A 95,020-nucleotide genomic window follows, 5' to 3' on the forward strand; every position below is an offset into this window, starting at 1 on the left:
CGGCTGGAAATCGACGCTGCGATGGCCTATGTCAACCGACTAGGTCTGGCCGGCGGCGCGCGGGCGACGGCGCTGGACTTCGGCTGCGGCGCAGGTCGGCTGACGTTGGCGCTGGCGGAGCACTTCGAGCAGGTTGTCGGGGTGGACATCTCTCGGAGCATGCTCAGCGAGGCCGCTCGGCACGCGGGCCATGGTCGATGCACGTATGTTCACAACCAGCGTCCTAACCTGCGCTGTTTTGACGATGACTCTTTCGATCTCGTCTATACGAGCCTGGTGCTGCAACACTTGTCGCGTAACCTGGCACTCGCTTATATCAGCGAGTTTCTCCGTGTCGTGCGGCCCGATGGTCTTGTGATGCTCTCTGTTCCCATCGCGCCGCGCCCAACAGCCAAAGCGGCCGTCTTTGTCCTAGCACCGTTTCGATGGATCAGATGGATTCAGCAACGAGTCCTGCATTACCCTGCACCGATGCGGATAAGCTCAATCTCTCGCCGCTCTATTGAGGCTCTCGTCGATGCGCAAGGATTCCGTGTCCTGGCGACAGCCAAGACCATCGACCGATCTCGCGACTGGCGCGTGGCTCAGTTTGTCATCTCCGCCGCTAAGGCGAGATCTGAATCTGCAAGGTTCGCCGACGCGGCCGCCCTCGCCAGCCCACACGCCCTGACGACGTCGTGACCTCGACCCGGTCACGGCGGCGCACGATGGTCGAGTCGATTGCTATCGTCGCGGCCTCTCCCGGCTGGAGGAAGAAGGGGAATCCGTGCCTGCCGTGAACGTCGATATATATCGGAATGTCGCAATCATCCTCGTGCGCGTGCTCTGAGCGATATACCCAGCAGCTGCGAGAGGACGCTGGTGAGGGTGCTTCCTGAAACCGTGCAGATCACCTACTAGGCAGATGCAGCTGCCGGGGCCTGCCTCACCGTCGTGATGTGCGGCGAGTGCACCCCTGCGATTTCGTACAGGTCTTCCTCCAGCACCCGCGCCTTCCAGTACTCACAATCCGTAACCGCCACCGGATCCCCGACCGCCCCAGCTCCGCGAGATACCCAGCCCCCGCCCATCCATAGCCCCACCCCCACTCCACCCCACCGGCAACCCCAACCCCCTTCAACACCGACCTCCGCGAAACCCACGCATCACCCACCCGCCCCACGCGCCTCGCCGACCAGCCGAGTAGAGGGAGCGCTGCGGCGACACGACAAAGGCGCCCGCTGGATCAGCGGGCGCCTTTGTCTTAATACCTTTGCGGAGCCTCCTGTCGGAATCGAACCGACGACCTACGCATTACGAGCCCGCCGTTTAGTCACTACGAGGCTTCTACCTGCAACGATCCCACATGTTGCACCCCTCATTGCACAGCTGACTAGGAGTTTCGCGCGTTCCTCATTCCAGAATCCATTCCACAGTCCACAGGGTGCAAGGCGCGGTCGCGCCATCAAGTTCGCTGGTGTGATTGGTCAACGCCTTGGATGAGGCTGTGCCAGGTCCACGGACGAGAAGGCTGGCCGTCGGGTTCACGTCCATAGGGTTCGAATTGGTCGGGACGTAGTCCGGCGTTCTCGGCTCGCCTATTGAGCTGCGTAACCGCCTGTACATCGCCGGCCTCCTCCAACGCCTCCAGGAGACGATAAACCCCGCCCGGCTTGCCTAGGTCGGCATGAGCGGCAGGCTTGCGTGCCAGCAGTATTGCGACGGCTTGCGCATCCCCGCCCGCCCGTAGGCCTCGTAATAACTCGGCCACTGCTGCCGAGTTAGTGAGGTCGGTGTGGGTGGCAGCGCGCTCGGCGAAGGTCACGGCGGCCCGCACATCTCCAGCTGTCCGCATAGCCTTTAGAAGGCGAGCTACTGCGGTCGGGTCGGCAAGGTCTGCGTCGGCGGCAGCACGCTCGATCAGCGTCGCGGCAGCCCGCTTGATCTCGGCTGTCCACAACACCTGCACTAAGTAGGCCACTTCACTTGAGTTAGTGAGGTTGGTGTGGGCGGCAGCACGTTCTCCCAGTCTCACGGCGGCTTGGTCATCTCCAGCCCTTCGCAATGCTTCTAGGAGCCAGGCCACAGAGCTTGGGGTAGTGATGTCGACCTGATTGGCCGGACTGCGTGCCAGCAACGTTGTGACCGCCTCTTCTTCCCCGGCATCTTGCAGTTCCCGCAGCAGTGAGCCCACTGCAAATGGGTCGGTTAGGTCGACCTGGGTAGCCGAGCGGCGTGCTAGCAGCGTCGCGAGAACGTGATCGACTCCGGTCTTTCGTAACGCCGGCAGCAGGTAGGTCACTGCTCGCGGGTTGGTGAGGTCAGCGTCTGCTGCAGCGCGCTGAGCCAGCACCGCGGCCGCTCTGCCATCCCCGGCAGCGTTCAGTTCGCGTAGCAGGAGGCCTACTGCTCCCGGGTCGGTCAGGTCGACATGGGAAACTGAAACACGGGCTAACAGTGTCCCAACAGCCTGCATTTCTCCGACATTCCGCAATATCTCCAGCCAGCTGGCCAATGTGTGCAGGTCAGTGACTTCGACCTCGGCGGCGGCGCGCTCGGCGAGATTCGTGGCGGCTTGCTTTTCCCCAGCCGCTTGCAATGCCCCTAGAAGCCAGGAAAAGCCTGAGATGGTGATGACCACGTGATTGGCCGGATTGCGTGCCAGCAACGTCGTGACCGCCTGTTCGTCCCCGGCATCTTGCAGTTCCCGCAGTAAGGAGCCCACTGCAAATGGGTCAGTGAGGTCGGCGTGGACGGAGATACGCTCGGCTAGCTTCGCGGCTGCATGCGTATCTCCAGCCTCCCGGAGGACCCTAAGAAGTCGCGTCGCGGCTTCCGGGTTGGTGGGGTTAACGTGATTGGCCGGGTCGCGTGCCAGTAGAGATGTAACCGCATGCTCAAGTCCGGCCCTACGCAACTCCTGCAGCAGCCAGCTCACCTCGTCCGGGATGATCAGCTCGGCGTGGGCGATCGTGTAATCAACCGCAGCGCACTCGGGGTCGAGGGTGGGGCCGAGTGCGATCAAGGCGGTTGCGGGGTGGCCGGCGGTGACGGCCTTGTGCCACAGACGTACCGCGATGGTCCGCAAGCCGCGTGACCAAGCCTGCCATGCAAGTCCGTCCTGATCGCTGCGATCCGTGGTGTGTTCGATCAGGGCTTGCCACAGGGGTGCGGTGCCAAGAGATTCGACGCGCTGGCGACGTGTGTGCTGTTCGAGGTAATCAGCAGGCTTGTAGCGGGCCGGATCGCCACTGCGAGGGTAGACCGCAGTTATAGCAGTTAGCGAGTGGTGAATGTCGGTACGCGTACCGTTATCGCGCTTGCCGATTGTTAGAGCTCGTAGATCGCGTTCCGCCCAGTCATGGTCGGGCGAGCGGTGGTGCGCCGGCAGGTCGCCGTCGGCGGCCTCGGCGAGCAGTGCGGCAGGCAACGGGCCGCGATGGCCAAGGCGGCGGGCGTCTAACGCTGCGGTAATCAGCGCATGCTCGCGGGCAGTGAATAGTGGGCCGGGGCCGGCCAAGTAGGCGGCGAATAGCTCCGGGCCGCCGGACAGGTGCTGAACCACCCGCCCATCACCGGCCCCGGCGACCGACGCCTGCCAAAGGCGGACATCGCTAGCAGCGGCGGCCAGGCTCCGCCAGGCCTCCAGGTCACGGCCGTCCAGGCCTGTGGGCACGTTTAGACGCACCGCATAGGCCGGATGGTTCAGCAGCGCCCTGGACTGGGCGTGAGGGTCACCGGGCAATGCAGCAGTCAGCTCGTACCAATACGGGTCGGTCCACAAGGTGCCCACCACGGCGATTCCAGTGCTGCCGTGCAATATGGCATGTAGTTGGCCCGCCGCATTCTCCCCGTCGGTTCCGTAGAGGAAGCGCTGAGCCTCGTTCAGCCAAAGCACGCATCCCGACCGCACTCGGCCGCCCTTTATGAAGGTGAGCAGGTCTCCGGCATCGGTGGGATGCAGCAGCGGTGCGTTCGGCGCCACCTCTAGCAGCGCCTCGTAGAGGGCGCGGGTCTTGCCCGTTGAGGACTCGCCGGTCAAGATCACCAGCCGTGACGGGCCGCCAGCGAATGTGCCGGACAGAATCTTGCGCAGCTCAAAGTCGTGCCCGCGTGGCAGATAGGCGGTCAACGGCGGGTCTGGTTCCGCTGTGCAGCTGTTCTTGTCAAAGACAGACTTGGCTGCGGCGTGTACCTCCAGATTGGCTGGCCCGAGGGTGGTGACAGTGTCTACCGGCGGGTCTCTGTCGCCCTGTGTCGCCAGCAGCAGACGTTTTACGGTGGTGTAAGTGCGGTGCTCGTAGGAGGTGGGGCGGGCGATGGTGCGGTGATCCCCGGGCAGTGCTGCTGCCTCGGGGAACACCGTCTGCGCCGAGGCCCGAGTGACCACCCCATCCTGTTCCCCGGCGTACACCGAGAACGGAATCCGGCAGGACCGCTCCGTCGGCTCGGCGGGGGCATTAACCACGTCTCGCAGCACTGTCCGTAGGGTGTCGGCTACTAACTCGTCGAAGGGGCGCAGCTCCTTTTCCTGCGGGTTGCGTCGTACCAACAGCCCTCGCGTGGTTAGTAGCAGTTGGGAGCCGGCGTTGGGGGTGGCCAGCAGCACCACCCGCTGGATCCTCTTCAGCTCCCGACCCCGGCCCTCGGACAGCATCCGAACAAGGCACCGTTGGATGACCAAACCGCCCTGACTGTGTCCCACCAGCACCAGCGAGTCAAACCCCGCAGCCTCGGTAACCAGATACTCCTTCAGACTGTCAGCTGCTGTCGTGATCGACGGGAGCACCCGCAAGGGCCGCCACCACGGCCGCCATACGCCGGTGGCATAACCGAATCGTGGTCGCGGCTCGGCCGCTGCCCCGGCGAGGTGCTCATCGGTGGCCATCAGCCCTGCGAACGCGTCCCACATCGCTGGAGAGGATTTAACCCCATGCACGAACACCACACCAAGCACCCGCGTCGCGCCTCCGGAGAACCTGCCGCCAGGACCAGACCTGACGTCGAGCGAATCAGACTACCGAATTGCCACTGCCGGTAAGCGACGAACATTCCATGGATCGCCGATTGGAGCACTGGGCGGCGCTGCCCGGGCCAGTACTGGGCGCCGCCCAGGGCCGCGAAAGGCTCTCCGTGTCTCCGCAGTATCCGCAGAAATGATTTCTGCGGATACTGCGGAGACACGGAGAGGTCAGGTGCCGATGCTGGGATGGGTCTCGTAGGCCGGAGCGGGAGGTCGTCCACGTCCGGCGGTTGGCGGGTCGGGCAGGCGTCGGATGTAGCCGTGGCGTTCCAGGACGGTCAGCGCGGCGTCCATGTCGCCGATCCTTGGGAAGCGTTGGCGGTAGGCGGCGGTGAAGGCCTCGCGGGCGGTGAAGCGGACCGGCTGCACGCGGTGGATCCAACCCAGGACGGCGCGGGCACGGACGATGGTTTCGTCGGTGCTCATGGCGTCGAAGGCGGCCAGGGCGTGCAGGGCGTAGTAGTCGATGATGCGGATGGCATTCGCGGCGGTGGTACCGCTGATCGGCTTGTCGTAGCCGTCACATAGATGCTCGGCCAGGTGCAGTAGGCCGGCGATGCGCATGGCGGCGCCGACTGCCTTTCCGGCCCAGTCGCGGATTCCGGCGAGGTCGCCTTCGTCCGCCATGCGCTTCTCGTACCGGGCCGAGGCGTCGCGGCGGTGCGCGCTGGCCTCAGGCGACAGGGTCAGCTCGGCCTCGCCGTCCCGCTCGGCCATGGACAGGGCCAGGGCGTGCAGCTGCGTGGCGTAGGCGGCGTGCGTGGCAGGCTCGGCGGGGTCCGGTTCGGTGTTGCGGTTGCCGACGTTGACGGTCGGCAGTGCATACAGGAATCGGCCGAGCAGGCCTCGTCCGGCGGCGCCGGGGATCTCGGCGAGATCGCGCAGTACGGAAGGCTGCGTGCAGATGCCGAGGGTGAGAGCGGGCCGGTCGATGGTTTCCGAGGGCCGGCCGCGCCGGTCCACCCGGAGTATGTCTCCAGCGTGGCCCTTGAGGAACACGTTCATGGACGGGGTGCCGGAGTAGCGGCCAGCCATGATGGCGAAGATTTCGCTCTCGGCGCTGAGGATGGCCAGGCGTCCGCCCTGGTCGGCGAGCATGGAGGCGGCGGCTTCGGGGGTGATGTCGTCGGCGACTAGGCGTGGCAGGGTCGGGACGGTCGCGGCCTCCAGCTCGGCGGCGGCCTCCTGTGCCTCGATCTCGGCGATCGTCCGGTCGGCGAGGCTGGCTTTCGCCGCTGCGGTGGCTGCGCGTGCGGCGCGTTCCTCGGCGATCTGCCGGGTGGTGACGGCCTGGACGATCTGCGGGCGTGCGGTGTCCTGAAGCACCTTCTCGGCGGCGAGCAGCGGCGTGATCATGGTACTGAACACCGGGGACTTGCGGGTACCCGGCGGCAAGGCGGTGACTAGGAACAGGTTCACCGGTTCGGACCACATACCAGGGCGGACAATGACGCGAGCTTTGCCAGCGCATGCGGTGGCCAGCGTGGCGAGCGCAACCGAGGCGGCCAGGTCCATCGGGGTCTGCGTCTCGTCGGCCACAGCGGCGACTTTCTCCGCAACCCACTTCGGCAGGGCGTCGCCGGGGAACTCCGGCAGATCGGCTACGGCTTTGCCGAGCGGGGCCGGGTCGGTCCAGCCCTTGGACTCGACCTCTAGTAGCGAGTTGTACTCGGCGCGCACGCGGGCCCGTAGCGGTGCGTCCAGTTCCTCGGAGCGGCCGATCTGGGCGAGTCGGGTGGCTTGTATGTAGCGGTTTGAAGTGGCCCGGGTCTGGCGGCTAGAAGTGGCCCGGCCTCTTGGCCATCCCAGATGCTGGGTTTCGATCTGATTGGCCCGGGCTGGGTCGGTAGAGCAGCGATCAGACCTGAGCTGACCTGGTTGTATGCCCGTGAGGTGAGGTGGGCCAGTTCAGGCCGCCTCCAGACAAAACGCGCACAGGCGCAACTGGCCCAGGGCCACTTCAAACCGCCACACCCGGGCCACTTCAAACCGCTACGGACACACCGCAGGCGCCGACGAACAGCGGACCTTCATCGACGAGGAGTTCGAGTTCCTCGACTGGCTGCACGGCCGCGAAAGCTGACCCCTGAAAACGAGGCCCGGACCTGACGCGGTCCGGGCCTTCGTTCGTGTCAGGAAGAGTGCCACCCACGAGTCCGCGGCATCCATTGCGGCAATCAGTGCGATCCGCTTGCCTTGAACGCCGCCTCGGACTCGGCTTGAGCGCACTTCGCGCAGGCCTGAATCGATGCTGCCGGTATGGGGTCGGGGAGCCTGCGCATTGAACGCATCGGCTTGCCGCACCAGGTGCTTGCCGCGTTCCATCCGCAGGAGTGCCGCACGTAGTCGCCGGTGACAAGTTGCTCGTACCCGATGCCCCCTGCATTGTCTTCCGTCATGGTGACCACCTCCCCCTAAATCCTTGCCGGAAGGTGGCAACAGCGCCCGCCGTGCCGCCATTCGGTCGACCCCAGCCGCGTCCGTCTTAGGCCGGTTCTGACTCCGCATAAGGACAGTTGTGCGGATGATGTGATCATGGGCTGAGCAACGCCATTCACCGTGGACTCCCGGCCGCGGGGCGGTCGCGGAACCTATGGGTTGGAACTGTCCCGTCCTGGTGAAGTTGCAGGTCTTCAGTTTTTACGAGCAGCGCTCCCAGGTGATGATGTAGATGAGCTTGACGTTCTCCCGCCAAACGGCGAACCCCTTCCGGGGCGGGGGCAGGTCTCGGCAGCTGACTTGGCAACGCGTCTTCCGATCGCTTCAACGACCAGCCCGGCTATGGCCGCAGCAACAACAACCTTGATCACTCGAAGACGGATACCGGCCTTTGGAGCTGGGGAAGGGTCGAGCGTTCCCGAAGGTTCGACGGGTGGGCCATCATCCACCGCCCTCTGGTACTCCTCGTCCATAATTTGCACGAGTTCTCGCAGCTTCCCCCGTTGCTCAAAGAACATCCAGAACCCACGAGCCCGCTCCCACCAGTCCCTGCCAGGCCGGCCCTCAAAGAGCTCGATGGCTGCAACGTGCGCCCTGCGGGGGTCAATTTCCCCCAACTGGTAGGAGGTCCTCCAGTAGTTCCACACCATGTTGATGTAGTGGTATTGCCGACGGGCGTCGAAGTCGTCGGGGTACACCCTGGTCATGTTGCCCCAAACATCCATGTAGAGCGGGTCATCCATCGCCATTCGCATGATCTCGCGGTGCCTCGCCCGGTCGTGTTGAAGCCGGTCAGTGCGGGATCGGCGGGCTTGAATAACGAGGGAGTAGGCAACGCCTACCAATGACAGCATCGCCAGCCAGGAGCCAACGGCCTGATAGGTGGAGCCGATGTTGCTCAGACGCGCCCAGTCAAGGCTTCCAAAATCCTCGAACGCGCGCAGCGCAAGCGGCGACAGGAGGACGAGCAGCACCCCGATCAGGACGGCGAGAGCGACCAAACAAAGTCGAAGCGTTTGACGGAGGACATCTCGCCGCTTGAGCCGCTTGAGGTCAGTCAGTGACGGATGGTAACGACGGTCTCCGATTTCCATGCTCGCGATCAAGCCCCCTTATAGAACCCGAACGCAGCCTGTAGCCCGGCAGGGTTCACTGCGCTGCGGCGCCTACTCGCCGATATGCCCCACTTGGCATCAGATACTCAGGGATCTGACTTGATAGCTGGACTGGGCACATTCCGGGCGTAGCAATCCAGCTGCGGACGGAGCGCAACGCAACGACATCTGCCGCACCCATCAGAGGTAGCTAAGAAGCTCAACAGGAAGCCTGTGTCAGCGCATCGACAACAGGTGGAGCAACCGCATAGGAGCGGCCACCTTCAGCGAGACACACGGACAGATCTTGGTCGAGCAACCACATTCGGCGGGACGGATCACCGTGCGGCGTCCCGCTGATGTTGCCCATCGCAGGTCACAGCTATGGCCGCCGACCAACTTCGATGGGATAAAACAGGAACGATGCGATGCCCACAATGGCCCGAACGCGCTAACACATGAACCCGCTAACATCGCGGGCAGCGGCACCTAGATCTCGAGCAGCAGGACGTCGTACACCGGCGCCCCGTCCCACGGGATCGTCGAGGTGACCCGCCGATACCCCCACAAGGCATAGGCCGCCTGCGCTGCGGTCGCGTCCGGGCGGCAGTTCAACACCACCCGTTCTTCGCCTCGTCCTTCAAGCAGCTTCCGGTGCAGCCCGGTTGCGATCCCGCGACGCTGCCAGTCCGGATGCACCGCCATCTCGAACAGGCCGAACGTGCGCGCGCCGTCCTCCCGGAACGTATCGGCGTCGACCGGTTCGAGGACGCTTTTCCACCACCCGGTGGTGGGGGACAGCGTGTAGCCGAACGCCACCCCCACCACCTCGTCGCCGACGTGCGCGGTCGCCAGCGCGAACCCCGGTTGCCGCGTCTGCTTCTCGAACCGGGCCAGCGCCGGCGAGTCCGCGCTGCGAGCCTCGTTGTACGGCGACTGAGCGAACGCCGCCGCGACGATCGGCGCTACCTCATCCAGCAGCAGCAGCGCCGCCTCACCGCGAGTCAGGGCGTACTCCACCGTCACGAGGCCTCCAACGCCGTATCGATCCGTTCCACGCACGCCCGCGCCGCCTCGGTGTCGACCTTCACCAGGCCTAACCGAACCTCCCGCAGCCGCGCGATCATCCTCGCCGACCCGGTGCCGTCGATCCAGTCGGCAACGATCCCCGCCTCGTGGCAGGCATGCTCAACCTCACCGGCCGCCAGAAGCGCCGCCGCGAGCTTCAACCGGTACGCCGCAGCGTTGCGGGCGTATGCGTCCCCCAGTCCCCGCACCGTGGCCTGTAGGTAGGGCACGGCGGCGGCGGGACGTCCGGCGTCGAGGTAGAACGCCGCGGTGGCCTGGTCCATCTCGGCCGGCCCGAAGAACCGGGCGAACCGCGGCGGCGTGTCGGATCCGGCACGCTCCAGATGACCGGCCGCGGCGACCAAGGCGCGGCGAGCGTCGGCAAGGTCCCCCGCCGCCCCGGCCGCCCCGGCAATCCGGACGGCAAGCATCGCCTGCAGTGTGGGAGCGGCGCTGCGGCCGGCGGCGGCCAACGCGCCCTCGGCGGCAGCGCGTGCCTCCCACACCCGATCTTGATCAGTCGTGATCAGAGTCAGATTCGCCAGTGCGCCGGCTTCGGTGTCGCGGTCGCCGAGCAGACGGGCGGCGGCAAGCGCCTCGAGGCTGTGACGGCGGGCCGCGTCCAGGTCGCCCCGGTCCCGGTTCAGCCATGCCCGGTGGCTGTGCACCGCGGCGCTGAGCAGCTGTAGCCGGTGCCCGATCATCGGCAGATAGGACCCGTGGCGCAGCAGTGAGGTGGTGCGGTCCAGGAGCGCGGCGGCGAGTTGGTCGGCTTCGGCAGCGCCGCGGGAGTGGTCAACGACGAACACCTGATCTGCGTCCTGCTGCAATTGCCGGACGTGTCCGGCGTCGACCCGGTGCGCGTCCTCGGCGCCGACCAATCCGGCGGCACCGGCGGCTACAGCGGCGGTGTCGGCGAGGAACGTGCGCCGGTCAACACCCGTTTCGGAGGGCACACGCCGGGTGGTGCGCCGATGCACCGGTACGGGAAACCCGAGGTCTTCCAGCGGGATACCCATCAGGGTCTCGATGACCCGCTGTGCTGCTGGAGCGGGGCACGGTGGCGTATCGCTTTCCCACCGGGCGATCGTGCGTTCGGTGACCGTGCCGCCGATCCCGAGCAGCCGCGCGGTGTCGGCGTAGGCGGCGACAAGCTGGGCCTGTGTGAAGCCGGCGTTCAGCCGTGCCTGCCGGAATGTCAGGCTGCTGCGCTCCATGAAGCCCAAGGTAGCCGCGTCCGGTGGCCAGTGTCTGGCCAGATGTCAGGTTCGATGTCGGGTCGAGGTACCTGATGCAGGACCGCCTCCACCGATTTCCTGTCTAGAGGAAGCGTGGTCCATACCAACGGAGGAACAGCGATGAGCATGCCGGATGCGGACTCGGCCCCGCAGCAGAGCGCGGTGATGCCGCGCCGTCTGTTGGCGCGTGACGCTCAGGGGCGCGTTGGCGAGGTGATGCCGTCGGCGATCCCGGAGCACCTGCGCGGCCCGTATGCGAGTCGGCGCGTCCACCTGCGGCCCGAGGGCGGTGGCAGGGAGTGGTCAGTGCCTGCCAGTGAGGTCGAGTACCTGGAGCGTGAATCGTGAGCGGCGACGGCGCCCCCGCCTATTGGGTGCGGCAACGCGCCGGCGACACCGACACGGTGCGCCTGTCCGCCGCCGAGGCTGCGATGGTCGCGCAGCGGCCGGGCGCGGTCGGGGACTACCTCAGCCCGGCCGGCCTGGTCTGGCGGGAACGCAACGCAGACGTGCGCGGCGGCTGGGACCACTTCACGATCACACCGGTGTGGGAGTCGCTGCAGTGAACCGCCACGTGAAGGGCCCGTAACCATGCCTGAATGCCCGTTTTGCCTTATCGCCGCTGGCGGCGCCCCCGCACGGATCATCCGCGAGTGGGAGGACGCCGTCGCGTTCCGACCTCGCAGCGGTGGTGTCAACGCTGGCCACGTTCTGGTCATCCCTCGGCGGCATGTCGCCGACGCCGCCGAGGATCCGGACATCACCGGCATGGCTGCGGCCCACGCTGCCGCACTTGCCGCCGAGCTCGGCGACTTCAACCTGATCAGCAACCGCGGCTCGGCCGCCACGTAAACCGTGCCGCACCTGCACTGGCATATCGTGCCGCGTGCCGCTGGTGACGGGCTTCTACTGCCATGGACGCCGCAGCAAACGGCACCGGCCGTCACGGTGGTGATGGCGCGCGAGCCTCTGCCTGGTCCTGGTGTCTCGGTGTTCCTGGCCGACCCCACGCCCGCCGTCGGCGGCCCGGCATCCTGGCGCTCGGCCGCGGTCGAGCTGCTGGCCGCGCGATGGACCGGGCCCGGAACCTTGACGGTATTGTCGCCGGAGTCCCGCGGTGGCGTGCGTGCCGAACGCTATGACGACCAGGTTGCGTGGGAGACCGCGGCCAGAGCGCGCGCCAGCGCGATTCTGTTCTAGATTCCCCGCGACGTCACGCAGATGCCGGGGTTCACTACCAACGTCGAGTTCGGGCTTGATGTCGCCGAGGGCCGTGTTGTGCTCGGCTGCCCGCCGGATTGTCCGAATCCCGAACGGAACCGCTACCTGATCTTCCAGCCCGGCGGTACGGCGCACCGGTGTGCGACACCCTCGCCGACACGGTCACGGCCGCCCTGACAATTGCTACAGCCACAGCACAGCCCGGGAAGCTGGGCGTCGGTCCCTAGCGTGGCCGAGGCAAGAGCTGGCGTAAGACGAAAGGGGTGTCCAATTGGACACCCCCTTTTCTGCCGTAGGTGGCCAGGAACACCACGCACGTCAGGTTTAGCTCGACCCTGTAGTCAACAGCGGAAACGATGTGGAGCCGTCAATCAGGGCCGGGCACGTCTAGGGCGAGCCTCAGATACCTTCCTGCGGCGTCACGTATTCGTCGAGGGGGCGTGCGCGCGGAACCTCGAAGTGGGTCGGGCGCCACGCGAACCGGTATGGATGCTCCCAGCCAGCGGGCAGTTCGGGAGTCAGATTCCCCTTGATCACAGCCGCGTTCCACAAGCTGTAGTAGCGTTTCTGGACTATCCCGACCATGTTCAAGGCGCCATCTAGGTCAGCCCATGACAGCGTGATCGGCTTGGGCGGGAACTCGCGATGCCCAACGATCTTGTTCATGTACCTACGGGCCGCTTCGGCAGCACCCTTGAGTCGTTCAATGTCCGCATCGATCTTTGTCACGTCCAACTCGCCCGAGGTTGTTGAGGTAGCAAACTGATCGAACTTCCTCTTGTTGACGGCCTTGAACTCGTTTGCGATCTCGGGGTTGGCATCGACGTTGGCCTCGAAGCGAGCACGGTCCATCATGCTGGGAAACTTGGTCAACTCCTGAAGGCAGTTCAGAAGACTCGATGTGGTCGTGCCCGGATCGCACTCACGACGGATTCCGGTTACCTGCGTGGTGACGTAGAGCCTGATATGCCAGTTTCGAACGATGGTGTTCAACTCGATCTCGGCCGCGGTCTCATCCCACATCCGGGTGAGGGCGACCCAGACGTGACGGTTGTGGAACAGGTCGCGGATGTCTCGTTCTGCCTGGGCGAAGCGCTCGGTCCAGCGCTGCCACCGTTCGTCAAGGTTCATGGCCGGATGCTAATCCGATGTGGCTGACCAAAACCGCTAACGGCAACAACTAAGTGTCGCCACTACGGCCCAACCCCGTTCATCAGGTTGCTCGTCCGCCGATCGGTTGCCCCGATGTAGCCATGCACGACCGGCGGCCTTTCGGCGCACCGCCCATGCTGGGCGATGACCGACGCCGGCACTCCGGCCTGTACGCCGACGTCTGGCGGTGTCAACCGCACAGCCTAGGCCGAATGGTTCTGCCGCGATCGGGCTGATCGGATGTTATGTATGACTAACTTCGATCTTTCGGTGGACGTCTTTCGTCAGTACGCCGCCGGCGTGGTTGCGGAAACCGACTCCGTTCGAGCGCTAACCCTTGTCCAGAAGATCTACCAGGAAGGGAAGTTCGCGCAGGGGAAGGGCGACGCAGCAGCGCTGCAATTGCTAACGGATCAACTCGAACGGTGCAGGCGTGAACACAAGGCGTCAGGAGATTGATGTTGAAAGGTTAATGCCGATGGCGTCCAGGTCTCAGCCTGCGAGTTTCGACGCCAAGGTGTGAATCGGGGAGGCCTCCAGCCGCTCGCCAGCCTCGGGCGACTGAGGTTCCGCATAGCCGGTAAACGGGCTGTAGTAGCGGATCTCTACACCGAGGATCACGGATGGTGGGCGCTGCCGGTAGAGAGCGAAGTGGTGATCGTTGCCGTGTCCCTCAAGGGCGTTGCACGAGCGGCATAGCAACCCTCGGATGAGCCCCGTGGCGTGATCGTGGTCTCGGACCTCAGCGCCATTGGGATGTCCGCAAGCCGCACAACGGTGGTCATGCCAACGGACCAGGGCGTCCCATGTGGCGTCATCGTCCGAGTAGAGCGCAACGGCCCTGGCGCCGATGTCACCGAATTTTGCGGCAGCAGACGCCATCGCGGCACGGGCATCTCCCAAGGAATCTTCAGGCACCGGCCACGCCCAACAGGCAGGCTCGCGAGGCGTTGCCCGGCGATCGTCCATGACGCGCTGATGCCGTGCGCGCGCGGCGGTCAAGTCGGCACGCTCGGCGGCAGTGAGGTGGATGATGCAGGACATCGGATCAGGCAAGGTCAGGCATATGCGGTCATAATCGTCGTGCCACGGAAACACCTGCCTGCGGCATGGCCGGCCGCTTTTGCACGGGCGGGAGCAGGTTGCGACGCCGCTCACAGTCCGACTCCGTTCATCGGGTTCGACGTCCACTTGTCGACGGACCTGATGTAGCCGAGGACGACCGGTGATTTCTCAGCCCACCGGCCGTGCTGCGCGATGGCCGAGACGGGATTGCCGGCCTTGTAGGACGCGGTCGCGCCTCCCGCACGAAGGCTGTGCGCCGTGTACTTCTCCGCGTTCGGGACTTTCGCCCGCAACGCCGCAGTGCGCACGGCACGGTTGATTCCGTCAGTACTGATCGACTCGCCGATGCGCCCGTGGCGGTCGACCCCGCGCAGCAGCCGGCCCCCGGTGATGCCGTTCTCTGCGAGCAGAGCTCGCCAGGCGGCGAGGATCCGCACCGGGTCGGTGTCGGCGTGCTGCCCGCGTGGGATCGCGACTTCCTCACCCACAGCATCCTGGTCAGTCTTCGACATGCGGATCGTCACCAGCAAACCGTCGGCGGTCTCGGCGACGTCGTCCAGGTTGAGCGCCGCGAGTTCCGAGCGGCGACCCATCAATGCGAAGCCCAGCACCAGCAGCAGCCGGTCCCGAAGCCCAGCGGCCGCGTCCGGGTTGGAGGCCTCGACCATGGGGCGTAGCGCATCCAGCACCATCGGTGGTGCTTTTCGGGTCCGCTTGCCGGTCTGGGCGCGTTCACGACGGTAGGACCGCAGCACCAGGCGGGCCGCGGTGGTGACGGGTTGGTGCTCATACCCGGCGAGCCGGTGCGCGGTGCGGATCGCGGCGATGTGCTGTTCGACGGTCGCCGGTGCCCGGCCGGCGTCGCACAGGACGGTGACGTACTCGGCGACGGTTTCGGCGGTGCACGGCAGCGGGCTGCGGCCGGTGCTCGAACACCAAGCGGTGAACGCGGTGAGGTTCCGATCGTAGGCGCGCCGGGTGTTGTCGCTCATGCCGTCGGAGATGCGCTGTCGGGTGCGTTCGGAGACGGCCCGTTCGGGGTTCGGCGTAGGTTCGAAGGCTGCGACGCTCATGCCACAATCCTATAGTTCTGACTCGCGATAAGGTCCCTTAGCAAGAGTCAGAATGGTGCCCTAGGGGACCGGGAAGCGCCGTAAGGGATGCGCCCGACCAGCATCCGCAACTGCCGACTCGGCGAGCCGGAACTGCTCGTCGTCCGACAGCCGAAGCGCGCCGGTGAGCCCCTCAACGACCGCGACTGACGGACACCGCTGCCCCGACTCCAACCGCAACAGGTACGAGTGCGACAGTCCGGCCCGCCGCGCTGCTTCCCTCACCCCGAGTCCCACCCTGACGCGCGCCATCTTCAACATCGGCCCCAGCTCCGGCGGCGGTAGTCGCCGCACATGCTCGGTCATGTCGACGCCTCCGTCGCCATCGTCAAGAACGCTGCGAGCACGTCTACCGATTGGTCTGAGTAGTCCGGCGGCGTGCCTTGTCCGTCGGGTGAGTCGCGTCGATCGAGATCTTCCAGCCGTTCGTCCGAGCATGAACAGCCGTCCCTGTGCGCCAACAGGCAACGTCCGGTGAAGCCGCTGCCGTCCGACGGCTCCACCTTTGCCTCGGCAGGCGTCGATGCGACCGCGCCGCACAAGTCACACGTGCCGTACACAGTGGCGACGAGGCTGTCCCAACATGCCAAGCGCAGTTCATCGCTGCTGTAGGACGGGCACGCTCGCATCACCGCGAAGTGCCTGTTGACGTTGTCCCGCCACCCGTAGGCGACCATCCACGGCGCGCCGGGAACATCCTCGATGACGACGCCCCGGTATCTGATCGGCCCTGTCACATCGCCACCCTCAGGCCACCGGACGGCAGGATCCGTGTTGCAACTGAACGACCGATCTTCTGAACGAGCATGTCCATGTCGCGGTCGCTCATGATGTGCGCGCCGTCGAAGTTGTTGGTGACGTTCACGATCGTGCTTGAGCCGCTGTTGACGCCAAATCCGACGGCAGGGATCGCGGGCACCACTGGTGCCGCCGAGGATTGCACAGTGGCAGTCAGCCCCTCCAACTTCGCCTTCACGGCAGGGATCTGCTGATCGAGGCCCGCGATGAAGCCCTGAATGACCAGGCGTCCGTTGCCGGTGAGCAGCACAGCGTCCTTGGCCGGCGGCCCCTTCCAGTCGGTCAACTTGTTGACGAGGCTGCCGAGTTTGTCCTTTACGCTGCTGAACATCGAGCCGATGCCGTCGATGAAGCCCTCGATCAGCTGAACGCCCGCATTCCACAAGGTTTTTCCGAGATCGCCAAGGGCAGAAACGACCTTGCCCGGGAGGTCCTTGAACCACTGGAGGACTTTGGCGCCTTCGTTGGTGACGGACGTGAGGACGCCGTTGATCCAGCCGTTGAAGTCGGTGCCCAGGTGGCCAAAGTATCCAAAGATCGCCGAGGTGACGCGACCGGGGAGCCCGATGAACCACTTCACTGCGTCGCCGATTCCGCGCCCCACAGCGGCTGAGGCATCGGAGAGCCAGTGCGCGAAGCTCCCCGGAAGGGAGCCGAACCAGCTAAGGATCCCCTCGACGTCGTGCACGCCGTCCGAGAACCACTGCTTGATGTCGCCCCAGTACTTCTGGATCAACGCGAAAGCCAGGCCAAGAGGCCCGGTCAAGATCTCCAGGATCAGCTGCCAGTGATTGCGGACCCAATCGACAGTCTCAACGACCGCACCCTTGACCCAGTCCCACACCGCCTTCACGACGTCGCGGAACGCCTGAAAGTGCGTATAGGCGTAGATCACACCGGCAGCAAGCGCCGCAATCGCTGCCACCACCAGCATCACCGGGCCGGCCGTCATCGCCGCGTTGAACAGCCACTGTGCAGCTGTCCACATTCGCGTCGCTACCGTAACCGCAGTCTGAGCCCCCCGAAGGACAAGGTACTTAGCGGCGGTGCCCATAGCCGACAGGCCGGCTCGGATCCATGACGTACTCGAGGCGTCCGCGGCGACAGTCGCCTCTTCGGTCGCCGCCGTTGTTGCAGCCTCGGATGCGGCCAGGCCGTCCATGCTCGCCGCCGTAGTGTCGGCGGCGGCCGCGCTGGTGGCCGCCGACCCGGTAAACAAGTCCAGCACCTTGCCGATGCCCTTGAACACCGAAGCAACCGCGTCGGCCGCCTTCTTCGCAGCCCCGAACGCCTTGGCCACCAGGTTGACTGCGCCGACGAAGATGCCGAAGGCCGCGACACCCTCCATGATCTGGGCGCTGAGCTTCTTGTGCGCCTCGATCCAGTCGACGATCGGTTGGATCACTCGCATGATCTCTTTCACGAGCGATGTCACCGTCGGCAGCAGCGCCGTACCGATGGAGATACCCGCGGCCTCAACGGTCTGCTTGGCCTCGGCCAACTTCTGGTTGAGGTTCTTCTGGATCGTGCCCCAGCCTTCGACGTCGGAGCCGGCGCCCTTGGCCGCTTCCCCGACCTTCGCCACGTTGCCGGCGAACGTCTTGCCGTGGTCTGCGCCGAGCATCAACGCCACGTTCAACCCGGTTGTGCCGCCGAGCATCTTCGACAGCGCCTGGGACGCAGACTGCTGCGCCGAAGTGCCATGCATGAGCTGCTCGTTGAACGCGTGGGTCTGATCAGCCACACCGGCGAACTGCTTCATCAAGTTCGCCGACACCGGATCCAGGTTCTGCAGGTCGGCTTTCCACTGCTTGGCGGTGACCGAACCGTCGAGGTACGACTTCGCCAGCGACGCCAGGTTCTTCGGCATCGACTGGATCATCGTGTTGGCGTTCTGGGCAGCCGACGCCGACTCCTGGAACGTCTTCACGACCTGCGACCCGGACTTGAAATTCTTCGCGATCGCGCCGTTCACCAGGTCCAAGGCCCCAGTCAGGCCTTGGCTGGGGTCGGCGAGTGCTTTGCGCACGGTGTTGACGTTTAGCCCGAGTTGCTGCATCTCCTTGGTCGCGACGTTGTTGCCGCCGGCCAGGTTGCCGATCACGTTGTTCAGGTCCTGCGCGGACTGCTGCGCGGACATGCCCTGGCCGGTCATGGTGGCCATGGCACCGCCAACTTGCGCAAAGGACAGGCCTACCGATGAGGCGATCGGCAGCACGTTCGACAACGAACCGGCGAGCGCCTCCGTGGTGGTCTTGCCGTTCTGGACCACCGCGATCATCTGGTCCATCGCGGAGTTCGCGACCTTCTGGCCGTCCGCGGTGTCGGCGACCGTGATGTTGTAGTCCTTCAAGATGGTGGTCAGGGCGTTGGAGACAGTGCCGAGGTCGGCGTTCTCCGCTTTCGCACCCTGCGCGGAGGACTGGAGCACCCGCAGTCCTGATCCGCCGGTAAAGCCCGCGGACCCGACCATGTACATGCCGTCGATCAGCGGCTTCAGCGCGGTCCCGGTCGATCCGGACAAGCCGAGGATCCCCTTACGAACCGTGTCCATCTGGTTCGCGGCCTCACCGCCGGAGGTCTCCAGGACCGACGTAGAGGACTGGAAGCTCGCGGCGCCCTTCATCATCAGACCGCCGGCTATCGCCGTTCCCACGCCGACTTTGCCCATCGCCGAAGCGACCGCGCCGAGCTTCTCCCCAGCGTTGCCGGTCTTCTTGGTCGAGTCGTCAACGGTCTTGAACGTCGCGTCGGAGATCGCCTTCTGCTCGAGCTGCGCGTCCTTGAGACCCTGCGTCGCTTTCGCAACCGCCTGCTGAGACTTACCGAGCTTGTCGGCGGCAAGGACTTGCTTCTCCATCGCCTCGGTGTCGCCGTCGGCAGCCAGCCGTGCCTGCTCTTGGGCTTCGAGAAGCGCCCGCTCAGCATCGGCCTGAGCCTTGGTGGCCGCGGCCACTTTCCCGGACGCCGCCTCGACCTTCGCATTCGCCAGCGTCAGCGCGTCCGCCCCGGAAGCCGTCTCCAGAAGCGACTCGTCGATCTTCGCGCCGGCCGCCGCGGCTGAGTCCGCGGTGCCCTTGAACGACGCGGACAGTTCCCCGAGCTTGTGCTGGACCTTGTCGTAGATCTCCGAGGCCATGTCCTTGGCCTCGAGAACCGCGAGGATGGTGAAGGCCTCAGCTCCAACGCTCATGGGCCACCCCCTCGGCGCGGGCAACATCCATGCCCCAGCGCTGAACAACCGCCGCGGCACATGTCGGCCCGAACGAACCCAAGAAGGCCCAGACGAGCGAAAGCAGCGCCTTGATGATCTCGGCCTGGTCGTAGTCGGCTAGCAGCGCGGCCATATCGATGTCGACGCCGTACAGTTCTGCGGCACTGATCTCGGTGATGAACCGCCACGCCGTGTACCAGTCAGCCAAGGACGCAGCGGCCCGCAGGTTGTTCTCGTCGGCCACGGATCACCGTTCCTCGGCGACGTCGGGCGCCGGGTACTCGTCGAGTTGCCGTCGCAGGTCGGCTATGGCCGCGTCGATCGCGTCAAGCGTCACCACCTGCTGCCGGACCTCGTACTTCTTCGCCGCATCCAGCCCGAACAGGCGGGCACGCCGCTCCGCGATCTTCAGCAGCCGGTCCAGGGCGTGCAGGGTGGGAGCGTCGTCTATCAGCGGCTGACCATCGGGGCCTTCGACGACCCGGCCGTTGGCGGCGACGACGAGGTGGGTCTTGTCCACGACGGCCCACGCCCGCCGTGTCAGCTCGTCCAGCCGCGCAGCCTCGACGGCACGTAGTTCGGCGACAGCCTCGGCCGGGACGGCGCTCAGAGCCCGCTGGACGGACTTGAACGCGCCGCTGGCATCGGCGTAGCCAAGGGCCTCGGCAACCTGCCGGTAGGACAGCCCCTGCGCCCTCAGGTGGGCTGCTTGGGCGTCGCGTTCCGCGCCGGCGATGCCCCGGCAGAACTTGCCGTTGTTGCCGCGGCTGTGAGTGTCCTCGGCCATGTTCAAAGTCCGTTCTCGAAGGCCCGGACGCGCTGACCTCGAAGGGGGGTGTGACCAGCCCCCGAACGCGTCCGGGCCGTCTCCGGCACTCGACGGGTCCGCCGACAGGTCCGGAGTGCCGAAGTGTGGGAAGTCTTCAGATGGGGCGGCGGACGACGATCCCGCTTAGGCGGCGCTTCGCCACCTCATCCGGGGTGCCCGCAGCAGGGGTTTCAGCGGCCGGCGGCGCCTTCGCGGTACCCATGTCCCGCTGCCCGACGGCGGCCTGGTCGTCATTCGCGGACGGCTGCGGCGGCTGGATCAACTCGGTGATCTTCCCGGGGTCGCACACACCGACGAGGTTCCCGTCCTTGTCGTACACCGCCACCTGTCCGTCGGCGGCGGCTTTGCGCAGGGCCTTACGGAGGCGGTCTTGGCGTCGGGGCGCGACCGGGTTGTCGTCGAGCAGCTTCTGCGCCTGGTCTCGCAGGCGGGCGGCGTCGACTGGGCTAAAGGTGAGACGCGCCTTCGTCAGCAGGTCGCCTGCGTGGCGCTCGGTCTCATCGCGGGATTCCGGCGCGCGGAGAACCGCGGACGCCAGGTTCGAATAGCTGCGCCTGAGCGTCGGGTCATCGGTGATGCGGGCCTTCGCCATCAGCGTGGAGGCGTAGTGGACCCGGTCGGAAAGCTCATCCTGGGTCAGAGACTTGATCAGGCTGTCGGACATCATCAACCCGACGTTTGGGATCAGCGCCTGCTCACCCTTGGTAATGCGCGCCATGTCAGGCGGCCTTTCGTTCGATCTCCTTCCGGTGTGCGTCCCACGCGTCCAGCTCTGCCCTGCGATACCGCCAACCTGTTCCTCCTGCGCCCTGCTCCGCTGGGATGGCGCTGTTGCGGGCGAGCTTTCGAACATGGCCTTCGGTCAATCCCAGGTGTCGAGCCGCTTCTGTCGTGGTAAGCAGCACCTCTTCCGTTCCTGAGGCTGCCGGTGTGCGGGCGGTGCGAGCCAAAACGTGACCGGTCCTGCTGGTCACCGGGCCGGACCGGTCCTGTGGCCGGTACTCGGAGGCGGCGACGTGGACGAGGTCGGCGAGTTCGACGAGGGACTGTGGCGGGACGGCGCGGCGGCCGAGCCATGCGAACCGTAGGGCGTCGCGCAGAGCCCGGTCGAGGCGGGCGCAGTCGCCGGCGGTAAGGATGACCGCGGGGCCGTCGGATCGGATCAAGGTGTGCGGCTTTCAGGAAGTGGTGGTGAACGTGTAGCCGACGCGGTTGTGGGGTCCGCGCCGGCCTGACGGGGCGTTGCCGTGGGGCGGGATCGGGGCGGGCTTGAGCGGGCCGCGGTGGGGACTGTCATGGCCTACCGCAAAATCAGGCACTGTCATGGCCTCTTGCCGCTGGGGCACCGTCATGACCTAGCCCGAAATGAGGCACCGTCATGACCTCCCGAAGGCTTGCTGCCCGCCGTTCCCTCCACCGCGTTCGCCGTAGCTGGCGTTCCCAGCGCCAGGGGTTCCCCGGGTGCGCATGCGCGGTCGGCGTCACGACAACCCGCGCACAGTGGCCCGCCGCCGTTGCCGTAGCGGTGGCACGGGCGCTGGCATGTGGCGCAGCGGCCGGTCTCGTCGGCGGGCCACGGGAACGCCTCGGAGGTCTGCGCAGGCGCCGACACGGGCTTCGGGGTCGGGACGTACTCATCGGCCTCGGGGCGGCCGGCGAGCGCCGCGGGCGTGTGCGGCGGGCAGCGGTAGCCGCAGTGGTAGAGGCGGACACCGACGGCCGCCCCGCACGGGCAGCGGTGGGCGGGTGGCAGCAGTGCGAGAACTTCGTCTTCCCGGCTACGCAGGGCTTGGGCGATCTGGGCGGCGCGCCGAGGTCCGCGCATCCGCAGGCGTCCGTCGTCACCGCGGCTGATCGTGACGCCGGCGGCGCGGGCCTGGTCGATGAGTTCGGCGACTGGAGGCATCACAGGTCCCCGATCTCGTCGGGGTCGTCACCGAGGTTGGGGCCAAGGTCGGGCACCAACTTGAGCGGGGCACCACCAACCGTGTTATTTGCGTTTCGTTGTTTCGTTGTGGAGGTCTTCGCACCCGCAGACGTAACAGTTGAAACACTTGAAACACGGTTTGAGGTAGGGGTGGTGGCGATCGGACCATAGACGCCACGCTTGTACTTCGCGATCTTGTCGGCCTTCTCTAGCCGGTTGAGGTACACCCGAGCCTGGTCCTGGTCGATGCCGACGCCTTCAGCAACGTCAGCAGCTCCGATGCCGTCGCCGTGGTCGCGGACGAAGGCAAGGATCTCGGCGGTGCGGTCGGAGATGGTGCCGCTCTCGCGCCGTGCGACGGCATTCTTTGCCGCTGCGGCCAGGTCGGTTCCGTCGAGAGTCCAGACGGCGTCGACCATCGTCAGCGCGTACTCGGATTCCTCGACGTCTCGTCCGGTGACCATCAGGAGCCCGTCAGTCGACTGCCGGGCGCGTGCCAGAACGACGATGGTGTCCGCCGCCCCGGCAAGTCCGTTCGTGCCGGAGACGGAGTCGACGAAGTCCTCGCTGCCGGCCTTGCGGTCGTGGTGGGGAACGACAATGGCTAGCCCCGGGTGGTCGTCCGCAATGCGCTTGAGGTCCCCGCCGATGCGGTAGTCGCGTTGGTAGGCCGACTCTCCTTGCATCGCGGGCGGCAGCACTTTGCCCAGAGTGTCGACGACGACGAAGGACGTGTCCGGGTACAGCCGAAGGAACGCTTCGATGGTGGCGATTGCTGTGCCGGGCAAGATCCGCGTCATGTAGTGGAACAGCGGCGGGATCTCCACACCGCCCCCGAGAACGGTCCGGCATCGGTCCTGCATGCGGCGGTCGCCGTCCTCTAGCGCGAGATACAGCACCCGTCGCGCATCGCCAGTGCTGATGGTGCCCAAGGCGTAGCCCCCAGGAGATGAGACCGCCAGAAGCACACCGAGGATCAGCCACGACTTCCCCGCCTTCGGCGGTCCGACCAGCAACGAGAAGCCCTCAGGGATCAACCCTTCAACGGCGTACTTCAGCGGCGGGAAGTTCTGCTGGTCCAACCACGCGCCGTCACGGGCCCCCTCGAGGAGGCGCTTGTCGAACTCGCGCTGCGCCGCGGTCTCCTCGTCCTCGGCGGGCATCGGCGACTTGACCGGCACCAGGGACGTCAGGTCATGCCCGGCCGTGAGCATGTCCGTGACGTCCTTGAACCCGTCGCACGGCCTGAACGTGCGGAAGGTGGCGCCTGCGGCCGTGAGGGTCTGCGCAAGCAGCGGGAGACGTCGGCTTCCGGTGTCGTCGTTGTCGAGGACGATGCTGATCCGCGCACCCTTGAGCGCATCGGCATGGCACTGTTTCCAGGCGAGTTCGGCACCGAAGTTCGTAGTCGCCACCAGCCCGCCGCGGTTAAGACTGTCCGCGTCGTGTTCGCCTGCGGTCACCCAGATCTCGACGTTGTCGGCGAGCGCCTTGTCGACAGCATCCCAGTTGTAGAGGGCGGACTTCAGCTCGTCGTTCGACTTCAGGACCCAGCCGTCGCCGGTTGGGGTGAGCGGCAAGAAGTCCTTCTTGCCGCCGTCCCGATCCCTGGTCCGCGAGTTGACGCCGATCACGCGTCCACGACGCTCGTAGGTGTGCTCGCGCGCGGCACCGCGGGACTTGGCGTGCGGCTTGTCGTACAGGTCCGCCCAGGTGAGGCCGTAGGCTGCGATCACTTCCTCGTCGGGGCAGTGCTTGAAGCAGCGCATGCGGACCTTGCCGGCGGCCTGGTCGTACTGAACGCTGACGATGTCGTCGGAGTCGCCGTCGTGGCACAGGCCCTGGCAACGGATGTTGCCGCCGACGTTCTTGGACCGCGCGCCTTTAGCGTCAATCGCGCTGCGCACGCGGTCCATGGCGGGACTGTTGGTCACCGGGAGTCTCCCGCCTCGACGCGCCGACACTGTTCCTGAAAGGTGGCGAGCAGGCACGCGTACTGCCTGACGTACCGCGCGTCCGGCCCGGAGACCTCGACGTCGCAACTGAGGGTCAAGCTGGCGATCCTCGACACGGTGTCGTCGAAGTAGGCGTCGCGGTCGACGACGATCCGGACCAGGGTGCGGCTGTCGACAGATCCCAGTGCCGCGAAGACGCGGCGACGGCGTGCGGCGGTGTCCGCGTCGTGCTTGGTGAGGTCGAGCGTGACCGCGGTGCGGATCATCACGCACCGCCGGCGACGACAAACACCAGCCCGTTGCGGCACGCAGTGACCCTGATCCCGAACTCGGTGACCCGGTGCTGCGATCCGCACGCGCAGCAGGCGTAGAAGATGAACCTCTGCTGCGTGCCGACGCCGGTCTTGACCAGGATGAGGCGCCCGCGAACGCGCGGCGCCTCAGCGATCCGCCGAGTCCGCGACTTCGGCACGGCATTCGTGCCCTGAGCAGCCATTCTGTGCTACTTTCTAAGCGTTGAGGTAGTTGACGGTGACGTCTTGAGCGGTCGGTCTTGTCGGGGCCGGCCGCTTTGTCGTGCCGGGGCTAGGCCGCACGCGCACCTGGAGGGCCGGTGTTCGCATCGGCCAGGCGCGCCCCGTTCTGCGCGGGCACCTCAACGGCTGCTGACGTGGGCTCAAGGCCGAGCGCCCGGAGCACGTCGGCTGTTGGGGTCACATACCGACGGCCGATCTTCAGGACTCGGAAGGGCAGCACGTCCGGGGTCCTAAGCAGCGCATACGCCTGAGAGCGCCGATAGCCGGTGACGATCTCCACAGCCAAAACGCCATCGAGCCGGACGCCGAGTGCGCGGATCTTTGCCTCAGTCCAGACGTCCGGAGACTTCGCAGACATTAGGCCGCCTCAACCCGGTGCTCTTGAATCCACCGGTCCACGTCAGCGGCGATGTACAAGACCCGACCACTCCGGCCGGGCGAGACCTTGACATAGGCGGGTCCGACACCGCCGGAACGCCAGTTCGCCAGGGTCTTCTCCGTCCTGCGGAGCTTCTTGCCGGTCTCCTTGGCGGTCAACAGGTCTGGGGTCTCCCCGCGACCATAGACCATCTGCTTCGACATGGTGATCTCCATGTTTGAGACGTCGACACTCGATTTCGATGCGTCTGCGATCAGGCTAGACCGGGAAGGCGTGGGAATCAAATGGGAGTGCCAGGGTTCTATTTCGATGCGCCGATGTGGCAACCTGTGGGAGTGACCACCGTGACCGAGAAGAAGAATCCGCTTGGCCCGATCGGAGAGCGGGTCCAGTGGAATGTGGAGCGGCTCAGGACCGCTCGGAAGCTCACCAAGGCCGACTTGTCGGCGAGGACCAAGGAAGCTGGCCGGCTGATTCCGCCGCTAGGCATCTCACGGATTGAGGCGGGCACGCGGCGTGTGGATGCAGATGACCTCGTTGTCTTGGCGCTCGCACTGAACGTCTCACCGTCGGCCCTATTGCTACCGCCCTCTGCAGGCCCCGAACAGATCAACCTGACGCCGACCTACCAGGTGTCATCCGATACGGCATGGCTGTGGGCAGTAGGACGGCGAACGGCTATGGATTGGGAACCCGGAGAGGGCGTACCTCTAGCTGGTTCGGGCGCCGACCCGGCTATCGACGCCGAGGCCTACGAGCGTGAAAAGGAGTTTGGGCGCCGGCAGGTAGCCTACGAATCGCTCTCGGGGCCCGAAGGGCTTCGGCGAGGAAGTAGCCATCCTGCCGTCAGGCTTGCCCGAAATCTTGCCGACGTCATCGTTGATCTTGTGGCCCCGTCTGCAGAGGAACTGCAGTCGTCCCCGAACGTTCAAGCCACCCGCAGCCGCATGGCGCGCCGACGCTATGCCCAGCTCGGAATCGAACTCGACGAGATCGAGGACGCCCTCACCGAGTATGAAGCTCGGGACGTGGAGGTCTTCCGGGAGCCCGGTCGCTCTGGGCAGCGGTATAAGTGGGCCCGCAAAGACGGCACCGGCCCCGAGTACCCGATTGAGATTGGGACCGAAGCTGGGACCCATCATGGCGAGGAACCCCCGGAACCGGGCTCGCCTACGTCCGAGAAGGACTAGGTGGGAGGGATGCAAGGATCCACGTCCCGCCGCTGTGGATGCCGTGACCCGCAGACGGGCAAGCAACTCGGCCAGGGCTGCCCGAAGCTCACGCAGCGCCGGCACGGCAAATGGGGATGGCGACAGGAGATTCCGGCAGACGAGGGTGGGAAGCGTCGCACCCTGCGCCGGACGGGCTTCGATAGTGCGACCGCTGCACAAGCCGAACTCGACAAGGTCCGCGAGCTGCTGAAGATCGCCGATGCTGACGACGCAGATGGTCAGCAACAGATCGCCGAGATGCTGGTCAAGGCCATAGCCGAGGGGCAGCCGCTGCCGGATTCCGACGAGGTGAAGCGGAAGTTCAGGACCGGCTTGTCGTTGACGCAGGAGATGACCGTCGGCGAGTGGCTGGACCAGTGGCTTGCCGGTCTGCGGATCCGGAAGTCAGGGATCGCACGGTACGAAGTCGACGTTCGTTGCCACCTGAAGCCGCACCTTGGACACCACAAGCTGAGCCGACTGCGGATTTCCCACATCAGCGCCATGTTCGCCAAGATCGATGAGGCGAATGAGGAGACCCTCGCAGCGAACGCGGTGCGGCGCCAGGTCGACGAGCGCCGCCGCGAGGCATGGGCGAGGAAGGCCGGCCGCGTCGAGCAGCTGGCCGTCGTCGCCGAGATGCGGTCGCTGCCGCCGTTCAAGCGGCCCACCGGCTTGGCGACTCAGCACCGGATCAAGGCCACACTTCGGACAGCCCTGAACGACGCAATTGCAGAACAGCCGATCATTTTCAATCCGGCCGCGCACGTCGACCTCGACCCGGCCAAGCCCCCGAAGCCGTTGGTGTGGACGCCGGAACGGGTCCAGCAGTGGCAAGAGAGCGGCGAGAAGCCGTCGCCGGTGATGGTTTGGACTCCGGAGCTGACGGGCGAGTTCCTGGACTCCATCAGCGGCCACCGGCTTTACGCGCTGTTCCACTTGATCGCGCTCCGTGGGCTGCGCCGCGGTGAGGTGTGCGGTCTGAGGCTTGTTGATGTCCACCTAGATGGCCGGTACATCACCGTGGCCAAACAGTTGGTTCAAGACGGCTGGGAGGTCGAGGAGAGCGCCCCGAAGACCGACAGCAGCAGCGCCGACGTGGCACTGGATGTGGCGACCGCGGAGGCGATGCGGGTCTACCTGGCGCGACGCGGCACCGAGAAGCGAGAGTGGGGCGAGGCGTGGCTGGAGTCGGGGAGGTTCTTCACCCGCGAGGGCGGCGAGTGGCTTCACCCCGGCCTGCTGAGCGAGGAGTTCGAGCGGCTCGTGCAGCGCAGTGGGTTGCCGCCGGTACGACTTCACGATCTTCGCCACGGCGCCGCGACGATCGCCCTGGCGGCCGGCACCGACATGAAGGTGATCCAGACGATGCTGCGGCACAGCCAACTGTCGGTGACGGCCGACACGTACACCAGCGTCCTGCCGCAGGTGTCGTTCGACGCCGCCGAGGCTGCCGCGGGGCTCGTTCCGAGGGGTCGCCGAAATACGTCCGGGCTCACCTCGGGCACACAATGATCTTCCCGGGTCCAAAAGCATTCAGCCGTTGACCGTGCCAGGACATGCAAAAAGCCGGGTCAGAATCTGTCTGACCCGGCTCCTTTATGGAGCCTCCTGTCGGAATCGAACCGACGACCTACGCATTACGAGTGCGTCGCTCTGGCCGACTGAGCTAAGGAGGCCCGGCCCGGCGGGGTGCACCGCGGGCCGAGGCACGAGTGTACCTGACGCTAGGGGCCGACGTCACAAGTGAGGCCGGGGGTGGGGACGGTGCCTTGGAGGAGGTAGGCGTCTACGGCGTTGTCGATGCAGTCGGAGCCGCGGGTGTAGGCGGTGTGGCCGCTGCCGTTGAAGGTGAGGAGGTGGCCGTTTTGGAGTTGGGTGGCCAGGCCTTGGGCCCAGGGGTAGGGGGTGGCGGGGTCGTCTTTGGTTCCTACTACGAGGATGGGGGCGCTGCCGGGGGCGGTGATGGGGGTGGGGGTGCTTTGGGGTTTGGTGGGCCAGGTGGCGCAGGCGAGGTCGGCCCAGGCGAGCATTTCGCCGAGGAGGGGGGCTTGGGATTTGTAGTCGGGGACTTCTTTGGCCTGGATCTGTTGGGCGGACTGGGCGTCGGGGTCGGGGCGGTCCAGGCAGTTGATCGCGATGTTGGCGTCGGTCTGGTTGTCGTAGGTGCCGTTGGTGCGGTCGTTGTAGAGGTCCGCCCATTGGAGGAGGCGGCTGCCGTCGCCGGCCATGGCGGAGCTGAGGGCGTCGCGGAGGTCGCCCCAGTATTGGGGGACGTACATGACCTGGAGGACCGCGGTCAGGCCCAGGGCGTAGTTCACTGTGCGGTCGCCGTCGCGGGTGGGGGCCGGGTGGTCCTGGAGGGACTGGAGGTAGGCCATCAGCTTGCCGACCGCGGTGTTGGCGTCGGTGCCCAGGGGGCAGTCGGACTTGGTGGCGCAGTCGGCGGCGAATTCGCGGATGAGTTTCTCGAAGCCCTGGGCCTGGGCGATGTTCATCTGCTTGGCGGTCAGGGTCGGGTCGATCGCGCCGTCGAGGACCAGGCGGCCGGTGTGGGTGGGGAAGATTCCCGCGTAGACGGCGCCGAGGTAGGTGCCGTAGGACTTGCCCAGGTAGTGCAGCTTGGCGTCGCCCAGGACGGCGCGGATGACGTCCATGTCGCGCGCGGCGTTGGGGGTGCCGACGTAGGGCAGGATGCGCGCCGACTTGTCCTGGCACGCCGCGCCGATCGCCTTGGCCTCCTTCACGACCTCCGCGATCTGCTCCGCGGTGCGCGGCATGGGGTCGGCGGCGACAAAGGCGTCCATCGCCTTGGGGTTGTCGGAGAGGCAGCGCACGGGGTCGGACTGGCCGACACCGCGGGGGTCGAAGCCGACGATGTCGTAGTGCGCGGCTACGTCCTTGGTCACGACCGACGGGTCCTGCGCGTACTCGATGCCCGCGCCGCCCGGCCCGCCGGGGTTCAGCAGCAGGGAGCCCAGGCGCTGGCTCGAGGCGCCGGTGGCGGCCCGCCGCGTGGCCATCACATAGGTCGACCCCTTGGACGGGTCGGCGTAGTCCAGCGGCACCACGATCTTGGCGCACGTCCACCCCGGCCCGCTGCTGTCGGTCACACAGGACGCCCAGGCCGGCCGCTGCTCGTAGTACGGCCGCAGGCTCTGCGGGACCGCGTCGGTGGCGGCGCCCGCCGGGGCCGCGGTGCCCGTGGAGCTGCCGCGCCCGGCCGGCGCCGGAGGCTTCTGCGCCGCGTGCGAGCTCCCGCCGCACCCGGTGGTCAGGAGGATGCCGGCGGCGGTCACCGCTAGGGCCCGCCGTGCTGTCGGACTCGGATTCACGGGTCGGTCTCCTCCTACGGCGCCCCGCAACCAAGGAGCGCTATGTGCGATTCGGATTGTTTGTGACTAGCTATCCACAAGCGTCCGATTCCACACCGCACCGCAGCCGGTAGAGGGACCTTAAGGAGGAACCTTCAGAGCCTAAAGAGGGAGTCGTTCCGTTTAAGAGAGCTACTCCGCGTCCCAACGCATAGAGCCATCCTTGCGAGAGGACTCATACTCCTGCCGCGAACCGCACACCGAAGCCAGCGAGCACGAACACGTCCGCCCGGTCTCGTCCAGCCGCACCTTCACCGTCTCCGACGGCACGTTCAGCCCGACGACCCGCCCCGGCCCCTCCGGCGTCATCACCTTCTCGCCGCGCGCGGGCGCGTTCGCCTTGGTGTCGACATACAGAGGGTGTTCGTACTTAAGGCAGCACATCAGACGTCCGCAGGCCCCGGAGATCTTCAGCGGGTTCACCGGCAGGTCCTGGTCCTTGGCCATACGCACCGACACTGGCTCGAAGTCCTTAAGGAACGTCGAGCAGCACGTGTCCCGGCCGCACGGCCCGATCCCGCCCTGGATCCGCGCCTCGTCGCGCGCGCCCAGCTGCCGCAGCTCGATCCGCGCGTCCAGCTCGCGCGCCAGCGTCCGCACCAGTTCGCGGAAGTCCACATACTGCGGCGCGGAGAAGTACACAGTGATCTGCTTCTCCGTCTCCACGAAGTCCACCCCGACGACCTTCATCGGCAGACCTTGTTCGCGGATCTGGCGCTTAGCGACCACTCGCGCGCGGGCTCTCCGTTCCCGGCTGCGTTCGTCGCGCGCGAGGTCCTCCGGGCTGGCGAAGCCGACCAGTTCCTCCAGCCCGCCGATCCCCGCATCTTCATACGTGTCCACCCACTGCGGCGCCCAGATGCACTCGGCCACCTCGGGTCCGGCGGACGTCGGGACCAGCACCTTGTCGCCGACCCGCGGCGTGATGGGCCCGGGTGCGTAGTAATACAGACGCCCATAGCGGGTGAAGCTGACGGCACACATCATGGCCATGGACGGCTCCCAAAACAGGCATCAGGACACGGTACGGACACCGCACTCACCCCGCCGAGCCTAGGCGCACTCCACCGCCTGAGGCGAGAGGCGGGCGGGAGGCAGTCCCGGCGGCGGTGCCGCGACGGCTACCCTTAGGTGCATGTCCAACACGCCGATCGTCGCTCAGCCGAGCCCCGCCCGCGAAGCCCTCCTGAAGGAGATCCAGGCCAAGGCCGTGGTGCACGGCGAGGTCACCCTCTCCTCCGGGCTGAAGGCCGACTGGTACCTGGACCTGCGCCGGATCACGCTGGACGGGGTCGCGGCGCCGCTGGTCGGCACCGCGATGCTGGAGCTGACCGCGGAGCTGGACTTCGAGGCCGTCGGCGGGCTGACCATGGGTGCCGACCCGGTGGCCGGCGCGATGCTGCACGCCGCGGCGGCCCAGGGCCGGACGCTGGACGCGTTCGTGGTCCGCAAGGAAGCCAAGGCGCACGGTATGCAGCGCCGGATCGAGGGCCCGGAGGTGGCCGGCCGCCGGGTGCTGGCCGTCGAGGACACCTCGACCACCGGCGGTTCGCCGCTGGAGGCGGTGCGGGCGCTGCGCGCGGCCGGGGCCGAGGTGGTGGCGGTGGCCACCATCGTGGACCGGGCGACCGGCGCCGCCGAGGCGATCGCCGCCGAGGGGCTGCCGTATTACACCGTCTTCACCCGTGACGACCTGGGCGTTTAGTGTGTCGGCGGGGGGCCGGCGGCGCGCGGCGCGGCGATCGCGGATCCAAGGCAACCGGCGCGGCGTCTCATGCGTCTACCTGCCGGAATCTTTGCGGGTGTCAACACTTTGGGGTGCGGGCTGTGGAACAGCGGGATGAGCTAGAGATCGAGACGAGGCTGCGGGCGGCCCTGAGCGCGCGCAGCGAACTCGTCACGCATTCCACGCTGCGGCCCGGGATCCCACCGAACGAGCACACGGCCGGTCTGCGGACCAAGCCGGCCGGGCTGTGGTCGTCGTGGCGGCGCTTCCTGGTGCCCGCCACCGTCGCCGCCGCGCTGGTCGGCGGCGTTTTCGTGGGGGCGCAGCTGCCCGACAAGGGCGGCAAGGGCGAGGTCAACGCGGGCGCCGGCGGGACCGCCACACCGGGTGGTGCGGCGGCCGGCAGCAGCAGCCCGGCCCTCGGGTCGGCGGGCACCGTGCCCTCCGCCTCCACCGGCGCCGTACCGGGCGCGCAGCCGTCGTCGTCGGGCACGCAGAACGCGCCGGCGCCCGCCGTCACCGAGGCCTCGGTGGGAACCGTGCGCTTCTCGCTGGCCGACGGCTGGCAGGTCGCGGCGATCGACGCCACCTCGGCGTGCGTCACCGCGAAGACCGGCGGCGCCCAGCCCGGGGCCACCAGCGCCGGGAACACCGGCACCAGCCCCGGGAACACCGGCACCAGCCCCGGGAACACCGGCACCGGCACCGCGCACGCCGCCGCCCTGCCCTGCGGCCTCGACGCCCTCTACGTCAAGACCGACGCCCCGGCCGACGCCTGGCCGCGCAGCACCGCGACCAAGGCCACCGGCTGGTGGCCGAAGGCCGTGGACGCCCCGGCCCAGATCGTCTGCCCGGCCGCGAAGCTGGACGCCTCGAACCACGTCGCCGACTCGGTGAGCCTGCGCTCCTCCGCCAAGTACCCGCTGTCCCCGGGGACTCCGGCCGGCGCCGCGGGCGCCGCCGGGGCGCAGACCGCCGAGTACCACGAGTGGGCCGTGACCTGTGACCAGGGCTCCGGCGTCCGGCCGATGCTCTGGGAGCTGCTGCCGGCCGACGGCGCGGCGGGCGGCGCGAAGGTGGCGGTGGTCACCGTGGTCTCGTCCGACCCTGCCTTCGACGCCGCACTGCTGGGTATGGTGGGCACGCTGCACCTGGCGGGCTGACCGCAGCCGTTCCGGCCCGCCGCCGGCCCCACCCGGGCCGGTCCGAGCCCGTCGCCGTCCCGGTCCCTGGCCCGGGTCGCCGGGCCGGGCCCGCCCCGCCATCTACCACACGCTGTAGTAATGACAAGGTAGCCTCTGCCCGTGACCTCCTCCATGGCCGCCCACTTCCTGGCCTTCAATCCGATCTCCGCGACGGACTGGATCAACGCGCTCGGCAACTTCGCCGTGCTCGGCGTCTGCGCGATCATCTTCGCCGAGACCGGCCTCATGGTCGGTTTCTTCCTGCCCGGCGACTCGCTGCTGTTCATCGCCGGCCTGCTCACCCTGTCCGGCAAGTCCTCGGCCGGGGTGACCAACACCCACCACCTGTCGCTGCCGCTGCTGATGATCGCGGTGCCGATCTGCGCGATCGCCGGCGCCCAGCTGGGCCACCTGCTCGGCGCCCGGTTCGGGCGGCCGCTGTTCGACAAGCCGGACAGCCGGCTGTTCAAGCGTGAGCACGTGGACAAGGCCGAAGAGGTGTTCACCAAGTACGGCCCGACCAAGGCCGTGGTGCTGGCCCGCTTCATCCCGATCGTGCGCACCTTCATGAACCCGGTCGCCGGCGTGCTGGAGATGCCCGCGAAGAAGTTCTTCGTCGCCAACGTGATCGGCGGCCTGCTCTGGGCCGAGGTCGTGCTGCTGCTGGGTCGGCTGGCCAGCAACGCGATCAGCGCCGACAAGGTCGACAAGTACATCATCCCGATCACGCTGGTCATCGTGCTGCTCTCGGTGCTGCCGATCCTGTTCGAGTGGCGCAAGGCGCGCAAGGCCGGGGCCGCGGTGCAGGACGCCGTCGGCGGCGACGACCGCGATTCGGTCACTTCGGGCGGACGGCACCGTAGCCGCTAAACTGCGCCCGAGCAGCGCCAATCAGAGTGCGACCGACCCATCCAAGGAGACAGAGCGATGGCTATCGCGACCCCTGAGGTCTACCGCGAGATGCTGGACCGGGCCAAGGCCGGCCGGTTCGCCTACCCCGCGATCAACGTGACCTCCTCCCAGACGCTGAACGCCGCGCTGCGCGGCTTCGCCGAGGCCGAGAGCGACGGCATCATCCAGGTCTCGACCGGTGGCGCCGAGTACCTGTCGGGCTCGCTGAAGAACATGGTCGACGGCTCCGTGGCGCTGGCCGAGTTCGCCCACGTGGTGGCCGCCAAGTACGACATCACGGTGGCCCTGCACACCGACCACTGTCCCAAGGACAAGCTCGACGGCTTCATGCGTCCGCTGATCGACGTCTCCGCCGAGCGGGTGAAGGCCGGCCAGAACCCGCTGTTCCAGTCCCACATGTGGGACGGCTCGGCGGTGCCGCTGGACGAGAACCTCCAGATCGCGCAGGAACTGCTCGCCAAGTGCGCCGCGGCGAACATCATCATGGAGCTGGAGATCGGCGTCGTCGGCGGCGAGGAGGACGGCGTCGCCAACGAGATCAACGACAAGCTCTACACCACCGCCGAGGACGTGCTGAAGACGGTGGACGCCATCGGCCTCGGCGACCAGGGCCGCTACCTGCTCGCCGCGACCTTCGGCAACGTGCACGGCGTGTACAAGCCGGGCAACGTCAAGCTGCGCCCCAGCATCCTGAAGGACATCCAGGACGCGGTCGCCGCCAAGCACCCGGGCCACGGCGACAAGCCCTTCGACCTGGTCTTCCACGGCGGCTCCGGCTCCACCCTGGAGGAGATCCGCGAGGCGCTGGACTACGGCGTGGTGAAGATGAACATCGACACCGACACGCAGTACGCGTTCACCCGGCCGATCGTGGACCACATGTTCAAGAACTACGACGGCGTCCTGAAGGTCGACGGCGAGGTCGGCAACAAGAAGACCTACGACCCGCGTACCTACGGCAAGGCGGCGGAGACGGCCATGGCGGCGCGCGTCGTCGAGGCCTGCACGGACCTGCGGTCGGTGGGGACGAAGCTGAAGTAGTGCGGTAGCGCACAGATGTGACGACTGTACAGATGTGACGACTGTGGGGCGCTCTCCTTATAAAGGGAGGCGCCCCACATCCGTGTCCGCGGCCGGCCACCTCAGCAGCCCGACTGCCCGACAGCTCAGCAGCCCAGCAGCTACGTCGAAGAACTCGCCACCGACGCAGGCGCTATCGGCGGAATCGCCAGCGTGTGCGGCCCGGCCACCGGGTCCAGTTCGTAGAGCATCCGGCGGACGCCGTCGAGCAGGGCGCCGTGCACGGACCAGCGCTCGACCGCGTGGGCCCCTATCGGGAGCATGTCCTCTATCGCCGAGAGCTGATGGTCGTCGGCGGCGGTGATGATGACCTTGAGTTCCTCCAGGACCTGGCGGCTGTCCCGGTCCGGGATCTGGAGGCGGCCGAAGCGGTTCAGGGCGCGGCCGGCGTCGAGCAGGAGTATGCCCAGGGCCTCCGGGACGTCGGTGGCCGCGGGCAGGCCGCGGTTGCCGTTGGCCAGGTCGTAGAGGCCGCGCAGCAGGCCGTTGAGCTGGGCGGCGACGTGGCTGAGGCAGATCGCGGCCTGGTCGACGCGGTTCACCTCGGCCTCCAGCGCGGAGCGGCGGGGGTGGTAGCGGACCGCCTCCTCGGCCTGGTCGGCGACCTCCTCGGTGTCCTGGGAGTCGCCGAACAGCGAGCGGGAGCGGTCCAGCCAGCGGCGGGCGTCGGCGGCGTCCCAGGTGCTGCCCAGCGCCTTGGCCACCTCGCGGCACAGCTCGGCGAGGTCGTCGGCGAGGTCGGCGAGATCCTTGGCGGCGGCGCTGCTGTACGTCGGCGGGGCCACCGCGGCGTTGGCGATGATGCCCACGCCGGCGCCGAGCAGGGTGTCCCACACCCGCTCCAGGCCGTAGCCCCGGCCCAGGCTGTAGACCAGCAGCGAGGTGGTGGCGACCTGGTTGACCTGGGTGCCCAGGCGCAGCGTGCGGCCGATGATCAGCGCGATGATCACCAGTGCGGAAAGCGTGTACCAGGTCAGCTCGATGTAGGCGCCCAGGGCCAGGGCCGCGATGACGCCGAGCACCACCGCGGCGACCTGCTGCAGCCCGCGCCGGAAGGTCTGGTAGATCGTCACCTGCATGGTGATCAGCACGGCCACCGGCGCCAGCACCGCGTGCACCTGCGGGTCCCCGTGGTAGATCAGGTACTTGGCCAGCTCCCAGGCCACGGCGCAGGCCAGCGCGGTCTTCAGGGTCTGCCGGAAGGCGTCGCGCTCGCGGCGGAACCAGTGCCGCACACCGTGCAGGCGCAGCGCGCGCACCGAGCGTTCGAAGCCGGCGCGCAGGGTGGTGTGGCCGCGGCCCAGCAGCTCCCGAGTGAACTCTCCGACTGAGTCCGTGGCCCGTGGCATGGAGAGATCATGACAGAACAAGCGCTGGTCCCGGGAGAACGGCGCCAGCGGCTCCGTGGACGGCCGCCCCGACCAGGCCTGAGGTCCGGGCGCTCCCGACCGGTCGACAATGGCTGGCGGCTCCGTAGCGGGTGGTGGTGGGAGAGGGGCCCATCGATACAGCGCCGCGAAGCGGCTCCTTAACGGGTGGTGGTGGGAGACGGGTGGGCAAGATACCCTGATCCCGCCATTATTTTGATACGACCGGTACCCCGTGCGGACTGGATCGTGGAGAGAGAGCCCATGGATTCCGCAGAGTCCCGCCTGGCGGTCGGCGTGGTCGGTACCGGCCGCGTCGGCACAGCCCTCGGGGCCGCCCTCCAGCGCGCCGGCCACCGCGTGGTCGCCGCCTCCGGGGTGTCCGAGGCGTCCCGCCGCCGTGCCGAGAAGCTGCTGCCCGACGTCCCGCTGCTCCCGCCGCAGGACGTGCTGGCCGCCGCCGACCTGGCGCTGCTCACCGTTCCCGACGACGCGCTGCCCGGCCTGGTCGAGGGCCTGGTCGCGACCGGCTCGATCAAGCCCGGGACGCTGCTCGCCCACACCTCGGGCCGCTACGGCTTCGCCGTCCTGGACCCGGCCACCCGCTCCGGCGCGCTGCCGCTGGCCCTGCATCCCGCGATGACCTTCACCGGCACCGAGGTGGACGTCGCACGCCTGGCCGGCTGCTCGTTCGGCGTCACCGCCCCGGACCCGCTGCGGCCCATCGCCGAGGCGCTGGTGGTGGAGATGGGCGGGGAGCCGGAGTGGATCGAGGAGGCGGCGCGGCCGCTCTACCACGCCGCCCTGGCCTACGGGTCGAACTACCTGATCACGCTGGTGGCCCAGGCCGAGGACCTGCTCGGGGCGGCCGGTGTGCGCGAGCCCGGCCGGATGCTCGGCCCGCTGCTCGGCGCCGCCCTGGACAACGCGCTGCGCTCCGGCGACCTGGCCCTGACCGGCCCGGTGGCCCGCGGCGACGCCGGGACGGTGGCCGCGCACCTGGCCGTGCTGCGGACCCAGGACCCCCAGGCCGCCCGCGGCTACCAGGCCCTGGGCCGCCTCACCGCGGACCGTGCGCTGGCCTCCGGACTGCTGTCCGCGGAGAAGGCCGAATCCCTGCTCGGAGTGCTGAACAAGGAGGCCGACGCATGACCGCGCTCGTTTCCACCCGGGCCGAGCTCCAGCCCTTCCTGGACGGCTTCGCCAACGGCCGCCGCGGCGTCGTCATGACCATGGGCGCCCTGCACGAGGGCCACCTGGAGCTGCTCAAGCAGGCCCGCCACGACTGCGACCTGGTGGTCGCCACCATCTTCGTGAACCCGCTCCAGTTCGGCCCCAACGAGGACTTCGACCGCTACCCGCGCACCCTCGACGACGATCTGAAGCTGTGCGCCGAGGCCGGTGTCGACGTGGCCTTCGCGCCCTCCGTCGACGAGGTCTACCCCGGCGGCCGGCCGATCGTGCAGGTCACGCCGGGCCCGATGGGGGAGGTGCTGGAGGGCGCGTTCCGCCCCGGGTTCTTCACCGGCGTGCTCACCGTGGTCGCCAAGCTCCTCAACCTGACCCGCCCGGACGCCGCCTTCTTCGGGCAGAAGGACGCCCAGCAGCTGGCCCTGGTCCGCCGCATGGCGCTGGACCTGAACCTGCCGGTGGAGATCGTCGGCGTCCCGACCGTCCGCGACGCCGACGGCCTGGCCAAGTCCAGCCGCAACCGCTACCTCGGCCCCGAGGAGCGCACCGTCGCGCTGAGCCTGTCGCGCGCGCTGTTCGCCGGGCGGGACGCGGCCGGCCAGGGCGCCGAGGCCGTCCGGACCGCCGCCGGGGCCGTGCTCGACGCCGCCGCGGCCGCGGACGGCCTCACCGTCGACTACCTGGCGCTAGTGGACCCCGAGGACTTTTCCGAGGCCGCTCCAGCGTTCACCGGAGATGCTGTGCTCGCCGTGGCGGCCCGCGTCGGCGGCACCCGCCTGATCGACAACCTCCCCCTCACTGTGCCGGCCGCCCCTCACAACCCCGGAGTCCGCTGATGTACCGCACGATGCTGAAGTCCAAGGTCCACCGGGCCACCGTCACCCAGGCCGACCTGCACTACGTCGGCTCGGTCACGATCGACGAGGACCTGATGGACGCCGCCGACCTGCTGGCCGGCGAACAGGTCGCGATCGTCGACATCGACAACGGCGCCCGCCTGGAGACCTACGTCATACCCGGGGCCCGCGGCACCGGCGTGATCGGCATCAACGGGGCCGCCGCGCGCCTGGTCCACCCCGGGGACCTGGTCATCCTGATCTCCTACATGCAGGTGGACGACGCCGAGGCGCGTACGCTTCAGCCGAAGGTGGTGCACGTCGACACCGAGAACCGGATCGTCGCCCTGGGCGCCGACCCGGCCGAGGCCGTCCCGGGGTCGCGGACCCTGGTCCGGGGCGACGTCACCGCCCGCTGACGGGCGGGCGGCGGGAGAAGCAGAAGAGAAGAGACGGGTGGGCAGAAGATGGTCCAGCGGCTGAGGGCACCCCGGCCGGGGTGGCGGGCGTACGCGGACACGGTCGTCGTGGGATCCGGCGTGGCCGGCATCACGGCGGCGCTCGCGGCCCGCCAGGCGGGCAGCGTCCTGCTGGTGACGAAGGCCCGGCTGAAGGACGGCTCGACGCGCTGGGCGCAGGGCGGCATCGCCGCGGCGCTCGGCGTCGGCGACAGCCCCGAGGCGCACATGCGGGACACCCTGGTGGCCGGCGCCGGGGTCTGCGACGAGGACGCGGTCCGGATCCTGGTCACCGAGGGCCCGGCGGCGGTGCGCCGGCTGATCGCCCTGGGCGCGGAGTTCGACAAGACCGCCGACGGCTCGATCGCGCTCGGCCGCGAGGGCGGCCACCTGGCCGACCGGATCGCGCACGCCGGCGGCGACGCCACCGGCAAGGAGATCTCCCGGGCCCTGATCGCCGCCCTGGAGCACACCATCGGCGAGGTCGAGGTCATCGACCACGCGCTGGTGCTGGACCTGCTCAAGGACGCCGACGGCGGCGCGGCCGGCGTCACCGTGCACGTCATGGGCGAGGGCGCGCGCGACGGCGTCGGGGCGGTGCACGCCAAGGCCGTGGTGCTGGCCACCGGCGGCATGGGCCAGGTCTTCGACGCCACCACCAACCCCTCGGTGGCCACCGGCGACGGGGTGGCGATGGCGCTGCGGGCCGGCGCCGAGGTCGCCGACCTGGAGTTCGTGCAGTTCCACCCGACCGTGATGTGGCTCGGCGGCGCGGCCCGGGGCCAGCAGCCGCTGATCTCCGAGGCGGTCCGCGGCGAGGGCGCGCATCTGGTCGACGGGTCCGGGGTCCGCTTCATGGTCGGCCGGCACCCGCTGGCCGAGCTGGCCCCGCGCGACGTCGTGGCCAAGGGCATCATGCGGCGGATGGCCGAGACCGGCGAGCCGCACATGTGGCTGGACGCCCGCACCGGCGTCGCGGAGTTCTCCGAGGAGTTCTGGCAGCACCGCTTCCCGACCATCCTCGAATCCTGCCTCAAGCACGGTATCGACCCGGCCCGGGACCTGATCCCGGTCGCGCCCGCCGAGCACTACGCCTCCGGCGGCGTCCGCACCGACATCTGGGGCCGCACTTCCATACCCCGGCTCTACGCCTGCGGCGAGGCGGCCTGCACCGGCGTGCACGGCGCCAACCGGCTGGCCTCCAACTCGCTGCTGGAGGGCCTGGTCTTCGCCGAGCGGATCGGCGCCGACCTGGCCAAGGGGCTGCCCTGGACCGAGACCCCGGTCCCGGTCGAGGCCCCCGAGGGTGTCCAGGACGTGCTGCTGGAGCCGTCGGTGATGGCCGAGGTGCAGCACACCATGACCGCCGGCGCCGGCGTGCTGCGCAGCGCGGAGTCGCTGGACCGCACCGCCGACGAGCTGGAGCGGCTGGCCGCGCGCACCGCGGACGAGCCGCACCTGGAGGCCTGGGAGGCCACCAACCTGCACCTGCTGGCCAGCGCCCTGGTGAAGGGTGCCGCCTTGAGGAACGAGACACGCGGCTCGCATTGGCGCGAGGATTTCCCGGACAGCGCCGACCGCTGGCTGGTGCGGCTGGCGCACCGCCTCGATCCGGTGACCGGGCGGCTGGTCACCGAGAAGCAGCCGCTGCGCAGCGCGGAGATGGATGGAGTGAAGCCCTGATGAGCTCGTTGTCCCCGGACACCGCGAAGGCCCTGGCCGACGCCGGCCTGGACCCGGAGTACGTGGTCTCGGTCATCATGATGGCGCTGGACGAGGACCTGGCCGACGGTCCGGACGCCACCACCGAGGCCACCGTCCCGGCGGCCGCCACCGCCACCGCCGACTTCACGGCCCGCGCCGCCGGCGTGGCCGCGGGCGTCCCGGTTGCTGCCGCCGTCTTCGACCTCATCTCGCAGGGCACGGCCAAGGTCACCCGGATCGCCAAGGACGGCGATCGCGTCGAGGCCGGATCGGTGCTGCTCACTGTCACCGGTGGCACCCGCGACCTGCTCACCGGCGAGCGCACCGCGCTGAACCTGCTGTGCCACCTGTCGGGGGTGGCCAGCCAGACCCGGCTGTGGGTGGACGCCGTCGAGGGCACCGGCGCCAAGATCCGCGACACCCGCAAGACCACCCCGGGCCTGCGCGCCCTGGAGAAGTACGCGGTGCGCTGCGGCGGCGGCGTGAACCACCGGATGTCGCTGTCCGACGCCGGCCTGGTCAAGGACAACCACGTGGTGGCCGCCGGCGGCGTCGTCGAGGCCTTCGAGGCGCTCCGCAAGGCCCACCCCGAGCTGCCGGTCGAGGTCGAGATCGACTCCCTGGACCAGCTGCCCGGCGTGCTGGCGGCCGGCGCCGAGCTGATCCTGCTGGACAACTTCACCCCGGAGCGGATGCGCGCCGCGGTGCAGATCACCGGCCGCAACGAGCTCTACGGCCGGACCCGGCTGGAGGCCTCCGGCGGCCTGACCCTGGACCAGGCGCGCGCCGTGGCCGAGACCGGGGTGGACTACCTCGCGGTCGGCGCGCTGACCCACTCGGCGCCGATCCTGGACATCGGCTCGGACTTCCGCGAAGAAGGGAAGTAGCCCCGTGCTCCTGACCATAGACGTCGGCAACACCCAGACCGTCTACGGCCTGTTCGACGGCGAGGAGATCGTCGAGCACTGGCGCGTGGCCACCGATCCGCGGCGGACCTCCGACGAGCTCGCGGTGATGACCCAGGGCCTGCTGAACCAGCACACCACGGCCGGCAAGCCCGGCGGCGTGACCGGCCTGTCGATCTGCTCCACCGTGCCCTCGGTGCTGCACGAGATGCGGGACATGAGCCGCCGGCACTACGGCGACCTGCCGACGGTGCTGGTCGAGCCCGGTGTGAAGACCGGCGTGCCGATCCTGGTCGACAACCCCAAGGAGGTCGGCGCGGACCGGATCATGAACGCGCTGGCCGCGCACTACCTGTACGAGGGCCCGGTGATCGTGGTCGACTTCGGCACCGCGACCTCCTTCGACGCGGTCTCGGCCAAGGGCGAGTTCCTGGGCGGCGCGATCGCGCCCGGCATCGAGATATCGGTCGAGGCGCTGGGCATGCGCGGCGCGCAGCTGCGCAAGATCGAGCTGACCAAGCCGCGCAGCATCATCGGGAAGAACACCGTCGAGTGCATGCAGTCCGGGATCCTGTACGGCTTCGCCGGGCAGGTGGACGGCGTGGTGCACCGGATGGCCGAGGAGATGGCCGACGACCCGGACGACGTCACCGTGGTGGCCACCGGCGGGCTGGCCGCGCTGGTGCTGGACGAGTCGGACGTGGTGGACGTGCACGAGCCCTGGCTGACCCTGGTCGGGCTGCGGCTGGTCTACGAGCGCAACACCGGGAACTGATCCGGGAACATCCGGGGACCTGGACCAGAAGCTGATCCGGGAACTGAACCAGAAGCTGATCCGAGAACTGATTCGAGAACGGCTGTCGAGGCGCACGGGGGTCTTGTGGAGACGTCGGAGATCCTCGCCGCGGCGGCCGGGCTGCTGGGCTCGGAGCTGACCGACCCGGTCGACCTGGGCGGCGGTCCCCGCAGCGTGGTGCTGCGGGTCCGCACCGCCGAGGGCGGCACCGTCGTCCTCAAGGCGCACGAGGAGCGCGGCGAGTTCCTCGCCGAGTCCGCCGGCCTGCGGTTCACGGACCTGGGTCCGCGGCTGCTGGCCGCCGACGAGGCCCGGCTGCTGATCGCCATGGAGGACCTCGGCGCCGCGCCGAGCCTCGCGGACGTCCTGCTCGGCGGCGACGAGAAGGCGGCCCGCGAGGCGCTCGTGGCGTGGGCCGGCTGCTACGGCCGCCTGGCGGCGTGGAGCGTGGGCCGCGAGCCCGAGCTGTCCCACGGGATGGCGCCCTGGCTGGAGCGCCGCGTCGGGGGGTTCGCCGCGCTCCTGGCGGAGCTGGGCATCCCGGTCCCGGACTTCGGCCCGGTCCTCGCGCTGGAGCACGACCGCTTCCGGGTTTTCTCGCCCGGCGACATCTGCCCGGACAACAATCTGCTGACCCCCGACGGTCTGCGCCCGATCGACTTCGAGGCGGCCGGCTTCCACTCGGTGTTCCTGGACGCCGCCTACACCCGCATGCCCTTCGCGACCTGCTGGTGCGTCTTCCGCCTGCCCAAGATGTTCGCGCTGGAGGCGGAGCGGGCCTACCGGTCCGAGGTCGTGGCCGCCTACCCCGAGCTCGCCGACGACCGGGTCTGGCGGCCCGGGGTCCGGCTCGCCACGGTGGCCCTGGTGGCGACCATGACCGTCTTCCTGTTCGACCAGGTCCGGGAGCAGGACCGGCCGATGAACCGCTCCCGGCCCGAGGTCCCCAGCAAACGCCAGATCCTGCACTACCGCTGGGGCACCACGGCCGCCGCCCTGGAGCGGGCCGGCGAGCTGCCGGACGTCGCCGCCGCCTTCCGGGCGCTGCTCGCCGCCACCGGGCACTGGAACCCCGCCGACCTGCCCGCGTATCCGGCTCTGCGGGCCTGATCGGGGGCGGCCGCGGTTCGAAGTCCTGGTGCGTGCAGCACCCGCGCGCCCGCCACGCGACCACGGACCGGTATTCAGTTGTGACCGGCGGAACCGGGCCAAGTAGCCTTGACCCATGACCGAAACCACCCCGCCTCCGGCGCAGCCCGAGTCCGACGCTCCCGAGCAGATCCGCATCCGCCGGGAGAAGCTGGACAAACTGCGCGAACGCGGTGTGGATCCCTACCCGGTGGGCTACCCCCGGACCACGGCCATCAGCGAGCTGCGCGCGGAGTACACCGACCTGGAGCCCGACACCGCCACCGGGCGGGAGGTCGGGATCGCCGGCCGCGTGGTGCTGTCCCGGACCGGCGGCAAGCTGTGCTTCGCGACGCTGCGCGAGGGCGAGTTCGAGATCCAGGCGATGTTCTCGCTGGACCGCCTCGGCCAGGAGTCGCTGGACGCCTGGAAGACCGACGTCGACCTCGGCGACCTGGTCGGTGTCACCGGCGAGGTCATCACCTCGCGGCGCGGCGAGCTGTCCATCATGGTGGACAGCTGGGCCATCACCTCGAAGTGCCTGCGGCCACTGCCGGACAAGCACAAGGGCCTGACCGACCCCGAGGCCCGGGTGCGGCAGCGCTACGTCGACCTGATCGTGAACCCCGAGGCCCGGCGCATGCTGTTCACGCGCTCGGACCTGGTGCGCTCGCTGCGCGGCAGCCTGGCCGACCGCGGCTACACCGAGGTCGAGACGCCGATGCTGCAGCCGATCCACGGCGGCGCCAACGCCCGGCCGTTCGAGACCCACATCAACGCCTACGACATGAAGCTCTACCTGCGCATCGCGCCGGAGCTGTATCTCAAGCGCCTGCTGGTCGGCGGCGTGGAGAAGGTCTTCGAGATCAACCGCAACTTCCGGAACGAGGGTGCGGACTCCACGCACAGCCCGGAGTTCACCATGCTGGAGGCCTACGAGGTCTATGGTGACTACAACGTCATGCAGCGGCTCACCCAGTCGCTGATCCAGGAGGGCGCCGAGGCCATCTTCGGCTCCCAGGTGGCGCGCCGGGTGAACGCCGAGGGCGAGACCGAGGAGTTCGACATCAGCGGCGAGTGGAAGTCCACCACCGTCAACGAGGCGATCTCCGAGGCGCTGGGCGAGGAGGTCTCGGCCGACACCGAGATCGGCGCCCTGAAGAAGCTGTGCGACGCCGCGGGCATCCCCTACGCGCCGGACTGGACCCGCGGCCAGGTGGTGCTGGAGATGTACGAGCACTTGGTCGAGGACCGGACCGTGCAGCCGACGTTCTACCGGGACTTCCCTAAGGACGTCTCGCCGCTGACCCGCGCGCACCGCGTCGACCCGCGACTGGCCGAGCGCTGGGACCTGGTCGGCTGGGGCGCGGAGATCGGCACCGGCTACTCCGAGCTGATCGACCCGGTGGACCAGCGGGCGCGGTTCACCGAGCAGTCGCTGCTGGCCGCCGGGGGCGACCCGGAGGCGATGCAGCTGGACGAGGACTTCCTGCGGGCCCTGGAGTACGCGATGCCGCCGGCCGGCGGCATCGGGGCCGGGATCGACCGGATCCTGATGGCGCTGACCGGGCGGCTCATCCGGGAGACCATCCTGTTCCCGTTCGTGAAGCCCGTATAAGCATTACCACCGGGTTTGACAAACCTCGGAAAGAGGGGGAAGCGACACGATGATGGACAATCTGGACCTTTATATTCCGTCGGCCGTCATGGCGATTCTGTTCGTCTATGTGATCCGGCTCATCATCGTGTCGCAGAACCCTCAGAAGCGGGCCGAGGCGCGGGCGCGCGAGCTTCAGGCGGAGCGGGAGGATCCCCGCTTCGAGCCGGGTGGTTCGAACCCCGGATAGGGGCCGAACGGGGAGTGCCATCCCTGTAATGTGGCGCGGGTGACGGAAGTTCTGGCTGTGGACGGCGAATCCCTCAACGACGATCTGATGGCCCACCGCACGCAGGCCTTGGTACTGGTCAGGCAGGGTTTTGCGGCGGTCATGGCGCGGCCGGACAGGTTCACCAAGGAGTTGTACGAAGACTTCTTCAAGTCCAATCCGCGCTACCAGAAGTACTTTGTCGGCGACCCCGCCCGCCGGGACGAGCGGACGCTGGAGGCCGCGGCGCGGGTCGTGGCCGAGCTGGACCGTCCCGGTGCGCTGCTGCCGCTGCTGCGCCGTCTGGCGCTGGACTACCGCAAGTACGGGGTGCGCGAACCGCACTACCGCGCCTTCGCCGGCTCGGTGATGACGGCTCTGGAGCGCACCATAGGTGAGGCCTGGACGTACGAGGCCGCGGTCGCCTGGGTGGACGAGCTGACGATGGTGGCCTCGGCGATGCTCGGCATCGCCGCCGAGGCCGACGGCCAGGGGCCGGCCTACTGGGAGGCCGAGGTGGTGGCGGTCGACCGGATGGGCGAGGACGTGGTCCGGCTGCGGGCCCGGACCGCCTTCCCGTATCCGTACCAGGCGGGGCAGTACGCGGCGATCGAGCTCGGCCGGCTGCCGTGGGTGTGGCGGGACTTCTCCTTCGCGGCGGCCCCGAGCGCCGAGGACGGCGCCGAGCACTCCGTGCTGGAGTTCCACGTGCAGCGCTCGGAGGGCGGCACGCTCAGCACCGTCGTGCACGACGAGCTGGAGGTCGGCGACCGGATCCGGATCGCGGCCCCGGGCGGCGAGCTGGCCTTCCCGGCCGGCGCCTCGCGGCTGATCGCGGTCGGCCACGGCACCGGGCTGGCGCCGATCGTGGCGCTGCTGGAGGAGGCCGCGCGGACCGGGGACGACCGGCCGGTGCATGTCGTGGTCGGGGAGTCGCTGCGAGCCGTCAAGCCCGCGAAGCCGGCGCCGGCTTCGGCGCGGAAGGCGGCGGCGTCGAAGGCCGCCGCCGGTGCTGCTGCCGGGAGCGCGGGGACGGCCGCCGCCGCCGCGAAGAAGGCCGCCGCCAAGCCCGTGAAGGGCGCCGTGGACGACGGCGAGGCCCACTACCTGGCCGAGCGCCTGGCCGAGCTGGCGGCCGCGCACGGGCACGCCACGGTGGTGCACGTCGGCGCCGCCGAGGAATTGCCTCAGCATCTGGACGCGTACGTCAAGGCGCTGTCCGGCGGCGGGACACTGTCCGGGTGGGGCGGCGTGGCTGTCGGCTCGACCGCGACGGTCCAGGCCTGCCTCGAGGTCCTGGCGTCCGCCGGGGCCGATCCCGCCGACGTGAGAAGCGATCTTTTCGGATGACATCACCCCGCCCCGCCGATTTCACCGTGCGGCGCGCCCGCACCGATGATGTCACGGCGATCCGGGAACTCCTCGGCCGCTACAAAGGCATCTTGCTGGACAAGCCGGACGTCACGCTATTCGAGGACATCCAGGAGTTCTGGGTGGCCGAACACGACGGCGACGGCCGAATCGTGGGCTGCGGCGCCCTGCACGTCTTCTGGCTGGATCTCGCGGAAGTGCGCACCCTGGCGGTGGACCCGGAATGCCGCGGGATGGGCATCGGGGCGCGAATCCTTGACAAACTAGTGCGTACCGCCGCCCGCATCGGCGTCCGCCGCCTGTTCTGCCTCACCTTCGAAGTGGACTTCTTCGCCGCCCACGGATTCTCCGAGATCAGCGGCGTCCCGGTCCCGCCGCAGATCGAAGCCGAACTGTCGTTGTCGGCGGACGGCGGCGTCGCGGAGTTCCTGGACTTGGAGCAGGTCAAACCCAACACTCTGGGCAATACGCGCATGCTGCGGATCTTGTAGGACGGTGCACGACCTACGAGACGGGATTTGATTTCATCAGCGGAATGCGCTTTGCTGACTGGCGGAATATCCCGTACCCGAGAAAGGCGGGCCGCCCGATGGCCAAGCGCACGACCGTGGTGATTCACGACGACCTGGACGGCTCCGAGGGTGCCGGCACCGTGAAGTTCGGCCTCGACGGGAAGTCCTACGAGATCGATCTCTCCGAGGGCCACGAGAAGGAATTGCGCAAGGTGCTGGAGAAGTACGTCAGCGCCGCGACCCTGGTGACGGGGCAGAACGCCGCGTCCTCGGGCCGCCGGAAGTACGGCACCGGACCGGCGCGCCGCGACACCAAGCACATCCGTGAATGGCTGCGCTCCCAGGGTGTGGAAATCAGCGACCGCGGTCGTATTCCGACCGAGCACATGAATCGCTACAACGCCGCCCACTAAAAAGCCGGCGCCGGCACCCGCGCCCAGCCGGGGCGCGGGGGCGTGCCGGACGCCGGCGGGTCGTCGGCGAGCCCGGTACCAGCACGATCAGCAGGACCAGAACGAAAACCAGGGCGAGAACCAGCACGGAAAAGCAGGGCCTGAACGACGCATCTCCAGCGGTCGAAGCCGTCGCCGAGCGCGGTCCACGACAGCACGGACGAACCGGCGACGAGGCTACCGCGCGAGCCGTGAACCTCAACGGATCACCGCGCGGCGGCCACGGCCAGCCGACGAGAAGCGACCGAGGCCACCCGGCGAAAAGCGACCGCGATAGTGGCGGTCAGCAGGGTCAGTCAGCGCGGCGATTATGGGCAGCCGATGACAAGCGGCCACAGCCAGTCGGCGAAAAGCGACCGCGATAGTGCTGGTCAGCAGGGTCGGTCAGCGCGGCGGTCACAACCGGTCAATGACAAGCGGCCGCGGCCAGTCGGCGAGAAGCGACCGCGATAGTGCTGGTCAGCAGGGTCGGTCAGCGCGGCGGTCACAACCGGTCAATGACAAGCAGCCACCGCCAGTCGGCGAAAAGCGACCGCGATAGTGCTGGTCAGCAGGGTCAGTCAGCGTGGCGGTCACAGCCAGCCGATGACAAGCGACCACGACCAGTCGGCAATATTCGGTCGCGACGGCGGCCGGCAAGCTCACCGCGCGGCGGCCACGGCCAGCCGGTGGCAGGCGGCCGCGATGGTGGCCAGCAGGGCGATCAGCTCCGGGGGTTCGGGCAGACCCGGTGTGGGATAGGCATCGCGGCGTGAGGCGCCGCGGCTTCCCGCCGCGAGGACTTCCGTGCCGTTTTTGGCGGCGTCCTTCATACCGTCCGCTAAAGCGTTCTTCGGGGTGCCGGCCGAGGTGTCTTCCGCTCTCTCGGGTGTGATCCCCGCCACATTCGCCCCCGGCGCACCGGCAGTCTCACCGGTCCCGCCGCCAGCCCCACTCCCGGCCCCACTCCCACCCCCGGCTCCGCTCCCCGGTCGCTGCATCGGCACCGTGGCCGGGTGGAGCCAGCGCACCGGGGGGTCGGTCAGGTCGGAGCCGGCGACCGCGGTCAGGTCCAGCCGGACCCCGCCCCAGTCCAGCCATTCCAGCAGCTCCGGCAGGTCCTGCGCGCCGCCGTCGGCCACGTAGAACAGCACGCGGCCGCCCGCGGACAGCGCCACCGGGCCGGGGGCCACCGCCGGCTGTCCGTACCCCAGCAGCCGCACCAGCGCCTCGCGCCCCGCGGCTTCCGGCACGGAGACCACGTCCGGCATGTGGATCGACCTCCCCGTTCGCTCTTGGCGTACAGCCTATTCGGGTCTTCCGGTCCGGTACCGGGAACACCACGTCAGAGGCGGCGAGTTGGACTGACTGAAGGGCTTGCGGGACAGGCCGCGCGGACCCACCTCGGGGAAGTCGCGCCACCTGCGAGGGAAGGCGGGACTAGCATCGGTTGCGAGCCCGCCCGCCACTCCAGGGCGGACCCACTGGTTTGGCACCGCACGGAACTAGCAACACACCAGGGCAAGCGAGAAGATCGCAGTTTGATCCACACGTCGGCCCGCGACGCTCCGGGGAGCGATGAGGAATGTTCGAACGGTTCACCGACCGCGCACGGCGCGTCGTCGTCCTGGCCCAGGAAGAGGCCAGGATGCTCAACCACAACTACATCGGGACCGAGCACATCCTCCTCGGCCTCATCCACGAGGGTGAGGGTGTGGCGGCCAAGGCCCTGGAGAGCCTGGGCATCTCGCTGGAGGCGGTCCGCCAGCAGGTGGAGGAGATCATCGGCCAGGGCCAGCAGGCCCCGTCCGGGCACATCCCCTTCACCCCGCGCGCCAAGAAGGTCCTGGAGCTGTCGCTGCGCGAGGCGCTGCAGCTGGGCCACAACTACATCGGGACCGAGCACATCCTGCTCGGCCTGATCCGCGAGGGCGAGGGCGTCGCGGCCCAGGTGCTGGTCAAGCTCGGTGCCGACCTGAACCGGGTGCGCCAGCAGGTGATCCAGCTGCTGTCCGGCTACTCCGGCGGCGGCAAGGAGGCGGCGGCGGCCGGCGGCCCGGCCGAGGGCACCCCGTCCACCTCGCTGGTGCTGGACCAGTTCGGGCGCAACCTGACCCAGGCCGCCCGCGAGGGCAAGCTCGACCCGGTGATCGGGCGCGAGAAGGAGATCGAGCGGGTCATGCAGGTGCTGTCCCGCCGCACCAAGAACAACCCGGTGCTGATCGGCGAGCCCGGCGTCGGCAAGACCGCGGTGGTCGAGGGCCTGGCCCAGGCCATCGTCAAGGGCGAGGTGCCCGAGACGCTGAAGGACAAGCACCTCTACACCCTGGACCTGGGCGCGCTGGTGGCCGGCTCGCGCTACCGCGGCGACTTCGAGGAGCGCCTGAAGAAGGTGCTCAAGGAGATCCGCACCCGCGGTGACATCGTGCTGTTCATCGACGAGCTGCACACGCTGGTCGGCGCGGGCGCGGCGGAGGGCGCCATCGACGCGGCGTCGATCCTCAAGCCGATGCTGGCCCGCGGCGAGCTGCAGACCATCGGCGCCACCACGCTGGACGAGTACCGCAAGTACGTCGAGAAGGACGCCGCCCTGGAGCGCCGCTTCCAGCCGATCCAGGTGGCCGAGCCCTCGGTGGCGCACACCATCGAGATCCTCAAGGGCCTGCGCGACCGCTACGAGGCGCACCACCGGGTGTCCATCACCGACGGCGCGCTGGTGGCCGCGGCCACCCTGGCCGAGCGCTACATCTCCGACCGGTTCCTGCCGGACAAGGCCATCGACCTGATCGACGAGGCCGGCTCCCGGATGCGGATCCGCCGGATGACGGCGCCGCCGGACCTGCGCGAGTTCGACGACAAGATCGCGAACGTGCGCAAGGAGAAGGAGTCCGCGATCGACGCGCAGGACTTCGAGAAGGCCGCCGCGCTGCGCGACCAGGAGAAGCAGCTCCAGGGCGCCAAGGCGCGCCGGGAGAAGGAGTGGAAGCAGGGCGACCTCGACGTCGTGGCCGAGGTCGACGAGGAGCTGATCGCCGAGGTGCTGGCCACCGCCACCGGCATCCCGGTCTTCAAGCTCACCGAGGAGGAGACCTCCCGGCTGCTGCGCATGGAGGACGAGCTGCACAAGCGCGTCATCGGCCAGGAGCAGGCGATCAAGGGCCTGTCCCAGGCGATCCGGCGTACCCGCGCGGGTCTGAAGGACCCCAAGCGCCCCGGCGGCTCGTTCATCTTCGCCGGCCCGTCCGGCGTCGGTAAGACCGAGCTGGCCAAGGCGCTGGCCGAGTTCCTGTTCGGGGACGAGGACGCGCTGATCCAGCTGGACATGTCCGAGTTCTCCGAGAAGCACACCGTCTCGCGGCTGTTCGGCTCCCCGCCCGGATACGTCGGCTACGAGGAGGGCGGCCAGCTCACCGAGAAGGTGCGCCGCAAGCCGTTCTCGGTGGTGCTGTTCGACGAGGTCGAGAAGGCGCACCCGGACATCTTCAACTCGCTGCTGCAGATCCTGGAGGACGGCCGCCTGACCGACTCCCAGGGCCGGGTCGTGGACTTCAAGAACACGGTGATCATCATGACCACCAACCTCGGCACCCGGGACATCTCCAAGGGCTTCGGCCTGGGCTTCGCCGCCCACGGCGACACCAAGGCGCCGTACGAGCGGATGAAGTCCAAGGTCAACGACGAGCTGAAGCAGCACTTCCGCCCCGAGTTCCTGAACCGCGTCGACGACACCGTGGTCTTCCCGCAGCTGTCCACCACCGACATCAAGGCCATCGTCGACCTGATGATGACCAAGGTCGACGGCCGGCTGAAGGACAAGGACATGGGCATCGTCCTCACCGACGACGCCAAGGGCCTGATCGCGGAGCTGGGCTACGACGCGGTGCTGGGCGCGCGGCCGCTGCGCCGGGCGATCCAGCGGCACATCGAGGACCCGCTGTCCGAGAAGATCCTGTTCGGCGAGGTCCGCGCGGGCCAGCTGATCACCGTGGACGTGTCCAAGGAGACCGGCGCGGTCGAGTCCGACCAGCGGTTCACCTTCACCACCGGGCCGAAGGAGAACGTGCCGGAGGACGCCTCGGCGCTGGAGTCCGGCACCCTGCCGCCCCCGGCCCCGGAGGCCACGCCGCCGGTCAGCGCCTGACGCCCGGCCCCGGAGCCAGGCACAGCGACGACGGCGACAGCAGCAACGGCAACGGGCGCCCACCCCGTACGCGGGTGGGCGGCCGTCGCCATGTCCAGTGTCCTGACCGCGGGCCTGTTCCGGAGTGACGTCGGCTCCGGCCCGGGGAGTTCCCGCGGTTGCGCTGCTGAACGGTGTAGCGGACTAGCGGGTGTAGCGGTGTAACGGTGTTTCCGGTGATCAGATGGTTCGGGTGTTCCGGGTGTCGCGGATGATCGGGTCCGGCGCCCGGCCGGGCACCGCGAGGTCAGTGTCCGGCGGTCCGGCCGCCGGGCCGGTCGCCCGGGTCGCCCGGGTCGTTCGAATCGTTCGGGTTGCCCGGGTGGTTCGGGTAGTCCGGGTCGCGCAGGCCGCTCGGGCCGCTCAGACCGTGGGCGGGCACGGGACCCCGGGCGGCGGCGGCAGCTGCGGCGGCGGGCCCAGCACCGGCGGGCACGGCTCCGGGGGGCAGGGCTCCGGCGGGCACGCCACCGGCGGCGGGGGCATGACCGGCGGGGTGACCGGCGGCGGGGTGGTGACCGGGGTCGGGCCGGCGCCGCCGATCACGCAGGCGTTGCCGGCCGCCTCGTCGGCGAAGCCGACCACCGCCACCGAGTCGCCGCAGGCCTGTACCGGGGCGTTGATCGGGAGCTGGACCACGTTGCCGGAGAGCAGGCCGGGGGAGTCGGCCGCGGCGCCCACGGCGTGGGCCGAGGTGCCGTCCACCAGGCAGGCGTTGCGGTCCGACCGGATCCCGGCGGCGACCGCCGCGGCGTCCAGGCCGCAGGCCTGGACCGGCACGTCGGCGGCCACCGAGGCGACATTCCCGGAGACGGCGCCCGGGCTGTGGGCGGCGAAGCCGGCGGCGTCGGCGCTCGCGCCGGTGATCGCGCAGACGTTGCCGAACGCGCCGTCCAGCGCGGCGGCGGCCGCGGCGGTGTCCCCGCAGACCTGGATCGGCACGTCGGCCGGTACCTGGACGGTGTTGCCGGCGACGGCGCCGGGACTGTCGGCCGTCGAGCCGGTGACCGTGGCGGACGTGGCCGCGCTGGCGGCGGCCGCGCCGCCCAGGACCACTGCGCCGGTGGCAGCCGACAGCAAAAGGCCCTTCCTGACAAAGGCGTGCATGGATTTCCTCGGAGTTCGTCGATTCCAAAGGAAGCCGACAGCGGCTCCCGGGGCCTCAACGACGTCCTCCGAACTCCGGTAACGGACATCCGGCCGAAGCACGGCCGAATGTCCACCATCCGGCAGAGCAGACACCATTTTGTCGGCGGTGCCGCTGATTACTGCTTGGCCAGCACCGTCATCTCGGCGACGCCGATGATGTGCTGGCCCAGCACGAAGCCGGACAGCGCGGTGGTGGTGCCGGCCGAGCCCAGCCCCAGGCTGGGGGTGTCCAGGGCCAGTACCCGGATCTTGTAGTGGTGGGTGATGTCCCCGGCCGGCGGGCACGGCCCGTCGTAGAAGGCGTCGCCGCCGTCGTTGACGCCGACCACGGTCCCGGCCGGCGGCGCGGCCTGCCCGCCGAAGGCCGCCGCCGAGGCCGGGATGTCCCAGGCCCGCCAGTGCGAGAACCCGCTGCCGGTCGGGGCGTCCGGGTCGAACATCTCCACCGCGTAGCTCTTGGTCCCGGCCGGCGCCCCGGACCAGGCCAGCCGGGGCGTGGTGGCCGGCCCCGCGCACACGTCGGCGGCCGGGAACCAGCCGCCGTTGGTCAGGTCCGGCGAGCTCACCTTGAAATGGGCGGCGGCCTTGGGGATGCCGTTGCGCACCGGGCCGGATCCGAACCGGTCGCACACGACGGCGTACGCGGTGGCGGCCCCGGCCGCGAATGTGGCCGCGGTAGCAACGCCGGCGACCGTGATCTTCGTCTTCTTGTTCATGGGTCAAGAGTTTCGAGCCGCCGCCGCGCTCCAGGAAGAGTCTTCGAAGCCTGGTACGCCGAGTACCACCCGCCGGCACACCCTCGGCGAGTTCCTGGTGGCCATGCGGGGCCGCCTGAGCCCGGAGGACGTCGGCCTGCGCAGCACCGGCCGCCGCCGCACCCCGGGGCTGCGGCGCCAGGAGGTGGCGGAGCTGGCCGCGGTCAGCATCGACTGGTACATCCGCCTGGAACAGGGCCGCGCCGGGGCCCCGGGGACCGGCGTCCTGGACGCCCTCAGCGAGGCGCTGCGCCTCTCGCCCGCCGAACACGAGTATCTCCACCTGACCGCTCGCGGCGAGGCGCCACCGCGCCGGCTCCCGCGCTGCCGCGCGGAGGTGGCGCCCTCGCTGCGCGTCGTCCTGGACGGCATGCCGCTGCTGCCCGCCTACGTCATCGACCACTGTTTCGACGTCATGGCCCACAACGCCGCCGCCTCCGCGATGTTCGGCGACGCCTTCGGCTCCGGGATCGCCGCCAACACCGCGCTGATGCTGTTCCTGGACCCCGAGTGCTGCCAGACCCAGCTCTCCTGGGAGCAGATCGCCCGGGAGACCGTCGGGGCCCTGCGCGCCAATCTGGCCCGCTACCCCCACGATCTCCGCCTGCAGCAGGTGGTCGCCGAGCTCCGCGACGGGAGCCCGGAGTTCGCCGGGTGGTGGGAGGACCACACCGTGGGGGAGCGGGCCAGCGGGGTGAAGCGCGTGGCGCACCCGGCCGTCGGGCTGATGACGGTCGCCTACGACATGCTCGCCGTCGGCACCGGCGCGGAGCAGCGCCTGGTGGTGGTGACGCCGGTCGACGCCACGACCGAGCAGCGGCTGCGCTCGCTGGTGGCGGGGTACTCGCGACGGGTGGCGCAAGGGGGCGCGGCAATATCAGCGGCTTGAGGACGGCCCGGGGCGGCGGCGGTGGTTTCCCCGACGGCGGCCGCCTCCGGGACACGGACGGCGCGGCGCGGCGGCAGTGCGCCGGAACGGCGGCGCTCAGTGCGCCAACGCGTACCGCTCACCGTCCAGCACCATCACCAAGCCGTCGTCCACCAGGCTCGCCAGAGCCCGCTCGCGCTGCACCACGTCCCGGGTCCACGCCGCCTCCAGTTCCTCGCGCGGCACCGAGCCGTGGGTGTCGCGCAGTACCGCGAGCAAGCGGCCGCGGGCCTGGCGGTCGGTGCCCTCGTAGGTCTGGCCGCGCCGCGGAGGGCCGTCGTAGGGGGGTTTTCCCGTAGCGACCCAGGTGCACAACTCCGCGACCGGGCAGTCGTCGCAGCGCGGTGCCCGAGCCGTGCACACCACCGCACCGAGCTCCATGCTCGCCGCGGCCCACTCCGCCGCGTCGGCAGCGGCTTCCGGGAGCAGCGCGGTGGCGATGCGGCGATCGCCGGGCGTGGTCGCGGGCGCCGGGTATTCGACCCCGGACACCGCGCGCGACAGCACCCGCCGGACGTTCGTGTCCAGCACGATGTGCCGCTTCTGATATGCGAACGACGCGATGGCTCCGGCGGTGTACTCGCCGACCCCCGGCAGCGACCAGAGGTCCTCGTAGGTCGAGGGCACGACGCCGTCGAACTCCTCCTCGACGGCCGTGGCGGCGGCGTGCAGCCGCTGCGCGCGGCGGGGATAGCCGAGCCGTCCCCAGGCCCGCACCGCCTCGCCCACCGGCTCGGCGGCCAGCGCCGCCGGCGTCGGCCACCGCTCCAGCCAGGCCTCGTACACCGGCAGCACCCGCACCACCGGCGTCTGCTGGAGCATGAACTCGCTCACCATCACCGCCCACGGCGTGGCGTCGGGGCGGCGCCACGGAAGGTCGCGCGCTTCGGCGCGATACCACTCCACGACGCCGGCGACCAGCTCGGACCCGTGTTCGAAAACCGGGGTGTCCGTTTGGTCGATTGTCCGTGTGGTCGTTCTTTCCGCCATCTGACGATCGTACGGCGGGGCGTGCCGCACACCGCGGCATCGGCACCGTAGAGTGACCCCTCGTGGGTTCATGGCGAAATCCAGTCGGGTCTCTCCCGTCGAACGTCTATTGGCGTCGGCGGGTTTTGGTTTTGCTCGCCGTCCTCGCGGCACTGGCGCTGATCCTCTATGCCTGCTCCGACTCCGGATCGGGCAAGAAGAAGCCGGCCGCCGACGGCAGGAGCTCGTCCCCGGCGGCCTCGCAGTCCTCTCTGGCGTCCTCCGGCGGCAGCACCAGCGCCGCCGCCTCCGGGGGCGCCACGGCCTCCTCCGGCGGCGCGTCCAGCAGCGCCTCGGGCGCCAGTGGCGGCGCCCCGTCCGGCTCGGTCGGCGGGCCCACCGGCAGCAGCGGGGGCACCGGAGGCACCGGCGGCAGCACCGCGAGCGGCGCCAAGGGCAGCACCGCGGCCCCGAACACCGGCGCCACCGGCTGCCAGCTCAGCCTGACCCTGTCGTCGCAGGCCCAGTACGCCAACGGCGACCAGCCCGCCTTCACGATCACCGCGTTCAACAAGGGCACCGCCGACTGCGACGTCGACTTCAGCCCGAGGGCCATGGTGCTGAACATCTTCTCGGGCGCGGACCGGATCTGGTCCTCCGCGGACTGCGGCCTCGGCGCGCGCGACATCCGCGGCATCGCCCCCGAGACCGCCCAGAACGTCACCTACACCTGGAACCGGGTCCGTTCGGCGACCGGCTGCCCGGGCGGCCAGCCGTCCGCGAAGCTGGGGACGTACTTCGGCGTGGTGAGCCTGGCCGCCGGCAACGGCACGGCCGCCCCGGCGGCGCAGAGCCAGCCCAAGACGTTCGAGCTCAAGAGCGGCAGCTGACGCGAAGGAGCACCGCATGACCACCGCGCACGTGACCAGCAAGGACGGCAGCACCATTGCGGTCGACACCGTCGGCCAAGGGCCCGCTGTGATTCTTGTCGGCGGCGCGTTCAACGACCGCAGCACCGTCGCGGCGACGGCGGCCGCGCTGGCCCCGCACTTCACCGCCGTTACCTACGACCGCCGTGGCCGGGTGGAGAGCACGGACAAGGCGGTCGAGGCCGGACTTGGCTTCCGGGTGCAGAACGAGATCGACGACGTGGCGGCGGTGATCGAGCACGTCGGCGGGCACGCGGCGCTGTTCGGCCACTCGTCCGGCGCGATCCTGTGCCTGGAGGCGGCGCTGCACGGCCTGCCGGTCGACGCGGTGGCCGGCTACGAGCCGCCGTACCGCGCCGACCCCGACCTGCCGCACTCCGGGCGGGACTTCCTCGACCGCATCACGGCGTTCGCCGAGAACGGCGATCGGGAGGGCGCCGCGTCCCTGTTCCTGAGCGAGGCCATGGGGGTGCCCCCGGAGGGGCTGGAGGGGATGAAGCAGGGCCCCGGCTGGGACTTCCTGCTCGACAAGGCCCTGACCCTGCCCTACGACGTCACGCTGTCCCAGCCGTGGGAGCTGGCCGATCGCGAGCGCCTGGCCACGCTGAGCCTGCCGGTGCTGGCCGTGTACGGCGACCGGACGTTCCCGATGCTGCGGGCCGGCACCGAGATGGTGGCCGAGGCCGTGCCGGGCGCGCGCCTGGTGGTGCTGCCCGGTGAGGACCACGGCGTGCTGGCGCACCCCGAGGCGCTGGAGCCGTCGCTGCGGGAGTTCTTCGGGGGCTGAGGCCGGCTGTGGCCGACGGAGGACGGCAGGGCGGAGGACGGCAGGTCAGACGTAGCGTTCGAGGATCGAGGACTCCGCGAGCCGCGACAGCCCCTCGCGCACCGAGCGGGCCCGGGTCTCGCCGACGCCCTCCACCCGCTGCAGGTCGTCGATCGAGGCGGCGAGCAGCTTCTGGAGGCCGCCGAAGTGGTCCACCAGGCGGTCGATGACCGCGCCGGGCAGCCGGGGCACCTTGGCCAGCAGGCGGTAGCCGCGCGGCGACACCGCCGACTCCAGGACCTCCACGCCGCCGCCGAAGCCCATCGCCTTGGCGACCTGCACCAGCTCCAGCAGCTGGGTCCGGTCCAGGGAGCCGAGGTCGTCGGAGACGTCGGCGACGGTGCGGGCGCGCTTTCCGGTGCGCTCGGGCAGATAGTCGCGGGCGATCAGGTCGCGGTCCGGGTCGACGCCGGCGATCAGCTCGTCGAGCTGGAGGGAGAGCAGGCGGCCGTCGACGCCGAGCTGGACCACGTAGCCGGCCACCTCGTCGGCGATGCGGCGGACCATCTCCAGGCGCTGCGCCACCGCGGCCACGTCGCGGACCGTCACCAGGTCCTCGATCTCCAGCGCCGACAGGGTGCCGGTGACCTCGTCCAGGCGCAGCTTGTAGCGCTCCAGGGTGGCCAGGGCCTGGTTGGCCTTGGCCAGGATGGCGCCGGAGTCCTCCAGCACCACGCGCTGGCCGCGCAGATACAGGGCGATGATGCGCATGGACTGCGACACCGACAGAACCGGGAAGCCGGTCTGCCGGCTCACGCGGTCGGCGGTGCGGTGCCGGGTGCCGGTCTCCTCGGTGGGGATCGCCGGGTCCGGGACCAGCTGCACGCCGGCCCGGACGATGCGGGTGCCGTCGCTGGAGACCACCACGGCGCCGTCCATCTTGCACAGCTCGCGCAGCCGCTGTGGGGAGAACTCGACGTCGAGCACGAAGCCGCCGGTGGCCATCTCGTCGACCAGCTTGTCGAAGCCGAAGACCACCAGGCCGCCGGTGTTGCCGCGCAGGATGCGCTCCAGACCGTCACGCAGAGCCGTGCCCGGGGCGACCGTCGACAGGATCGCCGACACGGCGGCGCGTTCTGAGGCCTCACCTGTCACTGTGCGATTCCCATCCTGCTCTCGTGTGTCTGCACCAACCTTACCGGCGGGAGCCGGTCGCCACGGCGTGAAGCGCTGCGCGGACGTCGCCCACTTCGACGATCGACAGCCCGGCCAGGTTCCCGCCGTAGCCCTTGCCGTCCGGATCCGGGGGCACCAGCGCGGTCTTGAAGCCCAGGCGCGCGGCCTCGGTCAGCCGGCGGCGCACGCCGGTCACCGGCCGCACCTCGCCGGCCAGCCCCACCTCGCCGATCGCCACCACGCCCTCGCCGACCGGCTCGTTGACCGTCGCCGAGGCCAGGGCCAGCAGCAGCGCCAGGTCCGCGGCCGGCTCGGTGAGCCGCACCCCGCCCACCGTGGCGCTGTAGATCTCCGAGCTGGCCAGGCCCCCGATGCCGCCGCGCTGCTGGAGCACCGCCAGGATCATCGCCACCCGGTTGGTGTCCAGGCCCGAGGAGGCCCGGCGCGGGGTCGGCGCGCTGGACTGGGTGACCAGCGCCTGGACCTCGGCCACCAGCGGCCGGCGGCCCTCCAGGGTGACGGTGACGCAGGTCCCCGGCACCGGGACCGGGCGCCGGGACAGGAACAGGCCGCTGGGATCGGACAGGCCGCGGATCCCGGTGTCGTGCATCTCGAAGCAGCCGATCTCGTCGCTGGCGCCGTAGCGGTTCTTCACCGCGCGGATCAGCCGCAGGCTGGAGGCCCGGTCGCCCTCGAACTGGAGCACCACGTCCACCAGGTGCTCCAGGATCCGGGGCCCGGCGATGCTGCCGTCCTTGGTGACGTGCCCGACCAGCACGCAGGCCAGGTTCCGGTCCTTGGCCTCCCGGATCAGCGCCGCCGCCACCTCCCGGACCTGGGTGACCCCGCCGGGGGTGCCGTCCACCGCGGCCGAGGCGACGGTCTGCACCGAGTCCACGATCACCAGCCGGGGCCCGACCGCCTCGATCTGCCCGAGCACCGAGCCCAGGTCGGTCTCGGCGGCCAGGTACAGGTTCGGGCTCAGGGCCTTGACCCGGTCGGCCCGCAGCCGCACCTGCGCCGCCGACTCCTCGCCGGTGACCACCAGGGTGCGGGCGCCGGAGGAGGCGTAGGAGGCGGCCGCCGACAGCAGCAGCGTGGACTTGCCGATGCCCGGCTCGCCGGCCAGCAGCACCACCGCGCCGGGCACGATGCCGCCGCCGAGCACCCGGTCCAGCTCGCCGACGCCGGTCGGCACCGCCGCGGCGTCGTCCACCGCGACCTCGCCGATCGGCCGGGCCTTCTGGGCCGGCATGGTGGCCACGGTCTTCGGCGCCGACTTGGCCGCGCCCCGCTCCTCCACGCTGCCCCAGGTCTGGCACTCTCCGCAGCGCCCCACCCACTTGGCGTACTGTGTCCCGCACTCGGTGCAGTGGTACGACGCCGAGGCGTCGGCCTTGCGGGTGCGGGAGTTGGTGGTCGCCATGGAGGAACCGTAGCCGCCGCGACCCACAGCGCGGTCCCGGCCGCCGCGGTGTACACCGGGCAGCCGTCTCGTCACCGGACGTCACTTTTGTGTGCAAACATGGTCAAGTCCGGCCCACCCTGGGGCAGAAAGCCCTGATCCACTGGCCGTTTATCACTCGTATGGCTTAACGTCTGAGGCCGTGACAGACCGGGAAATGGTGACGGCGCTGCGCGCGGGGGATCAGCTCGCCATCGGGCAGATCTATGACACCTACGGCGCACGTCTGTATGCCTACAGTTATGATCTGCTCGCCGACCACGAGCTGGCCGCCGACGCGCTGCGCGACGCGTTCATCGTCGCCGATCACCGGATCCGCGAGCTGGCCAACCCCGACGAGCTCGGCGCCTGGCTGTACGCGCTGACCCGGGCCGAGGCGCTGCGCCTGGGAGTGTCCGACGACATCCCGGCCGACGCCGCGCAGGGCACCCGCGGCGACAAGTTCGCCCGCGCCGCCCTCGACGTCTACGCCATGCTCCCGCCCGAGACCCGCGAAATCCTCGACCTGGCCTTCCGCCACCGCATGGTGGACGCGGACCTGGCCCTGGTGATGGACATGTCCGAGGAGCAGATCGGGCAGGCCGTCGGGGACGCCCAGGAGGACCTGGAGAACGGGCTGGCCGCGGTGCTGGCCAACCGGGTCGGCGACCCGCGCTGCGCGGAGATCGCCGAGCTCGGCAAGCGCTTCGACCGGCTCGACGCCAAGGGCGTGGACCCCTGGCTGGAGACCGTGGCCCGGCACGTCAAGCAGGACAAGGCGTGCGCCGACCACATCGAGAACCGCCGCCCGCTGCGGCTGTTCGAGGAGCTGCCGCAGACCTTCGTCCCGCCGGGCGTGCGCGCCCGGGTCCTGGACACCCTGCGCGACCCGGCCGGGGCCTCGTTCTGCCAGCGGATCGCCGACCGGGCCGGCCGCTTCGACGAGTCCGGGTTCCCGACCGGCGGCGGCAAGACCTCGACCGGCAGCGCCCGCAAGCTGCTCCCGGTGGCCGGCATCGCGCTGGTGCTGGCCGCGGTCGGCGGCGGCGCGTGGGCGTTCATGGGCGGCTCCGGCAACAACCCGTCGAGCTCCCCGACCACGAGCACCTCCACCTCCGCGCCGGCCGCCGGCGGGTCCTCGTCGGCCGCGGGCGGCACCACGGTGCCGACCACCCCGCAGCCCACCGACTCGCAGGCCGCCTCCACCGCCGACGGCGGGGCCACCGGCGGATCCACCGGCACCACCGGCGGCACCTCGCACCGCACGACGAGCACCTCCAAGAAGTCCTCGTCGTCGTCGCACAGCAGCACGCCGAGCCGCAAGCCGACGACCACGACGAGCACCACCAGCAGCCCGACCACCAGCGAGCCGCCGCCGCCGGACACGTCCACGACCAACGGGCTGCCGAGCAGCACGCCGTCGACGACCCCGCCGACGTCGACGTCCTCGACCTCGTAGGGCCGAGCAGCGCGCGAAAGGTTACGGCCCAGGTTGGAGAACCGCCCGAAGGTGGCAACCTGGGCCTGATCCGCGTATCAGTCCACCGGCCCATGTCTAACGTCGGCTGGTGTGAAGGACCACGACTCGAACGCCAGTGATCCCCTGGATCCCGCGGACCCGGTGAACCGCGACAGCGTCTCCGACAGTTGGGGGCGCGCGGCGGCCTATGACGCCTACGCGGACGGTCTGCACACCTACGCCCTCGGCGGCCTGCGCAACCATGAGGCGGCGGCCTCAGCGGTCTACTGCACGTTCATCGCCGCCGACCACCACGTCGCGCATCTGGGCGATGCCGAGATACTGCGGCCCTGGCTCTACGCGATCGCCCGCCACTACTGCCGGGCCGGCAAGCTGCCCCGGATGCGGCTGGTGCCGCCGGCCGGCGGGCCCGTCGGCGGCCCGGTCGGCGGCGGCGTCGGCGTCGGCGGCAGTGCGGCGTCCAGAGACGCCGAGGCCGCCAAGGAACGCAGGCTGGCCGGCCTGGAGCGCTCCCTGCTGTCGGCGGAACTGGCCTCCCTGGACTGGCCGGACACCGACGGGCTGAGCGCCGCCCACCGCGAAGTGCTGGAGCTGTCGGTCCGGCACGGCATGGAGAGCCGCGCGGTCGGCTTGATACTGGGCAAGCCCGCGGCGGAGTCCTTCGAACTGCTCTCAGCGGCCTGGCACGAGCTGGAACGCTCGCTGGCCGCCACCGCCCTGCTGCGCACCACCCGCGAGCACTGCCCGGACCTCGCGGCGCTCGCCGAGGGCTGGAGCGGGCGGCTGACCGCACAGCGGCGCGAACCGCTGGTGGCGCACGTGGACGCCTGTTCCCGCTGCCAGTTCCACCTGCACAAGGTGGTCGGCGCACCGCAGGCGCCGTCGATCCTGCCGCACGTCTCGGCACCGAAGGAGCTGCGCGAGCGGGTCCTCGGCGACCTGCTGGGCGCCGGTCCGGAGAAGGAGGCCGAGAAGGCCGCGATCGCCGGACGCCTGACCCGCTTCGACACACTCGGCTTCCCGACCGCCGAGGCCGTGATCCCCGCGCCGTTACCGGCCGGATCGCCGGCTGCGGAAGCCGGGGAGGCGGGGGAGTCGGCCGAGCGGCGCCGGAAGGGGCGGCTGGGACGGGGACGCGCCGGGACGACCGAGGAAGCGGAGTACGAGCCGATCGCACCGCGGCGAGGGTTGACGGTGGCGGTGATCGGAGCGGCCTCGGGTGCCCAGGCGTCGCGACGGGGTGGTGTTGCGGCTGGGAATCCGGGGACTGACGCGGAGGCGCTCGACGAGGAGTTCGGCGGAGAGCTCAACAGCGTTGAGAATCCGACGATCGCGATGCCGAGGGTTCGGCGGCGCGACGATGCCCCGACGGCGGTGATGCCGGTGGTGTCGGACGGCGATGGCGGGGAGGCCGACGACTGGAAACCCAGGCGAGGTACCGCTTTCGCTTCCGGCGGCGACGCCGGGGAAGCCGACGACGACTGGAAGCCCACGCGAGGCACCGTCTTCGCGGATCTGCGCTCCCGCCGGTCGGCACCGTCGACGACGTCGGCGCCGCGTCCGCGCCGCAACTCGGTGGCGGCGGCCATTGAAGGTCGGCGGCGCGGTATCTCCGAAGCGAAGCGCGGCACCGCGCAGGCGCGCCGAGTCAGCGACTCGTATGAGGCCTCAGCGATGGCGGCTGCCTCGATGGCCGCCGAGGACGCGTCCGACGGCCGGGTCCCGACCATCATTCCGGCTGGAAGCGGCTGGCGGTCCGGGTCGGACACGGCTCGCGATGGCGCGTCGACCGCCTCGGGCGCGCCGGCCGGATCGCTCGGGTCGACCACCGTCGATGCCGGTCGCGGCGCGCCATCGGCCGCGTCCAGCGCGGCGGCCGCTTTCAACGCCTCGGCAGGCTCCGCGTCCTCGGCCGCGGCGGCAGCATCCGCGTCCTCGGCCGCGTCGGCGGCGGCGGTCTCGTCGGGCTCCCCGTGGGCGTCGCAGCGAACCGTCCAAAGAGCGCCCCAGACCGCAGCCCAGCGCGTTGTCCAGGCCCCCGCCCCCGGCGGACCCCCGAGGCCCGCGCCGGCCGCCCCGCGCGCCCTCGTGCGACCCGCTCCGGCGCCCGCGCGCCGGCGCAAGTCCACCTTCCGTTCGGCGCTCGCCAGCTCGGCGGTGCTCAGCGGGGTCGGGGCGGCCGGGGTGACGGCGTTCGTGATGTTCGTGCCGTCCTCGGCGACCGGGAACAAGACCCTGTACACGCCGCCGGACCATGGCGGTGGCAGTGCCGCGCAGCTGCCCGACTACCCGCGTCCGTCCTCCGGTTCCGGGGCCGGTCCGGCGCTGCCGGTCACCGGCGGTGTGCGGCAGGGTGGCGGACCGCTGCCCGGCCCCGACGAGGTCACCGCGCAGGTGGTCGCCGCGGTGCTGCCGCCGTCGGTGACCGGCTCGCGGCCAGCGGGCGGGCCGACGGCCCCGACCTTCCTCGCGTCGATGAACTCGCTGCCGTCGGCCGGGGTCACGGACACCTCGGAGCCGGTCCCGGTCCCGGTCACCGGCGCCGGGCAGCTGAACATCAGCGTGGCGCAGCGCTCGAACATCCCGGGCGAGGTCACCGTGACGCTCTGGAACCCGGGCTCGGTGGCGGTCGCGTGGAGTGCGTCCGCCGACGCCTCGTGGATCACCCTCAGCGCGACCTCCGGGATGCTCGCGCCGGGGGCGCAGACCACGATGCGGATCACCGTCGACCGGAACGCCGAGCCGTCCGTGCAGTGGCAGGCGCATGTGCGCTTCGATCCGAGCGGCCAGTCGGTCGCGCTCAGCGGCCCCGGACACTCCGGGCCGCCGAGCGGCACGCCGACGACGAGCCCGAGCACGCCGCCGACGAGCACCCCGGGTACCCCCGGCGGTCCGTCCGGTTCCTCGTCGGGTCCGAGCGCACCGCCGAGCAGCACGCCGCCGAGCTCACCTTCGAGCAGCCCGAGCGCCTCGCACAGTCCGCCGCCGTCGTCCGGCCCCAGCACGTCCGCCGGCGGCGGCCCGACCGGGCCGGGATCCTCCGGCTCCCCGGATCCGCCGGCCCCGCAGCCGAGTGGTCCGAGCGGTCCGAGCAGTCCGAACAGTCCGAGCGGCAGCGGTTCCGCGCCCGGCGCGCCGTCCGCCTCCGCGCCCGGATCCACTCCCGCGGGACCGGCCGGGGCTCCTCCGGCCGCTCACGGCACGCAGCGCCCCGCGCCGCCCCGCCACCGCTGAAGGCACCGGCCGACGGCCCCCTGGACCGTCGGCCGTCCCCGCAAGCGGCTCCGGCAACCCGTCGCGCCGGAGCTCCGGGAGGCGCTCGACATCAAGACCCAGCCAGTCGGGCGCCTTCCGTCACCTTGGTTGTCCGCTCAGTCAGCTGTCCGCTCAGCCGTCCTGCCCGGTGCGGGGCGGCTGTCCGCGTGGCGGCGAAAGCGAATCGGGAACCCCGGAAAGGGTTCCCGATGATGGCAATGTTCTGATTCGCAGCGTGGAAACCGCCCCCGGCGGGCCCCGCCTACGCCGGATCGGCCGGGTGCGGAGCCACCAGCACCCGGGCGGCGTCCCGCGTCTCGCACAGCCCGACCAGGACGTCGTAGGCCTTCTGCCCCATCATCTCGGTCAGCTCCGGGCCGTAGGACACGTAGACCGGCTCCCGGCCGACGTGCGCCTCGGTGGCCCCGGTGCACCACCAGTTCAGGTCGTGGCCGCCGCCGCCCCAGCCGCGCCGGTCGTACTCGCCGATCGAGACCAGCAGCACCTCGGTCCCGTCCGGCCGCTCCACCCGCTCGTAGGCCCGGCGGACCGGCAGCTGCCAGCAGACGTCCGGCTTGGTGGTCAACGGATGCACGCCCTCGCGCAGCGCCAGCGCGTGCAGGGCGCAGCCCTCGCCGCCGGCGAAGCCGGGGCGGTTCAGGAACAGGCAGGCGCCGTCGACGACCCGGGTCTGCTTGTCGCCGTCCTCATCCTTCTGAGTGATTCCCTGCTCCAGCCCCACCGACCGGTACTGCCAGGTCTCGTCGGTGAGCCGCTCGGCCGCCCGCTCGACCCGCTTGCGGTCGGCCTTGTCCGAGTAGTGCGCACCGAGCGTGCAGCAGCCGTCGGAGGCGCGTCCGGGCCGGATGCCGCCGCATCCGGACCCCCAGATACAGGTCCAGCGCGAGCACAGCCACGTCAGGTCGGCCCGGTAGATCTGGGCCGGATTGTCAGGGTCGGGGAACTCCACCCATTCGCGGGGGAAGTCGAGCGGTACTTCAGGCACCGGGTAAGCCTATGCGGTTGGCGCGCCCAGCCGTGGGAGGCCGGGTAACGTATCGCGATATGCGCCTCGGAGTGTTGGACGTCGGATCGAACACGGTGCACCTGCTGCTGCTCGACGCGCATGCCGGTGCCCACCCCATTCCGGCGTTCTCGCACAAAGTCGAGCTGCACCTGTCGCAGCTCACCGACGACCACGGGGCGATCCTGCCCGACGGCATCGAGCGGCTGTGCCACGTGGTGGCGCACGCCCTGCGGGTCGCCGAGGACAAGGGCGCCGAGGAGATGCTGGCCTTCGCCACCTCCGCGGTGCGCGAGGCCGCCAACGGCGACAAGGTGCTCGCCGAGGTCCGCCGGCAGACCGGCGTGAACCTGGAGGTGCTGCCCGGCCCGGACGAGGCCCGGCTGACCTTCCTGGCGGTGCGCCGCTGGTTCGGCTGGTCCGCCGGCCGGCTGCTGGTGCTCGACATCGGCGGCGGTTCGCTGGAGATCGCGGTCGGGCTGGACGAGATGCCGGACGTCAGCGAGTCGCTGCCGCTGGGCGCCTCCCGGCTCACCCACGAGCGGCTCAAGGGCGATCCGCCGGGCCCGGAGCAGATCCGGGAGCTGCGCAAGTACGTCCGGCACGAGGTCGCCAAGGCGGTGTCCAGGGTGGCCCGGGCCGGCCGCCCGGACCGGGTGGTGGTCACCTCCAAGACCTTCCGGCAGCTGGCCCGGATCGCCGGCGCCGCGCCCTCGGCGCAGGGCCTGTACGCCCCGCGCTCGCTGCGCGCCCGCGACCTGACCGAGTGGCTGCCCCGGCTCTCGCAGATGTCCGCCGGCCAGCGGGCCGGCCTGCCCGGGGTGTCCCCGGGCCGGGCCGGACAGCTGCTGGCCGGCGCGGTGGTCGCCGACGCCGCCTTCGACCTGTTCGGCGTCGAGGTGGCCGAGCTGTGCCCGTGGGCGCTGCGCGAAGGCGTCATCCTGCGCCGCCTGGACACCCTTGTAAGCTGAGCGGCGTGACCTTCAGGACCGACAGCGCCGGGACGACGGAGCACGTCATCCTGCCGAAGGTCGGGCTGTCCACGTCCTCGGTCTACCCCGAGACCACCCGGTACGCCTTCGCCGCCGCGGCCCGGCTGGGCTACGACGGCGTCGAGGTGATGGTCTCGGTGGACCCGGCGAGCCAGTACCCGGACAAGATCCTGGAGTACATGGACGAGTACCAGGTCCCGGTGGTCTCCATCCACGCCCCGACGCTGTTCTGGCTGAACCTGAAGCGGGTCTGGGGCTCGGACCCGTGGGAGAAGCTGAAGAAGTCGCGCGACGCCGCGCAGCGGGTCGGGGCCAAGGTGGTCGTGGTGCACCCGCCGTTCCGGTGGCAGCAGCCCTACGCCGAGGAGTTCGCCGAGGGGATCAAGCGGCTGAATCAGGAGTCGGAGATCCAGTTCGCGGTGGAGAACATGTACCCGTGGCGGGCCTCCACCCCCGACATCTTCGGCCGCATCCCGCGGATCCGGATGCCGCGCGTGGAACGCGAGGGCGAGGCCTACTTCCCGGGCTGGGACCCCACCGAGAGCGGCTACGAGCACTACGTCCTGGACCTGTCGCACACCGCGACCGCGCGCAACGACGCGCTGGCGATGTACGAGCGGATGGGCGACCGGCTGGTCCACCTGCACCTGGCCGACGGCACCGGGCAGAACAAGGACGAGCACCTGGTGCCCGGCCGCGGCAGCCAGCCCTGCCAGGAGATCCTGGAGCGGATCGCGCGGCGCGGCCTGGCCGGCGCCGTGGTGCTGGAGGTGAGCACCCGGCGCGCGGAGACCGAGTCGCAGCGGGAGGAGGACCTGCGCGAGTCCCTGCTGTTCGCCCGGCGGGCCCTGGCCCGGGTCCCGGACGAGACGGAGCCGCGCGCCCTCACCGCCTCCGAAGACCGAGAAGTGGGATCCGCTAAGGGGTAGCGCCGTGGCCGAGTCCTCGATGTTCGACACGCTGGCGTCCGCGTACGCGCAGAGCCGGCCCACCTATCCGCCGGCGGTCTTCGAGGCGTTGGGGGAGCTGTCCGGGCAGCCGCTGGCCGGAGCGCGGGTGGCCGACGTCGGGGCCGGCACCGGGATCTTCTCCCGGCAGCTGCGGGCGGCCGGCGCCGCGGTGACCGCGGTCGAGCTGTCCGAGCCGATGCTGCGGCGGCTGGTCGCGGACTCGCCGGGAGTGGGCGCGGTGCGCGGCAGCGCCAACGCTTTGCCGCTGCGCACCGGCTCGGTCGGCTTCGTCACCTTCGCGCAGGCGTGGCACTGGGTGGACCCGGAGCGGGCGGTGCCCGAGGTGCTGCGGGTGCTGGCCCCGGGCGGGGCGCTGGCCTGCGTGTGGAACCAGCCGGTGGCCGACGCGCCGTGGCGCTCCGGCTACCACGACCGCATCAGGGACCTGATCGGCGGCGACCCGGACTACGGCAACGACAGCACCGTCGTGGACCAGGAGCCGCGGATCGAGATGGGCGCGGCCGGCGCCGGACTGCGGACCCTGGTCTTCCGGACGCCCTGGACCCGGACCATCCCGCTGGAGCAGCGGATGCTGAACGTCGCCTCGCGCTCCTACATCAGCACGGTCCCGCCGGAGCGGCTGGCGGCGTTCCTCGACGCCGAGCGGGCGATCCTGGTGAAACACTTTCCGGACGGGATGGTTGTAGAGGAATACACCACATGGCTGGGGGTCGTCCGCAAGGCCTGAGTCATGCCAGGATCCTGTTATGGGTTTGGGGGGATCCGCCGCCTTGCGGTGGGTCGGCAGCGCACTGCTGGCGACCGCGCTGCTGCTGACCGTTCCGTGCGGGGCGCCGCGCGGGGCGCAGTTCGAGCAGCTGCTCGACGGCGTGCGGGCCGGCGGCGTCACCGCCGTGCAGATCCACGTCGACGGCGGGACGGTCTCCACGGTCTGGCACGAGGGCCCGCTGCGCTGGTACCGCGCCGACGGCCCCTACGACGCCCAGCGGCAGCTGCTGGCGGCGGCGACCGCCCCGGGCGCGGAGGGGCGGCTGACCTTCACCTCCCCGGAACCCCACCGGGTCTGGCTCCAGGCCGTGGACGACGCGGACGAGCCCACCTGGCTGGCCGTCCCGGCGGTGCTGTTGTACCTGCTGGCCTTCCTGGTGATGCTGATGACCCGGGAGCACCCCTACGCCAACCGGTGGGCCTGGTTCTGGCTGTTCGTGGTCGGCGGGATCGGGCCGATCCTGTTGCTGCTGAAGGAGCCGGTGCCGCTGCGGATCGGCCGCCGGCGCCGGGCGTCGCGGGCGGGCGAGGCGTCGCAGGCGTCGCGACCGGCGCGACCGGCGCGACCGGCGCGGCCGCCGGTCACCGGCGGCATCGGCCTGGCCCTGGCCTTGGTGTGGGCCACCGGGCTGGCGCTGGCCGGCTCGCTGCTGAGCGCCGTCGCCGGCTGAGCGCGGCGCTCCGGGCCCGTTGTCGCCCGCGCGGCTCACCGATCCGGACGCGGGCCGGTTTCGGTCCTAGGCTTGGCCTACTGGGGAAAAGCACAGCGGCTGGAGGACCTGTGGTGTTGCGTCGGACCTTGCTGGCGGCGGCGGGCAGTGAGCGCACGCGCGCCCTGATCGAGCGGTCCCCGGGATCGCGCCAGGTGGTCAAGCGCTATGTCGCCGGCCCGGCCACCGACGACGCCGTGGCGGTGGCCGACGCGCTGATCGAGGACGGCCTGCTGGCCACGATCGACTATTTGGGCGAGGACACCACCGACACCAACCAGGCGATCCTGGTCAAGGAGGCCTACCTGCTGCTGCTGGAGCGGCTGGCCGCGGCCGGGCTGACCCCGCACGCCGAGGTGTCGGTGAAGCTCTCGGCGATCGGGCAGTCGCTGAGCAGCGACGGGGAGAAGATAGCCCTTGAGCACGCGCACGCGGTCTGCGAGGCCGCGCAGCGGGCCGGGACCACGGTGACCTTCGACATGGAGGACCACACCACCACCGACTCCACCCTGAAGATCGTCGCCGAGCTGCGCCGCGACTATCCGTGGGCGGGCATCGTGCTCCAGGCGTACCTGCGGCGCACCGAGGCCGACTGCAAGGACTTCGCCGCCCCGGGCTCCCGGGTCCGGCTGTGCAAGGGCGCCTACCGCGAGCCGGAATCGGTGGCGTACCAGGAGAAGCAGGACGTGGACCTGTCCTACGTCCGGTGCATGCGCACCCTGATGGCCGGCGAGGGCTACCCGATGCTGGCCACCCACGACCCGCGGCTGATCGAGATCGGCGGCGCGCTGGCGGTGCGCAACGGCCGGAGCATCGGCAGCTACGAGTTCCAGATGCTGTTCGGCGTGCGGCCGCACGAGCAGAAGCGGCTGGCCGCGGCCGGCGAGCGGATGCGGGTGTATGTGCCGTACGGCAGCGAATGGTACGGCTACCTCATGCGACGATTGGCCGAGCGCCCGGCGAACCTCGGCTTCTTCGCCCGGTCGCTGGTCTCGAAGGACTGAGCAAGGGCCGCGCGGCGGCCCGGACCGTGAGGAGAACAGCCAGCATGACCCAGCGCGTCGCCGTCCTCGGCACCGGAAAGATCGGCGAGGCCTTGGTCTCCGGCCTGTTGCGGGCCGGCAAGCCGGCCGGCGAGGTGCTGGTCACCGCGCGCCGCCCGGAGCGGGCCGCCGCGCTGCGGCAGAGCTACGGCGTGGAGGCGGTGACCAACGCCGAGGCCGCGGCCAAGGCCGACACCCTGATCCTCACGGTCAAGCCGCAGGACATGGGCGCCCTGCTGGAGGAGCTGGCCCCGCACGTCCCGGCCGGCAAGCTGGTGATCTCCGGCGCGGCCGGCATCACCACCGGCTTCATCGCCTCGCGGCTGGCCGAGGGGGTGCCGGTGGTGCGGGTCATGACCAACACCCCGGTGCTGGTGGACGAGGCGATGTCGGCGATCTCGGCCGGCGTCCACGCCACCGAGGAGCACCTGGCGCGCACCGAGGAGATCTTCGCCCCGGTCGGCAAGACCATCCGGGTGCCCGAGGCGCAGCAGGACGCGGTCACCGCGCTGTCCGGCTCCGGACCGGCCTACTTCTACTACCTGGTCGAGGCCATGACCGACGCCGGGATCCTGCTCGGCCTGCCCCGGGCCGCCGCGCACGACCTGATCGTGCAGGCCGCGATCGGCGCCGCGGTGATGCTCCGCGACTCCGGGGAGCACCCGGTGAAGCTGCGCGAGGCGGTGACCTCGCCGGCCGGCACCACGATCTCGGCCATCCGCACCATGGAGGACCACGGCGTGCGGGCGGCGATGATCGCGGCGCTGGAGGCGGCGCGGGACCGGTCGCGGGAGCTGGCGTCGGGGGTCTGAGCCTCGGTCCGCTTCCGGACCATGTCCGCTTCCGGACATCGAGAACGGGCACCGGGAAGATTCCCGGTGCCCGTTCTTTGTGCGGTTGGTGCTGTGCTGTGCGGTTCGTGCTGTGTCGTTCGTGCTACGCGGTTCAGACCGCCGCGGTCCGCAGCCGTCTGGTCGGGGCGTCGCTGAGGTCCTGCGGTTCCTCGGGCACGCCCCGCCACATCAGCCAGCCGATCAGCAGCAGGCCCAGGCACAGCAGGATGACCGGGAGCTCGGCGCCGGCCGGCGGCGTCCAGGAGCCGCGGAACGGGTTCACCGCCAGCACGCCGTTGGTCGGGAAGCCGCGCTCGAACCGGACCATGGTCACGGCCAGCACCAGCAGGTGCACCGGCAGCAGGCCCACGGCCAGGCAGCGCAGGGCCTGGGTGTTGACGCGCGGGGTGAGCACGCCGGTCCGGCCCATCACCGCGGCGCCCAGCATCGGCGCGCCGACCAGCAGCGGCAGTGCGTAGCGGCCCTGGGAGAACCACATGCCCTGCCGGACGGCGTTGATGTCCGAGACCGCGAGGATCGCGATCGCGCCCACCGCCACGGCGGCGATCTGCAGCCGCTCCCGCCAGTTGCCCAGGATCATCCCGCCGACGATGAAGAAACCGACGCCGGCCAGCCATACGTAGGTGACGACGGTCGGGATCGGGATGTCGCCGTAGGAGACCTGCCGGGCGGTGCCGTCCAGGTAGAACGGGATCCGGACCCACAGTTCCTGGATGATGATCTGGGGCAGCGAGGTCTTGCTGGTGGTGTTGGCGGTCAGCGGGTAGTTCGCGCCGGCCGACATGTCCCAGGCCACGGCCAGGCAGCAGGCGGCGCCGATGATGCCGACCGCCCAGCGCACCGGGACCGAGGCCCACAGCTCCTTGATCTTGGCCCAGTTGATGGTCAGCGCGCAGACCAGCACCGCCAGGCCCATCCAGCCGAAGCCGAAGCCGCGGGTGACCGCGAACACCGCGCCGGACCACGCCGCGGTCATCGCCACCCATTTCCGGGGCGGTGCGTCCGGGCTGAACAGGTCGAGCACGCAGACCCAGAACGCCAGCGCGGCCGCGATCTCCACGCCGGCCGGGTTGACGGCGCCCAGCAGGCTGGCGGCCACCGGGGTCACGCCGACCATGATGCCGCCGAGCAGCCAGCGGCCGCGTCGCGAGCTCCACGCCACGGCCACCGCGGAGGCGATCAGCGCGCTCATCTCGGCGGCGGTGAGCAGGCGGGCCAGGACGACGCCGGTCATGTTCGGCCACAGGTGGATCACCGGGCCCACGTACAGGTAGTACGAGGGGTCGTAGCCGGAGGCGCCGCTGCCCTCGTGGATCTTGATGTGCTGCTCGGCGGGCACCGAGCCGGGCTCGGCCTGGCAGTCCCCGGTCTTGTCCAGGTGCCACCGGAAACAGGCCTTGCCCTCGGGCACCAGGCTCTTGGCGGTCCGCACCGGGGAGTTGGCGGGCCCGGCGTTGATCTGCCCGTCGACCACGCCGTAGGCGCGGATCACGTGCTGCAGCTCGTCGGGCTGGCCGTCGTACGGTGTGGCCAGCGACCAGCCGGCCCCGAGCAGGAACACCCCGAGGAAAGCCAGGACCCAGACCCGCAGCGTCGACGCCTCGCGCCGCCGACCCGGGCCGCGCCGCCGTGTGGACTCCTGCTCAGTGGCCATCTCGCCCACCGCCATCGAACTACTCCCGTTTGTCAGTTGTCCCAGTGGGAAGCGGCGGCGGGCCCCCGATGGTGCCCCCCCCCGCCGCGTGCCCGGCGTCCGTCCGGCTCAGAGCCCGACGGCCGTGTTCTTCGCCGCCGACTCCAGCGCGGCCTCGGCCACGCGCACGACTTCCAAGCCCTGGCGCATGCTGACGATACGCTCGCGCCCCCCGTTGACGTCGAGCACCGCGTCCCGGAACGCCTCCAGCTCGGTGCGCAGCGGTTCCGGCTTGGCGATCGCGTAGCGGACCATGTCCCCCTCGGCGACGCCGCGGAAGACCTGCATCGCCTCCCACGACTCGGTGGTCGCGGCGGAGGCGTTGGCGTAGAAGGTGAGGTCGGCGGTGAGGGTGTCGGCGACGAAGCAGCCCTTCTCGCCGGTGACGATCGTGACCCGCTCCTTCATCGGGGACAGCCAGTTCACCAGGTGGTTGACCACGGTGCCGTCGCCGAGGCGGCCGGTCATCGCGATCAGGTCCTCGTGCTCGCGTCCCGACCGGTAGGCGGTGTGCGCCGAGATCGAGGTGTACGGCTGCCGGGTCACCCACGCCGTGGAGTCGATGTCGTGGGTCGCCAGGTCCTTCACCACGCCGACATCGGCGATCCGGCCCGGGAACGGGCCCTGGCGCCGGGTCACGACCTGGAAGATCTCGCCGAGCTCGCCCTGCTCCAGCCGCTTGCGCAGCTCTTGGAGCGAGGGGTTGAAGCGCTCTATGTGCCCGACGGCGCCGACCAGGCCGGCCCGCTCGAAGGTGTCGGCCAGCACGGTCGCCGACGCCACGTCGGGCGCCAGCGGCTTCTCCATCAGCGTGTGCACGCCCGCGGCGGCCAGTTGCAGGCCCACCTCGGTGTGGAACACGGTGGGGACCGCGACCACGCAGAAGTCGATCCCGGCGGCGATCAGCTGCTCGGCGTCGGCCAGCACCGGACGGCCGCCGGCCACGCCGTGCACGTCCCCGCCGGCGTCGGCAACCGCGACCAGCTCGACGCCGTCCAGCGAGCCCAGGACCCGGGCGTGGTGCCGGCCCATCATGCCCAGGCCGATCAGCCCGGCGCGCAGCACGGGGGAGCCCTGGCCGGTCACAGCGCGTTCACCGCCGCCACGATCGTCTCCAGCTCCTGCTGGGTCAGGGTCGGCATGACCGGCAGCGACAGCACTTCGCGCCCGGCCTTCTCGGTGTGCTCCAGCGAACCGGATATCCGGCTGGCGGACGGGGCGTCCGGGCCGAGGAAGGTCGGCAGCTGGTGCACCTGGGTCGGGTAGTAGACGCCGGTGCCGACGCCGCGCTCGGCCAGCCGCGCGCGCAGGCCGTCGCGGCCGCCCTCGACCTCCTCGCCGACCCGGATCGTGTACTGGTGGTACACGTGCTCCGCACCGGCCGCGACCGGCGGCACGCCGACGCCGGACAGGTGCGCGTCGAAGAACTTCGCGTTCTCCTGCCGCTGCTTGGTCCAGGCCGGCAGCTTGGCCAGCTGCACCCGGCCGACCGCGGCGTGCACGTCGGAGAGCCGGTTGTTCAGGCCCGCGATCTCGTTCTGGTACGCGACCAGCGAGCCCTGCGAGCGCAGCAGCCGCAGCGTCCGGGCCAGCCCCTCGTCGGCGGTGACGATCATCCCGCCCTCGATGGCGTGCGAGTTCTTCGTCGGGTAGAAGCTGAAGCAGGCGGTGTCGCCGAAGGTGCCGACCGGCCGGCCGTCCAGCGAGGCGCCGACGGCCTGCGCGGCGTCCTCGACGACCTTCAGGTTGTGCGCGCGGGCGATCGGCAGGATCCGGTCCATGTCCGCCGGGTGCCCGTACAGGTGCACCGGGATGATCGCGACGGTCTTGTCGGTGATCGCCGCCTCGACCGCGGCCGGGTCCAGGCAGAAGCTGCCGGGCTCGATGTCGACGAAGACCGGCACCGCGCCGATGACCGCCACCACGTTGGCGGTCGCCGCGAAGGTGAACGACGGCACGATGACCTCGTCGCCGGGCTTGACGCCCAGCGCCAGCAGGGAGAGGTGCAGGGCCGAGGTGCCGGAGTTCACCGCGACGCACAGCCGGCCGCCGACCAGCTCGGCGAAGTCGTCCTCGAAGCCCTTGACCTCCGGGCCGTTGGTGAGGATGCCGGAGCGCATGACGCGTACGACGGCTTCGATCTCCTCGTCGCCGGTCACCGGGCGCGCGGGAGGAATGATTGGGTTGCCCATGCTTTCTCCATTTGAAGCATCACCGGATCGGCCGTGTCACCGTCGGCTCGCGGCATCAGTGGGCCGGAGGTGTCCGGGCCCCGGGGTGACGATCGATGACGTCCCCGCTGTGAACCCGGGAATCATAACAGTCACATTTCCGGGACCGGGCTGCCGACCGGACCGGTCGGCACCGACAAACCGGGCAAGGGATACCAATCGGATAACGACCATCGGTCAGGTGACGTACTCGAGCTCGTCATCGTCCCTGGACAGCCGCCGCGGCCTGCTAACCTTCGAGCGCTGGAACTGGGCGCCGGCCGCATTCGGCCCGCAACACCGCCCGCTCCACATCGTCGGAGATTTGGAGTGACGACAGGTGTACAGAGAGCTGACGGTCGCCGCGATCGTCCCGGCCCATAACGAGTCGAAGCTCATCGGCAAGACCATCACCACGATGCCGGACTTCGTCGACCACATCATCGTCATCGACGACTGCTCCACCGACGACACCAGCGAGAAGGCGCTCGCCGTCGGCGACCCGCGGGTGACGCTGATCCGCCACGAGAAGAACACCGGCGTGGGCGGCGCGATCATGGACGGGCACCGCCGGGCGCTGGAGCTCAAGGCCGACGTCGACGTGGTCATGGCCGGCGACGCGCAGATGGACCCCGACTACCTGCCGGCGCTGCTGGACCCGATAGCGGACGGCCGGGTGGAGTTCACCAAGGCCAACCGCTTCTTCTCCCGGACCTCCTACGCCGGGATGCCGAAGTACCGGATCTTCGGCAGCATCGTGCTGTCGTTCATGACCAAGGCGGCGTCGGGGTACTGGCACCTGTTCGACCCGCAGAACGGCTACACCGCGATCCACACCGACGCGCTGCGCCGGATCAACCTGGACTCGGTGGCGATCGGCTACGAGTTCGAGAACGACCTGCTGATCCACCTGAACATCGCGAACGTCCGCGCCAAGGACATCCCGGTGCCCGCCTCCTACGGCGAGGAGGTCTCCGGGATGCGCATGCGCAAGGTGATCCCGGCGATCTCCGGCTTGCTGTTCCGGGGCTTCTGGCGTCGCATCATGCTCAAGTACGTGCTCCAGTCCTTCTCGCCGATCGCCCTGCTGCTGTTCTCCGGCCTGGCGCTGCTCGGCTTCGGGACGCTGTTCGGCACCGGGATGATCATCTACCGGCTGGCCGGCGGCGGCACGCCGAGCGCCGGCACCGTGCTGATCGCGGTCGCGCCCTGGCTGGCCGGGCTGCACCTGGTCATCAACTCCTGGCTGCTGGACATCCAGGAGTCGCCCGACTGGGACCCGCCGGGCCGCCGCAACACCTGAGCCGCGCGTTCGACCGCATTCGATCGGGCCGCGCGTCCGGCGGGCTGAAAGGAAAGACAGTGGCGGACTCCCCGGCCAAGCCGTGGCACAGGGCCCGGACCGTGCTGATGAACCAGCACCCGGGCCTGCGGTTCCTGCTGGTCGGCGGACTGGCGTTCGTGACCGACGCCGGCACGCTGTGGTTCTGCCACGGCGTCCTGGGCCTGGCCATCTGGCTGGCGACCAGCTTCGCGTTCGTCACCTCCTACATCGTGAACTTCGGGCTCAACCGGGTGCTGACGTTCGCCGACCAGGGCGCGCGCGACGGCGCGATGCGGGACCAGACGGTCAAGTTCACGCTGCTGGTCGCGGTCAACTTCGTGCTGACCGAGGCCATCATGAACGGGCTGACCTCGCACGCCGTCGGCATGAACTACATGGTCGCCAAGGTGCTCTCGACCGGGTTCCTCACCTTCCTCAACTTCTTCGCCTACCGGCACTGGGTGTTCGCCGCGAAGCCGGCGCCTCGGGACCGCCCGGCGGAGGTCGCCGCCGTGCTCCCGGTGGACGAGGTCACGGCGGCTGCCGGGTCGTGACGCCGCGCCGGTGTCCCCTGGAATCAATCGTCTAGGGTGCCGGTATGGAGGATCTTGGTCTGCCATCGGTGTTCCGGGTCGGAGCCTTCGCCGCTTGGGCAGTGACCGCGGCCCATCGCCAGGCGGCGGCGTTCCTGGCCGCCCGTACCGGGATCGAGACGGTGCCGGAGGTCTCGGTCGGCGTCCGCGAGGCGGCCATCGCGTTCCGCAGCGAGCGGTATCTGCGCGAGAACGGCGAGGCGGCGTTCGAGTGGGCGCCGCTGTCCGGGGACTATCGGGCCGCCGACGGCTGGGTGCGGTTGCACTGCAATTTCGACCACCACGCGGAGATCGCGTGCCGAGTGCTGGGAGTGCCGCCGGACCGCGAGGCGGTGGCGGCGGCGGTGCGGCGGCGCGGCCGGTTCGACATCGAGGACGCGATCGCCGAGGCCGGCGGCGTCGCCGCCGCGATGCGGACCCGGGAGGAGTGGCTGGCGCACGGGCAGAGCGGTGCGGTGGGGGAGCAGCCGTTGGTGGCGATGACGCCCTCGGCCGGCGGCGCGACCTTCGCAGGGGTCTGTGGTGCCGGTGGGACGGCCGATGCGGTGGCGAGCGCCGAGCCTGCGGCCGGCGGTGCGGCCGGGTCCGCCACGCGTCCGCTGGCCGGAATCCGCGTCCTGGACCTGACCCGCATCATCGCCGGTCCCAACGCCGGCCGCGTGCTGGCCGCCTACGGTGCCGATGTCACCATGGTGCGCTCGCCGTCGCTGCCGACCATCCGCGGGCTGGATCTGGATCTGAACTTCGGCAAGGCCCTGCGCTTCCTCGACCTGCGCGGCGGGGCGGGCCGCGCCGCGTTCCTCGATCTGGTGCGGGGCGCCGACGTCGTGCTCCAGTCCTACCGGCCGGGAGCGCTGGCCGGACTGGGCCTGGGCGCGGCCGAGCTGGCGGCGGTGAACCCGCGCCTGGTCCACGTCTCGATCTCCGCCTACGGCGCGGAAGGGCCGTGGGGCGGCCGGCGCGGGTTCGACTCCTTGGTGCAGATGGCCGTCGGGATCGCCGACGAGGGCATGCGGGCCGCCGGCGCGGACCGGCCGCTGCCGCTGCCCGCGCAGGTGCTCGACCACGGCGCCGGGTGGCTGGCCGCCGCCGGGGCGGTCGAGGCGCTGAACCGCGGCGGCGGGCTGGCGGTCGACGTCAGCCTGGCGGGCGTCGCGGCCGCGCTGGACGGGTTCGGCCGGGTGGATCCGGCGGTCGGGCTCGCCGTGCCGGACCCGCGTATGGCAGACATCGAAGACCTGCTGCTGCGCACCGCGAGCGGTGCCGGGACGTTGACGCACGTCAGGTTCCCGGGCCGGGTGGCCGGGGCGGAATTCGGGTGGGGCGGCCCGCCGCCGATCGTATGATCACGGCATGGGACAGATCGTCATCTCCGGCGGCGGCACCGGCATCGGCCTGGCCGCGGCCCGGCTGTTCGGCGCCGACGGGAACCGGGTGCACATCATCGGCCGGCGGCCGCACGTGGTCCAGGAGGCCGCCGCCGCGCTCAACACCGAATTCGGCGAGGACCGCGTGGTCGCGCACGCCGCCGACCTGACCGAGATCGCGGACGTGGAACGGGTGGCCGGCGCGGTCGCCGAGTCCGGCGATCCGGTCGACGTGCTCGTCAACAACGCCGGCGGCAACTTCGGCCGGGCCGGCCGGGACGCGGCCCTGACCGAGATCGCCGCCGACTACCGCGCCAACTTCGAAGGCAATGTCCTGACAGCGGTGCTGCTCACTCATGCCCTGATCCCGCAGCTGGCCCGGCCCGGCGGCGCCATCGTCTCGGTCAGCTCGATCGCGGCGGTCCGCGGCCCGGGCTCCTACGGCGGGGCCAAGGCGCAGCTGCACGCCGTCACCTTCGAATGGGCCGCCGCGCTGGCCGCCGACGGCATCCGGGCCACCGCGGTCGCCCCCGGCTTCACCGAGGAGACCGAGTTCTTCGGCGCGCGGATGAGCCCGGAGTTCCACGCCGGCCGCGTCGGACAGACCCTGCTGAAGAAGCCCGGCACCCCCGAGGAGATCGCCGAGGCGATCAAGTACCTCGCCGGCGCCACGAACGTCACTGGCGAGATCCTGCACATCAACGGCGGGGCGGCGCTGGGGCGGTAGTGGCCTGATTCACCCGGTCCGGCACCGGACCGGGTGAACCTTCCTTCGGCGCTCACCGCGTGTTCACCCACCGGTGTCAGCCTCCTGGCTAGCGTCGCGGCCATGACCGATCGGATGCCCGTCGACCGTCGTACCGCCCTGATCGCCGCCGAGCCCGCCGGCGCCGCTCTCGCCGCGTCCCCGCTGCTGGCCGCGCCCGCCGCGGCCGCCACCGAGCCGGAGTCCGCCACCGCCCGGACCGCGGCCGAGCCCTCCGCCCGACCGGCCGCGCCGGCCGGCGGCCCGCTGCTGCTGACCACCCCCGGGGCGCTGGGCGCGCCGCCGGTGGACGGCCTGCACCTGACCTTCGGCGCCGACCCGGCGCGGGAGATGTACGCGTCCTGGGCCACCGCCGGCCCGGTGCGGCGCCCGCGGGTCCGGTTCGGGACCCTCGACGGCGGCCACGGCGACGTCGTGTCCGCCGAGACCCGCACCTACATCGACGGCGCCTCCAACCGCGAGGTCTACGTCCACCACGCCCACATCAGCGGCCTGCGTCCGGACACCACCTACGTCTACAGCGCCCTGCACGACGGCGTCCTGCCGGACTCCGCCGCCTTCCGCACCGCGCCGACCGGCCGCCGGCCGTTCACCTTCACCAGCTTCGGCGACCAGGCCACCCCCGGCACCACCTGGACCGCGGGCACCGGCGGCGCGTTCACCGCGAGCGCGGGCACGCTGTCCTCGCCGTCCGCCGGCGACATCGTGGGCGGCGTGGAGCAGGTCGCGCCGCTGTTCCACCTGCTCAACGGCGACCTGTGCTACGCCAACATCAACCCCGACCGGCTGCGGACCTGGGACTCGTTCTTCCAGAACAACACCCGCTCGGCGCGCTTCCGGCCGTGGATGCCGGCCGCCGGCAACCACGAGAACGAGAAGGGCAACGGCCCGCTGGGCTTCTCGGCCTTCCAGACCCGCTTCGCGCTGCCGCCCAACGGCGACGACCCGGAGTTCGCGGGCCTGTGGTACGCCTTCACCGTCGGCTCGGTCCGCTTCGTGGTGCTGCAGAACGACGACGTCGCCCTCCAGGACGGCGGCGACAGCTACGTCAGCGGCTACAGCGCCGGCCGCCAGAAGGCCTGGCTGGAGCGCACGCTGAAGGCCGCCCGCCGCAGCCGCGACATCGACTGGATCGTCGTGTGCATGCACCAGGTGATGATCTCCAGCTCCGACGCCAACGGCGCCGACCTCGGCATCCGCGCGCAGTGGGGCCCGCTGTTCGACCAGTACGAGGTCGACCTGGTGGTCTGCGGCCACGAGCACGACTACGAGCGCTCGCACCCGGTGCGCGGCGTGGTCTCCGGCAGCGAGACCCTGACCCCGAACCCGGTCGCCACCGACACCTCCACCGTCGACACCTCCAAGGGCACCGTGCACATGGTGCTCGGCGGCGGCGGCACCTCCAGCCCGACCAACCAGAAGTTCTTCTCCGGCAGCAAGGCCAAGGTGCTGACGGCGGTCGGCGCGGTCGGCGCCAACGGCAAGAAGACCCCGACCTACGTCTTCGAGGACGCGCCCTGGATCGGCGTCCGCGACGAGAAGAACCCTTACGGCTTCGCCGCGTTCGACGTCGACCCGGGCACCCACGCCGGCGGCCAGACCCGGATCCACGTCACGTACTACGTGGTGGCCCAGCCGGACGGGAAGATCGCCCCGCTGGAGACCTTCACGCTGACCCGGAACCGGTCGGACCGGCATTCCTGATCCGGCGCCGAACCGACGCCGAGCCAGTGCCGATCCGGCGCTGATCCGCGGGTGACACGCACGACGGGGGGAGCCGGCCGCATCAGGGCCGGCTCCCCCCGTCGTTCCGTGAAGCGTTCCGTGAAGCGATCCGTGAGGCGCCGCTGGTGCGGCTACTTCCCGTTCTCGATCTGCACCCGCTCGACGACCTGCGGCTTGGGCCCTCCGGCGCCCTCCTTGCCGCTCTCCTCGCCGATCCCCTTCTTCACCGACTCCAGGATCGCCAGGCCCTGGCCGACCAGGCCGGCCGCGATCTCGGACAGCCCGTCGGCGCCGTTGAGCACGTTGATGTTGGCCCCGTTCAGGCCGGCCGCGGCCTTCTCCACGATCAGCGGCAGCTGGTCGATGATCATCCGGTCCAGGGCCACCCGGTCGTAGCTGGCGGCGGCCTCGGCCTGGATCCGCATCCGCTCGGCCTCGGCGGCGGCGGTGATCCGGACCCGCTCGGCCTCGGCCTGGGCCGGCTTGACCACCTCGGCGACCAGCTGCTGCTGCCGGAGCTCGGCGGCGCGCTCGGCCAGCTCGGTCTGGGCCATCAGCACCTCCTGCTGGGCCCGGGCCGCGGACAGCGGTCCGGCCTGCGCGGCCACCGCCTGGGCCTGGTCCACCTCGGCCTTGTAGCGGGCCTGCACGATCGCGGTCTGCCGGGCGTACTCGGCCTTGTTCCGCTCGGCCTCCTGCTGCGCCTCCACCGAGGCCTGGGTGGCCTGGGCCTGGGCGATCTGGGCCTGGCGCTGGATGGCGGCCTTGTGCGGGGCCGCCATGGCGTCGATGTAGCCGGTGTTCATGTCGTCGATGGACATGATCTGCAGCGAGTCCACGATCAGCCCGATCTTGGCCATCTCGGACTTGGAGGTGTCCAGCACCTCCTCGGCCAGCTTCTGGCGCTCGGTGACGATCTCCTCCACCGTCATCGAGCCGATGATGGAGCGCAGGTGGCCGGCGAAGATGCGGGCGCTCAGCGTGGACATCTGGTCCTGGTCGGACAGGAAGCGCTGGCCGGCGTTGACGATGCTCTCGGTGTCGTTCCCGACCTTGAAGGCGATCACCGCCTTGACCGTCAGCGAGATGCCCTGCTTGGTCACGCAGGTCTCGGAGACCTCCGCCTCCTGCATGGACAGCGTGAGGAAGCGGGTCTTGCGGAACACCGGGATCACGAACTTGCCGTGGCCGGTGACGACCCGGAACGGAGCCCCGCCCTGCCCCCGGCGGCCGCCGGAGATGAGCATGGCCTCGTCGGGCGCGGGGACCTTGTAGCCGAACATGGTGGTCAGCCTTCTTCCCGTGAGCTGAGATGGACGTTCACAGCCGGTCCAGGACGTCCAGCGGATCCTCGGGCTCGGGGAACGGGACCACGTCGACGGCACGCTCGCCGCGGGACTCCAGCACCAGGACTCGGGTGCCCTTCGCCAGCGGCTCCTGCGACCAGGCCAGGAAGGCCTCGCTCCCGCCGCGCACCTGCACCACCACCTCACCGGGCCCCCGCCGGCCGCGCGTCCCGACGTGGAGGACGCCCACGCACCCGATCACCGCGTCGTCTGGCACTTTCCGCACGTTACACCCGTCGGCCGGTCTGGACCACGCAACCCCTTTCCTTTGAAGATCACGTCGCCTACGCTGCCCGCATGCCAGTCTCAGCGCTGCCCGAGCTGACCCGGAACCGGGTCGCGACCTTTGTGTTCTTCGGAGTGCAGGGCTTCGCGTTCTCGCTGCTCACCTCCAAGGTGTCGGTGATCCAGACCCAGCTGGGCCTGTCCGACGGCACGCTGTCGATCCTGCTGGCCGTGGTGCCGGTGCTGGCCGGCGTGGGATCGGTGCTGGCCGGCACGGCGATGCGCTGGACCACCTCGGCGACGGTGCTGCGGATAGCCGAGCCGACGGTGATCGGCGTGCTCATCCTGGTGCCGCACACCCGGACCCTGTGGCAGGCGATGCCGATCCTGATGGTGTTCGGGCTGGCCGTCGGCGCCGCCGACGCCACCATGAACATGCAGGCCTGCGGGCTGGAACGGCGCTACGGCCGGTCGATCGTGCTGGCCTTCTTCGGGCTGTGGGCGGCCGGGGCGATCGTCGGCTCCTCGTGGGGCGCGCTGGGCTCGGCGCTCGGCGTGCACCTGAGCGTGATCTACCTGGTCGCGGCCGTCATCGGCATCGCCGCGACGCTGTACGCCGGGCCGATGCTGCTGAAGAACCTGCGCGACGAGACCATCGTCAAGGGCGCCGACGGGAAGCTGCCGTCCGTCCCGTGGCGGCCGATGCTGCTGCTGTGCGCGGTCATGACGCTCGCCTACATCGGCGAGTCCACCGTCACCAACGCCGGCAGCGTCTACCTGACCAAGGGCCTGGAGTCCTCCGACACCCTCGGCGGCCTGGTGGTCGGCGCCTACACCCTGGGCCAGGTGCTGGGGCGGCTGCGCGGCGACCTGCTGGTGCAGCGGTACGGGAGCGTGAAGGTGGTGCGGGCCGGCGCGGCGGTGTGCGCGCTCGGGTTCGTGATCGTGGTCACAGCCGTCGGCCCCTACATGGCGCTCGCCGGGTTCCTCATCGCCGGCGTCGGACTGTCGCCGCTGGTGCCGCAGGCCTTCACCACGGCGCACGCCAACGACCCGGCCGGATCGGGCATCGCGGTCGCCCGGATCAACGTCTTCAACTACCTCGGCTTCCTGCTGGGCGCGCCGCTGGTGACCACTTTGTGGGGCGCGGGCGTGTCCCACCGCGAGGGGATGGCGGTGCCGCTGGTGATGATCGCCCTGATCGTCCTGCTGGCGTTCGCCTTCGATCCGCGGCGGGTGCCCGGGGCCGGGCGGGGGTCCGGGCAGGGGTCCGGGACCGGCCCGGGCGCGGCTCGGGCGACCCCGGGCGTCGGCGGCGCGGAAACGGTACCTACATTGGGTTCGTGACCAAACAAGGCACGGTGTGGGCGGGGGCCCTTGTCAGTTCGCTCCTGATCGTCGGGCTCGCCGGATGCGGCGGCGACGCCGACTCCGGCATCACGCAGGCCGCCGTCGGCTACGGCCCGGTCGCCGAGATCGTCGAGGCCCCGGCGACTGTGACGCCCAAGGCGCAGATCACCGTCGACGCGGCCGCGTCCGGATCGGTCGCGCAGCTGCTGGTCTCCGACGGGCAGCACGTGGACGCCGGCCAGGCGCTGCTGCGGATCGACTCGCCGGAGGCCAAGGCCCAGCTGGACGCGGCGAAGGCGGCGGACGCGCAGGCAGCCTCACAGTCGAAGAACTCCTCCGGCGGGACGACGGTCGTGGACTTCACGCGGTCGCAGTCGCTCGCGGACTCGAACGCCAAGAAGGCCTTCGACGCCGCGCAGTCCACGGCGGACCAGATCGCCGATCCGGCGATCAAGGCCTCGATCCTGGAGCAGATCTCCAGCGCGCGCAGCGACTACGCGACTGCCTCCTCGGACGTGCGCAACACGATAGGGAACTTCAACAAGGGGTTCGCTTCGGTGTCGGACGTGCTCGGGTCACTGGGTGATGCGCAACGGACGCAGACGCAGGCGGCGGTGGCGATCGCGCAGAAGACCGTGGACTCGTTGACGATCAAGGCCTCCATAGCCGGCACGGTCTCGCTGCGGAGCGGGATCGGGGGAGGCGGCACCTCGGGCGTCGACGTCTCATCGCTGCTGTCGCAGCTCGGCGGGAACCTGGGGGCATTGGCCGGGGACGCCGGCGGTCTGGCGGCGGCCGCGGGAGGCAGCAGCGGGAGTTCCGGCAGCGGAACCGACACGGTGATCGCCCAGGGTTCGCCTGTGGACTCCGGCGCACCACTGCTTGTTCTCACGGACTCGTCCGCTTTGACGTTGACGGCGCAGGTGGACGAGACCGCGATCCTCAGAGTGGCGCCAGGCGTGACCGCGAACGTCCAACTCGACGCCGTTCCCGACGCGAACTACGCGGCGACGGTGCTGTCCGTCGACAGCCAGGGACAGTCGTCGAGCCGCGGCGGCGTCACCTATCGCGTGCGACTCTCTCTTCAGCCGGGAACGCTCGGCGACGGCTCCACGGCGCCTGTTCCACGCGCCGGTATGAGCGCCGTGGCCGATCTCAAGGTCGCCGACAGGCCACACGTGCTGAGCGTTCCGGCGGCGGCGGTCGTGCACGACGGCGACCAGGACATCGTGTGGCAGGTGACCTCAGGGGTCGTGCACCGCCACGTGGTGCGGCTCGGCGCGCAGGGCGACACCAACGTGGAGATCGCGTCCGGACTGAACGCCGGGGACATGATCGTGACCGCCGGGGCCGACAAGGTCCACGACGGACAGAAGCTCTGAAGCGATGGCGCCGGAGGCTGAGCCCGGACCAGCGCAGATCGTGGCTGATGGGATCACCAGGTCCTATCGCATGGAAGGCGTCTCTGTAGACGCGCTGCGCGGTGTCTCCCTGACCATCGAAGAAGGCGACTACGCGGCGATCATCGGGCCGTCGGGATCGGGGAAGTCGACGCTGATGCACCTGCTCGGCTGCCTGGACCGGCCCACCTCGGGGAAGCTGCTGATTCGCGGGCGTGACGTGTCCTCGCTGAACGACAGCGAGCTGGCGGAGCTCCGGAACCAGACGATCGGGTTCGTGTTCCAGGCCTTCCAGCTGCTGCCGCGGACCACCGCTATAGAGAACGTCGCGCTCCCGCTCGTCTATAGAGGAGTGCGGCGCGCAGAACGGAGAAAACGCGCGGCGGAAGCTCTGGAGGCAGTGAACCTCGGGCATCGGCTGACGCATAAGCCCACGCAGATGTCCGGCGGCGAACAGCAACGCGTCGCTATAGCGCGCGCATTGGTCGGAGAACCCGCGGTACTGCTCGCGGACGAGCCCACAGGGAACCTCGATTCAGTGAACGGGGACGAGGTGATGGCGATCCTTGAGCGGCTCAACAAGGACCGCGGCGTAGCAGTGGTGCTGGTGACCCACGAAGCCGAGATAGCGGCGCGCGCTCGACGGATCATCCGCGTGCGGGACGGACTCATCGAGGAAGCCGTATGAGGTTCACCGAGTCCTTCCGCGTCGCGCTCGACGCGTTGCGCGCCAACCGGTTGCGGTCGCTGCTGACGATGCTCGGCGTGGTGATCGGCGTCGCGGCGGTCGTCGTGCTGGTGGCCATCGGGGGCGGGGCCAAGCAGCTGGTCACCTCCGAGGTCGAGGGTCTGGGGTCGAACATCGTGTTCGTGGCCCCGGGCAAGTTCCAGATCGGCACCACACCGGCGCTCTCCCGGCTGCAGCTGTCCGACGCCGACTACCTGAACCGGGTGCTGGGCCGCCCGGACGCGGTGGCGGTCGCGCTGACCTCGGCCGAGACGCTGCGCGCCGGCACCAACACCTTCTACGCGACGGTGCAGGGCACGACCAGCAACGTCGTGGACGTCTTCGACCGGCCGGTGGAGAAGGGACGCTACGTCTCCAAGGCCGACATCTCCACGGCGCGGCGCGTCATCGTGCTGGGCCCGGACGCCGCGCACGCGCTCTTTCCGGGCGCCGACGCGGTGGGCCGCCAGGTGTCGATGGCCGGCGTCGAGTTCCGCGTGATCGGCGTGTTCAAGGCCAAGGGCGGCGCGTTCGGGGTCAGCCCGGACACCGAGGTCCACATCCCGGTGACCGCCGCGCAGCGGCTGTTCGGGATGCAGACGATCACCGGCTTCGCGACCAGGGCCGAGACGCCCGGCGACGTGGACGCCACCGGGGCGAAGATGGTCGACGCGCTGAAGCGGAAGTACCGCGGCGACGAGTTCACCGCGGTGTCGCAGACCGAGATCCTGGGCACCATCGGCCGGATCCTGTCGCTGCTGACCCTGGTGCTGGCCGCGATCGCCGGCATCTCGCTGCTCGTCGGCGGCGTCGGTGTGTCGAACATCATGCTGGTCTCGGTGCGGGAGCGGACGAAGGAGATCGGGCTGCGCAAAGCCCTCGGCGCGCGGCAGCGCGACATCCTCGCGCAGTTCCTCCTGGAGGCGGTGATGCTGACGAGTATCGGGGGCCTTATAGGAATCGGCCTGGGTGTCGGCGCCTCGTACACCCTGTCCGCGTTCTCGCCGCTGCCGGCGGTGCTGGCCTGGTGGTCGATCGCGCTCGCTTTCGGAGTCTCGGCCGCCGTCGGTGTTTTCTTCGGCGTCATGCCGGCGCGGCGTGCCGGAAAGCTGGATCCGGTAGTCGCACTGCGCACCGAGTAGGGACGGCCGCGCGAAGCGTCTTCCCAACAAGCGGTGGCGGACGGCGAGAGGGGCTAACTTCTTGTCCATGACCGCCGCCCCCACCCGCGACGAGCTTCGCGAGGACTTGCTCACGCACCGCATCGCCGGCGCCGTCGCGACGTCCCGCGAGGACAACCTGCGCAAGTACGCGATGTTCGCCGAGCGGGATCCGTATCACCTGTTCGGGCTGGAGCCGGAGCGGGTGTGGACCCTGGGCGACGTCGTGCGGCTGATGGCGGAGCGCGCGGGCGTGTCGGGCGACCCGAAGTACCGGTCCGGCCAGGACCACATCGACGTCGAGCTGACCCTGGACGCGCTGGACCGCTTCGCCGACCGGCTGGGCAAGGCCCGCGAGTCCCGGCAGCGGGTGCTGCTGGCGACCGGGCATCCCAGCACCCTGCTGGCCGTGCACCTGGCGTTCGCGGCGGCGCTGCGGGACGCCGGGTGCGAGGTGACCGAGGCCGGCGCGGGCTGGTCGTACCAGGCTTCGGCCCAGGTGGGGCGCAAGCGCAGGTCGATCGCCTACTTCGGGGGCGTGGGCGTGACCGCCGAGGGCGGCTCGCTGGTGCACACGCACTCGGCCCGGCCGATCCGCGCGGCGCTGGCCTCGCTGGCCGGCGACGGCTCGCCGCTGCCGGACCTGGTGGTCGCCGACCACGGCTGGTGCGGCGGCGCCGGTCAGGCCGGGATCGACGCGATCGGGTTCGCGGACTCCAACGATCCGGCCCTGTTCGCGGGCGAGGCCGAGGGCGTGGTGCAAGTGGCGGTGCCGCTCGATGATGGGATCGCGCCTCGGCACTACGCCGGACTCGTGGGATATGTGCTGACCCGGGCCGGGTTGGGCGGCTGACCGCCGTTCCCGGTGGCGGGCCCGACCTTCGGGGTTCTCCCAGGTCAGGGCCGGGATTCGCGGGCCGGTCGGCGAGCGCGGGACCCGTTTCGTCCCAGAAGTCACAGTCCGCAAATCACACGAATGCCGCATCCTCTTCCCCATATGTATCATCCACCCCTATCCTCATAACATGGCTTCTGAGATATCCGACATGCACGGGAGCGCTCGCACGGGCGGCGACGCCGCGCGGCTCTCCGAGGTCAAATTCCTCACGGTCGCCGAAGTCGCCCAGGTGATGAGGGTGTCCAAGATGACCGTGTACCGGCTGGTGCACAGCGGCGAACTGCCCGCGGTGCGCGTGGGACGGTCCTTCCGGGTGCCGGAGCAGGCCGTGCAGGAGTACCTGCGCGACGCTTATGTGGCGGACGGGATGTAGACCGGGTGGAGAGCGGTCGACGAGCCGGTTGCCGGTGGTGGGGGTCGTGCTCGGCGGCCGTTTGGTGGGGAGGGCTGATGACCAGGTACCCTGGGCCAGTCGCGAATCCCCGTCACAAGTGAGCGAGGGCACCTTCAGTGGGCTCAGTCATCAAGAAGCGCCGTAAGCGGATGGCCAAGAAGAAGCACCGTAAGCTGCTCAAGAAGACGCGTATCCAGCGTCGTAACAAGAAGAAGTAGCCGGCGCGCGGGGGGTTGGCCGCGCTATGGACGGTACGGGTCGGTCTCCGGCGGACGAGGGTCCGCGGCGGGGTCGGCGGGTGCTGGTCATCGGTGCGGACGGCCGTTTGGGGCGTTCCGTGGTGGAGGCACTGCGGGCGCAGGGTCCGGTGCGGTTCGTCGCGGGCGCGGACGGGGCTGACGCCTCGGGGTCGCCCGCCGTGGCGCGGTTGATCGCCGACGCCGATCCGGACACGGTCGTGCATCTGGGGCTGGAGCCCCGGCCGTCGCTGGCCGGTGGGCGGGCCGCCATGAAGGAACGCAACGTCATCGGCACCATGCAGCTGCTGGCCGCCTGCTCCAAGGCGCCCGGGCTGAAGCGGCTGGTCGTCAAGTCCAGCGGTGCCGTCTACGGCTGCGCGCCCCGGGATCCGGCGCTGTTCGGCGAGGACACGCCGCCGCACCAGCCGCCGACCTCCGGGTACGGCAAGGACGTCGCCGAGGCGGAGGGCTATGTGCGTGGGTTCGCCCGGCGCCGGCCGGACGTCGCGGTGTCGGTGCTGCGCTTCGCGCCCTTCGCCGGTCCGGGTGTGGCCTCCCCGTTGCTGGACTACCTCACCATGCCCGTGGTCCCCACGGTGCTGGGCTACGACCCGCGCCTGCAGTTCGTCCACATCGACGACGCGGTGCGGGCGCTGGTGCTGGCCGCCGTCGGGGCGCATCCGGGCACCTACAACGTCGCCGGGGACGGCGCCATGCTGCTGTCGCAGATCACCCGGCGGCTCGGGCGGCCGAGCTTCCCGGTGGTGTCCTTCGGATCGGGCTTCTTCGGCGCGTTGATACGGCGGGCCGGCATCGCCGACTTCACCCCGGACCAGGTGGCCCTGGTGCGCTACGGGCGGGTCCTGGACACCGCCCGGCTCAAGACGCGGCTGGGCTGGGAGCCGGAGCACACCACCGCGCAGGCGCTGCGCGCGCACGCCGAGGCGGTGGGTCTGACCCCGGTGGTGCCCGGCTGGACGAAGGGGTACTGAGGTGGGCGAGGCGGCGCCGGGAGGCTGGGAGGACAAGGCCGCGCGGGGTCTGGCGTTCCTGCGGCGGCGGCTGAACGGCGAGTACGAGGTGGACGAGTTCGGCTTCGACCCGGACCTGAACGACTCGGTGCTGATGAACGTGCTGCGCCCGCTGTACGAGAAGTACTTCCGGGTCGAGGTCTCCGGGATCGAGAACGTGCCGGCCGACGGCGGCGCGCTGATCGTCGCCAACCACTCCGGCACCGTGCCGGTGGACGCGCTGATGACCCAGGTCGCGCTGCTGGACCACCACCCGGCGCGGCGGCACCTGCGGATGCTGGCCGCCGACCTGGTCTTCACGCTGCCCTTCGTCGGCGAGCTGTCCCGCAAGATGGGGCACACCCTGGCCTGCAACCCGGACGCCGAGCGGCTGCTGCGCGGCGGCGAGGTGGTGGCGGTGTTCCCGGAGGGCTTCAAGGGCGTCGGCAAGCCGTTCTCGCAGCGGTACCGGCTGCAGCGCTTCGGGCGCGGCGGCTTCGTCTCGGCGGCGCTGCGCACCGGCGTGCCGATCGTCCCGGTGTCGATCGTCGGGGCCGAGGAGATCTATCCCAAGCTCGCCGACCTCAAGCCGCTGGCTCGGCTGCTGGGGCTGCCGTACTTCCCGATCACCCCGACCTTCCCGCTGCTCGGGCCGCTGGGCCTGGTGCCGCTGCCGACGAAGTGGCACATCGCCTTCGGCGAGCCGATCCCGACCACCGGCTACGAGCCCGGGGCCGCCGACGACCCGATGCTGGTGTTCGACCTCACCGACCGGGTCCGCGAGACCATCCAGGACACCCTCTACCAGCTGCTGCTCCAGCGCCGCTCGGTGTTCTTCTGAGCCGGCCCGGGGTTTCCCGGGGCCCGGCGCCAGATCGGAGTATCCCTCACTAGCCGAAGTGACCGGCGTCATACTCCCCATCCCTATCAGATGACGTGGAAGCCGCTCGCGGGAAAGTCGACGATAGTTCCCGTCGCGCCTGCGGAGGGGGGAGATCCGGGTCCGCCGGGCGGTCGACAGTCGTCACAAGGGGTGCGAGCCCTTGGTGGCGGCGCGGCTGCCGGGGACGGTGACGCGGGGGGAGCTGCGGGCGCGGCTGGGGGTGGGGAAAACGGGGGACAGCGGGGGAACACGGGGGACATCGGGCTCCGCGGGGGACGGCGGGGCCACGGGGGGCTCCGTTGCCCACCGGGGGGGTCGAGCTTTGCGTGAGGGCGGGGCTCGGTTATCTTCCGAGGATATGGCGCGTGACGACGGTTGGCGGTTCTGGGATCTGCTCGACGCTATGGCAGCCGAGGAGATCCGGTCACGTTCGGTCTACCAGGCCTTCCGCGCCGGCGACTCGCTGACCGGGGAGGGTGAGGACACGCACCGCGTGTTCTTCATCCAAGCCGGGTGGGTCTCGGTCATCCAGCACAGCTCGGCCGGGGCCACCCGGATCCTGGCCGTCCGCGGTCCCGGCGACGTCGTCGGGGAGCTCGCCAGCCTGTCCGACCGGCCGCGCAGCGCCACCGTGAAGGCCCGCAGCACCGTCGAGGCCCGCGGGATGAGCGGCGAGGCCTTCATGGACCTCGCCGAGCGCACGCCGTCCATCGCCCGGGCCCTGTTCCGGATCCTCGCCGACCGGCTGCACGACGCCGACCGCCACCGCACCCAGCTGCACGGCTCGGTCGCCCTCGGGGCGGTCGCCGACAAGCTGCTGGAGATCCACTCCTACGCCGGCCCCGGGCCGGACCGCCCGGTGTTCACCCAGGAGGAGATCGCCTGCTGGGCCGGCGTCAGCGTGCCGGCGCTGGCGCGTTCGCTGCGCACCCTGCGCGAGGCCGGCGTGATCCGCAGCGCCCGGCAGCGGATCATCGTGCTCGACGAGAAGGCCCTGGCCGGGATAGCCCACGACGGCCGGATGCGCTGAGCGGCGCCGGCCGGACACCCCCTTCGCGAACACCTCCGGGAAGTCCCCAGCGGACCCCCGCGAAAACCCGTTTTTGTGGGTGCCCGCCGATACGGTAAATGGTGAACGGATCCGCGAACGCACCGGTGAAATGCCGGTGCGGAACTCTTGCGCATCGGAGTATCTTGCGATACATGTCGGGGGGCACGGAGGGTCACTATCAAGGACCTGTTCTCATGAATCCGTCGCTGGAACCGCGTAGTCGCGCAGGTAGGACGCCACGCCGCTTCCACGGACGGGATGCACTGCCGCTCAGCCACCACTCACTTCCCCAGCCCGTCGGAAATCTACCCACCCACCGGTCGATCGTCGTCGTGGACGTGGTCTCGTTCACGCGGCCGGACAGGGACAACGTCGATCAGCTCGCTATTCGCGACGCGCTTTACGCCACCCTGCGCGACGCATTCGAGGATTCCGGAATCCCGTGGCGGCAGACCGTGCGGGAGGACCGCGGCGACGGCGTGCTGATCTTCGTCTCCGCGGACGTCTCCAAGGTCCTGCTGCTCGGCAAGCTGCCCTCCCGGCTCGGCGAGTTGCTGGACCGGGGCAACGCCCAGCGGGCGCCGCGCCAGCGGTTCCGGCTGCGGGTCGCGGTGCACGCCGGCGAGGTGCACCACGACGCGCACGGCTACGCCGGCTACGACGTCAACCTGGCCTTCCGCCTGGTGGACGCCCAGCCGCTGCGCGCGGCGATGGCCGGCAACCAGGCACCGGTCGGCCTGATCGTGTCCGAGGGCGTGCACGACGGGGTGCTGCGCCACCGCTACGGCGGCCTGGACCCGGCGGCCTACGAACGGGTCCGGGTCCAGGTCAAGACCGCGGACGTGGCCGGCTGGATCCGCGTGGTGGCCGGGCCGGCGCCGGGCCCGGCGCCGCGCCGGGCGGCGGTGGTGCTGCCGGCGCCGGCCCGGACCGACCCGGCCGAGCCCGCCGACGGCGCCGGCCCGGGCGGCACCCGCGCCGGGGTCGCCCCCGGCGCCGAGCCGGTCGGCCCGGTCGCGGTACTGCTCGCCGACGAGGCCTCGCTGATCGACGAACTGGCCGGCCTCGGCGTCCGCACCGTGGTGCTGGTCGGCGGCGCCGCCGGCCTGGCGCAGATCCTCACGCCGATAGCCGCCCGGGAGCCGATCTACATCGAGCACGAGTTCATCGAGTAGCCGGAGGCCGGACGGAGCGGATCGAGCGGACGAAGCAGACGGAGACGGCCGAGCGGCCGGGTGCCCCCATCGCACCCGGCCGCTCGGCCGTTTCTCGCTGGTACCGCCGTCGGACCGGACCGGATAGACCCGGACCGAATCAGATCGGACAGACCCGGACCGAACCCTGATCCGACTCCCGGACCGGACTCCGATCCGATATCCGATCCGGGTCCGGGCCCGAACCCGACCGAAACCGATCGAACCCTGATCCGCTCCCGCCCCGCCCCCACTCAGTTCGGGTTCGGATCCGTGTTCGGCGGCGTGCTGCCCGGCGTGGTCGGCCCGGTGGCCGGGGCCGTGTCGCCGAGGGTGATCCCGATCGGCGGGAGTCCGCTGATCAGCGACGGCAGGGTGACCGTGGTGCCCGAGGAGCCGAGCGGCACCTGGACGTGCAGCGCGGAGGACGGGTCGCTGCTCGGCGTGCCCGGTGTGGTGCCGGTCGGCTGCTCGTCCGACGCGGCGCCGGTCGGCGCCCCGGCGGTCGGCGGGCGCTGGCCGTCCGGGGCCCGGGAGCTGCTCGTGCCGGTCGGGGCCGGCGTCGTCGGCGGGCCCGCCTGGTCCGGGTGCCGCGCCGAGGAGGAGCTCCCGGTCGTCGGGTGCTGCGTCGCGGCCCGCTGCTTGTCCAGGTTCGCGTGCGCCGCGGCCATCCGGGCGCCGAGGGAGTCCATCAGCGCCGCCAGCCGGCGGGCCTTGTCCTGGCTGTCCGGCGCCAGCAGCGTCTCCAGGTCCACCACCTGCGGCTGGTAGGCGGTCAGGAAGTTCTGGAGGTTCGCCAGCGCCTCGGCGTCCCCGGCCTCGGCCAGCGGCGCCAGCAGCCCGCCGGCGCTGTCCACGTCCTTGTACAGGTTGTCCATGGTCTCGTCGATCAGCTTGCTGGTGTCGGACCCGTCGACGTTGGAGTCGTGCCGGCCCTGCAGCTTGTGCACCTCGGCCAGCCGGGTCTTGGCCTGCCCCAGGTACTGCTCGCCGCGCTCCAGGTCCGAGCCGGACACCGAGACCCGCATGTTCTCCAGGCTGCGCTTGACCCCGTACAGCGGATCGCCCGGCAGCGCCGAGGAGGCCGCCCAGGCCACGCCGCCGATCCCGCCGGAGAGCACCCCGACCGCGACCCCGCCGCCGATAAGCCGCCGCCGCCACGGCGAGCGGCCGCGCACCAGCACGTCGCCGCCGGGCCCGGTTCCGGGCGTGTCGGCGTCGAACAGCACCAGGAACTCGCGGTGCAGACGCGCGCCGAGCTGCTCCTTGAACTCCGGGCGCACCACCGGGCCGCGGAACCGGCCCTCGTCGATGACGCTCGCGACCACGCGCAGCATCAGCGCGGTCTCCGGATCGGCCGCCTGCGGCGGGACGAGCGTCGCGACCCCCGCGCCGCCGTCCTGCGGGCCGTCGAGGCCGTCGAGCAGTCTGGCGAACTGCTCGGCCCGCTGGCGCTCGCCGAATCCTGCGGCCATGTGTCATCCCTTCCTGTTCCCGCGTGCGGGAGCCCACCCCTTCGCCGGCGGCGCCCCCACCGCGCGGTGCCACGACACCGACGCATTGTTAGACACCGACAGACGACAAAGGTTGTGCCCCCGGCTTGCACCGGCATGGCTTTCGGGCCCTGATTCACCCGTCAGAGTGAGTTGTTGGACCGCTATATGGAAAACGAGCGGCCCAGTTTGCGGGTTACGGCGTGTCCCGCATACGGGTGGTGCGGGTTTACCGGTATTAGAGCGACTCCGCAGGCAGCAGGCGTGCCAGGGTGCGTACCGCCCGGTACTGCAAGGTCTTGATGGCGCCTTCGTTCTTGCCCATGATGTCGGCGGTCTCGGCGACCGACAAGCCCTGCAGGAATCGCAGCGTGACACATTCCCGCTGCTGGTCGTTGAGCCGGTGCACGGCTTCCAGCAGGGCCTCGTTGGACAGGTGCTCCAGCACCGACTCCTCCGGGGAGGCCTCGACCTCGTTGGAGTCGAGCATCTCGCCGGTGGAGACCTCCATCCGGTGCCGGCTGGACTTGAAGTGGTCGGCGACCAGGTTGCGGGCGATGGTGACCAGCCAGGCCCCGAAGTCCCGGCCCTGCCAGCTGAAGGTGGTGATGCGGCGCAGCGCGCGCACGAAGGTCTCGCTGGTCAGGTCCTCGGCCAGGGCGCGGGTGGAGACCCGGTAGTAGATGTACCGGAAGACGGTGTCGCAGTAGATCCGGTAGAGCTCGCCGAAGGCGTCGGCGCTGCCCTCCTGGGCCAGCCGCACCAGGTGCACCATGGCCTCGGACTCGCCGTCCCCGGCGACCGGGCCGCCGGCCCGGTCCGGGGTGCCGGAGCCGCCGCGCGCGGAGCCGCCCGCGGCGCGGTTCGCGGCGTGCGCGCCGCCGCGCCCCGGGCCCTCCCCGGCCACCGCGCGGATGGCCTCGCGCAGCATGAGCAGGCCGCGCTCCTGGCGGTCCAGCAGCGGCGCCGGCATCGGCATGGGCACGTGCGTGGAGAGCACCTGTGTGGACAGCGCGCCGGTGGTGGCGAACGGATCGCCCCCCACCTTCGCGCTGTAGCCGTTGAGTCCGTAGTCGTCCCGGTACACGTGTCTCCCGTGGCTCGGTTCTATAGCGGTCCGATTGCTCGTGAGAAGCCTGTCGGTTGCAGAGTGTTCCGCCTCGATCACCGATCGTAGGGTTCCCCATCGTACGGAATGAAGGTGGACCCGTGCGGGTGATTCCGGCTATTACACCCTGAGGAAACATCCGCACGGAGAGGAAGTCCGGTCGAGGTCCGCTGTGTGGACGACGTATGTCCGCAGGACTTTAGAGGACTTCCCGGCACCTCCCCAGCGATTCGCGGGGGACTTCCGGAAGGTTGAACGCGTCTTTGCCTATATGCACGCAGTGAATTCGGACGGTCGCATTCAGTCGCGATCCCCGGCCCAGTGCGCGGCGGCCGCGGCCGCGCCGGCCGCCACCGCGCCGACCGCCGCGGCGGCCCCGGCCACCGGCAGGC

88 protein-coding genes, 1 tRNA gene and 3 pseudogenes (1 of these 92 only partly in view) are annotated in these 95,020 nt (G+C 70.2%); 52 read left to right on the forward strand and 40 right to left on the reverse strand.

Annotated features, from left to right (window positions below; genetic code table 11):
- Positions 1-681, forward strand: the 3' portion of a protein-coding gene (locus tag ABD481_RS18990) for a class I SAM-dependent methyltransferase (protein WP_344667026.1). Its footprint begins 138 nt before the window's first position; only the last 681 of its 819 coding nucleotides appear in the window; its start codon lies beyond the left edge, outside the window; the stop codon is at positions 679-681.
- 763 nt (positions 682-1,444) lie between these two features.
- Here ABD481_RS18990 and ABD481_RS18995 read toward each other — a convergent pair.
- The 6 genes from ABD481_RS18995 to ABD481_RS19020 all read right to left on the reverse strand — a co-directional run bounded on the left by ABD481_RS18995 (position 1,445) and on the right by ABD481_RS19020 (position 10,820).
- On the reverse strand, positions 1,445-4,936 hold the full coding sequence (locus tag ABD481_RS18995) for a hypothetical protein (RefSeq protein WP_344667027.1): 3,492 nt from the start codon (positions 4,934-4,936) through the stop codon (positions 1,445-1,447).
- Positions 4,937-5,170: 234 nt separating this feature from the next.
- Positions 5,171-6,682 carry a YfjI family protein gene (locus ABD481_RS19000; RefSeq protein WP_344667028.1) on the reverse strand — a complete coding sequence of 504 codons (1,512 nt, stop codon included), beginning with the start codon at positions 6,680-6,682 and terminating at the stop codon, positions 5,171-5,173.
- Between the two features lie 497 nt (positions 6,683-7,179).
- A complete protein-coding gene (locus ABD481_RS19005; protein ID WP_344667029.1) occupies positions 7,180-7,401 on the reverse strand; it encodes a hypothetical protein in 222 nt (73 codons plus the stop codon).
- 234 nt (positions 7,402-7,635) lie between these two features.
- Entirely contained in the window at positions 7,636-8,535 is a 900-nt protein-coding gene (locus tag ABD481_RS19010) for a DUF6082 family protein (RefSeq protein WP_344667030.1), read from the reverse strand.
- Positions 8,536-9,024: 489 nt separating this feature from the next.
- On the reverse strand, positions 9,025-9,561 hold the full coding sequence (locus tag ABD481_RS19015) for a GNAT family N-acetyltransferase (protein ID WP_344667031.1): 537 nt from the start codon (positions 9,559-9,561) through the stop codon (positions 9,025-9,027).
- Positions 9,558-10,820 carry an NsdA family TPR-like regulatory protein gene (locus tag ABD481_RS19020; RefSeq protein ID WP_344667032.1) on the reverse strand — a complete coding sequence of 421 codons (1,263 nt, stop codon included), beginning with the start codon at positions 10,818-10,820 and terminating at the stop codon, positions 9,558-9,560. Before ABD481_RS19020 ends, ABD481_RS19015 begins: the two co-directional genes overlap by 4 nt.
- A gap of 141 nt (positions 10,821-10,961) precedes the next feature.
- Between ABD481_RS19020 and ABD481_RS19025 the strand changes: the two genes are divergently transcribed.
- The 4 genes from ABD481_RS19025 (at position 10,962) to ABD481_RS19040 (ending at position 12,041) form a co-directional block, all read left to right on the forward strand.
- The gene (locus tag ABD481_RS19025) at positions 10,962-11,189 is read left to right on the forward strand and encodes a hypothetical protein (RefSeq protein WP_344667033.1); all 228 of its coding nucleotides are present in this window, start codon (positions 10,962-10,964) and stop codon (positions 11,187-11,189) included.
- Entirely contained in the window at positions 11,186-11,407 is a 222-nt protein-coding gene (locus tag ABD481_RS19030; protein WP_344667034.1) for a hypothetical protein, read from the forward strand. The genes ABD481_RS19025 and ABD481_RS19030 overlap by 4 nt, the downstream gene beginning before the upstream one ends.
- Before the next feature lie 25 nt (positions 11,408-11,432).
- Positions 11,433-11,693, forward strand: a complete 261-nt coding sequence (locus ABD481_RS19035; RefSeq protein WP_344667035.1) for an HIT family protein — start codon at positions 11,433-11,435, stop codon at positions 11,691-11,693.
- Positions 11,694-11,795: 102 nt separating this feature from the next.
- The gene (locus ABD481_RS19040; RefSeq protein ID WP_344667036.1) at positions 11,796-12,041 is read left to right on the forward strand and encodes a hypothetical protein; all 246 of its coding nucleotides are present in this window, start codon (positions 11,796-11,798) and stop codon (positions 12,039-12,041) included.
- 420 nt (positions 12,042-12,461) lie between these two features.
- On the opposite strand, the gene ABD481_RS19045 is transcribed toward ABD481_RS19040, so the two are convergent.
- On the reverse strand, positions 12,462-13,193 hold the full coding sequence (locus tag ABD481_RS19045; protein ID WP_344667037.1) for a hypothetical protein: 732 nt from the start codon (positions 13,191-13,193) through the stop codon (positions 12,462-12,464).
- A gap of 270 nt (positions 13,194-13,463) precedes the next feature.
- On the opposite strand from ABD481_RS19045, the gene ABD481_RS19050 reads away from it, so the two are divergent.
- Positions 13,464-13,673 carry a hypothetical protein gene (locus ABD481_RS19050; RefSeq protein WP_344667038.1) on the forward strand — a complete coding sequence of 70 codons (210 nt, stop codon included), beginning with the start codon at positions 13,464-13,466 and terminating at the stop codon, positions 13,671-13,673.
- A 33-nt stretch (positions 13,674-13,706) separates the two neighbouring features.
- On the opposite strand, the gene ABD481_RS19055 is transcribed toward ABD481_RS19050, so the two are convergent.
- From ABD481_RS19055 to ABD481_RS19120, 14 genes are all read right to left on the reverse strand, one after another.
- A complete protein-coding gene (locus ABD481_RS19055; RefSeq protein ID WP_344667039.1) occupies positions 13,707-14,258 on the reverse strand; it encodes an endonuclease domain-containing protein in 552 nt (183 codons plus the stop codon).
- Positions 14,259-14,368: 110 nt separating this feature from the next.
- Positions 14,369-15,352: a site-specific integrase gene (locus ABD481_RS19060; protein ID WP_344667040.1), complete on the reverse strand. Its 984-nt coding sequence runs from the start codon at positions 15,350-15,352 to the stop codon at positions 14,369-14,371.
- Between the two features lie 60 nt (positions 15,353-15,412).
- Positions 15,413-15,697, reverse strand: a complete 285-nt coding sequence (locus tag ABD481_RS19065) for a helix-turn-helix domain-containing protein (protein WP_344667041.1) — start codon at positions 15,695-15,697, stop codon at positions 15,413-15,415.
- Complete coding sequence (locus ABD481_RS19070; protein WP_344667042.1) at positions 15,694-16,128, reverse strand: hypothetical protein; 435 nt, start codon at positions 16,126-16,128, stop codon at positions 15,694-15,696. Before ABD481_RS19070 ends, ABD481_RS19065 begins: the two co-directional genes overlap by 4 nt.
- Positions 16,125-19,382, reverse strand: a complete 3,258-nt coding sequence (locus ABD481_RS19075) for a phage tail tape measure protein (protein ID WP_344667043.1) — start codon at positions 19,380-19,382, stop codon at positions 16,125-16,127. The genes ABD481_RS19070 and ABD481_RS19075 overlap by 4 nt, the downstream gene beginning before the upstream one ends.
- Positions 19,366-19,647, reverse strand: a complete 282-nt coding sequence (locus tag ABD481_RS19080) for a hypothetical protein (RefSeq protein ID WP_344667044.1) — start codon at positions 19,645-19,647, stop codon at positions 19,366-19,368. Before ABD481_RS19080 ends, ABD481_RS19075 begins: the two co-directional genes overlap by 17 nt.
- Positions 19,648-19,650: 3 nt before the next feature.
- Positions 19,651-20,190 (reverse strand): hypothetical protein, encoded by a 540-nt coding sequence (locus tag ABD481_RS19085; RefSeq protein ID WP_344667045.1) that lies wholly within the window; start codon positions 20,188-20,190, stop codon positions 19,651-19,653.
- A 136-nt stretch (positions 20,191-20,326) separates the two neighbouring features.
- Positions 20,327-20,950 (reverse strand): hypothetical protein, encoded by a 624-nt coding sequence (locus tag ABD481_RS19090; RefSeq protein WP_344667046.1) that lies wholly within the window; start codon positions 20,948-20,950, stop codon positions 20,327-20,329.
- Position 20,951: 1 nt separating this feature from the next.
- Complete coding sequence (locus tag ABD481_RS19095; RefSeq protein WP_344667116.1) at positions 20,952-21,206, reverse strand: helix-turn-helix domain-containing protein; 255 nt, start codon at positions 21,204-21,206, stop codon at positions 20,952-20,954.
- A gap of 931 nt (positions 21,207-22,137) precedes the next feature.
- Positions 22,138-24,075, reverse strand: a complete 1,938-nt coding sequence (locus ABD481_RS19100; protein WP_344667047.1) for an AAA family ATPase — start codon at positions 24,073-24,075, stop codon at positions 22,138-22,140.
- 14 nt (positions 24,076-24,089) lie between these two features.
- A complete protein-coding gene (locus ABD481_RS19105) occupies positions 24,090-24,380 on the reverse strand; it encodes a hypothetical protein (RefSeq protein WP_344667048.1) in 291 nt (96 codons plus the stop codon).
- A complete protein-coding gene (locus ABD481_RS19110) occupies positions 24,380-24,610 on the reverse strand; it encodes a hypothetical protein (protein WP_344667049.1) in 231 nt (76 codons plus the stop codon). Before ABD481_RS19110 ends, ABD481_RS19105 begins: the two co-directional genes overlap by 1 nt.
- Before the next feature lie 89 nt (positions 24,611-24,699).
- The gene (locus ABD481_RS19115; protein WP_344667050.1) at positions 24,700-25,008 is read right to left on the reverse strand and encodes a DNA-binding protein; all 309 of its coding nucleotides are present in this window, start codon (positions 25,006-25,008) and stop codon (positions 24,700-24,702) included.
- A complete protein-coding gene (locus ABD481_RS19120) occupies positions 25,008-25,232 on the reverse strand; it encodes a helix-turn-helix transcriptional regulator (RefSeq protein ID WP_344667051.1) in 225 nt (74 codons plus the stop codon). The genes ABD481_RS19115 and ABD481_RS19120 overlap by 1 nt, the downstream gene beginning before the upstream one ends.
- A gap of 141 nt (positions 25,233-25,373) precedes the next feature.
- Between ABD481_RS19120 and ABD481_RS19125 the strand changes: the two genes are divergently transcribed.
- Both ABD481_RS19125 and ABD481_RS19130 read left to right on the forward strand, forming a co-directional pair.
- Positions 25,374-26,219, forward strand: a complete 846-nt coding sequence (locus tag ABD481_RS19125) for a helix-turn-helix domain-containing protein (protein ID WP_344667052.1) — start codon at positions 25,374-25,376, stop codon at positions 26,217-26,219.
- A 9-nt stretch (positions 26,220-26,228) separates the two neighbouring features.
- Positions 26,229-27,755: a tyrosine-type recombinase/integrase gene (locus tag ABD481_RS19130; protein ID WP_344667053.1), complete on the forward strand. Its 1,527-nt coding sequence runs from the start codon at positions 26,229-26,231 to the stop codon at positions 27,753-27,755.
- An 87-nt stretch (positions 27,756-27,842) separates the two neighbouring features.
- Here the strand turns inward: ABD481_RS19130 and ABD481_RS19135 are convergent.
- From ABD481_RS19135 to ABD481_RS19145, 3 genes are all read right to left on the reverse strand, one after another.
- A tRNA-Thr gene (locus ABD481_RS19135) sits at positions 27,843-27,919 on the reverse strand.
- Positions 27,920-27,967: 48 nt separating this feature from the next.
- Complete coding sequence (locus tag ABD481_RS19140; protein WP_344667054.1) at positions 27,968-29,575, reverse strand: alpha/beta hydrolase; 1,608 nt, start codon at positions 29,573-29,575, stop codon at positions 27,968-27,970.
- A gap of 171 nt (positions 29,576-29,746) precedes the next feature.
- Complete coding sequence (locus tag ABD481_RS19145) at positions 29,747-30,607, reverse strand: PSP1 domain-containing protein (RefSeq protein ID WP_344667055.1); 861 nt, start codon at positions 30,605-30,607, stop codon at positions 29,747-29,749.
- A gap of 142 nt (positions 30,608-30,749) precedes the next feature.
- Between ABD481_RS19145 and pyrE the strand changes: the two genes are divergently transcribed.
- From pyrE to fbaA, 4 genes are all read left to right on the forward strand, one after another.
- On the forward strand, positions 30,750-31,319 hold the full coding sequence (pyrE, locus tag ABD481_RS19150; RefSeq protein ID WP_344667056.1) for an orotate phosphoribosyltransferase: 570 nt from the start codon (positions 30,750-30,752) through the stop codon (positions 31,317-31,319).
- Between the two features lie 122 nt (positions 31,320-31,441).
- Positions 31,442-32,503: a hypothetical protein gene (locus ABD481_RS19155; RefSeq protein ID WP_344667057.1), complete on the forward strand. Its 1,062-nt coding sequence runs from the start codon at positions 31,442-31,444 to the stop codon at positions 32,501-32,503.
- A gap of 141 nt (positions 32,504-32,644) precedes the next feature.
- Positions 32,645-33,394, forward strand: a complete 750-nt coding sequence (locus ABD481_RS19160) for a DedA family protein (RefSeq protein ID WP_344667058.1) — start codon at positions 32,645-32,647, stop codon at positions 33,392-33,394.
- 57 nt (positions 33,395-33,451) lie between these two features.
- On the forward strand, positions 33,452-34,477 hold the full coding sequence (gene fbaA / locus ABD481_RS19165; RefSeq protein WP_344667059.1) for a class II fructose-bisphosphate aldolase: 1,026 nt from the start codon (positions 33,452-33,454) through the stop codon (positions 34,475-34,477).
- A gap of 140 nt (positions 34,478-34,617) precedes the next feature.
- Here the strand turns inward: fbaA and ABD481_RS19170 are convergent, their stop codons facing one another.
- A complete protein-coding gene (locus tag ABD481_RS19170) occupies positions 34,618-35,865 on the reverse strand; it encodes an FUSC family protein (RefSeq protein ID WP_344667060.1) in 1,248 nt (415 codons plus the stop codon).
- 282 nt (positions 35,866-36,147) lie between these two features.
- Here ABD481_RS19170 and ABD481_RS19175 point away from each other — a divergent pair, with 282 nt between their 5' ends.
- The 12 genes from ABD481_RS19175 to ABD481_RS19230 all read left to right on the forward strand — a co-directional run bounded on the left by ABD481_RS19175 (position 36,148) and on the right by ABD481_RS19230 (position 47,062).
- Complete coding sequence (locus tag ABD481_RS19175; protein ID WP_344667061.1) at positions 36,148-37,035, forward strand: Rossmann-like and DUF2520 domain-containing protein; 888 nt, start codon at positions 36,148-36,150, stop codon at positions 37,033-37,035.
- Positions 37,032-37,910: a pantoate--beta-alanine ligase gene (gene panC / locus ABD481_RS19180; protein WP_344667062.1), complete on the forward strand. Its 879-nt coding sequence runs from the start codon at positions 37,032-37,034 to the stop codon at positions 37,908-37,910. The genes ABD481_RS19175 and panC overlap by 4 nt, the downstream gene beginning before the upstream one ends.
- Positions 37,910-38,329 (forward strand): aspartate 1-decarboxylase, encoded by a 420-nt coding sequence (panD, locus tag ABD481_RS19185; RefSeq protein ID WP_344667063.1) that lies wholly within the window; start codon positions 37,910-37,912, stop codon positions 38,327-38,329. Before panC ends, panD begins: the two co-directional genes overlap by 1 nt.
- Positions 38,330-38,377: 48 nt before the next feature.
- Positions 38,378-40,051 carry an L-aspartate oxidase gene (locus ABD481_RS19190; RefSeq protein WP_344667064.1) on the forward strand — a complete coding sequence of 558 codons (1,674 nt, stop codon included), beginning with the start codon at positions 38,378-38,380 and terminating at the stop codon, positions 40,049-40,051.
- A complete protein-coding gene (gene nadC, locus ABD481_RS19195; protein WP_425559222.1) occupies positions 39,949-40,959 on the forward strand; it encodes a carboxylating nicotinate-nucleotide diphosphorylase in 1,011 nt (336 codons plus the stop codon). Before ABD481_RS19190 ends, nadC begins: the two co-directional genes overlap by 103 nt.
- Before the next feature lie 4 nt (positions 40,960-40,963).
- On the forward strand, positions 40,964-41,752 hold the full coding sequence (locus ABD481_RS19200; protein ID WP_344667066.1) for a type III pantothenate kinase: 789 nt from the start codon (positions 40,964-40,966) through the stop codon (positions 41,750-41,752).
- A 105-nt stretch (positions 41,753-41,857) separates the two neighbouring features.
- Complete coding sequence (locus tag ABD481_RS19205) at positions 41,858-42,883, forward strand: hypothetical protein (protein ID WP_344667067.1); 1,026 nt, start codon at positions 41,858-41,860, stop codon at positions 42,881-42,883.
- A 115-nt stretch (positions 42,884-42,998) separates the two neighbouring features.
- Positions 42,999-44,519: a bifunctional lysylphosphatidylglycerol synthetase/lysine--tRNA ligase LysX gene (gene lysX / locus ABD481_RS19210; RefSeq protein WP_344667068.1), complete on the forward strand. Its 1,521-nt coding sequence runs from the start codon at positions 42,999-43,001 to the stop codon at positions 44,517-44,519.
- Positions 44,520-44,568: 49 nt separating this feature from the next.
- The gene (locus tag ABD481_RS19215; RefSeq protein WP_344667069.1) at positions 44,569-44,748 is read left to right on the forward strand and encodes a hypothetical protein; all 180 of its coding nucleotides are present in this window, start codon (positions 44,569-44,571) and stop codon (positions 44,746-44,748) included.
- Positions 44,749-44,787: 39 nt separating this feature from the next.
- Positions 44,788-46,116 (forward strand): globin domain-containing protein, encoded by a 1,329-nt coding sequence (locus ABD481_RS19220; RefSeq protein ID WP_344667070.1) that lies wholly within the window; start codon positions 44,788-44,790, stop codon positions 46,114-46,116.
- Entirely contained in the window at positions 46,113-46,628 is a 516-nt protein-coding gene (locus tag ABD481_RS19225) for an amino-acid N-acetyltransferase (RefSeq protein ID WP_344667071.1), read from the forward strand. The genes ABD481_RS19220 and ABD481_RS19225 overlap by 4 nt, the downstream gene beginning before the upstream one ends.
- A gap of 98 nt (positions 46,629-46,726) precedes the next feature.
- Positions 46,727-47,062, forward strand: a complete 336-nt coding sequence (locus ABD481_RS19230; RefSeq protein WP_344667072.1) for a histone-like nucleoid-structuring protein Lsr2 — start codon at positions 46,727-46,729, stop codon at positions 47,060-47,062.
- Between the two features lie 680 nt (positions 47,063-47,742).
- Here the strand turns inward: ABD481_RS19230 and ABD481_RS19235 are convergent.
- Positions 47,743-48,351: a hypothetical protein gene (locus ABD481_RS19235; protein WP_344667073.1), complete on the reverse strand. Its 609-nt coding sequence runs from the start codon at positions 48,349-48,351 to the stop codon at positions 47,743-47,745.
- A 314-nt stretch (positions 48,352-48,665) separates the two neighbouring features.
- Here ABD481_RS19235 and ABD481_RS19240 point away from each other — a divergent pair, with 314 nt between their 5' ends.
- Entirely contained in the window at positions 48,666-51,221 is a 2,556-nt protein-coding gene (locus tag ABD481_RS19240) for an ATP-dependent Clp protease ATP-binding subunit (RefSeq protein WP_344667074.1), read from the forward strand.
- 286 nt (positions 51,222-51,507) lie between these two features.
- On the opposite strand, the gene ABD481_RS19245 is transcribed toward ABD481_RS19240, so the two are convergent.
- From ABD481_RS19245 to ABD481_RS19255, 3 genes are all read right to left on the reverse strand, one after another.
- Positions 51,508-51,642, reverse strand: coding sequence for a hypothetical protein (locus ABD481_RS19245; RefSeq protein WP_344667075.1), 135 nt, complete (start codon positions 51,640-51,642; stop codon positions 51,508-51,510).
- Positions 51,624-52,340 (reverse strand): chaplin, encoded by a 717-nt coding sequence (locus ABD481_RS19250; RefSeq protein WP_344667076.1) that lies wholly within the window; start codon positions 52,338-52,340, stop codon positions 51,624-51,626. Before ABD481_RS19250 ends, ABD481_RS19245 begins: the two co-directional genes overlap by 19 nt.
- Positions 52,341-52,525: 185 nt before the next feature.
- Positions 52,526-53,125 carry a YbhB/YbcL family Raf kinase inhibitor-like protein gene (locus tag ABD481_RS19255; protein WP_344667077.1) on the reverse strand — a complete coding sequence of 200 codons (600 nt, stop codon included), beginning with the start codon at positions 53,123-53,125 and terminating at the stop codon, positions 52,526-52,528.
- Between ABD481_RS19255 and ABD481_RS19260 the strand changes: the two genes are divergently transcribed.
- The gene (locus ABD481_RS19260; RefSeq protein WP_344667078.1) at positions 53,124-54,053 is read left to right on the forward strand and encodes a helix-turn-helix transcriptional regulator; all 930 of its coding nucleotides are present in this window, start codon (positions 53,124-53,126) and stop codon (positions 54,051-54,053) included. The two genes, ABD481_RS19255 and ABD481_RS19260, sit on opposite strands and share 2 nt — an antisense overlap.
- A 96-nt stretch (positions 54,054-54,149) precedes the next feature.
- Here the strand turns inward: ABD481_RS19260 and ABD481_RS19265 are convergent, their stop codons facing one another.
- The gene (locus ABD481_RS19265) at positions 54,150-55,082 is read right to left on the reverse strand and encodes an HhH-GPD family protein (protein WP_344667079.1); all 933 of its coding nucleotides are present in this window, start codon (positions 55,080-55,082) and stop codon (positions 54,150-54,152) included.
- 131 nt (positions 55,083-55,213) lie between these two features.
- Between ABD481_RS19265 and ABD481_RS19270 the strand changes: the two genes are divergently transcribed.
- Positions 55,214-55,951, forward strand: coding sequence for a hypothetical protein (locus tag ABD481_RS19270; protein ID WP_344667080.1), 738 nt, complete (start codon positions 55,214-55,216; stop codon positions 55,949-55,951).
- A gap of 16 nt (positions 55,952-55,967) precedes the next feature.
- Entirely contained in the window at positions 55,968-56,777 is an 810-nt protein-coding gene (locus ABD481_RS19275; protein WP_344667081.1) for an alpha/beta fold hydrolase, read from the forward strand.
- A 45-nt stretch (positions 56,778-56,822) separates the two neighbouring features.
- Here ABD481_RS19275 and disA read toward each other — a convergent pair.
- A pseudogene (gene disA, locus ABD481_RS19280) lies at positions 56,823-57,875 on the reverse strand (DNA integrity scanning diadenylate cyclase DisA); the annotation flags it as partial.
- A gap of 76 nt (positions 57,876-57,951) precedes the next feature.
- Positions 57,952-59,358, reverse strand: coding sequence for a DNA repair protein RadA (gene radA, locus ABD481_RS19285; RefSeq protein WP_344667083.1), 1,407 nt, complete (start codon positions 59,356-59,358; stop codon positions 57,952-57,954).
- Between the two features lie 181 nt (positions 59,359-59,539).
- Here radA and ABD481_RS19290 point away from each other — a divergent pair, with 181 nt between their 5' ends.
- Positions 59,540-60,835 carry an RNA polymerase sigma factor gene (locus ABD481_RS19290; protein ID WP_344667084.1) on the forward strand — a complete coding sequence of 432 codons (1,296 nt, stop codon included), beginning with the start codon at positions 59,540-59,542 and terminating at the stop codon, positions 60,833-60,835.
- A 111-nt stretch (positions 60,836-60,946) separates the two neighbouring features.
- Positions 60,947-64,090: a BACON domain-containing protein gene (locus ABD481_RS19295; RefSeq protein WP_344667085.1), complete on the forward strand. Its 3,144-nt coding sequence runs from the start codon at positions 60,947-60,949 to the stop codon at positions 64,088-64,090.
- A 283-nt stretch (positions 64,091-64,373) separates the two neighbouring features.
- Here the strand turns inward: ABD481_RS19295 and ABD481_RS19300 are convergent, their stop codons facing one another.
- The gene (locus tag ABD481_RS19300; protein ID WP_344667086.1) at positions 64,374-65,117 is read right to left on the reverse strand and encodes a DUF3109 family protein; all 744 of its coding nucleotides are present in this window, start codon (positions 65,115-65,117) and stop codon (positions 64,374-64,376) included.
- Positions 65,118-65,176: 59 nt separating this feature from the next.
- Here ABD481_RS19300 and ABD481_RS19305 point away from each other — a divergent pair, with 59 nt between their 5' ends.
- The 6 genes from ABD481_RS19305 (at position 65,177) to proC (ending at position 70,431) form a co-directional block, all read left to right on the forward strand.
- Entirely contained in the window at positions 65,177-66,106 is a 930-nt protein-coding gene (locus tag ABD481_RS19305; RefSeq protein ID WP_344667087.1) for a Ppx/GppA family phosphatase, read from the forward strand.
- 5 nt (positions 66,107-66,111) lie between these two features.
- Positions 66,112-67,056, forward strand: coding sequence for a sugar phosphate isomerase/epimerase family protein (locus ABD481_RS19310; RefSeq protein ID WP_344667088.1), 945 nt, complete (start codon positions 66,112-66,114; stop codon positions 67,054-67,056).
- 4 nt (positions 67,057-67,060) lie between these two features.
- A complete protein-coding gene (locus ABD481_RS19315) occupies positions 67,061-67,825 on the forward strand; it encodes a class I SAM-dependent methyltransferase (protein WP_344667089.1) in 765 nt (254 codons plus the stop codon).
- Positions 67,826-67,844: 19 nt separating this feature from the next.
- Positions 67,845-68,537, forward strand: a complete 693-nt coding sequence (locus ABD481_RS19320; RefSeq protein WP_344667090.1) for a hypothetical protein — start codon at positions 67,845-67,847, stop codon at positions 68,535-68,537.
- A gap of 113 nt (positions 68,538-68,650) precedes the next feature.
- Positions 68,651-69,580, forward strand: coding sequence for a proline dehydrogenase family protein (locus tag ABD481_RS19325; RefSeq protein ID WP_344667091.1), 930 nt, complete (start codon positions 68,651-68,653; stop codon positions 69,578-69,580).
- A gap of 44 nt (positions 69,581-69,624) precedes the next feature.
- Positions 69,625-70,431 (forward strand): pyrroline-5-carboxylate reductase, encoded by an 807-nt coding sequence (gene proC, locus ABD481_RS19330; RefSeq protein ID WP_344667092.1) that lies wholly within the window; start codon positions 69,625-69,627, stop codon positions 70,429-70,431.
- 133 nt (positions 70,432-70,564) lie between these two features.
- Here proC and ABD481_RS19335 read toward each other — a convergent pair whose 3' ends face one another.
- The 3 genes from ABD481_RS19335 to ABD481_RS19345 form a co-directional block, all read right to left on the reverse strand.
- Complete coding sequence (locus ABD481_RS19335) at positions 70,565-72,142, reverse strand: DUF2142 domain-containing protein (RefSeq protein WP_344667093.1); 1,578 nt, start codon at positions 72,140-72,142, stop codon at positions 70,565-70,567.
- 93 nt (positions 72,143-72,235) lie between these two features.
- The gene (locus ABD481_RS19340) at positions 72,236-73,252 is read right to left on the reverse strand and encodes a Gfo/Idh/MocA family oxidoreductase (protein ID WP_344667094.1); all 1,017 of its coding nucleotides are present in this window, start codon (positions 73,250-73,252) and stop codon (positions 72,236-72,238) included.
- Positions 73,249-74,358 carry a DegT/DnrJ/EryC1/StrS family aminotransferase gene (locus ABD481_RS19345; RefSeq protein ID WP_344667095.1) on the reverse strand — a complete coding sequence of 370 codons (1,110 nt, stop codon included), beginning with the start codon at positions 74,356-74,358 and terminating at the stop codon, positions 73,249-73,251. Before ABD481_RS19345 ends, ABD481_RS19340 begins: the two co-directional genes overlap by 4 nt.
- 358 nt (positions 74,359-74,716) lie before the next feature.
- Between ABD481_RS19345 and ABD481_RS19350 the strand changes: the two genes are divergently transcribed.
- From ABD481_RS19350 to ABD481_RS19370, 5 genes are all read left to right on the forward strand, one after another.
- On the forward strand, positions 74,717-75,679 hold the full coding sequence (locus ABD481_RS19350) for a glycosyltransferase family 2 protein (protein ID WP_344667096.1): 963 nt from the start codon (positions 74,717-74,719) through the stop codon (positions 75,677-75,679).
- A 59-nt stretch (positions 75,680-75,738) separates the two neighbouring features.
- Complete coding sequence (locus ABD481_RS19355) at positions 75,739-76,254, forward strand: GtrA family protein (RefSeq protein ID WP_344667097.1); 516 nt, start codon at positions 75,739-75,741, stop codon at positions 76,252-76,254.
- Between the two features lie 44 nt (positions 76,255-76,298).
- Positions 76,299-77,639: a CoA transferase gene (locus tag ABD481_RS19360; RefSeq protein ID WP_344667098.1), complete on the forward strand. Its 1,341-nt coding sequence runs from the start codon at positions 76,299-76,301 to the stop codon at positions 77,637-77,639.
- 7 nt (positions 77,640-77,646) lie between these two features.
- On the forward strand, positions 77,647-78,387 hold the full coding sequence (locus ABD481_RS19365; protein WP_344667099.1) for an SDR family NAD(P)-dependent oxidoreductase: 741 nt from the start codon (positions 77,647-77,649) through the stop codon (positions 78,385-78,387).
- A gap of 102 nt (positions 78,388-78,489) precedes the next feature.
- Complete coding sequence (locus ABD481_RS19370) at positions 78,490-80,130, forward strand: purple acid phosphatase family protein (protein WP_344667100.1); 1,641 nt, start codon at positions 78,490-78,492, stop codon at positions 80,128-80,130.
- Positions 80,131-80,282: 152 nt separating this feature from the next.
- Here ABD481_RS19370 and ABD481_RS19375 read toward each other — a convergent pair whose 3' ends face one another.
- Positions 80,283-81,434: an SPFH domain-containing protein gene (locus tag ABD481_RS19375; RefSeq protein ID WP_344667101.1), complete on the reverse strand. Its 1,152-nt coding sequence runs from the start codon at positions 81,432-81,434 to the stop codon at positions 80,283-80,285.
- Between the two features lie 37 nt (positions 81,435-81,471).
- Positions 81,472-81,723, reverse strand: a complete 252-nt coding sequence (locus ABD481_RS19380) for a hypothetical protein (RefSeq protein WP_425559218.1) — start codon at positions 81,721-81,723, stop codon at positions 81,472-81,474.
- A 71-nt stretch (positions 81,724-81,794) separates the two neighbouring features.
- Between ABD481_RS19380 and ABD481_RS19385 the strand changes: the two genes are divergently transcribed.
- The 11 genes and pseudogenes from ABD481_RS19385 to ABD481_RS19435 all read left to right on the forward strand — a co-directional run bounded on the left by ABD481_RS19385 (position 81,795) and on the right by ABD481_RS19435 (position 92,009).
- Positions 81,795-83,069, forward strand: a complete 1,275-nt coding sequence (locus ABD481_RS19385; protein ID WP_344667103.1) for an MFS transporter — start codon at positions 81,795-81,797, stop codon at positions 83,067-83,069.
- Positions 83,066-84,454, forward strand: coding sequence for an efflux RND transporter periplasmic adaptor subunit (locus ABD481_RS19390; protein ID WP_344667104.1), 1,389 nt, complete (start codon positions 83,066-83,068; stop codon positions 84,452-84,454). Before ABD481_RS19385 ends, ABD481_RS19390 begins: the two co-directional genes overlap by 4 nt.
- 4 nt (positions 84,455-84,458) lie before the next feature.
- A complete protein-coding gene (locus ABD481_RS19395) occupies positions 84,459-85,160 on the forward strand; it encodes an ABC transporter ATP-binding protein (RefSeq protein ID WP_344667105.1) in 702 nt (233 codons plus the stop codon).
- Positions 85,157-86,341: an ABC transporter permease gene (locus ABD481_RS19400; protein WP_344667106.1), complete on the forward strand. Its 1,185-nt coding sequence runs from the start codon at positions 85,157-85,159 to the stop codon at positions 86,339-86,341. The genes ABD481_RS19395 and ABD481_RS19400 overlap by 4 nt, the downstream gene beginning before the upstream one ends.
- 67 nt (positions 86,342-86,408) lie before the next feature.
- Positions 86,409-87,212: a phosphatase gene (locus ABD481_RS19405; RefSeq protein WP_344667107.1), complete on the forward strand. Its 804-nt coding sequence runs from the start codon at positions 86,409-86,411 to the stop codon at positions 87,210-87,212.
- A gap of 193 nt (positions 87,213-87,405) precedes the next feature.
- Positions 87,406-87,630: a helix-turn-helix domain-containing protein gene (locus tag ABD481_RS19410; protein ID WP_344660631.1), complete on the forward strand. Its 225-nt coding sequence runs from the start codon at positions 87,406-87,408 to the stop codon at positions 87,628-87,630.
- A 137-nt stretch (positions 87,631-87,767) separates the two neighbouring features.
- Complete coding sequence (locus tag ABD481_RS19415) at positions 87,768-87,869, forward strand: 30S ribosomal protein bS22 (protein WP_015796886.1); 102 nt, start codon at positions 87,768-87,770, stop codon at positions 87,867-87,869.
- A gap of 26 nt (positions 87,870-87,895) precedes the next feature.
- A pseudogene (locus ABD481_RS19420) lies at positions 87,896-88,579 on the forward strand (NAD-dependent epimerase/dehydratase family protein); the annotation flags it as partial.
- A 206-nt stretch (positions 88,580-88,785) separates the two neighbouring features.
- A pseudogene (locus tag ABD481_RS19425) lies at positions 88,786-89,741 on the forward strand (lysophospholipid acyltransferase family protein).
- A 400-nt stretch (positions 89,742-90,141) separates the two neighbouring features.
- The gene (locus ABD481_RS19430) at positions 90,142-90,813 is read left to right on the forward strand and encodes a Crp/Fnr family transcriptional regulator (RefSeq protein ID WP_344667110.1); all 672 of its coding nucleotides are present in this window, start codon (positions 90,142-90,144) and stop codon (positions 90,811-90,813) included.
- 353 nt (positions 90,814-91,166) lie between these two features.
- Positions 91,167-92,009: a hypothetical protein gene (locus tag ABD481_RS19435; RefSeq protein ID WP_344667111.1), complete on the forward strand. Its 843-nt coding sequence runs from the start codon at positions 91,167-91,169 to the stop codon at positions 92,007-92,009.
- Between the two features lie 272 nt (positions 92,010-92,281).
- Here ABD481_RS19435 and ABD481_RS19440 read toward each other — a convergent pair whose 3' ends face one another.
- Together ABD481_RS19440 and ABD481_RS19445 are read right to left on the reverse strand one after the other, a co-directional pair.
- Positions 92,282-93,502: a DUF5667 domain-containing protein gene (locus tag ABD481_RS19440; RefSeq protein ID WP_344667112.1), complete on the reverse strand. Its 1,221-nt coding sequence runs from the start codon at positions 93,500-93,502 to the stop codon at positions 92,282-92,284.
- A gap of 256 nt (positions 93,503-93,758) precedes the next feature.
- On the reverse strand, positions 93,759-94,499 hold the full coding sequence (locus ABD481_RS19445) for an ECF subfamily RNA polymerase sigma factor, BldN family (protein WP_344667117.1): 741 nt from the start codon (positions 94,497-94,499) through the stop codon (positions 93,759-93,761).
- Between the last annotated feature and the right edge of the window lie 521 nt (positions 94,500-95,020).

The organism is Catenulispora yoronensis (assembly GCF_039531695.1).
Lineage (GTDB): Bacteria > Actinomycetota > Actinomycetes > Streptomycetales > Catenulisporaceae > Catenulispora > Catenulispora yoronensis.

Bases quoted from the DNA above. Each gene is read 5' to 3' on its own strand.
- ABD481_RS19145 (WP_344667055.1), bottom strand. From the start codon at position 30,607: ATGGCCATGATGTGTGCCGTCAGCTTCACCCGCTATGGGCGTCTGTAT.
- ABD481_RS19260 (WP_344667078.1), top strand. From the start codon at position 53,124: ATGGGTCAAGAGTTTCGAGCCGCCGCCGCGCTCCAGGAAGAGTCTTCG.
- ABD481_RS19060 (WP_344667040.1), bottom strand. From the start codon at position 15,352: ATGAGCGTCGCAGCCTTCGAACCTACGCCGAACCCCGAACGGGCCGTC.
- ABD481_RS19410 (WP_344660631.1), top strand. From the start codon at position 87,406: ATGCACGGGAGCGCTCGCACGGGCGGCGACGCCGCGCGGCTCTCCGAG.
- ABD481_RS19305 (WP_344667087.1), top strand. From the start codon at position 65,177: ATGCGCCTCGGAGTGTTGGACGTCGGATCGAACACGGTGCACCTGCTG.
- lysX (WP_344667068.1), top strand. From the start codon at position 42,999: ATGACCGAAACCACCCCGCCTCCGGCGCAGCCCGAGTCCGACGCTCCC.
- ABD481_RS19240 (WP_344667074.1), top strand. From the start codon at position 48,666: ATGTTCGAACGGTTCACCGACCGCGCACGGCGCGTCGTCGTCCTGGCC.
- ABD481_RS19010 (WP_344667030.1), bottom strand. From the start codon at position 8,535: ATGGAAATCGGAGACCGTCGTTACCATCCGTCACTGACTGACCTCAAG.
- ABD481_RS19190 (WP_344667064.1), top strand. From the start codon at position 38,378: ATGGTCCAGCGGCTGAGGGCACCCCGGCCGGGGTGGCGGGCGTACGCG.
- panC (WP_344667062.1), top strand. From the start codon at position 37,032: ATGACCGCGCTCGTTTCCACCCGGGCCGAGCTCCAGCCCTTCCTGGAC.
- ABD481_RS19170 (WP_344667060.1), bottom strand. From the start codon at position 35,865: ATGCCACGGGCCACGGACTCAGTCGGAGAGTTCACTCGGGAGCTGCTG.
- ABD481_RS19320 (WP_344667090.1), top strand. From the start codon at position 67,845: ATGGGTTTGGGGGGATCCGCCGCCTTGCGGTGGGTCGGCAGCGCACTG.
- ABD481_RS19225 (WP_344667071.1), top strand. From the start codon at position 46,113: ATGACATCACCCCGCCCCGCCGATTTCACCGTGCGGCGCGCCCGCACC.
- ABD481_RS19130 (WP_344667053.1), top strand. From the start codon at position 26,229: ATGCAAGGATCCACGTCCCGCCGCTGTGGATGCCGTGACCCGCAGACG.
- ABD481_RS19215 (WP_344667069.1), top strand. From the start codon at position 44,569: ATGATGGACAATCTGGACCTTTATATTCCGTCGGCCGTCATGGCGATT.
- ABD481_RS19085 (WP_344667045.1), bottom strand. From the start codon at position 20,190: ATGGCCGAGGACACTCACAGCCGCGGCAACAACGGCAAGTTCTGCCGG.
- ABD481_RS19370 (WP_344667100.1), top strand. From the start codon at position 78,490: ATGACCGATCGGATGCCCGTCGACCGTCGTACCGCCCTGATCGCCGCC.
- pyrE (WP_344667056.1), top strand. From the start codon at position 30,750: ATGTCCAACACGCCGATCGTCGCTCAGCCGAGCCCCGCCCGCGAAGCC.
- ABD481_RS19335 (WP_344667093.1), bottom strand. From the start codon at position 72,142: ATGGCGGTGGGCGAGATGGCCACTGAGCAGGAGTCCACACGGCGGCGC.
- ABD481_RS19235 (WP_344667073.1), bottom strand. From the start codon at position 48,351: ATGCCGGACGTGGTCTCCGTGCCGGAAGCCGCGGGGCGCGAGGCGCTG.
- fbaA (WP_344667059.1), top strand. From the start codon at position 33,452: ATGGCTATCGCGACCCCTGAGGTCTACCGCGAGATGCTGGACCGGGCC.
- ABD481_RS19400 (WP_344667106.1), top strand. From the start codon at position 85,157: ATGAGGTTCACCGAGTCCTTCCGCGTCGCGCTCGACGCGTTGCGCGCC.
- ABD481_RS19105 (WP_344667048.1), bottom strand. From the start codon at position 24,380: ATGATCCGCACCGCGGTCACGCTCGACCTCACCAAGCACGACGCGGAC.
- ABD481_RS19175 (WP_344667061.1), top strand. From the start codon at position 36,148: ATGGATTCCGCAGAGTCCCGCCTGGCGGTCGGCGTGGTCGGTACCGGC.
- ABD481_RS19100 (WP_344667047.1), bottom strand. From the start codon at position 24,075: ATGGACCGCGTGCGCAGCGCGATTGACGCTAAAGGCGCGCGGTCCAAG.
- ABD481_RS19110 (WP_344667049.1), bottom strand. From the start codon at position 24,610: ATGGCTGCTCAGGGCACGAATGCCGTGCCGAAGTCGCGGACTCGGCGG.
- ABD481_RS19265 (WP_344667079.1), bottom strand. From the start codon at position 55,082: ATGGCGGAAAGAACGACCACACGGACAATCGACCAAACGGACACCCCG.
- ABD481_RS19345 (WP_344667095.1), bottom strand. From the start codon at position 74,358: ATGGGCAACCCAATCATTCCTCCCGCGCGCCCGGTGACCGGCGACGAG.
- ABD481_RS19075 (WP_344667043.1), bottom strand. From the start codon at position 19,382: ATGAGCGTTGGAGCTGAGGCCTTCACCATCCTCGCGGTTCTCGAGGCC.
- ABD481_RS19445 (WP_344667117.1), bottom strand. From the start codon at position 94,499: ATGCCGATGCCGGCGCCGCTGCTGGACCGCCAGGAGCGCGGCCTGCTC.
- proC (WP_344667092.1), top strand. From the start codon at position 69,625: ATGACCCAGCGCGTCGCCGTCCTCGGCACCGGAAAGATCGGCGAGGCC.
- ABD481_RS19035 (WP_344667035.1), top strand. From the start codon at position 11,433: ATGCCTGAATGCCCGTTTTGCCTTATCGCCGCTGGCGGCGCCCCCGCA.
- ABD481_RS19050 (WP_344667038.1), top strand. From the start codon at position 13,464: ATGACTAACTTCGATCTTTCGGTGGACGTCTTTCGTCAGTACGCCGCC.
- ABD481_RS19040 (WP_344667036.1), top strand. From the start codon at position 11,796: ATGGCGCGCGAGCCTCTGCCTGGTCCTGGTGTCTCGGTGTTCCTGGCC.
- ABD481_RS19120 (WP_344667051.1), bottom strand. From the start codon at position 25,232: ATGTCGAAGCAGATGGTCTATGGTCGCGGGGAGACCCCAGACCTGTTG.
- ABD481_RS19440 (WP_344667112.1), bottom strand. From the start codon at position 93,502: ATGGCCGCAGGATTCGGCGAGCGCCAGCGGGCCGAGCAGTTCGCCAGA.
- ABD481_RS19025 (WP_344667033.1), top strand. From the start codon at position 10,962: ATGAGCATGCCGGATGCGGACTCGGCCCCGCAGCAGAGCGCGGTGATG.
- radA (WP_344667083.1), bottom strand. From the start codon at position 59,358: ATGGCGACCACCAACTCCCGCACCCGCAAGGCCGACGCCTCGGCGTCG.
- ABD481_RS19430 (WP_344667110.1), top strand. From the start codon at position 90,142: ATGGCGCGTGACGACGGTTGGCGGTTCTGGGATCTGCTCGACGCTATG.
- ABD481_RS19020 (WP_344667032.1), bottom strand. From the start codon at position 10,820: ATGGAGCGCAGCAGCCTGACATTCCGGCAGGCACGGCTGAACGCCGGC.
- ABD481_RS19230 (WP_344667072.1), top strand. From the start codon at position 46,727: ATGGCCAAGCGCACGACCGTGGTGATTCACGACGACCTGGACGGCTCC.
- ABD481_RS19090 (WP_344667046.1), bottom strand. From the start codon at position 20,950: ATGGCGCGCATTACCAAGGGTGAGCAGGCGCTGATCCCAAACGTCGGG.
- ABD481_RS19365 (WP_344667099.1), top strand. From the start codon at position 77,647: ATGGGACAGATCGTCATCTCCGGCGGCGGCACCGGCATCGGCCTGGCC.
- ABD481_RS19115 (WP_344667050.1), bottom strand. From the start codon at position 25,008: ATGTCTGCGAAGTCTCCGGACGTCTGGACTGAGGCAAAGATCCGCGCA.
- panD (WP_344667063.1), top strand. From the start codon at position 37,910: ATGTACCGCACGATGCTGAAGTCCAAGGTCCACCGGGCCACCGTCACC.
- ABD481_RS19385 (WP_344667103.1), top strand. From the start codon at position 81,795: ATGCCAGTCTCAGCGCTGCCCGAGCTGACCCGGAACCGGGTCGCGACC.
- ABD481_RS19395 (WP_344667105.1), top strand. From the start codon at position 84,459: ATGGCGCCGGAGGCTGAGCCCGGACCAGCGCAGATCGTGGCTGATGGG.
- ABD481_RS19275 (WP_344667081.1), top strand. From the start codon at position 55,968: ATGACCACCGCGCACGTGACCAGCAAGGACGGCAGCACCATTGCGGTC.
- ABD481_RS19255 (WP_344667077.1), bottom strand. From the start codon at position 53,125: ATGAACAAGAAGACGAAGATCACGGTCGCCGGCGTTGCTACCGCGGCC.
- ABD481_RS19375 (WP_344667101.1), bottom strand. From the start codon at position 81,434: ATGTTCGGCTACAAGGTCCCCGCGCCCGACGAGGCCATGCTCATCTCC.
- ABD481_RS19005 (WP_344667029.1), bottom strand. From the start codon at position 7,401: ATGACGGAAGACAATGCAGGGGGCATCGGGTACGAGCAACTTGTCACC.
- ABD481_RS19065 (WP_344667041.1), bottom strand. From the start codon at position 15,697: ATGACCGAGCATGTGCGGCGACTACCGCCGCCGGAGCTGGGGCCGATG.
- ABD481_RS19045 (WP_344667037.1), bottom strand. From the start codon at position 13,193: ATGAACCTTGACGAACGGTGGCAGCGCTGGACCGAGCGCTTCGCCCAG.
- ABD481_RS19055 (WP_344667039.1), bottom strand. From the start codon at position 14,258: ATGTCCTGCATCATCCACCTCACTGCCGCCGAGCGTGCCGACTTGACC.
- ABD481_RS19360 (WP_344667098.1), top strand. From the start codon at position 76,299: ATGGAGGATCTTGGTCTGCCATCGGTGTTCCGGGTCGGAGCCTTCGCC.
- ABD481_RS19405 (WP_344667107.1), top strand. From the start codon at position 86,409: ATGACCGCCGCCCCCACCCGCGACGAGCTTCGCGAGGACTTGCTCACG.